The sequence below is a fragment of the Mycoplana sp. BE70 genome (assembly GCF_031455855.1).
Taxonomy (GTDB): Bacteria; Pseudomonadota; Alphaproteobacteria; order Rhizobiales; family Rhizobiaceae; genus Mycoplana.
This window is the reverse complement of record NZ_JAVDTM010000001.1, coordinates 621,066-715,776: the sequence shown is the minus strand read 5'-3', so window position 1 is coordinate 715,776 and position 94,711 is coordinate 621,066. Positions and strand designations below refer to the sequence as shown.

Annotated in this window: 92 protein-coding genes and 1 pseudogene (1 of these 93 running past the window's edge); 41 read left to right on the top strand and 52 right to left on the bottom strand. The window is 63.7% G+C overall.

The features are described from left to right. Window positions 1-223: pseudogene (locus tag J2Y48_RS03365) on the bottom strand (hypothetical protein); the annotation flags it as partial. A 297-nt stretch (window positions 224-520) separates the two neighbouring features. Between J2Y48_RS03365 and J2Y48_RS03360 the strand changes: the two are divergent. The 11 genes from J2Y48_RS03360 (at window position 521) to J2Y48_RS03310 (ending at window position 12,383) form a co-directional block, all read left to right on the top strand. Next, a complete protein-coding gene (locus J2Y48_RS03360) occupies window positions 521-1,873 on the top strand; it encodes a nucleotide sugar dehydrogenase (RefSeq protein WP_310412654.1) in 1,353 nt (450 codons plus the stop codon). Window positions 1,874-1,878: 5 nt separating this feature from the next. Then, window positions 1,879-2,850 (top strand): GDP-mannose 4,6-dehydratase, encoded by a 972-nt coding sequence (locus tag J2Y48_RS03355; protein ID WP_310412728.1) that lies wholly within the window; start codon window positions 1,879-1,881, stop codon window positions 2,848-2,850. A gap of 226 nt (window positions 2,851-3,076) precedes the next feature. Further along, on the top strand, window positions 3,077-3,694 hold the full coding sequence (locus J2Y48_RS03350; protein ID WP_310412651.1) for an XRE family transcriptional regulator: 618 nt from the start codon (window positions 3,077-3,079) through the stop codon (window positions 3,692-3,694). A gap of 47 nt (window positions 3,695-3,741) precedes the next feature. Further along, a complete protein-coding gene (locus tag J2Y48_RS03345) occupies window positions 3,742-4,812 on the top strand; it encodes an extracellular solute-binding protein (RefSeq protein ID WP_310412648.1) in 1,071 nt (356 codons plus the stop codon). 112 nt (window positions 4,813-4,924) lie between these two features. Beyond that, window positions 4,925-5,857, top strand: coding sequence for an ABC transporter permease (locus J2Y48_RS03340; protein WP_310412645.1), 933 nt, complete (start codon window positions 4,925-4,927; stop codon window positions 5,855-5,857). A 4-nt stretch (window positions 5,858-5,861) separates the two neighbouring features. Then, the gene (locus J2Y48_RS03335) at window positions 5,862-6,647 is read left to right on the top strand and encodes an ABC transporter permease (RefSeq protein WP_310412642.1); all 786 of its coding nucleotides are present in this window, start codon (window positions 5,862-5,864) and stop codon (window positions 6,645-6,647) included. Window positions 6,648-6,649: 2 nt separating this feature from the next. Beyond that, window positions 6,650-7,765 (top strand): ABC transporter ATP-binding protein, encoded by a 1,116-nt coding sequence (locus J2Y48_RS03330; RefSeq protein WP_310412640.1) that lies wholly within the window; start codon window positions 6,650-6,652, stop codon window positions 7,763-7,765. Window positions 7,766-7,780: 15 nt separating this feature from the next. After that, window positions 7,781-9,166, top strand: a complete 1,386-nt coding sequence (locus J2Y48_RS03325) for an FAD-binding oxidoreductase (protein ID WP_310412637.1) — start codon at window positions 7,781-7,783, stop codon at window positions 9,164-9,166. 28 nt (window positions 9,167-9,194) lie between these two features. After that, window positions 9,195-9,551, top strand: coding sequence for a cupin domain-containing protein (locus J2Y48_RS03320; RefSeq protein ID WP_310412634.1), 357 nt, complete (start codon window positions 9,195-9,197; stop codon window positions 9,549-9,551). Between the two features lie 40 nt (window positions 9,552-9,591). Continuing rightward, complete coding sequence (locus tag J2Y48_RS03315; protein ID WP_310412631.1) at window positions 9,592-11,586, top strand: FAD-dependent oxidoreductase; 1,995 nt, start codon at window positions 9,592-9,594, stop codon at window positions 11,584-11,586. Window positions 11,587-11,936: 350 nt separating this feature from the next. Further along, complete coding sequence (locus tag J2Y48_RS03310) at window positions 11,937-12,383, top strand: universal stress protein (protein ID WP_310412628.1); 447 nt, start codon at window positions 11,937-11,939, stop codon at window positions 12,381-12,383. Window positions 12,384-12,513: 130 nt separating this feature from the next. On the opposite strand, the gene J2Y48_RS03305 is transcribed toward J2Y48_RS03310, so the two are convergent. The 6 genes from J2Y48_RS03305 to J2Y48_RS03280 all read right to left on the bottom strand — a co-directional run bounded on the left by J2Y48_RS03305 (window position 12,514) and on the right by J2Y48_RS03280 (window position 17,891). Beyond that, on the bottom strand, window positions 12,514-12,837 hold the full coding sequence (locus J2Y48_RS03305; protein WP_310412625.1) for a c-type cytochrome: 324 nt from the start codon (window positions 12,835-12,837) through the stop codon (window positions 12,514-12,516). A 271-nt stretch (window positions 12,838-13,108) separates the two neighbouring features. Continuing rightward, window positions 13,109-13,867 carry an SDR family oxidoreductase gene (locus J2Y48_RS03300; RefSeq protein WP_310412622.1) on the bottom strand — a complete coding sequence of 253 codons (759 nt, stop codon included), beginning with the start codon at window positions 13,865-13,867 and terminating at the stop codon, window positions 13,109-13,111. Between the two features lie 19 nt (window positions 13,868-13,886). Beyond that, entirely contained in the window at window positions 13,887-14,693 is an 807-nt protein-coding gene (locus J2Y48_RS03295; RefSeq protein ID WP_310412620.1) for an ABC transporter permease, read from the bottom strand. 9 nt (window positions 14,694-14,702) lie between these two features. Beyond that, entirely contained in the window at window positions 14,703-15,554 is an 852-nt protein-coding gene (locus J2Y48_RS03290; RefSeq protein WP_405030145.1) for an ABC transporter permease, read from the bottom strand. A 9-nt stretch (window positions 15,555-15,563) separates the two neighbouring features. After that, window positions 15,564-16,721: a spermidine/putrescine ABC transporter substrate-binding protein gene (locus J2Y48_RS03285; protein ID WP_310412617.1), complete on the bottom strand. Its 1,158-nt coding sequence runs from the start codon at window positions 16,719-16,721 to the stop codon at window positions 15,564-15,566. Window positions 16,722-16,790: 69 nt separating this feature from the next. After that, the gene (locus J2Y48_RS03280) at window positions 16,791-17,891 is read right to left on the bottom strand and encodes an ABC transporter ATP-binding protein (RefSeq protein WP_310412614.1); all 1,101 of its coding nucleotides are present in this window, start codon (window positions 17,889-17,891) and stop codon (window positions 16,791-16,793) included. Window positions 17,892-17,981: 90 nt separating this feature from the next. Between J2Y48_RS03280 and J2Y48_RS03275 the strand changes: the two genes are divergently transcribed. Next, window positions 17,982-18,755, top strand: coding sequence for a LuxR C-terminal-related transcriptional regulator (locus tag J2Y48_RS03275; protein ID WP_310412611.1), 774 nt, complete (start codon window positions 17,982-17,984; stop codon window positions 18,753-18,755). A 135-nt stretch (window positions 18,756-18,890) separates the two neighbouring features. Here the strand turns inward: J2Y48_RS03275 and J2Y48_RS03270 are convergent, their stop codons facing one another. Next, window positions 18,891-19,106, bottom strand: coding sequence for a hypothetical protein (locus J2Y48_RS03270; protein WP_310412607.1), 216 nt, complete (start codon window positions 19,104-19,106; stop codon window positions 18,891-18,893). A gap of 217 nt (window positions 19,107-19,323) precedes the next feature. On the opposite strand from J2Y48_RS03270, the gene J2Y48_RS03265 reads away from it, so the two are divergent. The 3 genes from J2Y48_RS03265 (at window position 19,324) to dnaJ (ending at window position 25,126) form a co-directional block, all read left to right on the top strand. Beyond that, complete coding sequence (locus J2Y48_RS03265) at window positions 19,324-21,543, top strand: transglycosylase domain-containing protein (RefSeq protein WP_310412604.1); 2,220 nt, start codon at window positions 19,324-19,326, stop codon at window positions 21,541-21,543. A gap of 283 nt (window positions 21,544-21,826) precedes the next feature. After that, a complete protein-coding gene (gene dnaK / locus J2Y48_RS03260) occupies window positions 21,827-23,740 on the top strand; it encodes a molecular chaperone DnaK (protein WP_310412601.1) in 1,914 nt (637 codons plus the stop codon). A 243-nt stretch (window positions 23,741-23,983) separates the two neighbouring features. Beyond that, window positions 23,984-25,126 carry a molecular chaperone DnaJ gene (gene dnaJ, locus J2Y48_RS03255; RefSeq protein WP_310412599.1) on the top strand — a complete coding sequence of 381 codons (1,143 nt, stop codon included), beginning with the start codon at window positions 23,984-23,986 and terminating at the stop codon, window positions 25,124-25,126. A gap of 74 nt (window positions 25,127-25,200) precedes the next feature. Here dnaJ and J2Y48_RS03250 read toward each other — a convergent pair whose 3' ends face one another. The 3 genes from J2Y48_RS03250 to J2Y48_RS03240 all read right to left on the bottom strand — a co-directional run bounded on the left by J2Y48_RS03250 (window position 25,201) and on the right by J2Y48_RS03240 (window position 27,349). Next, a complete protein-coding gene (locus J2Y48_RS03250) occupies window positions 25,201-25,761 on the bottom strand; it encodes an AAA family ATPase (RefSeq protein WP_310412596.1) in 561 nt (186 codons plus the stop codon). A gap of 132 nt (window positions 25,762-25,893) precedes the next feature. Continuing rightward, entirely contained in the window at window positions 25,894-26,703 is an 810-nt protein-coding gene (locus J2Y48_RS03245) for an aminoglycoside phosphotransferase family protein (protein ID WP_310412722.1), read from the bottom strand. Window positions 26,704-26,725: 22 nt separating this feature from the next. Then, a complete protein-coding gene (locus tag J2Y48_RS03240) occupies window positions 26,726-27,349 on the bottom strand; it encodes an HAD-IA family hydrolase (protein WP_405030150.1) in 624 nt (207 codons plus the stop codon). A gap of 263 nt (window positions 27,350-27,612) precedes the next feature. On the opposite strand from J2Y48_RS03240, the gene J2Y48_RS03235 reads away from it, so the two are divergent. Continuing rightward, window positions 27,613-27,855, top strand: a complete 243-nt coding sequence (locus J2Y48_RS03235) for a hypothetical protein (RefSeq protein WP_310412590.1) — start codon at window positions 27,613-27,615, stop codon at window positions 27,853-27,855. Window positions 27,856-27,921: 66 nt separating this feature from the next. On the opposite strand, the gene J2Y48_RS03230 is transcribed toward J2Y48_RS03235, so the two are convergent. Genes J2Y48_RS03230 through J2Y48_RS03215 form a run of 4 tightly spaced genes read right to left on the bottom strand, consistent with a single transcriptional unit; the run spans window position 27,922 to window position 33,230 of the window. Continuing rightward, complete coding sequence (locus tag J2Y48_RS03230; protein WP_310412587.1) at window positions 27,922-29,523, bottom strand: ABC transporter ATP-binding protein; 1,602 nt, start codon at window positions 29,521-29,523, stop codon at window positions 27,922-27,924. 1 nt (window position 29,524) lies between these two features. Then, window positions 29,525-30,658, bottom strand: coding sequence for an ABC transporter permease subunit (locus J2Y48_RS03225; RefSeq protein ID WP_310412585.1), 1,134 nt, complete (start codon window positions 30,656-30,658; stop codon window positions 29,525-29,527). Continuing rightward, window positions 30,651-31,574 carry an oligopeptide ABC transporter permease OppB gene (oppB, locus tag J2Y48_RS03220; RefSeq protein ID WP_310412583.1) on the bottom strand — a complete coding sequence of 308 codons (924 nt, stop codon included), beginning with the start codon at window positions 31,572-31,574 and terminating at the stop codon, window positions 30,651-30,653. Before oppB ends, J2Y48_RS03225 begins: the two co-directional genes overlap by 8 nt. Window positions 31,575-31,631: 57 nt before the next feature. Beyond that, the gene (locus J2Y48_RS03215) at window positions 31,632-33,230 is read right to left on the bottom strand and encodes a peptide ABC transporter substrate-binding protein (protein WP_310412580.1); all 1,599 of its coding nucleotides are present in this window, start codon (window positions 33,228-33,230) and stop codon (window positions 31,632-31,634) included. A 549-nt stretch (window positions 33,231-33,779) separates the two neighbouring features. On the opposite strand from J2Y48_RS03215, the gene J2Y48_RS03210 reads away from it, so the two are divergent. The 3 genes from J2Y48_RS03210 to J2Y48_RS03200 all read left to right on the top strand — a co-directional run bounded on the left by J2Y48_RS03210 (window position 33,780) and on the right by J2Y48_RS03200 (window position 36,737). Beyond that, window positions 33,780-34,805: a histone deacetylase family protein gene (locus J2Y48_RS03210; RefSeq protein WP_310412577.1), complete on the top strand. Its 1,026-nt coding sequence runs from the start codon at window positions 33,780-33,782 to the stop codon at window positions 34,803-34,805. Window positions 34,806-34,941: 136 nt separating this feature from the next. After that, complete coding sequence (locus J2Y48_RS03205) at window positions 34,942-35,607, top strand: OmpA family protein (RefSeq protein ID WP_310412574.1); 666 nt, start codon at window positions 34,942-34,944, stop codon at window positions 35,605-35,607. A gap of 218 nt (window positions 35,608-35,825) precedes the next feature. Next, window positions 35,826-36,737, top strand: a complete 912-nt coding sequence (locus J2Y48_RS03200) for an EamA family transporter (protein WP_310412571.1) — start codon at window positions 35,826-35,828, stop codon at window positions 36,735-36,737. Between the two features lie 7 nt (window positions 36,738-36,744). Here J2Y48_RS03200 and J2Y48_RS03195 read toward each other — a convergent pair whose 3' ends face one another. Both J2Y48_RS03195 and J2Y48_RS03190 read right to left on the bottom strand, forming a co-directional pair. Beyond that, on the bottom strand, window positions 36,745-37,212 hold the full coding sequence (locus J2Y48_RS03195) for a truncated hemoglobin (protein ID WP_310412567.1): 468 nt from the start codon (window positions 37,210-37,212) through the stop codon (window positions 36,745-36,747). Then, entirely contained in the window at window positions 37,143-38,108 is a 966-nt protein-coding gene (locus tag J2Y48_RS03190) for an EamA family transporter (RefSeq protein ID WP_310412564.1), read from the bottom strand. The genes J2Y48_RS03195 and J2Y48_RS03190 overlap by 70 nt, the downstream gene beginning before the upstream one ends. A gap of 79 nt (window positions 38,109-38,187) precedes the next feature. On the opposite strand from J2Y48_RS03190, the gene J2Y48_RS03185 reads away from it, so the two are divergent. Continuing rightward, window positions 38,188-38,670 carry a MarR family transcriptional regulator gene (locus J2Y48_RS03185; RefSeq protein ID WP_310412561.1) on the top strand — a complete coding sequence of 161 codons (483 nt, stop codon included), beginning with the start codon at window positions 38,188-38,190 and terminating at the stop codon, window positions 38,668-38,670. Window positions 38,671-38,681: 11 nt separating this feature from the next. Here the strand turns inward: J2Y48_RS03185 and J2Y48_RS03180 are convergent, their stop codons facing one another. From J2Y48_RS03180 to J2Y48_RS03170, 3 genes are all read right to left on the bottom strand, one after another. Next, window positions 38,682-39,281, bottom strand: a complete 600-nt coding sequence (locus J2Y48_RS03180) for an NAD(P)H-dependent oxidoreductase (protein ID WP_310412558.1) — start codon at window positions 39,279-39,281, stop codon at window positions 38,682-38,684. After that, window positions 39,278-40,888: an exodeoxyribonuclease VII large subunit gene (xseA, locus tag J2Y48_RS03175; RefSeq protein WP_310412555.1), complete on the bottom strand. Its 1,611-nt coding sequence runs from the start codon at window positions 40,886-40,888 to the stop codon at window positions 39,278-39,280. The genes J2Y48_RS03180 and xseA overlap by 4 nt, the downstream gene beginning before the upstream one ends. A gap of 69 nt (window positions 40,889-40,957) precedes the next feature. Beyond that, on the bottom strand, window positions 40,958-42,799 hold the full coding sequence (locus J2Y48_RS03170; protein WP_310412550.1) for a hypothetical protein: 1,842 nt from the start codon (window positions 42,797-42,799) through the stop codon (window positions 40,958-40,960). Between the two features lie 136 nt (window positions 42,800-42,935). Here J2Y48_RS03170 and J2Y48_RS03165 point away from each other — a divergent pair, with 136 nt between their 5' ends. The 3 genes from J2Y48_RS03165 to J2Y48_RS03155 are packed head-to-tail and all read left to right on the top strand — an operon-like array spanning window position 42,936 to window position 45,044. Further along, window positions 42,936-43,946 (top strand): glycosyltransferase, encoded by a 1,011-nt coding sequence (locus tag J2Y48_RS03165; RefSeq protein ID WP_310412547.1) that lies wholly within the window; start codon window positions 42,936-42,938, stop codon window positions 43,944-43,946. A 16-nt stretch (window positions 43,947-43,962) separates the two neighbouring features. Beyond that, window positions 43,963-44,682, top strand: coding sequence for a class I SAM-dependent methyltransferase (locus tag J2Y48_RS03160; RefSeq protein WP_310412544.1), 720 nt, complete (start codon window positions 43,963-43,965; stop codon window positions 44,680-44,682). Further along, on the top strand, window positions 44,682-45,044 hold the full coding sequence (locus J2Y48_RS03155) for a transporter (protein ID WP_310412541.1): 363 nt from the start codon (window positions 44,682-44,684) through the stop codon (window positions 45,042-45,044). Before J2Y48_RS03160 ends, J2Y48_RS03155 begins: the two co-directional genes overlap by 1 nt. A gap of 24 nt (window positions 45,045-45,068) precedes the next feature. On the opposite strand, the gene J2Y48_RS03150 is transcribed toward J2Y48_RS03155, so the two are convergent. Continuing rightward, window positions 45,069-46,055 carry a Gfo/Idh/MocA family oxidoreductase gene (locus J2Y48_RS03150; RefSeq protein WP_310412538.1) on the bottom strand — a complete coding sequence of 329 codons (987 nt, stop codon included), beginning with the start codon at window positions 46,053-46,055 and terminating at the stop codon, window positions 45,069-45,071. Between the two features lie 158 nt (window positions 46,056-46,213). On the opposite strand from J2Y48_RS03150, the gene J2Y48_RS03145 reads away from it, so the two are divergent. Then, entirely contained in the window at window positions 46,214-47,164 is a 951-nt protein-coding gene (locus J2Y48_RS03145; protein ID WP_310412535.1) for an aldo/keto reductase, read from the top strand. 166 nt (window positions 47,165-47,330) lie between these two features. Here J2Y48_RS03145 and pheT read toward each other — a convergent pair whose 3' ends face one another. The 7 genes from pheT to J2Y48_RS03110 form a co-directional block, all read right to left on the bottom strand. After that, complete coding sequence (gene pheT / locus J2Y48_RS03140) at window positions 47,331-49,757, bottom strand: phenylalanine--tRNA ligase subunit beta (protein ID WP_310412532.1); 2,427 nt, start codon at window positions 49,755-49,757, stop codon at window positions 47,331-47,333. A gap of 25 nt (window positions 49,758-49,782) precedes the next feature. Further along, complete coding sequence (gene pheS, locus J2Y48_RS03135; RefSeq protein ID WP_310412529.1) at window positions 49,783-50,868, bottom strand: phenylalanine--tRNA ligase subunit alpha; 1,086 nt, start codon at window positions 50,866-50,868, stop codon at window positions 49,783-49,785. A 95-nt stretch (window positions 50,869-50,963) separates the two neighbouring features. After that, window positions 50,964-51,365, bottom strand: a complete 402-nt coding sequence (rplT, locus tag J2Y48_RS03130; RefSeq protein ID WP_310412525.1) for a 50S ribosomal protein L20 — start codon at window positions 51,363-51,365, stop codon at window positions 50,964-50,966. A 39-nt stretch (window positions 51,366-51,404) separates the two neighbouring features. Further along, on the bottom strand, window positions 51,405-51,608 hold the full coding sequence (gene rpmI, locus J2Y48_RS03125; RefSeq protein ID WP_108001508.1) for a 50S ribosomal protein L35: 204 nt from the start codon (window positions 51,606-51,608) through the stop codon (window positions 51,405-51,407). Window positions 51,609-51,773: 165 nt separating this feature from the next. Then, entirely contained in the window at window positions 51,774-53,138 is a 1,365-nt protein-coding gene (locus J2Y48_RS03120) for a HAMP domain-containing sensor histidine kinase (protein ID WP_310412521.1), read from the bottom strand. Beyond that, entirely contained in the window at window positions 53,135-53,800 is a 666-nt protein-coding gene (locus J2Y48_RS03115) for a response regulator transcription factor (RefSeq protein WP_310412518.1), read from the bottom strand. The genes J2Y48_RS03120 and J2Y48_RS03115 overlap by 4 nt, the downstream gene beginning before the upstream one ends. A gap of 8 nt (window positions 53,801-53,808) precedes the next feature. Further along, entirely contained in the window at window positions 53,809-54,345 is a 537-nt protein-coding gene (locus J2Y48_RS03110) for a hypothetical protein (protein WP_310412515.1), read from the bottom strand. A 532-nt stretch (window positions 54,346-54,877) separates the two neighbouring features. Here J2Y48_RS03110 and J2Y48_RS03105 point away from each other — a divergent pair. Beyond that, on the top strand, window positions 54,878-55,270 hold the full coding sequence (locus tag J2Y48_RS03105; protein WP_310412512.1) for a hypothetical protein: 393 nt from the start codon (window positions 54,878-54,880) through the stop codon (window positions 55,268-55,270). A gap of 242 nt (window positions 55,271-55,512) precedes the next feature. On the opposite strand, the gene infC is transcribed toward J2Y48_RS03105, so the two are convergent. Further along, entirely contained in the window at window positions 55,513-56,049 is a 537-nt protein-coding gene (gene infC, locus J2Y48_RS03100) for a translation initiation factor IF-3 (protein ID WP_310412719.1), read from the bottom strand. 236 nt (window positions 56,050-56,285) lie between these two features. Here infC and J2Y48_RS03095 point away from each other — a divergent pair, with 236 nt between their 5' ends. Then, window positions 56,286-57,113, top strand: a complete 828-nt coding sequence (locus J2Y48_RS03095) for an alpha/beta fold hydrolase (protein WP_310412509.1) — start codon at window positions 56,286-56,288, stop codon at window positions 57,111-57,113. 108 nt (window positions 57,114-57,221) lie between these two features. Further along, on the top strand, window positions 57,222-57,851 hold the full coding sequence (locus tag J2Y48_RS03090) for a transglutaminase-like cysteine peptidase (RefSeq protein WP_310412506.1): 630 nt from the start codon (window positions 57,222-57,224) through the stop codon (window positions 57,849-57,851). Between the two features lie 54 nt (window positions 57,852-57,905). Here the strand turns inward: J2Y48_RS03090 and mbfA are convergent, their stop codons facing one another. The 5 genes from mbfA to J2Y48_RS03065 form a co-directional block, all read right to left on the bottom strand. Further along, on the bottom strand, window positions 57,906-58,889 hold the full coding sequence (gene mbfA / locus J2Y48_RS03085; RefSeq protein ID WP_310412503.1) for an iron exporter MbfA: 984 nt from the start codon (window positions 58,887-58,889) through the stop codon (window positions 57,906-57,908). 87 nt (window positions 58,890-58,976) lie between these two features. Further along, on the bottom strand, window positions 58,977-59,771 hold the full coding sequence (locus J2Y48_RS03080) for a pyrroline-5-carboxylate reductase dimerization domain-containing protein (RefSeq protein WP_310412500.1): 795 nt from the start codon (window positions 59,769-59,771) through the stop codon (window positions 58,977-58,979). Window positions 59,772-59,778: 7 nt separating this feature from the next. Beyond that, a complete protein-coding gene (locus tag J2Y48_RS03075; RefSeq protein WP_310412498.1) occupies window positions 59,779-61,035 on the bottom strand; it encodes an aminopeptidase in 1,257 nt (418 codons plus the stop codon). A gap of 136 nt (window positions 61,036-61,171) precedes the next feature. Next, window positions 61,172-61,879: a glutathione S-transferase family protein gene (locus J2Y48_RS03070; RefSeq protein WP_310412495.1), complete on the bottom strand. Its 708-nt coding sequence runs from the start codon at window positions 61,877-61,879 to the stop codon at window positions 61,172-61,174. After that, on the bottom strand, window positions 61,879-62,316 hold the full coding sequence (locus J2Y48_RS03065) for a DoxX family protein (RefSeq protein WP_310412492.1): 438 nt from the start codon (window positions 62,314-62,316) through the stop codon (window positions 61,879-61,881). The genes J2Y48_RS03070 and J2Y48_RS03065 overlap by 1 nt, the downstream gene beginning before the upstream one ends. A gap of 77 nt (window positions 62,317-62,393) precedes the next feature. On the opposite strand from J2Y48_RS03065, the gene J2Y48_RS03060 reads away from it, so the two are divergent. Beyond that, the gene (locus tag J2Y48_RS03060) at window positions 62,394-62,846 is read left to right on the top strand and encodes a MarR family transcriptional regulator (protein ID WP_310412490.1); all 453 of its coding nucleotides are present in this window, start codon (window positions 62,394-62,396) and stop codon (window positions 62,844-62,846) included. Between the two features lie 123 nt (window positions 62,847-62,969). On the opposite strand, the gene ybaK is transcribed toward J2Y48_RS03060, so the two are convergent. Next, window positions 62,970-63,443: a Cys-tRNA(Pro) deacylase gene (gene ybaK, locus J2Y48_RS03055; RefSeq protein ID WP_310412487.1), complete on the bottom strand. Its 474-nt coding sequence runs from the start codon at window positions 63,441-63,443 to the stop codon at window positions 62,970-62,972. Between the two features lie 176 nt (window positions 63,444-63,619). Next, window positions 63,620-64,369: a LuxR C-terminal-related transcriptional regulator gene (locus J2Y48_RS03050; RefSeq protein ID WP_405030149.1), complete on the bottom strand. Its 750-nt coding sequence runs from the start codon at window positions 64,367-64,369 to the stop codon at window positions 63,620-63,622. 475 nt (window positions 64,370-64,844) lie between these two features. Between J2Y48_RS03050 and J2Y48_RS03045 the strand changes: the two genes are divergently transcribed. The 6 genes from J2Y48_RS03045 to J2Y48_RS03020 all read left to right on the top strand — a co-directional run bounded on the left by J2Y48_RS03045 (window position 64,845) and on the right by J2Y48_RS03020 (window position 70,243). After that, window positions 64,845-66,140: a polysaccharide biosynthesis/export family protein gene (locus J2Y48_RS03045; RefSeq protein ID WP_310412484.1), complete on the top strand. Its 1,296-nt coding sequence runs from the start codon at window positions 64,845-64,847 to the stop codon at window positions 66,138-66,140. 64 nt (window positions 66,141-66,204) lie between these two features. Continuing rightward, window positions 66,205-67,083, top strand: a complete 879-nt coding sequence (gene rfbA / locus J2Y48_RS03040; protein ID WP_310412483.1) for a glucose-1-phosphate thymidylyltransferase RfbA — start codon at window positions 66,205-66,207, stop codon at window positions 67,081-67,083. After that, window positions 67,080-67,658, top strand: a complete 579-nt coding sequence (gene rfbC, locus J2Y48_RS03035; protein WP_310412479.1) for a dTDP-4-dehydrorhamnose 3,5-epimerase — start codon at window positions 67,080-67,082, stop codon at window positions 67,656-67,658. The genes rfbA and rfbC overlap by 4 nt, the downstream gene beginning before the upstream one ends. Further along, window positions 67,655-67,816 (top strand): hypothetical protein, encoded by a 162-nt coding sequence (locus tag J2Y48_RS03030; RefSeq protein ID WP_310412476.1) that lies wholly within the window; start codon window positions 67,655-67,657, stop codon window positions 67,814-67,816. Before rfbC ends, J2Y48_RS03030 begins: the two co-directional genes overlap by 4 nt. Beyond that, a complete protein-coding gene (rfbD, locus tag J2Y48_RS03025) occupies window positions 67,813-68,718 on the top strand; it encodes a dTDP-4-dehydrorhamnose reductase (RefSeq protein ID WP_310412473.1) in 906 nt (301 codons plus the stop codon). The genes J2Y48_RS03030 and rfbD overlap by 4 nt, the downstream gene beginning before the upstream one ends. Before the next feature lie 19 nt (window positions 68,719-68,737). Continuing rightward, entirely contained in the window at window positions 68,738-70,243 is a 1,506-nt protein-coding gene (locus J2Y48_RS03020) for an O-antigen translocase (RefSeq protein WP_310412470.1), read from the top strand. 115 nt (window positions 70,244-70,358) lie between these two features. On the opposite strand, the gene J2Y48_RS03015 is transcribed toward J2Y48_RS03020, so the two are convergent. The 6 genes from J2Y48_RS03015 to J2Y48_RS02990 are packed head-to-tail and all read right to left on the bottom strand — an operon-like array spanning window position 70,359 to window position 75,880. Further along, a complete protein-coding gene (locus J2Y48_RS03015) occupies window positions 70,359-71,561 on the bottom strand; it encodes a DegT/DnrJ/EryC1/StrS family aminotransferase (RefSeq protein WP_310412466.1) in 1,203 nt (400 codons plus the stop codon). Continuing rightward, window positions 71,558-72,535 carry an NAD-dependent epimerase/dehydratase family protein gene (locus J2Y48_RS03010; protein WP_310412464.1) on the bottom strand — a complete coding sequence of 326 codons (978 nt, stop codon included), beginning with the start codon at window positions 72,533-72,535 and terminating at the stop codon, window positions 71,558-71,560. Before J2Y48_RS03010 ends, J2Y48_RS03015 begins: the two co-directional genes overlap by 4 nt. 16 nt (window positions 72,536-72,551) lie before the next feature. Beyond that, entirely contained in the window at window positions 72,552-73,256 is a 705-nt protein-coding gene (locus tag J2Y48_RS03005) for an acyltransferase (RefSeq protein ID WP_310412462.1), read from the bottom strand. Further along, window positions 73,246-74,352 (bottom strand): DegT/DnrJ/EryC1/StrS family aminotransferase, encoded by a 1,107-nt coding sequence (locus tag J2Y48_RS03000; RefSeq protein WP_310412459.1) that lies wholly within the window; start codon window positions 74,350-74,352, stop codon window positions 73,246-73,248. The genes J2Y48_RS03005 and J2Y48_RS03000 overlap by 11 nt, the downstream gene beginning before the upstream one ends. After that, window positions 74,349-75,377, bottom strand: coding sequence for a Gfo/Idh/MocA family oxidoreductase (locus J2Y48_RS02995; protein WP_310412456.1), 1,029 nt, complete (start codon window positions 75,375-75,377; stop codon window positions 74,349-74,351). The genes J2Y48_RS03000 and J2Y48_RS02995 overlap by 4 nt, the downstream gene beginning before the upstream one ends. Then, complete coding sequence (locus J2Y48_RS02990) at window positions 75,374-75,880, bottom strand: acyltransferase (RefSeq protein ID WP_310412453.1); 507 nt, start codon at window positions 75,878-75,880, stop codon at window positions 75,374-75,376. The genes J2Y48_RS02995 and J2Y48_RS02990 overlap by 4 nt, the downstream gene beginning before the upstream one ends. Window positions 75,881-76,208: 328 nt before the next feature. On the opposite strand from J2Y48_RS02990, the gene J2Y48_RS02985 reads away from it, so the two are divergent. Continuing rightward, on the top strand, window positions 76,209-77,396 hold the full coding sequence (locus tag J2Y48_RS02985; protein ID WP_310412450.1) for a glycosyltransferase family 4 protein: 1,188 nt from the start codon (window positions 76,209-76,211) through the stop codon (window positions 77,394-77,396). Window positions 77,397-77,560: 164 nt separating this feature from the next. Here J2Y48_RS02985 and J2Y48_RS02980 read toward each other — a convergent pair whose 3' ends face one another. The 6 genes from J2Y48_RS02980 to mepA form a co-directional block, all read right to left on the bottom strand. Beyond that, complete coding sequence (locus J2Y48_RS02980; protein WP_310412447.1) at window positions 77,561-78,196, bottom strand: 2,3-bisphosphoglycerate-dependent phosphoglycerate mutase; 636 nt, start codon at window positions 78,194-78,196, stop codon at window positions 77,561-77,563. Between the two features lie 30 nt (window positions 78,197-78,226). Continuing rightward, on the bottom strand, window positions 78,227-79,045 hold the full coding sequence (dapB, locus tag J2Y48_RS02975) for a 4-hydroxy-tetrahydrodipicolinate reductase (RefSeq protein WP_310412444.1): 819 nt from the start codon (window positions 79,043-79,045) through the stop codon (window positions 78,227-78,229). After that, entirely contained in the window at window positions 79,042-80,853 is a 1,812-nt protein-coding gene (locus J2Y48_RS02970; protein WP_310412441.1) for an ABC transporter ATP-binding protein, read from the bottom strand. Before J2Y48_RS02970 ends, dapB begins: the two co-directional genes overlap by 4 nt. A 114-nt stretch (window positions 80,854-80,967) precedes the next feature. Further along, the gene (locus tag J2Y48_RS02965) at window positions 80,968-81,993 is read right to left on the bottom strand and encodes a glucokinase (RefSeq protein WP_310412439.1); all 1,026 of its coding nucleotides are present in this window, start codon (window positions 81,991-81,993) and stop codon (window positions 80,968-80,970) included. 69 nt (window positions 81,994-82,062) lie between these two features. Beyond that, complete coding sequence (locus J2Y48_RS02960) at window positions 82,063-82,440, bottom strand: methylglyoxal synthase (protein WP_310412436.1); 378 nt, start codon at window positions 82,438-82,440, stop codon at window positions 82,063-82,065. Window positions 82,441-82,547: 107 nt separating this feature from the next. Next, entirely contained in the window at window positions 82,548-83,603 is a 1,056-nt protein-coding gene (gene mepA, locus J2Y48_RS02955; RefSeq protein WP_310412433.1) for a penicillin-insensitive murein endopeptidase, read from the bottom strand. 183 nt (window positions 83,604-83,786) lie between these two features. Between mepA and J2Y48_RS02950 the strand changes: the two genes are divergently transcribed. The 5 genes from J2Y48_RS02950 to J2Y48_RS02930 all read left to right on the top strand — a co-directional run bounded on the left by J2Y48_RS02950 (window position 83,787) and on the right by J2Y48_RS02930 (window position 90,653). Beyond that, window positions 83,787-85,637, top strand: coding sequence for an extracellular solute-binding protein (locus tag J2Y48_RS02950; protein WP_310412430.1), 1,851 nt, complete (start codon window positions 83,787-83,789; stop codon window positions 85,635-85,637). A 149-nt stretch (window positions 85,638-85,786) separates the two neighbouring features. After that, window positions 85,787-86,869 carry a microcin C ABC transporter permease YejB gene (locus J2Y48_RS02945; RefSeq protein ID WP_310412427.1) on the top strand — a complete coding sequence of 361 codons (1,083 nt, stop codon included), beginning with the start codon at window positions 85,787-85,789 and terminating at the stop codon, window positions 86,867-86,869. Next, window positions 86,869-88,014 (top strand): ABC transporter permease, encoded by a 1,146-nt coding sequence (locus tag J2Y48_RS02940; protein ID WP_310412425.1) that lies wholly within the window; start codon window positions 86,869-86,871, stop codon window positions 88,012-88,014. The genes J2Y48_RS02945 and J2Y48_RS02940 overlap by 1 nt, the downstream gene beginning before the upstream one ends. 8 nt (window positions 88,015-88,022) lie before the next feature. Beyond that, window positions 88,023-89,663: an ABC transporter ATP-binding protein gene (locus tag J2Y48_RS02935; protein WP_310412422.1), complete on the top strand. Its 1,641-nt coding sequence runs from the start codon at window positions 88,023-88,025 to the stop codon at window positions 89,661-89,663. A 30-nt stretch (window positions 89,664-89,693) separates the two neighbouring features. After that, window positions 89,694-90,653, top strand: a complete 960-nt coding sequence (locus J2Y48_RS02930) for a glyoxylate/hydroxypyruvate reductase A (protein ID WP_310412419.1) — start codon at window positions 89,694-89,696, stop codon at window positions 90,651-90,653. A 13-nt stretch (window positions 90,654-90,666) separates the two neighbouring features. Here J2Y48_RS02930 and J2Y48_RS02925 read toward each other — a convergent pair whose 3' ends face one another. The 3 genes from J2Y48_RS02925 to J2Y48_RS02915 form a co-directional block, all read right to left on the bottom strand. Further along, a complete protein-coding gene (locus tag J2Y48_RS02925) occupies window positions 90,667-91,521 on the bottom strand; it encodes an NlpC/P60 family protein (RefSeq protein ID WP_310412416.1) in 855 nt (284 codons plus the stop codon). Between the two features lie 7 nt (window positions 91,522-91,528). Then, window positions 91,529-91,876 carry a MarR family transcriptional regulator gene (locus J2Y48_RS02920; RefSeq protein WP_405030144.1) on the bottom strand — a complete coding sequence of 116 codons (348 nt, stop codon included), beginning with the start codon at window positions 91,874-91,876 and terminating at the stop codon, window positions 91,529-91,531. Between the two features lie 135 nt (window positions 91,877-92,011). Further along, a complete protein-coding gene (locus J2Y48_RS02915) occupies window positions 92,012-93,403 on the bottom strand; it encodes a M17 family metallopeptidase (RefSeq protein WP_310412413.1) in 1,392 nt (463 codons plus the stop codon). Between the two features lie 130 nt (window positions 93,404-93,533). Here J2Y48_RS02915 and J2Y48_RS02910 point away from each other — a divergent pair, with 130 nt between their 5' ends. Beyond that, window positions 93,534-94,355: a tetratricopeptide repeat protein gene (locus J2Y48_RS02910; protein ID WP_310412410.1), complete on the top strand. Its 822-nt coding sequence runs from the start codon at window positions 93,534-93,536 to the stop codon at window positions 94,353-94,355. Between the two features lie 132 nt (window positions 94,356-94,487). On the opposite strand, the gene J2Y48_RS02905 is transcribed toward J2Y48_RS02910, so the two are convergent. After that, a protein-coding gene (locus tag J2Y48_RS02905; RefSeq protein ID WP_310412407.1) for a type II secretion system F family protein crosses the window boundary here: on the bottom strand, window positions 94,488-94,711 show its 3' portion. Its footprint extends 757 nt past the window's final position; only the last 224 of its 981 coding nucleotides appear in the window; its start codon lies off the right edge, out of view; it ends in the stop codon at window positions 94,488-94,490.

Sequence of the window (94,711 nt, the reverse complement as noted above, 5' to 3'; positions counted from 1 at the left end):
TCTTGGCGTCGATGATGATGGCGCCGTAGACTTCCAGGTTGCTGATCACCGCGTTGTCCTGGGTGACCCGGTAGGTGCCGGTGAACTTGGTCATGTTCGAGCCGGCGGCAATACCGGTGTTCGAGGCATCCGGGAAGCCGGTGACCGTCGAGGCGGCAGCGGCGGCCGCGGCGGCTGACAGCCACACGATCGCAAACACACTCCGCAACAGATCGGCGCTCATCTTTTGCTCCATCGTGCAATAGCGCCTGCATTGGTGGTTGCGCGGTCTGATCCACGCACTTTGCCGCCTCGCCTGCAGCAGGCCGATCCTGAGAACGGCCCAGCCCTAGTTTAATGTCTTCGGGATCGGTCATCTTCCGCTTGGCGACCGCTTGGTGCCAGACTTTGGGAGGAAGGAACGCCGTCCGTATGTGGGCTTGGCGATGTCGCGCTGAATGCCATTGTGAGCGACTTACGCCAGATTGCCTACACTAACATCCGACATGCTGAATTATCGAGCGGTGAGGCGGATGCGAGGATGGGTGAGATTTCCGTGTCCTGCAGGGTTCTCATGTGGAAAGTAGCTGTCGTCGGAACTGGCTTCATCGGCTCGACCATCGCCTTCGTCCTCGCATCCAAAGGATGCCGCGTGGACGCCATCGACGTCAACGAACGGCTGATCGCAGCCTTCGAGCGCGGTGACTGTCCCATCAAGGAACCCGGCTTGGCCGACCTGCTGCGCGAACAGAAGGCGGCCGGGCGTTTGCGGTTCGGCAGCGATTTTTCACGGGTCGCCGACGCCGACGTCATCCTGGTCACTGTCGGAACCCCGCTGACTGAAGACTTCTCCCCCGACATCAGCCACATCCGTTCGGCTACCGATGCAATTGCTCCATATGTGCACGACGGGCAACTGGTGATGGTCAAGAGCACCGTCCCACCGGGAATAACCCGGACGGTCGTGGCCGAACGCCTGAAACGGTTTGCCGACGTTCACGTCGCTTTCAGTCCGGAACGGCTCGCCGAGGGCTCGGCAATACGGGAACTGAAAAGCCTTCCCATCGTCGTCGGTGGTCTCGACCCGCAAAGCAGCGCCGTGGCCGAGGCTTTCTGGCAGCAAACGCTTGGCGTCGACGTCATCGTCGTCAGTTCGCCAGAAGCCGCCGAGATGGTCAAATTGGCCGACAACCTCTGGATCGACCTCAACATCGCGCTCGCGCACGACCTTGCCAAGCTGTGCGACGCGCTGCCCTATGATCTGGACGTGCTCGAAGTGATTTCCGGCGCCAACAGCCTGAAAAAGGGCCAGCACTACGTCAACATCCTGACGCCATCGAACGGCGTCGGCGGCTACTGCCTGACCAAGGATCCATGGTTCGTGCACAGCCTTGGCGCGCGCCATGGCGCCGACCTGCTGACGCCGAAGACCTCGCGCACGATCAATGCGGGCATGCCGGCCTATTGTGCCTTGCAGATTGCGCAATGGGCGCGCCGCCACGACCGCGTGCTGTCCAATCTGCAACTGGCCGTCCTCGGCCTCGCGTTCAAGACCAACTCGGGCGATGTTCGCCTGACGCCGGTGAAGCCACTGCTGGATGCCTTGCGCTCCGAGGGATTCGGGACCGTCCGGGTCCACGATCCGATGGTTCTCAAGGAGGACGCCGATGGCTGGGGCGTGGAGCTCAATCCTTCCATCGACGACACGCTGCGCAACGCCGACGGCGTTATCTTCCTGGTCGCGCATGACGAGTTCAGGTCCCTGTCGCCTGCGCACATTGCGAAGCTCGCCGCCCCGGGCGCACTCGTCTTCGATGGCCGCAGGTACTTCGATCGGTCGGAAATCGCCGAGCTTCAGAACCTTGGCCTTGCCTACAAGGGAGTTGGACGTTGAACAGCGTGATGGTAACCGGCGCTGCCGGCATGATTGGCAGCCACCTGATTGACCGCCTGCTGCGGGACGGCCACATCGTCCACGGCCTCGACATCGTCCCGTTGGAGCGGGCGAACAATCTTCGCGAGGCGCGCGGCAACCCGAATTTTCACTACACGCACGGCGATATTCGCGACAAAGCGACGATCGAGCGCTATTTCCGCCCCGAAGCGAGCACCCTCTACCATCTCGCCTCCGTGGTCGGCGTACGGCACTATATGGAGGATCCGCTCAGCCTCATCGATATCGCCATCATCGGCACCCGGAACTTCATCGGCCTGTGTGAAAAACACAACGTCCGGATTCTCTTTACGAGCACCAGCGAAGTCTATGGCCGCAATCCCGCCGTTCCATGGAAGGAATCCGACGATCGTGTGCTGGGGGCGACCAGCGTCGACCGCTGGAGTTATTCGACGAGCAAGGCGCTGATCGAGCACATGCTGTTCGGCGTCTACCGCAAGAGCGGCATGCCGATGTCGATCGTCCGCTTCTTCAACGTCTACGGCCCGCGGCAAAATCCGATCTATGTGGTGTCCCAATCCATCTATCGGGCGCTGCGGAATGAGGCGCCGGAACTCTACGACGGCGGCCAGCAGACGCGTTGCTTCACCTATGTCGGCGACGTGATCGACGGTGTCGTGCGCGCCGCCACGAATCCCCGCGCGGTCGGCGAAATCTTCAACCTGGGCAATCCCACGGAAGTGGCAATCGGCGACGTCGTCAAGCTATGCGTCGAGCACAGCGCCACGGGGGTGACGCCCATCGCCGTCCGGAGCGAGCAGAAATACGGTGCCGTCTACGAGGACATCGAGCGCCGCGTCCCGGACGTGAGCAAGGCGCACGATCGCCTCGGTTGGCGAGCAACGACGAACGTCAGCGACGGCATTGCCCTGACAGTCAAATGGGCGCGGGAAAACCCCTGGTACCTGTCGCGATAGCAGCAAAGCCGGCGCCTGCGCACTCGGTACCGCCTGCTGGCGACCAACGGCAGGTGACCGCAGGCGCTCGGCCGGATCGTCCTTGAACCCGTCCGGCTCACGCGCGGCTTCCATGCTCCGGACGGCGGTCATTTTTCAGCCCAAGAACAAAAAATACGGAATCCGTGAATCTGCCGTTGCTAATCTATGCTCCACTTAATATGGTGTTAAGTGGGAGTGAGCGAGCATGAACGACATTGTAGCTGCAACGGCGAAGCAGGGTGCAATCGGCGAGAAAGTCAAGGCTTTCCGCACGGCCCGCCGCATGTCGCTGCGCACGCTGGGCGAGGTGACGGGGACGACCGCGAGCTTTCTCAGCCAGCTCGAACGCGGCCTGAGCGGCGTCAACATCAGCACGCTGATGCGGATCGCCGGCTCGCTCGGCATAAGTCTCACCGACCTTTTCGACGACGCGGCCCCGCCCGTCGGCCGTGTTCTGCGCAAGAACGAGCGTCCGGAGCTGCCGCCGGCCGAGGGCTATCGCAAGATGATGCTGACGCGGCGCCCGATCCGCGACCTCGAAGTCTATATCGGCGAGTTCGATCCCGGCGGCTCGACGGGCGAGAAGCCTTACAGCCATGGGGATTCGCATGAGCTGTTCTTGGTGATCCGGGGCGAGATCGAACTGACCCTCGGCGACGAACGCCACCTGCTGTCGGCGGGCGACAGCATCGAATATCCGAGCTCGGTTCCGCACAAGACCGTGAATATCGGCACGGAACCGGCCGAAGTCCTGTGGATGATCGCGCCGCCCACCAGCGTCGCGGACGACCTCGACCAATACCTGCCACGGCCCGGCTCGTAGCCGCAGCAGGAACAACGCAAGCGAGCGCTACTGGGAGTATCAAACAGATGAGAACATTTGCGAGGGCTTTGGCCCTGACGATGACGTGCGCCCTGGCGTTGCCGGCGTTCGCACAGGGCAAGCCGGTCGCCGGCGAGGTGAAGGAAGGCTCGCTCACGGGCAAGACGCTGACCCTCGTCTCCTATGGCGGCATCTATCAGGACGGCCAGGCGGCCGCGCTGCAGGAGTTCGTCGAGAAGTCCGGCGTGACGCTGCTCAATGACGGCCCGACGGAAATCGCCAAGCTGAAGGCGCAGGTCGATGCCGGCAACGTCACCTGGGACGTTGTCGATACCGCCGACCTGCCACCCTACGTCCATTGCGGCACGCTGTTCCAGAAGCTCGACTTCTCCAAGCTCGATGTCTCGAAGATCCCGCCCGGCCAGGTCGGCGAATGCTCCGTTCCTGCGATGAACTACGGCGTTGTTCTGATGTACAAGAACGAGACCTACAAGGACAATCCGCCGAAGAGCTGGCAGGACTTCTTCGACACTGAAAAGTTTCCGGGCATCCGCGCCATCGATGGCAGCGGCGATCCGACCGGCGGCCTGATCGAGCAGGCCTTCAAGGCAGCCGGCGGCGACCCGAAGGCGATGACCGCGGACGACATTGACAAGGGTATCCAGAAGCTTCGCGATCTCGGTCCCGACACGATCTACTGGAAGACCGGCGCGGAATCCCAGCAGCTCGCCGAGTCCGGTGAAGCCGACATGGTGATGATGTGGACCGGCCGCGCCATGACCGCCGTGAAGAACGGCGCCGACTATACCCCGGTCTGGCAGGACTGGCTGGTCGTCATGGATCAGATGACCATTCCGGTCGGCGTCAAGGACACGGATGCCGCCTATGCGCTGCTCAACGCCTATCTCGGCGCCCGCTCGCAGGAAATCCTGACCGAGAAGACCTCCTATACGCCGATCAACATGGACGCCAAGCCGAAGGTTGACGAGGTCACCACGGCGTTCCTCACCAGCACGCCCGAGCGCATCGCCCAGGGTTATCAGCAGAACATTCCGTTCTGGGTGAAGAACTTCGACCTCGCCGCCGAGAAGTGGTCCGCCCTTCTCTCCGGCAACTGAGCCTGTACCATCAGGACAGCCGCATCCGGCACTCCCTCCACCCGCCGGCATCAGGGCGGGTGACACGCTCCCTACCCCTCCCTTGCGGAGGGGTAGGGAGCGGGAAAACCGGATGCGACCGCCCGAAACACCGGAGACGACCTTGACCGCCACGTCCGACCAGGCCTTGCCGAACGGCCCTGCCGCCGGTTCCGATCGGCCCGACTTCCTTTCGCGATTTTGCCCCCGCGGCGCAGTGTGGCTTGCGGTACCGGCAGTGCTGGTGCTCCTCGCCGCCCTCGCCTACCCGCTGGCGATCGTCGTGTTCCGCAGCTTCACCGACCCGGCGCCCGGCATCGACAACTATGTCTGGTTCTTCCAGTCGGCCGTGAACCGGACCGTGCTGCAGCGGACCTTCGTGGTTGCCGCATGGGTGACACTCGTTTCCCTCATCTGCGCCTATCCTTATGCCTATGCCATGACCATCGTCGGCAAGAACATGCGGCTGGCGCTCATTCTCTGCGTGCTCGTGCCCTTCTGGCTGAGCGGCGTCGTGCGCACGCTCGCCTGGGTCATCCTCCTGCAGGATTCCGGCGTCATCAACTCGTTCCTGCGCGGCATCGGTCTCCCGCCGGTCAAGCTGATCCGGACGCTGCCCGGCGTCATCATCGGCATGACCCAGGTGCTGCTGCCGTTCATGATCCTGCCGATCTATTCGGTGATGAAGGGCATCGACACCCGCCTGTTGCAGGCCGCCCGCAGTCTTGGTGCAAAGCCGTGGCGCGCCTTCCTGCAGATCTACGTGCCGCTGTCGCTGCCCGGTGTCTATGCCGGTGCGATCATCGTCTTCATCCTGTCGCTCGGCTTCTACATCACCCCGGCCCTGCTCGGCGGCCCGCGCAGCACCATGCTGTCGACGCTGGTGCAGAACCAGGTCCTCAGCCTGCTCAACTGGGGACGCGGCGGCGCCATGGGCGTGGTGTTGCTGGTCGCGACCTTCGTGCTGCTGGCCATCGCCGCCCCGCTGATGCGCCAGAAGCACACCTCGACGCGCAGGGAGGCCTAACACGATGCCCTCCTTCCAACGCGTTCTCCTCGGCCTCTTCTGCCTGCTCGTCGCCGTGCTGTTGCTGGCGCCGACGCTGGTGGTGATCCCGATGTCGTTCAACGGCAACAAGTCGCTGGCCTTCCCGCCGGTCGGCTTCTCCTGGCAGTGGTACGACAACTTCTTCAACAATCCCGATTGGACGACGAGTTTCACCAACTCGCTGATGATCGCCCTCATCGTCGCGGTAGTGGCGACCGTAGTCGGCACGCTCGCCGCCTTCGGGGTCAGCCGGGCCGCTGCCCGCACCGGCGGCCTGCTCCGTGCCCTCTTGATCACGCCGATGGTCGTGCCGGGCGTGGTGCTGGCGATCGGCATCTATGCGGTCTATCTCGACACGCATCTGGTCGGCACGGTTACCGGCTTCGTGCTGGCGCATACGATGCTCGCGATCCCCTTCGTGCTGATCGCGGTGCAGGCGAGCCTCGAGGTCTTCGACCGCCGGCTGGAAACGGCCGCCGGTAGCCTCGGCGCCGGCCGGCTGACGGTGTTCCGCACCGTGACCCTGCCGCTGATCCTGCCGGGCGTCCTCTCCGGCGCGCTCTTCGCCTTCATCACCTCGTTCGACGAGATCATCGTCGCGCTGTTCATCACCAGCCCCTATCTGAAAACCCTGCCGGTGCAGATCTATTCGTCGATCACCCGCGACGCCGACCCGACGGTTGCCGCCGTCGGCACGCTGCTGTTTTTGGCGACGTCGCTCATCATCATTGCCGGCCTGCTCTTCGGCATGCGCCGCGGAAGGACATGACCATGAATGCACCTCACCGTTCCGCCGGTGCCGCGATCGAGATCCGCAAGGCCTCGAAGCGCTATGGCGCCTTCACTGCCCTCAAAGACATCGATCTGCACATCCGTCCCGGCGAATTCATGACGCTGCTCGGCCCCTCCGGCTCCGGCAAGACGACGACGCTGAACCTGATCGCCGGCTTCACCGACATCAGCTCCGGCGCGCTCGAGATCGGCGGCAAGAGCGTCACCGGCCTGCCCTCGCACAAGCGCAACATCGGCGTCGTCTTCCAGCACTACGCGCTGTTCCCGCACATGACGGTCGGCAAGAACGTCGCCTATCCGCTGACGCTGCGCGGCATCAGCGGCGAGGACCGTGAGAAAAGGGTCAAGCGGGCGCTGGACATGGTGAAGATGGCCGACTTCTCCCATCGCTACCCGAATGAGCTGTCGGGCGGCCAGCAGCAGCGTGTCGCACTCGCCCGCGCGCTCGTCTTCGATCCGCCGCTGCTGTTGATGGATGAGCCGCTCGGCGCCCTCGACAAGAAGCTCCGCGAATGGCTGCAGCTGGAAATCAAGCGCATCCACCGCGAACTTGGCACCACCTTCGTCTACGTGACCCATGACCAGGAAGAGGCGCTGGTACTGTCCGACCGGATCGCCGTCTTCAATGGCGGCCGCATCGAGCAGATCGGCACCGGCCGCGAACTCTACGACAATCCGGCGACGCTGTTCGTCGGCCGCTTCATCGGCGAGTCCACGGTGCTGCGCGGGGCGGCCGAGGTCTCCGGCAACGAGACGGTGATGACCATTGGCGACCAGAAGGTTATCGCCCATGGACGCCTTGCCGGCGATGCCCGGCCGGTCATTCTGCTGCGGCCGGAGCGCGTGGCGTTGAAGCGTCCCGGCACCGATGCCGTCACCGACGAAAACCGCCTTTCCGGTACAGTCACGGAGGCGATCTATCTCGGCTCCGGCTCGAAATACGAGGTGCGGCTGAAGGACGGCACGACCGCCGTCGTGCGCAGCCCCCTCGGTGCTGCCGATTTCGCCATCGGCGATGCCGTGGACGTCGCCTTTACCCCTGCCGATCTCATCCTCCTTCCCGACGACGCCAGCGCCGACGTGACGCTGACCTGAACCGAAAGCACTCCCATGGACGTCAAGACCAACGGCAATATTTCCTTCTGGTATGCCGATATCGGCGGCATTCCGCAAAAGCGCCCAGGCCTGCCCGGCGACCGCGACGCCGATGTCTGCATCATCGGCGCCGGCTACACCGGCCTGTGGACGGCCTACTACCTGAAAAAGGCCGATCCTTCCCTCAATATCGTCGTGGTTGAGCGCGAGTTTGCCGGCTTCGGGGCATCCGGTCGCAATGGCGGCTGGCTGTCCGGCGGCTTCGGCTGGTCGCGGGAAAAATACCTCAAGACCTCCAGCCGCGGCGCGGTCATCGACATGCAGCGCGCCATGGCCGGCACCGTGGACGAGGTGATCCGCGTCACCGAGGCCGAAGGCATCGATGCCGATGTCCTGCGTGCCGACAACATCACCGTTGCCACCAACGCGCCGCAGCTCGAACGCGCTCGCGCGGAATACAAGTTCTATCGCGAGTGGCAGATGCCGGATGAACGGATCGAGTTGCTCTCGGCCGAAGCGGCGGCAAAGCGCATCCGCATTGCCAACGTCCAGGGCGCCTTCGTGATCCGCGACATGGCGCGCGTGCAGCCGGCCAAGCTGGTGCGCGGCCTCGCCAAGGTGGTCGAGAGCCTCGGCGTCTCGATCTTCGAGGGCACATCGGTCACAAACTTCGAGAAGGGCCGCGTCGTCACCGATCGCGGCACGGTGCGCGCGCCTGTGATCATCCGCGCTACGGAAGGTTTTTCTGCCGGCCTGCCCGGCCATGAGCGGACATGGCTGCCGCTCAACAGCGCCCAGATCGTCACCGAGCCGGTGCCGGATTCCCTATGGAAGGAGATCGGCTGGGAAGGCCATGAATTGCTGGGCGATGCGGCGCACGCCTATTGCTACGCTCAGCGCACCCGCGAGGGCCGCATCACCATGGGCGGGCGCGGCGTGCCCTATCGCTTCGGCTCGAAGACCGACGTCAACGGCCAGACCCAGCAGGCGACCATCGACGCACTGCATGCCATCCTGACCCGTCTCCTGCCACAGACGAAGACGCTCAAGATCGATCACGCCTGGTGCGGCGTGCTCGGCGTGCCGCGCGACTGGTGCACGACCGCCGGCTTCGACCGCGCCACCGGCATCGGCTGGGCCGGCGGCTATGTCGGCCTCGGCGTCTCCAGCTCCAACCTGGCTGGCCGCACGCTCGCCGACCTCGTCCTCAACCGCAACACGGAGCTGGCCGGCCTGCCCTGGGTCAACCGCACGGTGCGCAAGTGGGAGCCGGAACCGTTCCGCTGGCTCGGCGTGCACTCCATGTACCAGCTCTATCGCATCGCCGACGAACGCGAGTTCGCCGGCCTGCCCCAGACCTCGAAGCTCGCGGCACTCGCCGACAGCATTACCGGCCACTGAGCCAAACCTTGAATGACAGGATATTCCAATGATCAGTTTTGAGAATTTCGGCGACCTCCTCGGCTTGAACCTCGGCGCCGCCGCGCCGAAGCCGACCGCGATTGCCGGCGATCCGCAGGAGGCAGCCGTCGCCTTGTGGACGAGCCCGGACGGTAAGATGGAAACCGGCGTCTGGGAATGCACGCCCGGGCGCTTCACGGCCGACCGCAGCCAGCAATCAGAGATCTGCCACATCCTCACCGGCCGGGTGACGCTGCACAATGGCGACGGCACCAGCCGCGACATCGGCGCCGGCGAAATGTTCGTCCTGCCGCTCGGCTGGCGTGGCGAATGGACGATCCACGAACAGACCCGCAAGATCTACACGATGATCGCTGGCGTCTGACGACGCCTGGCATCGAAGCACCATAACCGGAGGTCCACCAATGACAGACGACGTATCGTCCGGCAATGCGACGGCGCGTGCGTCGTCTGCCTTTCCGCACCTGTTCCAGCCCTTGAAAATCCGCGGGGTGGAACTGAAGAACCGGATCATGTCCACCGGCCACGATACGACGTTGCCGACCGATGGGCTCGTTAACGACGCGCTCCTTGCCTACCACGCCGCCCGTGCCAGGGGCGGCGTCGGGCTGATCGTCAGCCAGGTGGCGGGCGTGCACGAGACGGCGCGCTACACCTCCCACATGCTGATGGCGACCGACGACGACTGCATCGACGGATACCGCCGTCTTGCCGAAGTCTGTCACGCCGAGGGTTGTGTCCTGTTCTCGCAGCTCTTTCACCCCGGCCGCGAGATCATGGAGGGCGGCGACGGCCTGCTGACGGTCGCCTATGCCCCATCCGTGTCGCCGAACGAGCGCTTCCGCGTGATGCCGCGCCAGCTCGACAAGCCAATGATCGACGAGATTGTCGCCGGCTATGCTGCAGCAGCGCGGCGAATGCATGCCGCCGGTGTCGATGGCGTGGAGTTTGTGGCAAGCCACGGCTACCTGCCGGCGCAATTCTTCAATCCGCGCGTCAACCGCCGCACCGATGACTACGGCGGCTCGCTGGAAAACCGACTACGCTTCGCCAGGGAGGCACTGACGGCCATGCGCGCGGAGACCTCGGAGGATTTCGTCATCGGTATGCGCATCAGCAGCAGCGAGCGTGACGAGCAGGGGCTGGCCGATGACGAGGCGCAGGAAATCTGTCGCCGACTGGAGCCGTTGCTGGACTATGTGAACATCACCGCCGGCACTTCGGCCTCGCTCGGCGGCGCCGTTCATATCGTGCCGCCCATGGCCTACCGCGCGGCCTATCTTTCCGGCGATGCGGCGCGGTTTCGCCAGACGCTCGGCATCCCTGTCTTCGTGGCCGGACGCATCAACCAGCCGCAGGAGGCCGAAGCGGTGATCGCCAGCGGCGCCGCCGACGTCTGCGGCATGACGCGGGCGATGATCTGCGACCCGGACATGCCGGGCAAGGCGCTGGAAGGCCGGACGGACGACATCCGCGCTTGCATCGCTTGCAACCAGGCCTGCATCGGCCATTTCCATCGCGGCGTGCCGATCTCCTGCATCCAGCATCCGGAAACCGGCCGCGAACTGAAGTTCGGCACGATCACGCCGGCGGCCAGGCCGAAATCGGTCATGGTCGTCGGCGGCGGGCCGGCGGGCTTGAAGGCGGCGGCCATCGCCGCGGCGCGCGGCCACAAGGTGACGCTGTATGAGGCGGCCAACCAGCTCGGCGGGCAGGCGCTGCTCGCGCAGCAGCTTCCGCGGCGCGCCGAGTTCGGCGGTATCGTTACCAACCTCGCCCATGAGGTCGAGCTTGCCAATGTCCGCATACACCGGGGCATGCGCGTCGATCGGGCGCTGGTGGAGGCGGAACGGCCCGATGCGGTCATCATCGCCACCGGCGCGCGACCCTATCGTCCCGACCTTCCGCTCGACGACAGCATCCAGGTGGTCGATGCCTGGCAGGTGCTGCGCAAGGAGGTGAAGACCGGCGGCCGTGTCGTCGTCGTCGACTGGCGTTGCGACTGGATCGGCCCCGGCATCGCCGAGTCGCTGACCAATGAGGGTTGCAGCGTCGATCTCGCCGTCAACGGAACGCACGCCGCCGAACTCCTGCCGCTCTATGTTCGCGACAACATCGCCGCCGAACTCCATCGCATCGGTGTCCGCGTCACGCCCTATGCCCGCCTCTATGGCTGCGACGGTGGCACGGTCTATATGCAGCATACGGCGAGCGAGCAGCCGATCCTCTTCGAGGACGTGGAGACGCTGGTGCTCTGTCTCGGTCACGAACCGGTCGACGAACTGGGCGACATGCTCCGCGATCTGGTCGCGGAGGTGCATGTTATCGGCGATAGTCTGGCCCCCCGCACGGCAGAGGAGGCAGTTTACGAGGGCCTGAAGGTCGCCTCCCTTCTTTGATCGGCCGCGCACCGTAGCGCAAGGTCCGTCGACGGGGTGGGTCGGCGCTTGCCACCGATAACATCTCGCTCGACACGCTGGTGCTGGGCATCGTGGCGGTTCAAAACCTGGAGCAGTTGAGCCGCGACTGGCGGCTCGTGATCTGGCGAGCCGCAACATTTCCGGGCCGCACCGCATGGTCGATGACCTGCGGCGGATAGCGGTGGTTTTATAGCGAGCGGTGAGCGCTATATTGCGCTCCACTTATCTTCCAACCGTTAGGCCGTTGATACGCCGCAACGCCTTGAATGCGCTTGTTTTCGGATGAGTGTCGTGCAGAATGGCATACGAAATTCTGCCGGGGAGGGAAAATGTACAAACACATTCTGATCGCCACCGATGGCTCCGACCTTGCTCGCAAGGGCCTTGAACACGGTCTCTCGCTTGCCAAAGCGCTCAAGGCGAAGGTCACGGTTCTGACCGTATCCGAACCCCTGCGCCCGGAAATGGCAAGCGCAGCGCTTCTGGGCGGCATGGAAGATCCTGTCACCCGCTATGACCGCCAGATCGACGCAATAATGAAGGAGCGATTTGCCTTCATCGAGGGTCGCGCGTCCGAGCACGGCGTCACGGTAGAGCTGACGCATGAAATCGACACTTCTCCCGCCGAAGCCATTGTCAGGTTCGCCAAGCTCAAAGGTTGTGATCTCATAGTGATGTCCTCGCACGGCCGGCGCGGTGTGCAGAAGATCTTGCTTGGAAGTCAGACATCCGAAGTGCTGGTGGACACGACGATTCCCGTTCTGGTCATCCGGTAGGCGGTTTCCAGCATCAGCATGCCAAGCTCGCGCGATCGCTGGCGACTCCGATCGCCAGTTTATCGATTTAGGTGGCGATAGATCCGAAGGTCGAAACCCCGGCACCTGCGGGTCCAGTGCCCGCTCGTGGCTAGGGCTGTTTCGCCTTGATGTACGCAACGAGATCTTTGATCTCGGAACGTGTGAGCGACAAGTTGGGCATTCTGGAGTGAGGCGGTGCGGCCAGGAATGCGGCAAGGCTGGCCTCGTCAAACTTATCGGATTTGCCGATCTGAGCGAATGTCGGGACGGTATCGGAACCCTGAAGTTGCCCGGGTGCAGCGACATGACACCCGCTGCACCAGCGTTCGGCGATGCTGCGGCCACGGGCTTGATCGGCAGTGACGCCTTCGCCGGTCATCGTCAGGGCGAGGGTTGCGGCAGTGGCGATTTGCAGGCCCCGGATTCGGTACATTGACGACCCTCTCCAAACTTTCACCGCGGTCCCAACGGCTGACCATCGGTTACGCTATGGTTACAAAGCGTACGTTTCAAATCTTATCCGCATGTTGTGCTTAAGCAATAAATTCGGCGATGGATCCGCCAGCCATCTCGACGTCTCGATGCGACGTGATCAAGAGGCGCCAGTGCTTCGGGATCGGTTTCGACAGTCGCACATCATAAGCACCCGTCCGAAAGGGCAGGGGCGGAAACTCGAAAAGGGGTGAGTCCATCCTGGCCGGAGCCTAGAGGCTTTCCGCCCCGTCGATCACCAGCGCATGGCCGGTCATGAAGGCGGACTTGTCCGAGGCGAGGTAGAGGATCGCCTCGCCAATCTCCTCGGCGGAGCCGAAACGTCCCATCGGTATGGCATCGCGGACATAATCCTCGAGCGCGGCGCGCCCGCCCATCTGGACTTCGAAACCCGCATTGAACACTGTGTCGACGAAGCCCGGGCAGAGCGCATTGCAGCGCACATTATGACGGGCGTAGTCGGCCGCGATCTGGCGCACCATGGCGATGACCGCGTGCTTCGTCGTGCAATAGGCTATCATCTCGCGATCGTACTGCACGCCGGAATTCGACGAGGTGACGATGATCGAACCTTGCCGACGCGGTGCCATCACCTGCATTGCGGCCTTGGCGGCGACAAAATGCGCCCGGACGTTGAGCCGCCAAGAAAGGTCCATCTGGCCGGCATCGACCTGGTCCAGCCGGCCCGGCACCTGGACGCCGGCATGGGAATGGAGCACGTCGAGCCGGCCGTGCCGCTTGGCAGCGGCAAGGATCGCCCCTTCCAGCGCGGCATCGTCGAGAACGTCGAGGCCGAAGCCCTCGCCCTGGCCGCCGGCCGCGGAGATCTCGGCGGCCACCGCCGCCGCCCGATCGGCGGCGAGGTCGGTCACGATCACATGGGCGCCCTCGCGCGCCATCGCGAGCGCCCCCGCGCGGCCGATGCCCGAGCCTCCCGCCGTCACCAGCGCGACACGATCTTTCAATTCCATTCTTGAAAACTCCTGGGTCTCAGTGGCTGCGCCGACGCATGACCACCTGCGCGGTAATCAGGCTGAGCAACGAGGCGGCCAGAACGAGTGTGCCGATGACATTGATTTCCGGCGTCACGCCGCGCCGGATCGAGGAAAACACGTAGATCGGCAGGGTGGTTTCGGATCCGGCGACGAAGAAGGCGATGATGAAGTCATCGAAGCTGAAGGTGAAGGCGAGCAGGAAGCCGGCCAGTACCGCCGGAGCAATCTGCGGCAGGGTGATCTGAACGAAGCTGCGCATCGGCGGCGCGCCCAGATCGGCGGAGGCTTCCAACAGCGACCGGTCCATGCCCTGCAGCCGGGCGCGCACGATGATGATGACCAGCGCCATGGTAAAGAGGCCGTGCGCGGCGATCAGCGAGCCTTTGCCGAGACCGAGCTGTATTGGATTTTCCGGGCCGAACAGCGAGGCGAGTAGCGGATTGAGTGTGTCGAATACCGTCACCAGCGCGATCAGGGTGGCAATGCCGATGACGATCCCCGGCACCATCACCGCGACATAGACCAGCGCATCGTAGAGAAGGCGCAGCCGGCCGCGCACGCCCTGCAGGGCGACGGCGGCAAGCGTGCCGAACAGGGTGGCGAGCAGCGCCGAGGTGACGGCGACGGTGAAGCTGGTCTTGACGGCGTTGACGACGAAGGGATTGGCGAGCGTCTTGCCGTACCATTGCAGGGAGAAGCCGCTGAACTGCGCGGCATGCCGCCCCGCATTGAAGGAGAAGAGCGCGATCACCCCGATCGGAATGTAGAGGAACAGATAGACGGCGAGAGCATAGAGGCGCATCGGCGTTCCTTACATCAATGCCACGTCGTCGCGCCCGCCCGACAGCCGGCGCAGGCTGCGCAGATAAAGCGACACCGTGACGAGCATCACCAGCACCAGCGTCGCTGCCATCGCAGCCCCGAAGGGCCAGTTGCGCGACTGCAGGAACAGGTCGACCAGCGCATTGCCGACGAAGAAGACCTTGCCGCCGCCGAGAAGCTGCGGGATGAGAAATTCCCCCATCAACAGGATGAAGACCAGCATGGAGCCGGTCGCCACGCCGGCCAGCGACAGGGGCAGCGTGACCTGGAGAAAGGTGCGCCAGGGCGGGCTGCCGAGGTCGCTCGAGGCTTCCAGCAGGCGCCGATCGAGCTTTTCCAGCGCCACATAGATCGGAAACACCATCAGCGGCAGATAGCCGTAGACGATACCGACCATGACCGCGAAGGGCGTGTTGATGAAGCGGGGCCGGTCGAAGCCGAGCTCACCGATGAGCCGCGGCAGGCCGTTGCCGCCGAGGATCTGAATCCAAGCATAGGAGCGGATCAGGATCGAGGTCCAGAACGGCACGATCACCAGGATCAAGAGCGCGGTGCGCCAGCGCGGATGGGCCTTCTGCGCCAGGAAATAGGCGAGCGGATAGGCGATCAGCAGGCACAGAACCGTGCCAAGCGGGGCAAGCGTCAGGGTATTCCTGAACGCCGCCCAGCGGGCGCCGAGATTGGCGTAGTTGTCGAAGGTGAAGGCCGGGACGTAACCGCCCGCGGCCCCTCTTTCACCGAAGCTGAAGACGACGACCACCACAAGCGGCAGCACCAGCATGGCGAGGAGCCACGCTGTGGCCGGAGCCAAAAACAGGGTGGTGCGCAGGGATGGTCGCACGTCGCCTCCTTACGCCGACTTGAAGCGTGCGAGGATTTCGGCGCGCTGCGGGTTGGTCATGGTGACCGCCGCCCCGAATTCCAGCGCGTTGAGAAGCTCGGCCGCCGGATAGAGGATCTCGCTTTCCCGCATCTCGGCCGGCAGCAGCGCATCCACGCGGCTGTCGCCGGTGGCGTAGCCATGGAACTGGGCTTCCTTTGCCGCCATGTTCGGCTCGAGCAGGAAGTCGATCAGAGCATAGGCGGCATCCTTGTGCGGTGCCGAGGCGGGAATGGTGAAGAAGTCCGACCAGATCTCGCCGCCTTCCTTGCCGAGGATATAGACGATCTCGGGCATGTCGCGATGAAGCTGGGTCGCGTCACCCGTCCAGCACATCGACATCGTGGCGTCGCCCGAGCGCATCGGCGGCTGGTAGTCCGAGGTAATCGCGAAGAGATGCGGCTTGGCTTCGATCAGCAGCTTCTCGGCCTCCTCGAGCTCCTTCGGATCGACCGAGTTGAAGGAATAGCCGAAGTATTTCAGCGCATTGCCGATGGCAGTGAGCTGGTAGTCGTGCACGATGGAGCGGCCGGACAGCTCACCCTTCGTCAGATCCCAGAAGTCCTTCCAGCTCGTCGGCCGGGTTCCGTCGAAATCTGCGGTGTTGAGGCAGAAGCCGGTGGTGCCGACATTGCGCGGGATGGCGTAGGTCTTGCCGTCGATGATGCCCGGCCCGGCAAAGCGCGGATCGGTGGCCGTCTTGTCGTAGTTCGGCAGCCGCGACAGGTCGATTTCCTCGATGATCTTCTCGCCCACATAGGTGGAAATCGTGTAGTTGGTCGCCACCACAATGTCCCAGCCGGTGCCGCCCGCCTGGAGCTTGGCCAGCATTTCCTCGTTCGACCCGAAGACGTTCATGTCCACGGCGCAGCCGGTGGCAGCCTTGAAGGCCTCGAAATCGGCGGGGTCGTGATAGTTGGGCCAGGTGGCGATCACCACGCGGTCGCCGATATTGCCCTGCGCACGGGCGCGGGACGCAAGGCCGGGCATGGCGCCGGCCAGAACCGAAGTGGCAAGCCCGAGGCCGGTGACCCCGAGGAAATGGCGCCGCGAAATCGAACCCTTGCGGTAGCTTTCCAACCGCTCGAGGAATTCCTTTGCCGAGATATGCCCGCTATTGTCTGTCATCGATATCCTCCCAAGTGTCGACGTAGTCAAACGGGTGCCGGGCGCGGACACGCGCCCGATCGCACGAAATCAGTCTTCCGCCAGCGCGAGCGCGGCGCCGTCACGCCAGGACACGCGAACGGCCACACCGACGCCGGGGGTGCCCTCGGCGATGTCGGTCGAGCGCGGCACCACCGCGACCAGGTGATCGAGTGCGGCGGAACGCAAATGGTATTCGACGTGCTCGCCGAGGAAGATGCGGTGCATCACCCGCATCTCGTGCCCGTCGTCCGTCGCGCTATCCGGCGCGACGCGGATCTCCTCCGGGCGCAGCGACAGGGTCACCGCCCGCTCGCCGTTCCCCGCCGCCATTGCGCTGGTGCGGGCGACGAAGCGCAGGCCGCCCGGGCCCTCGGCAAGCAGCCGCTCGCCGTCACGGCCGACGGCATGCGCTGCAATGAAGTTCGACCGACCAATGAAATCGGCGACATAGCGGTTCTGCGGCTGGTCGTAGAGCTCTTCCGGCGTGCCGATCTGGGCGATCCGGCCCTGGTGCATGATGCAGACGCGATCCGACATCGACAGCGCCTCCTCCTGGTCGTGGGTGACGAGGACGAAGGTGATGCCCAGTTCGCGCTGCAGGGATTTTAGCTCGATCTGCATGTCGTGCCGCAGCTTCTTGTCGAGCGCCGCCATCGGCTCGTCGAGAAGCAGGATCTTCGGCTCGTTGACGATGGCCCGCGCCAGCGCCACGCGCTGCTGCTGGCCGCCCGACATTTCCCAGATGCGCCGGTCGGTGAAGCCAGTCAGGCGCACCATGTCCAGCGCCCGCGCCACCTTGGCGGCGACATCGGCCTTGGCAAGGCGCGGCCGGCGCTGGTTCAGCCCGTAGGCGACGTTGCGCGCCACGTCCATATGCGGGAACAGCGCATATTGCTGGAATACCATGTTGACCGGGCGCTGATAGGGCGGGACGCCGTTGACGACCTTGCCGTCGATCAGGACATCGCCCTCGCTCGCCTGCTCGAAGCCCGCGAGCATGCGCAACGCCGTGGTCTTTCCGCAGCCGGAAGGGCCGAGGAAGGAGAGGAACTCGCCCTGGAAGATCGCCAGGTTCAGGCCTTCCGCAGCGGTTACCGCGCCGAAACGCTTTGTCACGTTCCGGAGCTCGGCAATTGTCTGATTCACCATGCTCGACTTCGGTTGCTATTGCTTAAATTGCAGGAAAAGGTAGAAAACTCTTTCAACACTGTATATATCACAAAAGGCATAGACGGCGTCATGAGACCAGTTTCACGGCAGAGCCCGCTTCACGCTGCAGAATTGGGCGCCGTCATCGATCTGATCGGCCAGCCGGGCTTCTGCCCGGCGCTCACGGCCTGGCTACAGGCGGTCGTGCCGTTTTCCTTCACGGTGATCTTCGGCTATTCCGGCGAGAGCAAACCGATTGATATCTTTGATACTTTTCCGGAGCGTCGGCGCCGGGTGTTCGTCACCGACTATCAGGAGGGCCCCTATCTCCTCGATCCGTTCTGCCAGAGCGCGGTGCGCCCCGTTCCGCCCGGCCTCTACCGGCTGAAGACGCTGGCACCGGACCGCTTCTATCAGGGTGAGTATTTCCGCACCTACTACCAGCGCACCGAAATTGCCGAGGAGATCGGCTATTTCGCGGAAATGCCCGGCGAATGCCACGTCGTGCTGTCGCTGATGCGCCAGGAGAAGGTGTTCAGCCGCGCCGAATTCCAGCGCCTTGCTGCGGTCGCGCCGGTGGTCACGGCGCTGATGCGCCGGCAGTGGAGCGATCTTGCAAAGGAGTTTACGGCGCAGACGATCGGCCGCCCCGGACTCACCGGAGAGGGGCTCGACCGCCTGACCCCGCGCGAACGCGAAATCGTCGCCTTCATCCTCAAGGGGTATTCGGCCGAAGCGACGGGCCAGGCGCTGAAGGTGTCGACCGGGACCGTGCGCATCCACCGCCGCAACATCTACGCCAAGCTTGGCATTTCCTCGCAACGCGAGCTTTTCGCCCGCTTCATGGCCGGCGTAACGCACTGACGCCTGCAGCGTCAGCACTCCCTCGGTCGCCACCCCGGTTTTAACAAGTCCGGCGGCGCAGCCACAACAGCCCCGATGCCAGCCAAGCGCCCGCAAGCCGTCCGGATGACGTTTGCGGGCTTGCTTTCGTGATCGTCATTCAGCCGTACTGTTGTCTTTTTCAGTGGCTTGCTGTTGCTTCTTCAAGAGCACCAGCTTTTCAGACGATATCTGAGGGTCTTTCGACAGGCTCGCTGTCGTTGTTTGGTCAACGACTTCAGCCTTGGCGCTGGTCTGGTGATAGGCGCAGTCGGCCTGTGCCACCGGCGCTGACAAGCCAAGGGCGAATGCAAGTAGAAGGATGTGCTTCATAGCCGTCTCCCTGTTCGCTGCGTGGCCAGAATAACCATCGGCCTGTGAAAGTGGAAATCACGATTGCGCGCGCCAGGCCACATCTTGGTTGAGACGGTGCAATCAGAAGACTTGCAAGAAGCCTGCAACCTCCACGTTAAGTCGTCCTTAACCACCCCTTAAATCGCCGCAATTACAGTCCATCGGACCCAGATCACGAAAGGTGTCTTCTCCCGGCATGGCAGGCCAGCGCAAATCAAAAAGGATCGAGCCCTCCTTCGAGGACGAGGACGACTATGACGACGATGATTTGCGCATCGACGAGGACGATCGCGTGACGCGCGCCGCAAGACGTAGCGCGAAGCCGGCAAAGCGAAAATCCAAACCCGCTACCCGCAAGAAGCCGTCCTCCAGGCGCGCGCCGCGCGGCGGCGGACTCCTCGGGGCGGTCCGCTTTCTAACCTATTGGTGCATCGTTCTGGGCATCTGGGGCGGCATGGGTATCGGTGCCCTGGTCCTCTATTACGGCGCCCAGATGCCCAGCGCGAAGAGCTGGTCGATCCCGGTGCGCCCGCCCAACGTCAAAATCGTGGCGCGCGACGGCAGCCCGATCGCCAACCGCGGCACCACCGGCGGCGAGGCGCTGTCGCTCGAGCAGATGTCGCCCTACATCCCGCAGGCGGTGATCGCGATCGAAGACCGGCGGTTCTATTCTCACTTCGGCATCGACCCCCTCGGACTGGCCCGCGCGATGGTGACGAACGTCGTGAGCGGACGCATGGTGCAGGGCGGGTCGACGCTGACGCAACAGCTGGCGAAGAACCTGTTCCTTTCGCCCGAGCGCACGATGGAGCGCAAGGTGCAGGAAGTGCTGCTCGCCTTCTGGCTCGAGCACAAGTACTCGAAGGATGAGATACTCGCGATGTATCTCAATCGGGTCTTCTTCGGCTCCAATGCCTATGGCGTCGAGGCGGCCTCGCGGCGCTACTTCAACAAGTCCGCGCGCGACGTGAACCTCGGCGAGGCGGCCATGCTTGCCGGGCTCCTGAAGGCACCGTCGCGCCTTTCGCCGGCGCGCGATCCCGAAGCCGCCGAGGAGCGGGCCCAGGTCGTGCTCGGCGCGATGCGCGGGGCCGGCTTCGTCACCGACCGGGAAATCACCACCGCCATGTCGCAGACGCCGACGCGGGCGAAGAGCTACTGGTCGGGGGCCGAACATTATGCCGCCGACCTCGTCATGGATCAGGTGCCGAAACTGGTCGGCGACATCACGGAGGATCTCGTCGTCGACACGACGATCGATCTCGACCTCGAGAAGAAGGCGGACGAAGCGATCACGGCCCTCATCGAGACCGAGGGCGAAAAGCTCAATGCCTCGCAAGCGGCACTCGTCTCGATCGACGGCACCGGCGCAATCCGCGCGCTCGTCGGCGGGAGAGACTATGCCACCAGCCAGTTCGACCGCGCCTCCAAGGCGAAGCGCCAGCCGGGGTCGGCCTTCAAGCCATTCGTCTATGCGGCGGCGCTCGAAGCAGGCCGTTCACCGCTTTCGGTGCGCAACGACGCACCGGTCAAGATTGGCAAATGGACTCCGGAAAACTACGACCAGAAGTATCGTGGACAGGTTACCCTCAGCTCAGCACTAACCAATTCGCTGAACACGATTGCAGCGCAGCTTGTGATGGAGGTGGGGCCGGACCAGGTGGTCAAGCTGGCGCACCGGCTCGGCATCGAATCCGAAATGCAGGCGAATGCTTCGATCGCATTGGGCACCTCGGAAGTCTCGCTCGTCGAGCTCACGTCCGCCTATGCTCCCTTCATGAACGGCGGCTACAAGGCCACGCCGCACATCATCCGCCGCATCTCGACCGTGGATGGAAAGGTGCTCTACGAGAACACCTACGACAATCCACCGCGCGTCCTCGAGCCGGAGATCGTCGCCATGATGAACGGCATGATGATGCGGGTGATCACCGAAGGCACCGGCAAGAATGCGAAGCTGCCGGGTTGGCAGGCAGCCGGCAAATCTGGCACTACCCAATCCTTCCGCGACGCGCTTTTCGTCGGCTACACCAGCAATCTGACGACGGGCGTCTGGTTCGGCAACGACGACGGCAAGTCGATGAAGAAGGTCACGGGCGGCGGCCTGCCGGCCAAGGCCTGGAGCCGATTCATGACGGCGGCGCACGAGGGCCTGTCACCCTCGCCGCTGTTTGGCACCACAGGCGGCGATCTTCCGGTCGTACAGCCGGCGCCGACCGAGGACGAGCCGGACACGCTGGCGGAAATGGTGGCGCGTGCGCTGGGCACGAGTACGCGGGATGCCGGCATTGATAGCCCGGCTCCGACGCCGGACGTGATCGACAACAACGCCCTGCCGGTTCCGCCGGCCGAGGTCGGCCAGACACCACCGGTGAAGCGACGCTCTACGCTTCTCGATGTCCTGATCGGCGGCTGACGGTCCCGACCGCACGGTCAACTGGGTCAGTTGGAGCGGGCGGCCTTGACGGACGTGCGCCGCTCTCCCACATTCAGTCGATTGGCGGCAATTTGCGGACGCCTCAGCCTTCTGATTGCGGTCTTTTTCGGCATGATTGACGCCTTGCAGTCACCTAGGCTGATCCTTATATAGCCGGAAGACGCGCGGCCTTCGTCGCGAATTCCTGCAATACCATCCCACTAGGGACTGCCAAACGAATGCCTGATTGGGTTCCGGCGGTTCGCTTCAAGGAGAGAATGACATGGCTAAAGTAATCGGTATCGACCTCGGAACGACAAACTCCTGCGTCTCCGTCATGGACGGCAAGGACGCGAAAGTCATTGAAAACGCCGAAGGCGCGCGCACCACGCCCTCCATGGTCGCCTTTACGGAGGACGACGAACGCCTCGTCGGTCAGCCGGCCAAGCGCCAGGCCGTGACGAACCCGGAAAACACGCTCTTTGCGATCAAGCGCCTGATTGGCCGCACCTTCGACGATCCGACGACGCAGAAGGACAAGGGCATGGTGCCCTACAAGATCGTCAAGGCCTCCAACGGCGATGCCTGGGTCGAAGCGCACGGGACGGATTATTCCCCGTCGCAGATCTCCGCCATGATCCTGCAGAAGATGAAGGAAACGGCTGAGTCCTATCTCGGCGAAAAGGTCGAGAAGGCCGTCATCACCGTTCCCGCCTATTTCAACGACGCCCAGCGTCAGGCCACCAAGGACGCCGGCAAGATCGCCGGCCTTGAAGTGCTGCGTATCATCAACGAGCCCACCGCGGCCGCCCTTGCCTACGGTCTCGACAAGAAGGACGGCAAGACCATCGCCGTCTACGACCTTGGCGGCGGCACCTTCGATATCTCCGTTCTTGAAATCGGTGACGGCGTGTTCGAGGTGAAGTCCACCAACGGCGACACCTTCCTCGGCGGTGAAGACTTCGACATGCGTCTGGTCGAATACCTGGCCGGCGAGTTCAAGAAGGACCAGGGCATCGACCTGAAGAACGACAAGCTCGCCCTGCAGCGCCTCAAGGAAGCTGCGGAAAAGGCGAAGATCGAGCTCTCCTCGTCGCAGCAGACCGAGATCAACCTGCCGTTCATCACCGCCGACGCCTCCGGTCCGAAGCACCTGACGATGAAGCTGACCCGCGCCAAGTTCGAGGCACTGGTCGACGACCTGATCCAGCGCACGGTCGCGCCCTGCAAGGCGGCGCTGAAGGATGCCGGCGTTTCGGCGGCCGAGATCGACGAAGTCGTTCTCGTCGGCGGGATGAGCCGCATGCCGAAGGTGCAGGAGACCGTCAAGCAGCTGTTCGGCAAGGAGCCGCACAAGGGCGTCAACCCGGATGAAGTGGTCGCCATGGGTGCTGCCATCCAGGCCGGCGTCCTGCAGGGCGACGTCAAGGACGTGCTGCTTCTCGACGTGACCCCGCTGTCGCTCGGTATCGAGACCCTCGGTGGCGTCTTCACCCGTCTGATCGAGCGCAACACGACGATCCCGACGAAGAAGAGCCAGACCTTCTCGACCGCCGAAGACAACCAGTCGGCGGTGACGATCCGCGTCAGCCAGGGTGAACGCGAAATGGCTGCTGACAACAAGCTGCTCGGCCAGTTCGACCTCGTCGGCATTCCGCCGGCACCGCGCGGCATGCCGCAGATCGAAGTCACTTTCGACATCGACGCCAATGGCATCGTGCAGGTTTCGGCCAAGGACAAGGGCACGGGCAAGGAGCACCAGATCCGCATCCAGGCGTCCGGCGGTCTGTCCGATGCCGACATCGAGAAGATGGTCAAGGACGCAGAAGCCAACGCCGAGACGGACAAGAAGCGGCGCGAGACGGTCGAAGCCAGGAACCAGGCCGAAAGCCTCGTCCACTCCACCGAGAAGTCGGTCTCGGAGTATGGCGACAAGGTCTCTGCCGATGACCGCAAGGCGATCGAGGATGCAATCGCGGCGCTGAAGGCCGCCATCGAGGCTTCCGAGCCTGACGCCGAGGACATCAAGGCCAAGACCAACACGCTGATGGAAGTCTCCATGAAGCTCGGTCAGGCGATCTATGAGTCCCAGCAGGCGGAAGCCGGCGCGTCCTCGGGTGAGGCAGGCGACAACGTCGTCGATGCCGACTACGAGGAAGTCAAGGACGACGACGATCGCAAGCGGTCGGCCTCCTAACAGCACAAGCTTCCGGCCGCGCACTGCGCGGCCGGCCTTTCCGGTAGAACAGAGGCGGAAGACAGACGAAGGACAAGGCCATGGTGCTTCGCGTTCACTGCGGTGACGATATCATGGTGTCTTCTGCTTGCATTTCTTTCGCCGCCTTGCATTCGGACCATGATGCCGGATACATCAGGGCACGGCTGGCATTTCCCCTTTCAACGAACGAGACACCGTCCATGAGACGGGCGCGGCAGTGATATGGCTAAGATTGACTTCTACGAAACGCTGGGCGTGGCCAAGGGCGCCGACGAGAAGGAGCTGAAGAGCGCCTTCCGCAAGATGGCGATGAGATATCATCCCGACAAGAATCCCGGCGACGCCGCAGCCGAGGTGAAGTTCAAGGAAGTCAACGAAGCCTACGAGATCCTGAAGGACCCGCAGAAGCGGGCCGCTTACGACCGCTACGGCCACGCCGCCTTCGAGCACGGCGGCATGGGCGGCATGGGGGGCGGTGGCTTCGGTGCCGGTGGTTTTGGCGCAGGCGGGTTCTCCGATATCTTCGAGGACATCTTCGGCGAGATGATGGGCGGCGGCCGGCAGCGGCGTTCATCGGGCGGCCGCGAGCGCGGTGCCGACCTGCGCTACAACATGGAAATCTCGCTGGAAGAGGCATTTGCCGGCAAGACCGCGCAGATCCGCGTGCCGACGTCGATCAGTTGCGACGTCTGCTCCGGCTCCGGCGCCAAGCCGGGCTCGAAGCCGCAGACCTGCGGCACCTGCCAGGGTGCCGGTCGCGTGCGCGCGGCCCAGGGTTTCTTCTCGATCGAGCGGACCTGTCCGACCTGCCAGGGGCGCGGCACGATCATCCCCGATCCCTGCACGAAGTGTCATGGCCATGGTCGCGTGACCGAGGAGCGCTCGCTCTCCGTCAATATCCCGTCCGGCATCGAGGACGGTACGCGCATCCGCCTGGCGGGTGAAGGAGAGGCTGGCCTGCGCGGCGGGCCCGCCGGCGACCTCTACATATTCCTGTCGGTCAAGCCACACGAGATCTTCCAGCGCGACGGCGCCGACCTGCACTGTAGCGTGCCGATTTCGATGACGGCCGCGGCGCTTGGCGGAACCTTCGACGTTTCGACGCTCGACGGCACGAAGTCCCGCGTCAGTGTCCCCGAGGGAACGCAGAATGGCCGGCAGTTCCGCCTCAAGGGCAAGGGCATGCCGGTGCTGCGCTCGACCCAGGTCGGCGACCTCTATATCCAGATCCAGATCGAAACACCGCAGAAGCTGACGAAGCGGCAGCGCGAATTGCTCAAGGAATTCGAGGAGATCTCCTCGAAGGAGAACAATCCGGAATCGACCGGGTTCTTCGCCCGGATGAAGGAATTCTTCGAGGGCTGAAAACAGCGCATCAGACAGATCACCGATGCCCGGGTCCATCCGGGCATTTTAATGCCCAGCCAGATGCGCGGCGGCTATGCGAGCCGTGACAGAATGAACGAAACACGGCGTTCCACGTCCGCTTTTGGCAACTCGATCGTCGTGTATCCGAGCCTTGCGAAGGTCGAATGCGAAGCCTCGTATTGCAAGACAGCTTCCTCAAACGAGTGCTTGCGCTCTGAATCGCCCACGAAGATTTCCTGCCAGGGCGGCGTCAGGAAAACGGATGAGTGGTACCGGCAGTGCCAGGCCGCCCGTTCGATATGGGCTGGGACAGCCTGTCCCAGGTATTCGAAGAAGGCGACCGCATCGACGACGCCGCGATCGAAGAACACCGTACCTTCGCTGCAAGATGCCGCTCCGATCTGATGCATGGCGCGAGAGACGCAGAGTTCGGCAAAGAGCGAGGTATCACGCCATGGAAGTCCCGGGCCATCGATGCGGTGCTGTTCCCTGACGATCTGCCGCCCCGGCTCCTCGAAGACGGTAAAGCCGCGCCGTTTCAGGGCGCCGAGCAGCGTCGACTTCCCGGCGCCCGAGCATCCGGTTAGCAGTATGAGGCGCTCGGCGCCGGGACAACCGTTTTCTTCGTGCATGACCAATCCTGGTGATTACAGCGACCGACCGCGTCTGCGCCGCCGGCGAAATTGAATAGGGAGAATGACGGGAGCAGGCTCGACCGCTGTCCCGAACCCATCACAAGCGCTGACTGCCGTCAAGCGCAAACGTCAGCGATCGAGATGAGCGGCAGCGAGTTCAGCGATGCGAAGGTCGATATCGGCCGCCATAGCGTCATCCAGATACCAGACCGCCGAAAGACCGGACCAAGCGAGGATCCATTGCAGCAGCCGGCGTCGCTCGAGGCCCGCCTCAGCGCATACGATTTCGAGGCGACGTTCGAACCGCTCAGGACGAGTGGCCACAGCGATCGCGGGATCCGCAAGGTCCGGATTGCAGAAAATGTTGGCGTAGTCGAAAGAACGCTCGCCATTCAACCGCTTTGGATCGATTGCGAGCCAGCCCCGATCCCCGAAATCCAGGAAATTGTCATGATGGACATCCCCGTGCAGCACCACGACGTCGCGCTGGTCGCCAAGGAGTGTCCTGGCGACTTCGGCGGAGCGGTGCAGGATGCCGCCATATGCCGCCGCACCCGGCTCGAGTGCCTCGAACCAGCGCGACAATGGGATCAACTCCGGCAACGGCTTGTCGCGCGGTGCGTGCAGCTTGGCGACGGAAGAGCAGAGGATACGCGTTGCCTCGTCGTCGCGCCCGTTGCGGGCGTAGGCGGAAAGTGACCGCGTGCCTTCGGCGCGCTCCAACAGCAGGCCATCGCCATCATGTGCGTGGACCCGCGCAGCGCCTTCCCCATCCCACCAGACCATGAGCCGGCCGCCGTACCGCTCCTCTGTCTCTGTCGCCACCTTCAGCATCGCCGGATGCCCCCTCCATCGCACCGGCAGCAGATGACTGCTCGGCGTGACCAGCCGGTCACCGTCCGGCGTCAACGCCCAGCGTTCCACAAAGGGTTTGAGAATGGGGTCGATTGTCGGCAACTCCTTAGGCGGCAGCGATGTGCCGCAGCGACAGCATGCCATCAATATCCGAACTCACGCGAAGGTCGTCGTAGCTCTCGATCGAGACATGCTGCGTGGTCGGACCATGAGCGTGCGTTGCTCTCACGACCACCACACTTGCGCCGGCGCTCTCGCCGGCCCGAACGCCTGCCTCGACGTCCTCGAACACCAGACATTGGCCCGCTTCGACGCCTAGGCGGGCCGCAGCGAGCAGGTAGCCCTCCGGCGAAGGCTTGCCGTTCCTGACGTCGTCGGCCGTGACGATGACCTTGGGGATCGGGATGCCGGCGGCCGCAAGGCGGCGGTGCGCCAGGGCAATCGGAGCCGAGGTCACGATCGCCCATCGATCCGCGGGCAAAGTGGACAGGAACGCCACGGCGCCGGAAATGGCGACGACGCCGGCCACATCGGCAATCTCGCCCTTCTCGATCTCGAGCGCCTCGGCGATGGGATCAACGCCGGGCAGGTCCAGCGCGCGGATCGTATCGACACCGCGCTTGCCGTGCATCGTCGGCAGGAAGGCCTCGACATCCAGCCCATGGCGGCGGGCCCAATTGCCCCAAACGCGCTCCGTCGAAGCCGTCGAGTCGAGAAGGGTGCCATCCATGTCGAACAGGAAGGCGGAAAAGGTCTTGCCGAAGACTGGAGAAAAAAGCGTGTCCACGTTCTCGATCTCGAAATATGGCGCCGGCGGCGGCGCTCGCCTGCTTCGCTTAGCTGCCCATCGGGTCGCTGGCAACCATACCGACCTCCAAACGTGACATTGCAGCGAACGACAGTCCGTCAACGTGCGGGCTATGGCGCTGGTGAAGCTGGCACACTATCTTTGCTGATGAGGCGCGGCACTCTTCCGAACGGGCGGGGGATGACATGAAATACGCATTGGCGACCTTCATGCTGACAAGCCTTCTGATGGCAGGCGTCGCTCATGCCGATTCTGCCGACGACGACAAAGGCCAGACCTACGAGTTGCCGACGATCGTCCACGGCAAGACGAGCATGACCAAAGCAATGCAGTCGGGCTCCACTTTCAGCTTCAAGTTGTTCCAGGTCGACGAACCGGAAAAGCCGCAGCCGTATTCCTATCCCGAGCCTAGCCTCAATCATCGATAGCGATAAACGGGCTCAGATCGTAGCGACCGGCTGGGCGCTGCCCGTGCCGGTCGCTACGATCCGGTCTTAGATATTGAAGGCTGCCCCGATCAGCGCCTTGGTGTAGGCGTCGCGCGGCGCCTCGAAGATGGCGCCCGTATCGCCTTCCTCGACGATGCGGCCGTCCTTCATGACGATCACATAGTCCGACATCGCCTTCACCACCGAAAGATCGTGGCTGATGAAGATGTAGGAGAGTTTGTGGCTGTCCTGCAATGACCGCAGCAGGTCGATTACCTGGCCCTGGACCGAGCGATCGAGCGCGGAGGTGGGCTCGTCGAGGATGACGAGATGAGGCTTGAGGATCATCGCCCGGGCGATCGCGATGCGCTGGCGCTGGCCGCCGGAGAACTCGTGCGGATAGCGGTTTCGCGCATCGGGGTCCAAGCCGACCTCGGTGAGGGCTGCGACCGCCCGCCGGTCTCGCTCCGCCTTGTTGAGGCTTGGTTCATGGACGAACAGCCCTTCGGTGATGATCTCGCCCACCGTCTGGCGCGGGGAAAGGGAGCCGTAAGGGTCCTGGAAGACCAGCTGCATTTCCCGCCGCAACGGCCGCATTCGTGCGCGGTCGAAGCCGGAGATATCTGTCGAGCCGAAACGATAGTAACCTGCGCCCGGAATGAGCCGCAGCAGCGCACGCCCGAGCGTCGACTTGCCGGAACCGGATTCGCCGACGATGCCGATCGTCTGTCCTTCCCGCAGTCTCACCGTAACGCGATCAACGGCCCGGAACAGGGAGGAGCGGCTGGAAAAGAGGCCGCCGCCGATCTTGTAGTCCACGGTGACGTCGCGGCCTTCCAGGACAATTGGCGCCGTGTCCGCGGGCGGCGCCTTGCGGCCGTGTGGCTCGGCGGCCAGCAGCATCTTCGTGTAGTCGGACGTTGGCCGCTCGAAGATCGTCGCTGTCTCGCCCTGTTCCACGACCTCGCCGCGCCGCATCACCGCGACCCGCTCGGCGAAATGCCGGACGATGCCGAGGTCATGGGTGATCAGCACGATCGCCATGCCGAAGCGCTCCTGCAGCATGCGCAATAGAGAAAGGATCTGCGCCTGGATGGTGACGTCGAGCGCCGTCGTCGGCTCGTCGGCAATCAGGATGTCGGGTTCGTTCGCCAGTGCCATGGCGATCATGACGCGCTGGCGCTGGCCGCCGGAGAGTTCGTGCGGATAGCTGTTGATCCGCCGGCCCGCCTCGGGGATGCCGACCAGTTCGAGAAGCTCCAGCACCCGCTTGCGGGCATCCCTGTAGCTGACGCCGCGATGGTGGACCATGGGTTCGGCGATCTGACGCCCGATCGTGTAGAGCGGATCGAGCGACGTCATCGGCTCCTGGAAGATCATGGTGACCTTGGCGCCGCGGACCTTGTTCAGCTCCGCCGGCGGCAGGCTGATCAGTTCCCTGCCGCGATACTTGGCCGAGCCATCGACAGAGCCGTTGTTGGCGAGCAGGCCCATGATGCCCATCATGGTCTGGCTCTTGCCCGAACCGGATTCGCCGACGACGGCGAGCGTCTGGCCGGCGCGGACATCCAGGTCGATGCCCTTGACCGCGTTGACCGTGCCATCGGGCGTGGTGAAGTCGACCTTCAGGCCGCGGATCGCCAGGATCGTTTCGTTTGTGTCTGCCATCTCAGCGGTCCTTCGGGTCGAGCGCGTCGCGCAGGCCGTCACCGACGAAGTTCAGCGAGAACAGCGTCGCGACGAAGAAGATCGATGGGAAGATCAGCAGCCAGGGCGCCGACTGGATGTTGTTGGCGCCTTCCGAGATCAGGGCACCCCAGCTCGTCAGCGGCGCCTGGACGCCGAGGCCGAGGAAGGAGAGGAAGCTCTCCAGCAAGATCACCTTCGGCACCACCACGGTGACGAAGACGATCACCGGGCCGATCGTGTTCGGAATGATGTGGCGACGGATGATCTGCCAGTCGGTCAGGCCCAGCGCTTGCGCCGCGCCGACGAATTCCCGCCGCTTCAGCGCCAGCGTCTGGCCGCGCACGATGCGGGCCATGTCCAGCCACTCGACCGCGCCGATCACCAGGAAGATCAGGATGAAGCTGCGGCCGAAGAAGACCACCAGCACCACGACGAGGAAGACGAAGGGCAGCGAGTAGAGGATCTCGACGAGGCGCATCATGATGTTGTCGACGCGCCCGCCGATGTAGCCCGACGTGGCCCCGTAGGTCACGCCGATGCCGAGCGAAACGAGGCTCGCCAGCAGCCCGACGGCGATGGATATCTGGCCGCCGAGCATGACGCGGACGAGCTGGTCGCGACCATTCGGGTCGGTGCCGAACGGGAAATAGTCCCGGTTGACCTGCCCGGTCAGTTTCAGCGTGCGCCCTTCATTTTCCGTCGTCTCGACCTTCGTGTCGCGGAACTCGTTGGCCCGGTCGAAATAGCGGGTCGCACGGGGATCGATCGGGTCGTCGGCGCTGATGGTCGCCGTGAACGTCTGGCCCTCCACGGCGAAGCTGTCGAGCTTCACGCGGGCGCGTGAGGCGACGCCTTCGATCGCTTCCTGCAATGTCGAGGTGTCGGGGCGGGGCTGCAGGCTCGGGGGAACCGAGACATAGGAGGGGAACACCTGGTCGTAGGCATGGGGCACAAACAGCGGCCCCAGGAAGGAGAACAGGGCGATCAGCAGCAGCGTCACGCAGCCGGCCATTGCGGCCTTGTTGCGGCGGAAGCGGATGAGGGCGAGCTGGAACAGGCTCCGGCTGACTGTTTTCGACGTCGCGTGCGTCGGGCTTGCGGCAATGTCAGTCATGGCGAACCCTCGGATCGAGAAGGCCGTAGAGGATGTCGACCAGCAGGTTGAAGACGATGACGAAGATGGCGACGAGGATCACCGTGCCCATCACCAGCGTATAGTCGCGGTTGATCGCGCCGAGCACGAAGTAGCGGCCGACGCCGGGAATGGTGAAGATCGTCTCGACCACCGCCGAGCCGGTGAGCAGCGCTGCGGCACAGGGCGCAAGGTAGGACACGACCGGCAGCAGCGCGCCGCGCATGGCGTGTGTCACGACGACGACGCGCGATGGCAGGCCATAGGCCTTGGCCGTGCGGATGTGGTCTGCATGCAGCGCCTCGATCATCGAGCCGCGGGTCAGGCGCGCGAACACCGCAAGCTGCGGCAGCGCCAGCGCAATCATCGGCAGGACCAGGAAGCGCAGCGAGCCGTCTCCCCAGCCGCCGGCCGGAAGCCACGACAGCACGATCGCGAAAATCAGCGTCAGAACCGGACCGACGACGAAGTTCGGCACCGTCGTCCCAACCGTCGCCAGTGACATGATGGAGAAATCAAGCGCACTGTTTTGTCGCAATGCCGCGGCCGTGCCCATCAGAACGCCGCCGATCAGCGCAAGCAGCAGCGCATAGAAGCCGAGTTCCATCGAATAGGGCAGGCCCTTGCCGATGAGTTCGGCAACGGTGTTGTCCTTATAGACATAGCTGGGACCGAAATCGCCCTTGACCGCATTGCCGAGATAGGTGGCGTACTGGCGCCAGAGCGGCTGGTCGAGCTGATAGGTCCGCATCAGGTTCTCCATGGTCGTTGGAGGTAGCGGACGCTCGAGATTGAAGGGTCCGCCGGGGGCAAACCGCATCAGGAAGAAGGAAATGGTGACGACGATAAAGAGCGTCGGCACCGCGCTCGCCAGGCGGCGCAATACGAAGGACATCATGCCCGTGCTCCTGCGAGACGGCGCGCTGGGAGGGCTCCCGCGCGCCGTCTCTTCTCGTTATTCGGAAATGCTCAGGAACCGGCTCAGATGCTGGTTGGCGGCATTGTCGCTCCAGCCCTTGACACGGCCGGAGACCAGCCACAGGTCCGCCGACGTCATGAACGGGGCGACCGGCTGATCCTTCATCAGCATGGCCTCGGCTTCGTGCATGTCCTTGGAACGGGCAACCGGATCGCGCTCGTCATAGGACTTCTTCATCAGCGCGTCATATTCCGGGTTCTCGTAGTGACCGTAGTTGAAGGTCTTGTTGGCGCTCAGGTTGAGCGCCAGGAAGTTCTCGGCGTCGGCATAGTCGGCCGACCAGCCGGCACGCGCGACGTTGAACTTGCCGCCCTCCTGCAGGTAGGCGTAGTGCGAGGACACGTCGAGGTTCACCAGCGAGACGTCGGCCTTGAAGGTGTTCTTCCACATGTCGGCGACCGCGGTCGCCACGCGCTCGTGGTTCGGGTTGGTGTTGTAGCGGATCTCGATCTTCAGCGGCTTGCCGCCGTCGCCATATCCCGCTTCCTTCATCAGTTCGATCGCCTTGTCCTCGCGATCAAGCTGGGACATGTCGGCAAAGTCGGCCTTGGACGGATCGCCATAGGTGTCGATGCCCGGGGGAACCATCGAATAGGCCGGGATCTGGGCGCCCGAATAGATCTCCTTCGCCAGGAAATCACGGTCGACGGCCATGGACAGCGCGCGGCGGACACGCACGTCGCTGTAGGGCTCCTGGCGGGTGTCGAAGACGTAGTAGTAGGTCGCCAGTGCCGGGGCGACATGAACCTGGTCGCCATAGGCGCCGCGCAGGCGGTCGATCTGGTCGGCGGAAAAGTTGTAGACGAGGTCCATCTCCTTCGCCTCGAAGCGGCGAACCGATGCGGCCTGATCGTCGATCGGATAGAACACCACCTTGTCCAGCTTGACGTTGGCGGCATCCCAGTAGCTCGGGTTCTTCTCGACGACGAGATTGTCGTTCGGGACGTGGCTGACCAGCTTGAACGCGCCGTTCGACACCATCACGCCCGGCTTGACGAAGTCGGTGCCGTTCTTCTCGACGCTGGCCTTCGAGACCGGCAGCGCGGTCTGGTGTGCCAACAGTTCCAAGAAGAAGGGCGTCGGACGCTCGAGCGTGATCTCGACGGTCTTCTCGTCGACGGCCTTGATGCCGAGCTCTTCGGGCTTCATCTCGCCCTTGTTGACCTTTTCGGCGTTCTTGATCGGGTAGAGGATGTTGGCATAGCCGGCGGCCGTCTTCGGGTCTTCGACGCGCTGGTAGGAGAAGACAAAGTCTTCGGCGGTGACCGGCGAACCATCGGACCACTTGGCATCCGCCCGCAGCTTGAACGTGTAGGTCAGGCCGTCGTCGGACAGGTCCCAGGTCTCGGCCGCACCCGGGATGATCTTGCCGGCTGCATCATAGATCGTCAGACCCTCGTAGAGATCCTTCAGGATGAATTCCTCGATATTGATCGAGGTATGCGCCTGGTCGAGCGTCTGCGGCTCACCGGCGTTGCCGCGGTGCAGGACTGCCTCGGCGAGTGCCGGGCTGCTACCGAGCAGGACAGCACCAAGCACAAGTGCGGCGCGTAGGTTGAGGAGACGTGATCCCATGTTTTATTTCCTTCCCCATATGTTTTGCATCGATAAAGGCGAGTGAATTCCAGTTATTTGGGGAAAGCAAGGGAATTTGCGGCGTATTTCGCCGAATCTTTGCTTCGATCGACTCGGGTTGAACGTCCTGATTGCATCGCAAGCGCCATGCGGTTCAGGCCATCGCGAAGCGCTCGATTAATCTCCGACAAGACGCAGGGAGGGCCCTCGGCGCAAGATTCGGAACGATTTGTTGCCGCTTACGTAATATGTGAAATTCACGGTAGCGGTGATCGCGACATTTGCTGCGCGTCCTTTTTCGGCCGGCGTCTGCCGGCGTGAAACCAGTCGCGTCCCTCGTGCTACCTGTGGTGGATTTTTGCTCCATGGCTTTGGGGTGCCGAAAAGCGTGCGCAACCACACGATACGCGCAGTTCAACGGGGTGGGCGTCGAGGGCGTGTAGAGCTGGCCATCGTGTCGACCGTCCGCACAGGCGATTTGTCGCGCCTTGCCAGAAGCGCCGCTTCGAGGCTAACGTCCGCGCAACCAACGCAGGGGAGCATATTGGAATGCGCGTCATTTTTTCCGAGGATCACAAACTGAGGAACGCCAAGACGGAGCTCTACGGCGGCGAACTCGTGCCGCCGTTCGAGGCACCGTTCCGCGCGGAGTGGATCCTCGCAGCGGTGAAGGAGGCCGGGTTCAACGACGTCGTCGCTCCGGCACGGCATGGTCTGGAGACGGTGCTCAAGGTCCATGACGCTGGCTACCTGAAGTTCCTCGAAACCGCGTGGGATCGCTGGAAGGCGGCCGGCTACAAGGGCGAGGCGATCGCCACTTCCTTCCCGGTACGCCGCACCTCGCCGCGCATCCCCACCGACATCGAGGGCCAGATCGGCTACTACTGCAACGCAGCCGAAACGGCGATCTCGCCCGGCACCTGGGAAGCTGCACTCTCCTCGATGTCCTCGGCGATCGATGGCGCCGATCTCATCGCCGCCGGTCACAAGGCTGCGTTTTCGCTCTGCCGCCCGCCGGGACACCACGCCGGCATCGACATGTTCGGTGGCTACTGCTTCATCAACAACGCCGCCGTCGCCGCCCAGCGCCTCCTCGACAAGGGTGCGAAGAAAGTCGCGATCCTCGACGTCGATTTCCATCACGGCAATGGCACGCAGGACATCTTCTATGAGCGCGGCGACGTCTTCTTTGCTTCGCTGCATGGCGATCCGGCGGAAGCCTTCCCGCACTTTCTCGGCTATGCGGAGGAAACCGGCAAGGGCGACGGCGCTGGCACGACGCAGAACTATCCGATGGGCCGGGGCACCCCTTACAGCGTCTGGGGGGCGGCGCTCGAAGATTCGCTGAAGCGCATCGCCGCCTTCGGGGCGGAAGCCATCGTCGTCTCGCTCGGCGTCGATACGTTCGAGCAGGATCCCATCTCCTTCTTCAAGCTGACCTCGCCGGACTACATCACGATGGGCCGGTCGATCGCCGCAAGCGGCGTGCCGCTGCACGTGGTGATGGAAGGCGGCTATGGTGTTCCGGAGATCGGGCTCAACGTCGCAAACGTGCTGAAGGGTGTGGCGGGTTGACGCCTAACTTATCTTTTCGCCAGCCGCTCCCGGCCGGGAGCGGCGGAAGATGGGGATAGTCCGCGACCTTTCATGTTCCTGCCGCAATCGCAAGTTTGAAGCAGAATCAAGTCAAACGCTCGGGAATCAGGTTTTCATGTACAAGAAGATTGCAATCGTTTCACTCGCCGCCATCTATCTCTCCGCCTGCACCACGACCGATCCCTATACCGGGGAACAGAAGGTTTCCAACACCGCCGGTGGCGCCCTGATCGGCGCGGGCCTCGGTGCTGCGACCGGTCTTCTGGTCGGCAACAACCCGGTGCAGCGGCGCAATGCCGCCCTGATCGGGGCTGGCGTCGGCGCGCTGGCCGGCGGTGCGATTGGCAATTACATGGACAACCAGGAAGCCGAGCTTCGCGCGCAGTTGCAGGGCACCGGCGTGTCGGTCACCCGCGCCGGCGACCGCATCATCCTCAACATGCCGTCGAACATCACTTTTGCCACCGACCAGGACCAGATCGTGCCGGGCTTCTACCCGACGCTCGATTCGGTCGCGATCGTTCTGCGCAAGTTCGACAAGTCGCTGATCGACGTCGACGGGCACACCGATTCCACCGGTTCGGCCGGGTATAATCAGGGGCTCTCGGAGCGGCGCGCCTACTCCGTTGCAAACTATCTCGGCTCGCGCGGTGTCGACCAGCGCCGCATCTCTGCCATGGGCTATGGCAAGGAACGGCCGGTTGCCTCGAACGCGTCCGAATCCGGCCGCGCCCAGAACCGCCGCGTCGAAATCGCGATCTCGCCGCTGCGCCAGGGTTGATTACCCCAATCCTGAGGGGCGTATAGACACGTGCGCTCCTCGGGTGACTCAAGCCAATTGCGGAAACGCGCGCCTGCGCCTCTCCGATGCGTGCCTTTCCTTCACGCGTCGGTCGTAGGCGCGTTCGATCCATCAGTTTCATTGAGGATTGAGCTCACTACTATCAATTTGAAGAGCAGCGGCCCCTCCGGTAGATGTGCCGGCGCGGAGGAGCTGCGATGGATCAAAGGGTAGCGACGAACAGTCCGGGAGATATCGGCAATGCCGCGCACGGCTTGTCGTCAGATCGCGCCGCCTTGCCAAGTGGTGTTGTGTTCTGCCTGCTTTCGATGTCGAGCGTACAGATCGGCTCGGCGCTTTCGGCCGACATGATTGCCGCCTACGGCCCGTTCGCCACGAGCTTCCTGCGTCTTCTGTTCGCCGCGCTGATCCTGATGGCGGTGCTGCGCCCGCCGGTCCGTTCCTACAGTCGGGCGCAATGGAAAAGCGCGATCCTGCTCGGCATCACCATGGCGGCGATGACGGTCTGCTTCTACGCCGCAATCGCGCGCATTCCGCTTGGTCTCACGGTCGCAATCGAATTTCTCGGACCGCTGGCAGTTGCAAGCTTTGGGCTCATTGGCTGGCGGCTGGTCTTGCCGGTCGCAGCGCTCGTTGGCGTCGTGCTTCTCTGTCACAACGGCGAGAGCTGGACCATCGATACCACAGGGCTTTTGCTTGCCTCCGGCTCGGGTGTGGGCTGGGGCTGCTACATTGTCCTGATGAAGAAATCTGGGAGACTTTTCCCGGGGCTGGAGGGACTGGCGATATCGTTGCTCATCGCCGCCATCGCATGCGCTCCCGTCGGGATGCTGCAGGTGCCGAACATGATGTCGCCAACCGTGTTGTCGACGATGCTGGGCTTGGCGATCCTCGTGCCGCTGTTTCCCTACGCACTGGAAATGATCGCGCTCAGGCGCATGCCGACCGCCGCGTTCGGCATCCTCATGAGTCTGGAACCGGCATTCGGCGCACTTTCCGGCTTCCTGATCCTCGGCCAGCCGATGGCGCCGGTGCAAATGCTCGGGACCGCGCTTGTCGTGGCGGCAAGTGCCGCAGTCACGATCAGCGTGAAACCGGAGGAAGCCTAGAAAAGTCTCAGGCTTTCCCTAGAGCCGGATCGTCGTTCGCCGGATTGTAGAACAGGGACAGCACTAGGCTGCGTGCGATCCGCTCCGCCGTTGCCATGAACCAGGCCTTTGCTTCCTGCGATGGCGCGATGTCGTCCAGCGTTGCGGAAAAGAGGCCGAGCCAGACCTGAAACAGCGGCGGATTGATGTTGGCGACTCCCTGGTGCGCCATCACCGGCTTGCCGTCATAGCCGCCGTCCTTGAAGGCAACGGCCGACCAGAAGCGTTTCATCCGCTCCATGTGCTCCGGCCACCGGCCGGAAAGGCGGGCATCGAACACGGGCCCAAGTTCCGGATGGGCGCGCACGCGGCCATAGAAGGTATCGACGAGCACTGGGATGAACGCGGCGGTCACGCCGATCCGGTTCATCTCGTCCGCGGCGCGGATGCGGATCTTTTCGAAGTGGGAGCGGCGGTCGTTTTGGGCTTGGTCCATCGCGTAAGAATAGGCAGACGAGGCGGCGCCCGCAATGGCGCACTTCGCCGCGGCATCTGCGCCAGTTGGCTCAGCCAGACGCTTACCAGCACCACGACCATGCCGGTGACCTGCAGGGCGGTGAGGCTCTGGTCGAGAACGCTCCAGCCAAGGAATACCGCCATGAGCGGGCTGAGAAAGCCAAGCGGCGCAATGGCGGACGGTCCGAGCCGTGACAGGCCGCGGAACCAGAGGAGGTAGGTGAATGCCGCGCCGATGGCGCCGAGGTAGATGAAGCCAAGGAGGTTTTCGCTGGTCAGCGGCGGAAGCGGCGGCTCGAGCAAGAGCGCGACCGGGATCAGGAGGATGCCGCCGGCCGTCAGCTGCCATGCGGTGAAGGCAAGCGGGGAGACTGGCGGCTCCCAATGCCGCGACAACACCGTGCCGAACGCCATTGAAACGGCGCCGGCGAGTCCGGCAACGACCCCGATCGGGTCGAGGCTCGCGCTGGGGGTGAGGACGAGCAGGGCGACGCCGCAAATGCCGGCGATGCCGGCTGCGACCGAAAGGGCACGAATGGGCGTACCCATGACGAACCGCGACAGTCCGATGACGAGCAACGGCTGTATGGCGCCAACCGTGGCCGCGACCCCGCCCGGCAGGCGATAGGCGGAGACGAACAGCATGGCCCAGAAGAAGGAAAAATTGAGCGCACCCAGCAGGAACGTGCGCAGCCACCAGATACCCTGCGGCAACTGGCGGACAATGAGCAGGAGAAGCAGGCCTGCCGGCAGGGCGCGCAGCAGCGACACCGTCATCGGATAGCCGGCCGGAAGGAGCTCGGTCGTGACGATATAGGTGCTGCCCCAGATCGCCGGTGCCATCGCCGTCAGAATCACATCGCGAATGCGGGCCATCAAGTCACTCCTTTATCTTGACGTCAAGATAATGTGCTTTGTCTTGACGTCAAGATAATTTCCGCGATAGCTGGAAAGCATGGATCACGTTGACAGAATTCTCGCCCAATGGAACCGCGAACGGCCAGACCTCGACGTCGGCCCGATGGGGGTGCTTGGCCGCTTCGGTCGCGTTCGCGCGCACCTGTCGCGTGAAATCGAGCGTGTGCTTGCCGAGCATGGTCTTTCCGGTGCCAGTTTCGACGTTCTGGCGACGCTGAGACGTTCCGGCGCACCCTATCGGCTGTCACCCGGCGACCTCCTTGCAACGGCGATGGTGACCTCGGGCACGATGACAAACCGCATCGACCAGTTGGAGAAGGCCGGCCTGGTCGAGCGCGTGCAAAACCCGCAAGACGGCCGTAGCGTGCTGATCAGTCTGACATCAAGAGGATTGGCGCTGGTCGACGAGGCCGTGACGGCCCACGTTGAAAACCAGCACCGCCTTGCCGCGGCACTGAGCCCGGCAGAACAGCGCGAACTGGATGCTCTGCTTCGAAAGTTTCTCACCACATTCGAATAGAGGTGCGACGCCTACAGCCGGGTAACGAGCGCCTTCACCCGTTCGATGTGTGCATCCCTTCTGGCGGCGTCGGCGCGGTCCATGTCGTGCAGCGTGACCATGCGGAAATCGACCCCTTTCGCGCAGAAGGCGGCAATCCCTCTTTTCAGCAGGCGGCGGACTGGGTCACCCATGTAGAGGCGCGCGACCCACCACGGCGAGCCGGTGGTGGTAAAGGCCCAGAACAGCTTGATGTTGGCGAGGCGCGGAATGATGCGCCCGCCCTTCGGATCGTTGTCGAAGGCGACACCGGGGACGAACACGCGGTCGAAGAACCCCTTCAGGATCGCCGGGAAATTGAACCACCACTGCGGGAAGACCAGCACGAGACCGTCGGCAGCCATCAGCCGTTCGACGAAAGGGGCGGCGGAACCCGGATCGTAGCCCTCGGCGAAGTAGCCCGATCGCTCGCTGTCGCTCAGCCGCGGATCGAAGTCCTCGCGATAGAGATCCAGCAGGTCGACCTCATGCCCGAGGGTCTCGAGTGTCGTGCGAACCGCTGTTGCGACGCCGGTGGCATAGCTGTCCTCCAGGGGATGGGCAAGAACGAGGAGAAACCGCCTTCGGCTCAAAACAGCGACCCCTGCTTGGGTGCGGCGGGGTCGGCGGGCGGTTTTGCCGTCTTCCGCTTCGACGGGGCAGGCTCGACGGGCGGCAGGCCGCCAGCCGGCTCCTCCGCGCCGGCGACCGCATCCACCGTGCCGTCGGCGAAGGTGATGGTGATTGCCGCACCCGGGCCGAGTTCGGCTGCCTGCTTGACAGCATGCCCGGCCTCGTCGCGCACCAGCGCATAGCCGCGGCTGAGCACGTTCTTGTAGGACAGCGACTGCAGGACGCGATCCTGGGCCGAGACCAGGGCCTTGCGGCGCGCAATGTCGCCGGCCAGCGCCGCGTCTGCACGCAGCGCAAGGCCGCTCAGGCGATCGCGCGCGTGCGCGCTGCGCACCTGGATGCGGGCCGGTGTGGCCCGCAGTGCGGCGTCGAACGCGGCAAGCCGCGCTCGGCTTTGATCGATGCGGCGCTCGACCACCCGTTCGGCCCGCCGCAGCGCATCGGCCAGCCGCTGGCGGCGTTCACCGATGCGGCCGGAAAGCAATTCCGGTCGCAGATGAGCCGCCGCGCGCTCGAACACGCGGCGCTTGTTGACCGTGTTCATGTGCAGGCCCCGTCCGAGCCCCACTGCCGCCTCATCGAAACGGCGGCGCGGCAGCGCCAGCAACTGATCCAGCGACGGCAGCGCCCGCGCCAGAGCGCGCAGGCCTTGGCCCCGCGCGTCCATCTGGCGAGTGGCCGCTCCCTTCAAGCGCGCAGCCAGAGCGGCGACGGCGGCTTCGAGATCGGCTTTCACCGGCACGGCCATTTCGGCCGCACCCGTCGGGGTCGGCGCGCGCCGATCGGCGGCGTGGTCGATCAGCGTCCAGTCCGTTTCATGACCGACCGCCGAGATCAGCGGGATCCGCGAGGCTGCGGCCGCACGGACGACAGTCTCGTCATTGAAGCTCCAGAGGTCCTCCAGGCTTCCGCCGCCGCGTGCCACGATCAGCACGTCCGGGCGGGGGATCGCACCACCGGCCTCGAATGCATTGAACCCGCGGATCGCCGCAGCGACCTCCTCGCCCGAGCCGTCACCCTGCACCTTGACGGGCCAGACGAGCACGTGAACAGGAAAGCGGTCGGCGAGGCGATGAAGAATATCGCGGATGACGGCCCCTGTCGGCGAGGTGACCACGCCGATGACATGCGGCAGGAAAGGCAGGGGCCGCTTGCGCCCCACATCGAACAGGCCCTCCGCCGCAAGCTTGCGCCGGCGTTCCTCGAGCAGCGCCATGAGCGCGCCGGCACCGGCGGGCTCGAGCGTCTCGATGACGATCTGGTATTTCGACGAGCCCGGGAAGGTGGTGACCTTGCCGGTCGCGATCACCTCCATCCCCTCTTCGGGGCGAAACCGCAGCTTTGAAAAGCTGCCCTTCCAGATGACAGCGTCGATCCGCGCCCGATCGTCCTTCAGGGAGAAATAGGCATGCCCGGACGAGTGCGGACCGCGGTAGCCGGAGATCTCGCCGCGTACCCGCACCTGGTCGAAAGCCTGCTCGACCGTACGCTTGATCGAGCCGGAAAGCTCGGAAACCGAGTATTCGGCAAGATTGGTGGGCGAATCACGGTCCGGAAACATGCTCATGGCCCGATCTTACCGCCCCGGCGCCTCGTTGCCAGAGGAAAGACGCGGTTTCACCCGCCCCGTTTCCAGTCAGTTCGTATCGGCGGCCTCGGGTATGACGCGATAGATCTGCAACTGCGATTCGCCGTTTTGCACCTGCTGGAGATAGGGAGGAACATCGCCGGCGCTGAGGCGCGCATAGAGCCCCTCCGGCTCGGCCCGGGCAAGGCTGCGAACCTGTCCATTGGAAGGGCAGAAGGCCAGCAGTGTCACGCCCGCCCCGCGCAGAAAGGCTTCGGCCTGCTTGGGCGCGGACAGGCCGATGTGCAATTCGGTCAGCATACCACCCTGGTTGCGATGGTAGGGCGCCGAAAGAGCGCGATGCCGGGTGAAGCGGAGAATCTCGGCACCGAGATCGGACGCCGCCGCGACCACGCTGGTCGGCTCCGCGGCCAGCACGCGCATCGACGCGTGGCTTTCACAGGCGAGATCCGGTTGCGCAGACGCGGATGCCGTGGTTGCGGCGGCGCCTTGGCCTGTGGCCATCGTCAGCAAAAAGCCCGCGATCGCCCAAACCGATGACACCGAGGCCAGGGTGAGCGCCGCGAAGCCAAGTCCCAGCCGCAGGTTCTTCGTGTCGGCGTTCGCCCGGCGCCGCAGGTCGGCAATCGCCAGCGCGAGCGGTGGCATGGCGACAAGATTGGTGAAGACGTTGCCCCTGACCTGGACCAGCGAGATGGTAAAGGCCGCCACCAGCAGCGCCAGGAAACTCAGATGCGCCTCCACCCTGTCGCGCCGCAGGAGCCGACCCAGGCAAACGACAATGGCGATTAGCCCCGGCAGATAGAACGCAGCCAATGGCGCGGGATCGTATCGCCATTGGCCGAAAATAGATTGGGCCTCGGTCACCGACGAGAGCCAGAAGGTGACCAGCATCGGATCGAGGTCGGCGAGCGGACTGCGCAGGCAGTTTGGCGCGATCAAAACCGCTGCCCCGGCCAGTACGCTTCCTGCCGTCGCCAGGGCCGCCAGCCGCGCCCTGCCGTTCCATCCGCTCGCGGTCGAGGCAACCAGGAAGAGCGCGGCGCCCCCGTAGGTCGCCAGCGCGTAATAGCCGTAGGACAGGTTATCGCAAGTGACCTGCCGATAGAGCGCCGGCGGCACCGTGGCAAAGAAAGTGATGGTCGCCGTCGCCGCAAAGGACATGCCGAACGCGGCTGCGGCCCGACGATAGATTTCACCATGCCAGGCCCAGCGCAGGGCGACGATGAGGCAGACAACCGCGACCAACGGCGTTGTCTCGGCGCCAATGGCGATCGCCAGTGCGCAGAGAAGGCCGGCGATTGCATAGCTTCGTGCACTGTGCCGCGGGTCTACCAGCATCGCTGCTATCATTGCCAGCAGCGCAAGCTGGACATTGTGATGATCGATCGCACCGGGCTGGAAACGCCCGGCGGACAGGACAAACATCGACGCCAGAACGAGCGCGGCGTGCATGGTCTCCTGGCCGCCGAGGCGAAAACCCGCCAAGCCGATTCCGAACAGAACCGGTGCGATCATCAACAGCGGCCAAACCGTCAGCGCCGCGGCTTCGGCCCTTTCCGGCGACAGAAACAGGCCGAAGCCTTCGATCAGGTTGGCGATCGGCAAATCGATCAGACGCGACCAATGCATGAGCGTGCCGCCGGCGAGACCGAGGCGATACTGCGTCATGTCGAACCAGCCCTGGCCAGCAAGCAGGTCGCGCACCTGGACCAGCCGCATGGCGTCGTCATTGTCGGGCCCGACATAGTCGGTCGCAAAGGGCAGCGTTGTGGCCAATACAAGGATCATCGCCGCGAGCACGTAGAACGCCATCGCCCGAAGCGGCAACTTCGCGGTCTCTTCGGTGGCGGCAGCACCCTCGACTGTAGCTGCCTGCAAGTTCGTCATCGGGCATCCCACGTCGCTGACATTTTTCGTCCGCGAAACCTAGCCTTAACCTTCTCAAGAAATAGTAAAGCGCGCGGGGTCTGGCGCGCCTGCAGGCCGCCCGCATGGCTCATCTCGGGCGGGGCACGGTATCCACATGACGCAAGATACGCCAGCGGCGTTGGACGTGGCCGTCCTCCTGCCCTGCTACAACGAAGCGCAGACGATCGGTGCCGTCGTGACCGGGTTCAAGGCGTCGCTGCCCGGCGCGCGAATCTATGTCTACGACAACAATTCGACCGACGGCACCGCGTTGCGCGCCCTTCTTGCCGGCGCCACGGTCGTGCGCGAACGCCGCCAGGGCAAGGGCAACGTCGTGCGGCGGATGTTCTCGGATATCGACGCCGACATCTATGTCATGGCCGACGGCGACGGAACCTATGCGCCGCAGGACGCGCAGCAACTGATCGACACGCTGCTGTCGGAGCGCGCCGACATGGTGGTCGGCACGCGCCGCGGCGTGCATGCCGATGCCGGCCGGCAGGGGCATGCGTTCGGCAACCGAATTTTCAACATCCTCTATCGCAAGCTCTTCGGCACGGACTTCACCGATATCTTCTCCGGCTACCGCGTCTTCTCCCGCCGTTTCGCCAAGAGCTTCCCGGCGCTTTCCGGCGGCTTCGAAATCGAGACGGAGATGTCGGTGCACGTCTCGCGCCTGAAGCTGCCGGTCTGCGAGATCGAGCTTGATTACGGTCGCCGCCCCGAGGGGTCGCATTCCAAGCTCTCCACCTTTCGCGACGGAAGCAAGATCCTCTGGATGTTCGCCATGCTGATGAAGGAGACTAGGCCGTTCACCTTCTTCGGCGCCATCAGCGGCGCGATCATGCTGGCAAGTCTCTGCTTCATGACACCGGTCCTGACGGAATATTTCGAGACCGGTCTCGTCACGCGCCTGCCGACATGGGTCCTCTCCATGGCGCTGATGATGGTCTCGTTCCTGGTCTTTGCGGCCGGCTTGATCCTCGATTCGCTCGCGCGGGCGCGCAGCGAGCAGTTGCGCATGCACTACATGACGTTGCCGGCCAACGCATGGATGCTTGTCGAACACACTCACGGGCAACTGGTCAGCGGCGACAAGCCGGAACAGCCAGACGTCGCGGCCTGACCGCGAAAGGAGACGCATGAATAGGGAAACGACCAATCGGATTCGGTTCGTCATCGAAGACCTGCTGCCGCCGATCCTGCGCGATTCCGCCTTGTTTCGTACCGCTGCAAGGCTGGTCTGGGGCGAGCATATCGTAAAGCTTGCACGCTTTCGCGAGCGCGCGCCCTTCCTGACCGCCGGCGAATACGAGGATCTCTATCGGCATCATCCGCGCGTCCATGCCGGCACCGACAATTCCGCCGCTTGCATTGCGCGCATCGTCGCATCGATCGACGGAACGAGCGTCTGTGATGTCGGTTGCGGCACCGGCGCGCTTCTCAGCCACATTCGCGCTGCCAATCCCGGTCTCACGCGTCAGACAGGCGTCGACTTTGTCGTCGACGATGCCGCCAGGCTCGACGGCGTGGAATATGTCGCCGCCATGATCGAGGCGCTACCGTTTGCCGACGGCGAATTCGATACAGTCGTCTGCACCCACGTGATCGAGCACGTCCTCGATTATCGAAGGGCGATTGCCGAGCTGCGCCGCATCGCCCGCAGGCGCCTGATCATCGTCGTTCCCCGCGAACGCGAGTACCGATACAGCTTCAATCCACACTTCAACTTCTTTCCCTACACGCATTCCTTCCTGCGCGCCGTCCATCCGGTGCCGCAGAGCCACCTGTGCATCGACATCGGGCGTGACATTTTCTATTGCGAGGAACGGCTGCAGGGCGAGCTGGAGCAAGCGGCGTGATGCCGGAAAACTACAATTCCGCTCTTTGGATCGGCCTGCTCGGCACGCCCCTTCTGATCGCGACGGGCCAGGTTCTCTTCAAGCTGACCAGCGCAACCGCCGGGGAATTCGGTTTGCGCGGGCTTTTTCAGTTGCTGTTCAACCCGCTGATGATTACCGCGCTTGCCATCTACGGCATCGGCACCGTCATCTGGATTTTTGTCCTCAAGTCGGTGCCGTTGACGATCGGCTATTCCTTTATGGCGCTGACATTCTGCTTCGTCCCTCTTCTTGCCAGCATCTTCCTGGGCGAGGCACTGAGCCTTCGCTATTTTGTCGGCGCGCTCCTCATCATCGGCGGGATGATTGTCATCAACACCTAGGGCCAGGATCCGAGCTGAGCGGCTTCAGACGTCCTCCCAGCCGTTCTTCTCGCTGGCACGGTAGATCGCGTCGATGAACTTCTGGTTTGCCACCGAACTCTCGAGCGTCACCACTTCTTCCGCCTCGCCCATCGCCGCCCGTGAAAACGCCTCGACCTCGAGCCTGTACTGGCGGGCGTCCTGATAGCGGATCAATTGCGACTGCGAATGGTTCTGGTTGGTCAGTTCGACCTCTTCGGCGCCATAGCGATCGGCGTTGAACGGCGACTTGACCTCGATAAAGCCCTGGTCGCCGTGAAAGACCATCAGCTGGCGCGCGGCGAGCTGGGTGGAGACGTAGAAGCTCAGTTCGAAGGCGCCGAAATCGGCCCGCACGCTCGAGTAGATATCGGTGCCGAACTGGGGATCGAGCTCCGTCGTCGCCTGCACGCGCAGCGGTTCCTTGCCCGTGACAAAGCGGGTCGTGATCGTCGGATAGACGCCGATATCCGGCAGGCCGCCGCCGCCGAGTTCGGGAATGTTGCGCATGTTGGCGGGGTCGCGGTTGAAATAGGTGAACGCCCCTTGAACATGGCGCAGCCGGCCGATCGCGCCGTCCTTCAACAGCTCGCGCACCTTGCGCCAGACCGGGCTGTAGGTGACCATGTAGGCTTCAGACACCAGCACCTTGTTGCGATCGCGCGCGGCGATCAGCGCGTCGATCTCTGAGGCCTTCAACGCGATCGGTTTTTCGCAGAGGACGTGCTTGCCGGCGTCGGCCGCCTTGATCGTCCATTCGACATGCTGCGAGGTGGGAAGCGGGATGTAGACCGCATCGACCAGGTCGGAGGCGAGCATCTCCTCGTAGGAGCCGAAGGCGTGCGGCACCGAGAAGCGGTCCGCCATTGCGCGGGCCTTGGAAAGGTCGCGGCTGGCAATGGCAGTCACGACACAGTTCTCCGCGTCCTGGATCGCGGGCACGACGAGTTCGCGGCCGATCTTGGCCGTGGACAGGATACCGAAACGCAGCATGGCAGATCCTCCTCAAATCCGGGAGCAACCTAATCCCGAGGGCAGGTAGCGGGCAAGTGCGATCGCAGGCAACAATTCGCCAATCTGCGCGTGCAATCGAACCGGTGCCATCCTATGCTCGCTCCTCCATCCTACCCCACCGATTTCGGAGAATTCTCATGCAGAAACGTCCCCTTGGCCGCACCGGCCTCGACATCGCGCCGCTTGTCTTCGGCGGCAACGTCTTCGGGTGGACGGCGGACGAGAAGACGTCATTCTCATTGCTCGATGCCTTCACGGGTGCTGGCTTCGACGCCATCGACACCGCCGATGTCTATTCCGCCTGGGCACCCGGCAACAAGGGCGGCGAATCGGAGACCATCATCGGCAACTGGCTGAAACGGTCGGGGCGCGCCCGCGACAGCGTCGTGCTGATCACCAAGGTCGGTTCCGACATGGGGCAGGGGCATCGGGACCTGTCGAAAAAATGGATCCTGCAGGAGGTCGAGGCCTCGCTGAACCGGCTCCAGACCGACCACATCGATCTCTATCTCTCGCACTGGCCGGATGAGCGCACCCCGTACGAGGAGACGCTCGAGGCGCACGCCGCGCTCGTCAAGGCCGGCAAGGTGCGCGCCTTCGGCGCCTCCAACCTCGACGCCGGACAATTGCAGGCCTCCTTCGACGCCGCGGACAAGGCAGGCTTGCCGCGCTATGGGGCCTTGCAGCCGGAGTACAATCTGTATGACCGCGCAGGCTTCGAAGGGCCGCTGGCCGAGCTATGTCAGCGAGAGCATATCGGCGTGATTACCTATTATAGCCTCGCGAGTGGTTTCCTGAGCGGAAAGTACCGGTCGCTTGCCGACACGAAAGGCAAGGCACGCGGTGGAGGGGTTGTGGACTATCTGGACGACAAGGGCATGCGGATCCTCGCCGCACTCGACAGGGTCGGCGCCGACACGGGCGCCAAGCCCGCCGAGATTGCGCTGGCCTGGCTGATGGCCAAGCCTGCCGTAACCGCACCGATTGCAAGCGCGACAAGCCTTGACCAATTGGAGAGCCTGGTGAAATCGGCCAACCTTCGGCTCTCTGCCGACCATATCGCCGCGCTCGACGCCGCGGGCGCCTGATCGCGGTTGCTCCAGAGACCCACGCCGTCTGACGGGCAGGCCGAGGAGCGAGGCTGGTTAGCGCCTGAAGATTTCACCCAGGCGCCCGTCCGGCTGGTCTGCAAATGAAAACGGGGATTGGCAAACCAATCCCCGTTTCGTTGTCATCATGTGGCATTCGCGCCTTTCAGGCGCGCAACACGCCGCCGGTCGCCTTGGCGACATTCGCGACGATCTTGGCCGTCAGTGCCTCGAAATCCTCGTCGGTCAGGGTCTTGTCGGTCGGCTGGATGACGACCTCGATCGCGATCGACTTCTTGCCCTCGCCAAGCGAAGCACCCTCGAACACGTCGAAGACGTTGACGGCGGTCACCAGCTTGCGGTCGGCGCCGAGGGCCGCGCGCTGAACCGCGCCCGCCTCGATCGCCTTGTCGACCACGAAGGCGAAGTCGCGCTTGACCGCCTGGAAGGGCGACAGTTCGAGCGCCGCCTTGGTGCGGGTCGCCTTCTTCTTCGGCTCCGGCATTGCGTCGACGAAGATCTCGAAGCCGCAAAGCGCGCCGGAGACGTCGAGGGCTGCGAGCGTCTTCGGATGGAATTCGCCGAAATAGCCGAGCACGATCTTCGGGCCCATCTTGATGGTGCCGGAGCGGCCGGGGTGATACCAGGCGGGGCCGCCCGGCTCGATCTGGACATTGCCCATCGGCAGGCCGCAGGCCTCGATCACCGCCAGCGCATCGGCCTTGGCGTCGAAGACGTCGACGGGCTTGCCGCCGCCCTTTGCCGCGTTCGACCAAAGCCGGCCGGCACCGGCCAGCGAGGCCGTACCGCGGCGAACGCCGCCGGCAACTCGGCGCTGGCCTTCCGGCCGGTCGTTCTCATAGGTGCCGGAGACCTCGAAGATCGCCACGTCGCCATAGCCCTTGTCGGCATTGCGCCGCGCGGCCGTCAAGAGACCTGGCAGCAGCGACGGCCGCATGTCCGACATGTCGGAGGCGATCGGGTTCGACAGTGCCAGTTCCGGCGCGCCGCCGCCGAAGAGCTCGGCCTGCGCCTTGGGGATGAACGACCAGGTGACGGCCTCCATCATGCCGCGCGAGGCAAGCGCGCGCTTCGCCAGGCGCGAGCGGATCTGCAGCGTGGTGAGGATCTTGGCATTGACGCTGTTGTGGCTTTCAAGCGGCGCGGCATGGATGTTGTCGACGCCGTGGATGCGCATGACCTCCTCGACGAGGTCGGCCTTGCCGTCGACGTCGGGCCGCCAGGAGGGGACGGAGACCGACAGTCGCTCGCCGGAGCCGGACACGCCGAAGCCGAGCTTGCCCAGAATATCGCGGCTCTCCTCCGAAGAGATTTCCAGACCCGTCAGCCGCTTGACCTCGGAGACCGGGAAATCGACGACCTTCGGCGCGTACCCCTTGTAGCCGACCACGTCTGCCTTGGCCGCGATGCCGCCGCACAGCTCGATGACCAACTCGGTGGTGCGCTCCAGCCCAGGCACCATGTATTCCGGATCGACGCCGCGCTCGAAGCGGTAGCGCGCATCGGTGATGATGCCGAGCGTGCGGCCGGTCTTGGCGATGTTCATCGGATCCCACAGCGCCGATTCGATCAGCACGTCGGTGGTGTTCTCGTCGCAGCCCGAGTGCTCGCCGCCCATGACGCCGCCGATCGACTCGACGCCCTCGGCATCGGAAATCACGACGTTGGCGGGCGACAGCGTGTATTCGCGCTGGTCGAGCGCCAGCACCGTCTCGCCTTCCCTGGCGCGGCGGACCGTCAGGTTGCCCTTGACCTTGGCGGCGTCGAACACGTGCATCGGCCGGCCCTGGTCGAAGGTCATGTAGTTGGTGATGTCGACGAGCGCGTTGATCGGACGCAGGCCGATCGCCAGCAGCCGCTGCTGCATCCAGCGCGGGCTCGGGCCGTTCTTCACCCCGCGCACGAGGCGGAGCGCGAAGCCGGGGCAGAGATGCGTGTCCTCGCCAAGCTCGAGCGCCACCTTCACCGGCGTCTCGCCTTCCGTCCGGAAGGAGGGGGCGGCGCGTGTTTTCAGGGTGCCAAGGCCGGAAGCCGCCAGGTCGCGGGCGATGCCGAAGACGCTGGTGCAGTCCGGGCGGTTCGGCGTCAGATTGATCTCGATGACCGGATCGTCGAGGCCGGCGTAAGCTGCAAAGCTCGTGCCGATCGGTGCATCCGCGGGAAGATCGATGATGCCGTCGTGATTGTCCGACATCTCGAGCTCTTTTTCCGAGCACATCATGCCACGGCTCTCGACGCCACGGATGTTACCGACGGAAAGGGTGACGTCGATGCCGGGGACGTAGGTGCCGGGGGCGGCAAAGGCGCCGACGAGACCCTCGCGGGCGTTCGGTGCGCCGCAGACGACCTGCACGGGAGCGCCCGAGCCGGTATCGACCATTAGCACGCGCAGCTTGTCGGCGTTCGGGTGCTGCTCGGCGGAAACCACCTTGGCGATGACGAAGGGCTTGAAGGAAGCCTTGTCGTCAACCTCTTCGACTTCCAGCCCGATCGACGTCAGGCGTTCGCAGATCTGTTCGAGCGTGGCGTCCGTTTCCAGATGCTCTTTCAGCCAGGAGAGTGTGAATTTCATCGTTCTAGATCCTTACGCGCACCGCTTACGCACTCAAACCGCCGAACAGGGTCGGCATGTCGAGGGGGCGGAAGCCGTAGTGGTTCATCCAGCGGACATCGGCGTTGAAGAAGTCACGCAGGTCTGGCATGCCGTATTTCAGCATGGCGATGCGGTCGAGGCCCATGCCCCAGGCAAAGCCTTGATACTCGTCCGGGTCGAGGCCGCCGGCGCGCAATACGTTCGGATGCACCATGCCGCAGCCGAGGATTTCCATCCAGTCGGTGCCCTCGCCGAACTTGACGATCGGGCCGGAGGAACGGTCGCACTGGATGTCGACCTCGAAGGAGGGCTCGGTGAAGGGGAAAAAGGACGGGCGGAAGCGCATCGTCACGCCGTCGACCTCGAAGAAGGCCTTGCAGAATTCCTCGAGCACCCAGCGCATGTTGGCGACGTTCGCGGTCTTGTCGATGACGAGGCCCTCGACCTGGTGGAACATCGGCGAGTGCGTCGCGTCCGAATCCTGGCGGTAGGTCTTGCCGGGAATGATGATGCGGATCGGCGGGCTTTGCGCCTCCATCGTGCGGATCTGCACCGGCGAGGTGTGCGTGCGCAGCACCTTGCGCTCGCCGTTTTGATCCGGCGGGAAGAAGAAGGTGTCGTGCATCTCGCGCGCCGGGTGGCCCTCGGGGAAGTTCAGCGCGGTGAAGTTATAGTAGTCGGTCTCGATGTCCGGGCCCTCGGCGATGGAGAAGCCCATGTCGGCGAAGATCGCGGTAATCTCGTCGATGATCTGGCTGATCGGATGGATGCGGCCGCGCTCGGCCGGCGAGGAGCGGACCGGAAGGCTGACGTCGACGGTCTCGGCTGCGAGCCTTGCAGCGATCGCCGCGTCGCGCAGTTCGCTCTTGCGGACGACGATCGCGTCCGTCAACTCGTTCTTCAGCGCGTTGATCGCCGCACCCCGCGTCTGGCGCTCTTCCGGCGTCATCGTGCCGAGCGTCTTCAGGAGTTCGGAGACGGAGCCCTTCTTGCCGAGGGCCGCCACGCGCACGGCTTCGATGGCCGTTTCATCGCCGGCGGCCGCGACATCCGCCAACAGGGTGTGTTTCAGGGAATCGAGATCGGACATCGTTCAAATCCATTGGCTCAAAGAAAAACCCGCGCCAGCCCTGCCAGCGCGGGTTTCCCAACTTCTATGTACAAAAGGCTTGGGAAGCGCTGGTCTTAACGAACCGCGCTTTCAAACTCGTTCGCCGTGCCGGCGTCCTTGAGGTACTCAAGGGCCTTCTTCGAAGCTGCGACGAGGGCGCCGAAGGCTGCCGGCTCATGGATCGCCATGTCGGACAGCACCTTGCGGTCGACTTCGATGCCGGCCTTGTTCAGGCCGTCGATGAAGCGGCCGTAGGTCAGACCGAATTCGCGGACGGCAGCGTTGATGCGCTGGATCCAGAGAGCGCGGAAGTTGCGCTTGTTCACCTTGCGGTCGCGGTAAGCGTACTGCTTGGAGCGGTCAACCGCGGCCTTGGCGGCGCGGATGGTGTTCTTGCGGCGGCCGTAAAAGCCCTTGGCGGCCTTCAGGACCTTCTTGTGCTTGGCGTGGCCGACAGTGCCTCTTTTTACGCGCATGTCATGATCTCCTTAACGTATCCAATATGCCTAAAAGTCTCAGAGACCGTTCGGCAGGTAGTTCTTGATGACCTTCTTGCCATCGGCTTCGGCCAGCACCATCGTGCCGCGCGCGTCGCGAATGAACTTGTTGGTACGCTTGATCATGCCATGGCGCTTGCCGGCAGCAGCCGCTACGACCTTGCCCGTCGCGGTGATCTTGAACCGCTTCTTGGCAGACGATTTCGTCTTCATCTTGGGCATTTTGCTACTCCATTCTTCTTTGAATTCGAGACGGCTGACGAGGCGCATCTCCAGCGTAAAGAACGGCCACGGCATGCCCTGCCGGACCGTTCGGACGGGGGCTTGTAACCGAACTGCCCGAAAAGTGCAACCGGGGAATCGGGCGAGCGGCAGGAAGCGGCGGCTTCAGACCGGGATAGGGCTCGGCTTTGGCGTGCCGGCTGCAGGAAAGGCGATCGCCGCCCTCAGTCCCCCAAGCGGTGATCGATCCAGTCTCAGGTCGGCACCATAGGCCTTGGCAATGTCGGCGCTGATCGCCAGTCCGAGCCCGGTCCCGACAGCCGCTCCGTCGAGCTGCGGCAGGAACTGGGTGCCACGTCTCAGGAGCAGGGGACGGTCGCTGTCCGCAATGCCGGGGCCGTCATCCTCGATCGCCACCATGATGGTCCTGCCTTCCGCCTGCGCCGAGAGCCGAATGCGCGAGCGAGCCCATTTTGCAGCATTGTCGAGCAGGTTGCCGAGGCATTCGGCGAGATCCGCCGCATCGACGTCGATTGCCAGGTCCGGATCGATATCGACGTCCCAGGCAATGCCACGCTCGCCGGTCACCGGCCGCAACACGTTGACGAGCTTTCCTCCGAGGCTCATCACCGATGTGGTTGCCATCTGTTCGACGCCCATGCGGGCCGCCTGCAGCTGTCGGTCAGCCCGCTGCCTGATCAGTTCAACCTGTTGCAGGGCCAGCGCGCGATCCTCGCCGGGCAGATGTTCGGCGAGGCTTGAGAGCACCGTCAGCGGCGTCTTCAACCCGTGCGCAAGATCACTGGCACGGGCACGGGCGCGCTCGATGGCCGTTTCCCGCTCGGCCAGCAGCAAGTTGATTTCGCCGACGAGCGGCTGCACTTCGCTGGGGCCTTCCGTGCCGAAATTGCGCTCCCGGCCCGACCGCACCAGCGCAGCCCGCTCCCGCAGCCGCCTCAGCGGCATCAGGCCGATCGCGCCCTGCAACAGCGCGCCCGCGGCGAGCACGCTGGCGGTGGCCAGCAGCATTTGGCGCAGGCTCCCGTGAAAAGCGGTTACGGCGTCGTCCAGTTCCTTTCTCGGAAAGGCGGCCTGGGCCATGAACTGCACCGCGGAAGGCCCGTCGCCCAGGGTGAGGATCTGGCTATGCACCAGGATCGGCGCCCCGTCGGGTCCTTCGGCGATCTCGAAATTCGCGTAGCGATCGACTTGCGCCGCGTCAATCGGGATGATCGTGTCCCAGAGAGAGCGCGAGCGTATGGCATCGCCCGTGACGGGAGAGACCTGCCAGTAGCGCCCGCCCGCCGGCAGGGCAAAGCGCGGGTCGGGTGGCTCGCTTACGAGCGCGATCCTGCCGTCTTCCAGCGTAAGCTGTGCTGCGACCGTATCGACGATCGCCGTCATCTCGCTGCGGTAGCGCCCCACGACGTAGTCGGTGAACAACTGGCTGAGCAGCAGCCACAGCACCAGCAACACCAGGCCGATCGCGACGACCGCTCCCGTTGCCAGAGTCAGTCGCAGCGACCTCATCGATGGTCGTCCGGCAAACAATAGCCGAAGCCGCGCCGCGTCTCGATCGCGCCGCTCTCGGTTTTGCGCCGCAATCGCGCGATCATCGCCTCGACGGCATTCTTGGCCGAATCATCGTCACGTCCCTGGACGTGGCTCGCCAACTCGAACTGCGAGATCACCTGACCGCGGCGTTCGATCAGATAGGCAATCATGCGGTATTCCAGCGGGCTGAGGTCCAGCGGCAGGCCATCGAAACTGACACGCCGGCTCGCCTCGTCGAGAGTGAAGCGGCCGGCGGCCTTGACCGGGTGCAGGCTGGGTGCGGCACGGCGCAGAAGCGCCCTCAGCCGCGCGAGAAGTTCCTCGGTGCGGAACGGCTTCGGCAGGTAGTCGTCGGCGCCGGCGTCGAAGCCGTCGACGCGTTCCATCCACGAGCCGCGGGCGGTCAGCACCAGGACCGGTGTCGCGACACCCGCCTGGCGCCAGCGCTTCAAGATGGACAGGCCGTCCATGCCGGGCAAGCCGAGGTCGAGTATGATCGCCGAATACGCTCCGCTCTCTCCGCGTTCCCAGATCTCGGGGCCATGCGCAAGCGTGTCGACGCCGTATCCCTCCGCTTCGAGCTTCGCCGCGACGTGCACGGCGATGTTTCGGTCGTCCTCGGCTACCAGAATGCGCATGTCCGGCCTCAGAATCCGAAAAAGTTGATGAGCTTGCCAGTGCGGGCGTCGATCCGGTAGTTGCGGATTATTCCCGAGCCGTCCCGCGTTTTCAGGCGGTATACATCGCGCCCGCCATATTGTTTCAGATCAACGGCGATCACGGTGCCGTAACGCCTCTCGTCGACAAGCCGAAGGATATCTTTCAAGGGGAGCACACGCCCCTCCTGGACGGCGGCACGGGCACGCTCCTGATCGGTGCGCTTACCCGAGCCCTTGCGAGACGAATTGCCCCGCGATCCATCATCGTGCCCCTGCTTGTCGTTGTTGCGGTCGTCCTTTTTGCGATCATCCCGGTCATCGCCATCCCGGTCATCACCACCCCGGCCATGGCCACTATGGTCATCGCCGCCCTTGTCGTCGCCGCCCTTGTCGTCGCCGCCCTTGTCGTCGTCACCCTGATCGTCGCCGCCGTTGTCGTCACCGCCCTTGTCGTCGCCGTTGTCATTGTCATTGTCGCCGTGATCGCTGCCGCCACCCGATCGATCTCCGCCGTCGCGGGCCAACGCGCCGATATGGCCTCCCGGCGCAACCGACAGCGCCAGTGACCAGCATAATAGAGCTATGAGTTCGCGGCGCGTCGTAGACATAAATCACCCACTTGCCCGCCACATCCGCAGCGGCATGCCAGTACCCCGCAATTGTGGCGCCACGTCAAGGTCGCGCCCTTGCGAACGGTTCGTCAGGCAGTCTTTTTGACAGCGGATCGCCCCCTGCATCAACGGATGCAGGAGGCGAGTGCGAGGGGACATCCTTCTTGACCGTGAGACTGGCCTCCTCGCTGACCGGCGTGGAGCGGGGCGTTGTCCGCGCCGGTATCGGCGTCCATCAGTTCGCGGGGCGTATGGACACGCTTTCGATCGGTCCGGGTGTACGGCGAATGTCGGAACCATGCGGCTCGACCTTGATGATCCGCTTGCCGTGCTCGAACTCGACCTCCACCTCCAGGGTGCGGCCGAGATTGTCGACGGCGATTAGGGAGCCGTTGAGGAGACCCTTCAGGCTGTGGTTTGATACCTTGAGTTGGGTCTCATACCGGTGGCCATCGTCGTTGACATCGTCGTTGCCGTTGTGCTTGCCGCTGTTGCGGCCGTCTTCAGCGTGGTTGCGACCCCGACCATGATCATTGTCGACCTTGCCCGCGTTGTGGTCCTTGTTGTCATCGTCGTCGTCATCCTGCCGGTCGCCGCCGCGATCATCATTGTCATCGTTTCGGTCGTGCCCGCTGCGATCGTGCCCGCCGCGATGGTCGTCATCGCGGTCACCACCATCGCGGTCGCCATCGTCGCGGTCACCGCCATTGCGGTCACCATCATCGCGGTCGCCGTCATCGCGACCGCCGTGGTTGTCATCCCCTTGATCTCCGCCATCATCATCATCGGCGAGCGCGGCCGCAGAAAGCGGATGGTGCGGAGCGAGTGCGAAGATTGACGCGCCGACCGGCCCGCCGATGATGCCGCATGTCGCGACCGTGGATACCAACAAAGCCTTGCGAAGCGTCGAATGCATGAGCCCTCTCCATCACTGATTGATGACAGGAGCCTGTCACAAGCAAGCTGAGAGGCCGCTGAGAACGTCTGTCAGCATTCTGTCAGGATCGAAGGGAGATTTTGGCCGCAACGAAGAAAGCCGCCTTTTAGGCGGCTTCATCGCTGACATGCGGGAGGCAATGCTCACTTCGGAGCGAGCACCATCATCATCTGGCGGCCTTCCAGCTTGGGCTCGGCCTCGACCTTGGCAATGGCCAGGGTGTCTTCCTTGACCTGCTGCAGGAGCTTCATGCCGAGTTCCTGGTGCGCCATTTCACGGCCACGGAACTTCAGCGTCACCTTGACCTTGTCGCCTTCTTCGAAGAAGCGGTTCATCGCCTTCATCTTCACGTCATAGTCATGCGTGTCGATGTTCGGGCGCATCTTGATTTCCTTGACCTCGACGACCTTCTGCTTCTTGCGCGCTTCCGCCGCCTTCTTCTGGTTGGCGTACTTCAGCCTGCCGAGATCAAGGATCTTGCACACCGGCGGGTCGTTGTTGGGGGAAATCTCCACGAGATCGAGGCCGGCGTCTTCCGCCATGCGAAGGGCCTGATCGGTGGGAACGATGCCGTGGTTCGTGCCTTCGGCATCAATGAGCTGAACCCGGGGGATCCGGATTTCTCGGTTGGAACGCGGGCCGTCCTTGACCGGTGCGTCCGTTTTGAAGGGTCTGCGAATGGTCGTATTCTCCTCGAATAGTTTCGGATAGAGATTGCATTTTCCGGAAGGCGATCTTCACCGACGCGTCGCGCACCAGCGATCGCGGCAATGTGTAGATCACCGAGGCGATGTCAATAGCACGCCGTGCGGAAAAAATCACCCCTGTCCAGCTTTAGGCGAAATCGTGTAGATCGGGCCGTTCAGAGTGTCGAGGCGGCCGCCGGTGCGCCGGCCGCGCAAGTCGGGAGCATCGCATGCAACAGAATGAGAGCAACGGGGCGATTGGGGCGATTGAAAGGCTGACGGTCGGCGACGGCACGGAAAGTCGTGACATCGCCATGGTCCTTTTGCCGCAAAGAGACGGGAACACGTTGCCCCATCTTCTCTGGCTCGGCGGGTATCGCTCGGACATGACCGGCACCAAGGCCGTGGAACTGGCGCGCTTCGCCGAGGAACGCGGCACGGCCTGCATCCGCCTCGACTATTCCGGCCACGGCGCGTCCGGCGGCGCATTCGTGGACGGCACGATATCGCGCTGGCTGGAGGAGGCGCTCGCCGTTGTCGATCACGCGCGCGCCAGGCTTGGTAGCCAGCGCCTTGTCATTGTCGGCTCGTCGATGGGGGGATGGCTGGCGCTTCGCGTGGCGCAGGAGTTGCGGCAGCGCGGTCGGGGAGACGACGTCGCCGGCATGGTCCTGGTCGCCCCCGCGCCGGATTTCACCTCCGAACTGATCGAGCCGAACCTGACGGAAGCCGAACGCGCGTCATTGGCGGAGCGCGGCTTCTTCGAGGAGCCGACGCCCTATGGGCCGGATCCGAATATCTACACCCTCAAGCTGATCGAGGACGGCCGCCGCAACAGGGTGCTCGACGGCGTCATCGATGCGGGATGTCCGATCCACGTGCTGCAGGGCATGGAGGATCCCGACGTTCCCTACACGCATGCGGTCCGGTTGATGGAGCACCTTTCCTGCGATGACGCCGTGTTGACCCTGATCCGCGACGGCGATCATCGATTGTCGCGCCCCGAGGACATCGAAAAGCTGCGGGAGGCGGTATCCCATATCCTGGAGCCGTCATAACCGGCGCCGGTGCGCGCATTTTAACCATGTTGTCGCATTGCCAATTATCGTGATTGACTTCCCTCCCCTCGAAAATTTAACGTTTCGTTAACTATCGAGGGGACACCCATGGCGCGAATGATTGGTGCTAAGGCAATTTTTGTGGCGTTTACGGCCCTATTCGTATCGTCTTCTGCCGCTCTGACTGCCCCCGCCGCCACCGCGAATTCCGCCCTGTCGATGCGCACCGGCGCCGTCACCTCCCAGCCGATCGGCCATTACGAGTTCTGCCAGTCGAACCGTTCGGAGTGTGCCGCGGGCCAACGTGATCCGGGTGCGGCGAAAGTAACTGCCTTCGGCTGGACAATTGTTCGAGAGATCAACGCAGCGGTCAACCGTGACATTACGCCGATGACCGACAAGGAGCTGTTCGGCACCGACGAGCACTGGGCCTACCCCGACGTGGCAGGCGACTGCGAGGATTTCGTGCTGCTGAAACGCCGCAAGCTGATCGAGAAGGGCTTCGCTCCCGCCGACCTCCTCATCACCGTTGTTCGCAAGCCGGACGGCGAAGGACACGCGGTCTTGACCGTGCGCACGACGGAGGGTGATTTCATCCTCGACAATCTTGAGAATGACGTCAGGCACTGGACCGAGACGCCCTACCGCTATCTGAAGCGTCAGGCCTCGTTCCATCCGGGCCGCTGGGTCTCGATCGAGAACGGCGACGCGGTCATGGTGTCGTCGGTCGGCAAGTAAGCCGCGCCTGCTGCCAGTCCGCGGGGTGGACCGGCTTTCACCCCGCTCCAATCCTTACGCATTGCCAATCAGAACGCCGCAGGCAAAGACAAGGCTGCCGCCGAGGACAACCTGGGTTGCAGCCCGCCAGAAGGGCGTGTCCATATAGCGGTTTTGAATGAAGGCGATCGTCCAGAGTTCAACGAAAACGATCGCAACGGCGATGCCCGTCGCCAGGCCAAAATGCGGAATCAGGTAGGGCAATGCGTGGCCGAGGCCGCCGATCGCCGTCATGATGCCGGAGGCGAACCCGCGCTTGACCGGTGAACCACGCCCCGAAATCTTGCCGTCGTCGTGGGCCGCCTCGGTGAACCCCATCGAGATGCCGGCGCCCACGGAGGCCGAGAGCCCCACCAGAAAGGTCTGCCAGGTGTCCTGCGTGGCGAAGGCGGCCGCGAAGATCGGCGCGAGTGTTGAGACCGAACCATCCATCAGACCGGCCAGGCCCGGCTGCACGTACGTCAGGATGAACTGGCGGCGCTCGGCATGCGCCTCCTCTGAAAATGCGGCCTTGCCTTCCTCGCTTTCCTCAAAAAGGCGCGCCTTGTTTTCGTGACCCTTCTCCGCCAGCGCGAGATCCCCCAGCAGCTTGCGGGTCGAGGCATCCGTCGCCCGCGCCGCCGCTTCGAGGTAGAAGCGGTGCGCCGCCTCCTCCATCGCCTTGACGTTGGCGCGGACCGTCTCGATCGGCATGCGCGCAACCAGCCAGTCGGGTTTGCGCTTCGGGAAGTCCCTGATGTACTCGCGCCGGACCAGGGGGATATTGTCGCCGAAACGCTTCACGTGCATGTCGATCAGCCGGCGCCGGTGCTCGTTCTCCTCCTTGGCCATGGCGTCCAGCATGCTGGCAGTGTGCGGAAAGGTGTCCCGCACCCCATTCGCATAGGCAAGGTAGATGCGACCGTCATCTTCCTCCGCCGATATGGCCAGAGCCAGGATTTCCTGTTCGCTGAGGGATTCGAGGGTCCGTTTGGTCGGGCCGAAAAGACGGGTGATCATTGCGAAGCCTGTTCTTTAGAATAATTCTAAACCTAGGACTCGCAGTCGGAGCGGTCAACCCGGCGTTGTCGCTTTTTTTGAACTACATCACAGCGCCGCCATACCCTTCGCCGCGCGCCGCCGCGCCGCGGAAAGCCCCTTGAAGATCGCCGAGTTCACATCGGCCTCGATCATCGCGGCAAGGCCGGCGGCCGTCGTTCCCTGGTACTCCAGGAACATGTCCACAAGCTCGGCGGGCGTTGTCTCAGATTGGGCCATCAGGACGCCGGCGCCCATGAAGAGCTGGCGAACGGCTGCCACTGCCGTGTCCGGGTCGATGCCGGCGCCGATCGCATGGCGTATCATCGCATCGGCAAAAAGCGCCGGGAAGGCGGGGCCCGAACCGGTCAACGCGGTGAAATAATCGAGTTGCGCCTCCTCGCTGATCCCCTGCGCCCGTCCGGAAGCAGAAAAGAAACGGAACACGAAATACGCTTCGTCGTCCGACACGCTGTCGGTGGCAAACCAGGGGGTGAAGGAAAGCCGCTGCTCGGCGCAGGCATTCGGCATCGCACGTACGATCCGCCTGGCACCGAAGCTGCGCGCCAGCGCCTCAGCGGTGACGCCGGCGACGACGGAAATGACGAGCTTGCCGGAAAGGTCGAGCGAAAGCTCGGCAAGATCGTTCGGCCGAACGCAAAGCATGACGACGTCGGAGGCCGCCACAAGCTCGGCGTTATCGGTCGTCATGCGAACGCGCGGCCAGGCGTCGAAGCCGAACATGTCACCCGAGCGGGAGGAGAGGATCAGGCGCTCCGGACGGATGATGCCGTCGGCAAGCGCGGGCCGCAGCAGCGCCCCCGCCAGCCAGCCTCCGCCGCCAATGACGCCGATCGTCTCCATGGGCGGCTCAGGCCCATTCGCCGGCGCGCATCACCGGCGTGCGGCCGCCGTCGGCCCTGATGCCGTCGATGTCGATCTGTCCCGAGCCGATCATCCAGTCGATGTGGATCAGGCTCGAGTTGCCGCCCTGTGCCTGGATCTGTTGCTGGGACAGGTCCGCCCCGCCGACGAAGCACTTGGAATAGCATTGCCCCAGCGCGATGTGGCAGGCGGCGTTTTCATCGAAAAGCGTGTTGTAGAACAGAAGCCCACTCGCCGAGATCGGTGAGGAATGGGGTACCAGCGCCACTTCGCCGAGGCGGCGCGCCCCTTCGTCGGTGTCGAGCACCTTGGTGAGGACCGCCTCGCCCTTCGAGGCGTGTGCCTCGACGATGCGGCCCCCCTCGAAGCGGACGCGGATGTCATCGATCAGCGTGCCCTGGTGCGAAAGCGGCTTGGTGCTGGAGACATGGCCCTCGACCCGCAGCGCGTGCGGCGTCGTGAACACCTCCTCGGTGGGAATGTTGGGGTTGCAGGTGATGCCGTTCTTGGCGACCGATGCACCGCCGTGCCACTCGTGACCGTCTGCAAGGCCCACTGTCAGGTCGGTGCCAGGCCCCCGGAAGTGAAGGGCTGCGAAGCGTTCGCCGTTCAGCCATGCCGAGCGGCTGTGCAGGTTCGCGTTGTGCGCCTCCCAGGCGCTGATGGGGTCTTCGACATCGACCCGTGACGCGGCGAAAATCGCATTGGCGAGCCTTTCGACCGCCATCTCCTCCGGAACGCCCGGAAACACCTGCATCGCCCAGGACGGGCTCGGATAGGAAACAATGTTCCAGTTGATGTCGAAATTGGCGATCTTCTCGAGCGCGGGCTTGTAGGCGAGCGAGTTGGCCTTGTTGGCGCGCGCCACCCTGGCCGGGTCCTCCGACGACAACAGCATCGGATTGTCGCCGGTGATCGCAAGGCGAGCGGCGCCATTGGAGTAGGCCTTCGCCATGCCCTCGTAAAGCCAGCCCGTCGCCCGGTCGAAGCTTTCATCCGGCGCGTGGCGATAGCGTGCGAGCGTCGCTTCCTCGTCGGCGTAGAAGGTGCTGACGAGGCCGGCGCCCGACATGTAGGCATGCTTGGTGATGAGGCGTACGAGCGGCAGGGCGGCGATCGGCGCGGTGATCACCAGATCCTGGCCCTTCTGCAATTGAAGGCCGACCTTGACAGCCACTTCGGCGAGCTTTTCCAGCTTGGCGGGGTCGACCGGGGTGATTGCATTGCGAAGCGGTGCGTTCATCGGTTTCCTGCTGTTTTCTGTTTCGCTGCCTCTTCTTAGGACGGAATTGTGCAAAACAGAAGGTCGGCGATGAAGATCCTCCTCGCACCGTTTACAGACCGGCGGGTCGTTTGAAGACGACGCGACGGGCGGGTTGTCACCGCACCGGTTGCGCCATCGGCCGGTTGCCGGGCGCGGCAAGCAGGATCGCGTCGTGCTTGTGCAAGAACGCCATGAGCCTTTCCGGGTAGTCGGCGGCGACCGCAGCCTTGACGCTTGCACGCGCAGCGAGGCCGCCCCGCCACGCAACGACGCGCGCCAGCCCTTCGAAAATGCCATGGTCGATGATTGCATCGAAGACATCGAAGTACCGAAAGATCGGCGCGAAGACGGCGTCGACGATGCTGAAATGCTGCCCGGCGAAAAAGGGGCCGTCCTGCAGTTCCGCTTCGATCTGGGCAAATTTCGTGGCGAGGGATTGCCGCTTCGTCGCAAAGGCCTGTGCGTCCGTGGTGGTCTCCAGCACCCAGATATCAGCAAGAATGGACGAGCCGAATTCCATCCAACCGCGGTGGCGCGCCCGAACGAAGGGATCGGCTGGATGCAGCCGCGGCCCTGGCAACGCCTCATCGATGAATTCGCAGATCGCCGCGCTTTCGAAGAGCACCCGGCTCCCGCTGGCGCCGTCGATCCGCAAGAGCGGAACCTTGCCGAGTGGGGACAGGTCGAGAAACCAGTCGGGCTTGGCCGACAGATCGATACTGACACGCTCGAACTTGGCGCCCTTTTCCATCAACGCAATCGCGGCGCGCTGAACATACGGGCACAAATGATGGCTGATGAGGGTGAATGTGCTTTCGATCATCATATGCTCCCTTGAAGCCGGTCAGTGTGCAGGGGTGCGGGCGAGGGCCGCAGCGCGAAGGCGCCGTCGCCGAGCAGGGCTTGGGCGATCGACGTAGCGATCAGGAAGAGCGGATACTCCCAACCGCCGCCCGGCGCGGTGAAAACCCAGCCGTTGGCGCCATGGGCCCAGATGATCGCCCCGGCCAGCGCCGGCACCAGCGAGAGCGCTACCGCTCGCGTGTGGATGCCGAGCACCAGCATGACGCCTCCGGCAGCTTCCGCCGCGAACGTGAGATAGGCCAGCCACGCCGGCAGGCCGATCGAGGAGAAATAGCCCGCCGTGCCATCGAGACCGTAGGTGAGCAGTTTCAGCAAGATGCTGTGGGCCAGGTACATGGCGCCGAGGCTCATGCGCAGCAGCGCCGTGCCGTAGCCCGTCAGTATGTGCTGTTGCATATCGTATCTCCGCATTATAGATGCAAATGCATATAACTGCGCTTGCGCATGGCGTCAAGATAGATGTAATTGCATTTATGTCCAAGAGAGCAAGCCTGCCCCCCACACCCTCCGCCGAAATCACTCGTGCCTGGACCGAACTGATGCGCGCGCAGCGAAGCCTAGTCGCGGCCATGGAGAGCGACCTGCGCATCGCAGGCCAGCCGCCGCTGGGGTGGTACGACGTTCTCTGGGAGCTGGATCGAGCTACTGACGGACGGTTGCGCCCCTACGAGATCGAGGAACGCACACTGCTTGCGCAGTACAATCTCTCCCGCCTGATTGATCGACTTGAAAAGGAGGGGTTGGTCAGGCGGGAGACCTTCGATCAGGATGGCCGTGGCCGCTGGGTGGTGATCACCGAAAAAGGCCGCGCTGTCCGCGCCGACATGTGGAGCGTCTACGGCCGTTCCATACAGGCGCACATCGGTGAAAAGCTTGACAAGGCTGAGGCGGCCACACTGGCAGCGCTCCTTTTTCGGCTGCTGTAAAAACCGAACTTCGGCGTCCGCCTAGAGCCTGTGCCGGAAGGCGGAGTCGGTTTCGAAACAAAGACATGCAAAAGAACAAGGACCTGAAGCGTTGCAAGCGGATCTGGAAGATCGCGACGCGCTTTAGACCACCACTTCCGCTGCGATCGCCTTCAGCGCATCGCGCGCGTCCATAGGGGAAAGCCGCACCTGCAGGCCACGCTGGCCGCCGTTGATGTAGACGCTCGCATGCGCCAATGCCTGCGTCTCGATCGCGGTCGGGACGGTTTTGCGCTGCCCGAAGGGACTGATCCCGCCGACGTGATAGCCGGTCAGCCGTTCCGCGTCGGCCGGCTTCATCATGCTTGCCGACTTGCCGCCGAAGGCCGCGGCCAGCTTCTTCATGCTGACCTCACAGTTGGAGGGTACGATCACGCAGACAGCTCTGCCGTCGACTTCCGCCATCAGGGTCTTGAGCACCCGGTCCGGCGTCTCCCCAAGGGCCGCTGCAGCCTGCAGACCCACCTTCTCGGCCAATGGATCGTAATCATAGGCGTGGACGGTGAACGGTACACCGGCCTTGGCCAGTGCCTGGGTCGCGCGCGTTGTCTTGGACATCTTCGGGCCGTCGGGCTGATTGCTGAACGGGTCCATCGGTCGCATGAGCGTCCCGGGACTGTCAATTGCCACACGCAACCGATCAGCCGGCATCACGCGGCAAAGATGGCGCCAGGGTTCAGGCCCGATGGAAAGAGGGCGCAGTCGTTGCGATCTGGAACGGCTGGGGACCTAAGTCACAACGTGCCGCCATGCTGCGTGCTGCGGTATCGAGCGGCCGCCTCCGTCCTGTTGTGGACGCCCAGCTTGCGAATGATGTTGTGCAGATGAATTTTGACCGTGTGCTCGGAGAGGCCGAATTCTGCGGCAATCAGCTTGTTTTGCAGTCCGCGCGAGACCATTTCCAGGATCTGCAATTCCCGGGCGGTCAGTTCTGCCCTGTCGGTCCGCCGTTGCGCCAGCTGCGAACCGTCGTGGGCGAGGGGAGGCAAGCTGGTGTCGCCAGCGCGCGTCTGAAAGATCGACTCCGGCGGCAGGTATTCGCCGCCATACAACATCAGCCGTATGATCGACAGCCAGACATCGAGCCGCAGGTCCATCGGCAAGACACTGCGGATGAGCGGTGAGTCGACCACAGCGGCAAGCGAGGTTGCCGGGGGCCTGTCATAGGGCTCGATGACCGCGGTGAGCGCGTGTGGGTGGACCCGCATCAGTATCGCCGATGCCGCTTCGGCCTCCCGCATCATCGCGGCGTCGACTAGGATCAGGGCAACGGGGTGGGGGAAAGCCCGGCACGCGGCGCCGACATGCTCCAGCTGCTCGACGACCACCCACGGAAATTCCCGTTCGACGGCATCGATGAGACGCTTCGACACACTTCCCGTGTTTGTCAGGATCAGCATGACCCGCCGGGGCTCAGGCCCGCCCCTAACGCCAGCCGCGCCAACCCCTGCCTCGGCGTAATCGTTTCCGTCCAAAAGCACCATATCCTTCACCCGCGCGACTGGATCGGCCGGCAATTGTCGTTGCCGGCGGAGCGTGCGCACTCATGCACCACCCCGCGAAAACCTTACCGCACGTCGGAAATGACCGCGACGGCACCAAAGGGGGAGTCTTGGGTCGAAGGGCAATATCTATGGAAAGGGCGTGTCAAGTGCGCTCATCCAAACGAACTAGGCTCGGGCCGCATCTACCCCCCAACTAGGGAGCCAAAGCGGATTTTGCGTCCGCTCCAGCTACACCGGCACCGACCATCGGTCCGACAGGAACCGTCGGAAGCGCCGGAATGCCGATCCGGTTAGGTCTGCCATACCACCTTCACCAAAATTGATGAAGCGATAGCGGGATCCTTCCCCTTCTCAATATTTCAATAATTTGCACACTGAACCTTGCAGGCTTGCGGCACGGCGAGCGGTGTCGCCGCTGTCATGCCTTCCCGACTTTACAGGTTGGAGAGATTACATGCTCGCCACGTTCTGGCATTGCTGTAAACCGCTGCGGGCGGGGCTCGTGGTTCTGACGGCCCTTGCCATGGCCGGCATCGGCGCGCCACCTGCAGCCCTCGCAGCCAAGATTGTCCCGCAGACGAAAATCAAGCTGAGCATCGTTCAGTGGATGCCGACCAAAGGTGTCTACGAGAGCTGGGATGCCCTCGGCGGCGAGTTTCAGGTGTCCGGGGAGGGCACGATATCATTGCCCGTCCTTGGCGTCGTGCAGATTGGCGACTTCGATGAAGCCGGGCTCGCAGCCGAAATCGCCACCAAGCTTCAGGCCAAAATCGGCTTGGTCGAGAGGCCGGAAGCGTCGGTGACGATCGTCGAATATCCTCCCATCTATGTGGTGGGCAATGCGGCGGCACCTGGGGAGTACAAGTTTCGTCCGGGGTTGTCCGTTCTCCAGGCGCTGGCAATGGCCGGCGGCGAGTACCGGCCGACGGACGGGCTGATCGGCTCCCGCGGCAAGGCTGAGCTTGGCGGTGAGTTGCGGGAGCTCGACGATTCGATCCTGCGCAGCACGATCAAGCTGGCGCGGCTCGAGGCCGAGATGGCCAACGCGAAGGACTTTCATTTCGACCTGCCGCCGGACAACAACACCGCATTGGTCGCCGCCACCCTCAATCAGGAGAAGCAGATCTTTGCGACGCGTGCTGCCGTTGTCGAACGCCAGTCCCGTTCTTACTCGGAATTGCGCGAACTAATGGCCCAAGAGATCGATACGCTGGAAAAGAAGATCACCGGCAATGACGAGGACATCGATTCCGTCCGGAAGGAACTCACGACGATAAAGCCCATGGTCGAAAAAGGCGTGCTCCTGCCGTCACGGCAGACAGATCTCGAGCGGACGCTGCGAAGCTATCAGGGATCGAGGCTCGACATGGTCACCGCCATCATGAGGGCGCGCCAGAGCATTGCCGAGGCGACGCGCAATCTTGAAGGTCTCGCCGATAACCGCAACGCCGATGTCGCCGCCCAGCTGCAGACGGAAAAGGGGATCCTGAAACAATTGCAGCTGCGGCGTGACACCAGGCAGAAGCTGCTGCTTGGCACCGACCCGCCCGACCTTGCCTCCACTGCCGCCGCGGCACCCACCTACACGGTCTCCCGGCGTGTCGACGGCAAAATCGATGAATTTACTGCGTCCGAGACGACCGAACTGCAGCCGGGTGACGTCGTTCGCGTGTTCCGCCCGGTCGCGAAAGCCGCCGAAGAGACCAGTTCGACGGCGGACGGAACGCACGACGAGCAGGCCAGCCAATGACACGGCCGAAGTCGGATCGAGCTTGGATACCCGCCGGACGAAACCCACGAGAGGGATGGCAGCGATGAAGGGAATCATACTGGCGGGGGGGAGCGGCACGCGCCTCTATCCTCTTACCATCGCGGTGTCGAAGCAGATCCTGCCCATCTACGACAAGCCGATGATCTACTACCCGCTGAGCGTCCTGATGCTCACCGGCATTCGCGACATTCTGATCATCTCGACCCCGCGCGACCTTCCCTGCTTCCAGGCGCTGCTCGGCGACGGCTCCGATTTCGGGCTGAACGTGTCCTATGCCAAGCAACCGCACCCGAATGGGCTGGCCGAGGCCTTCATCATCGGTCGTCAGTTCATCGGGCGGGACAACGTCGCGATGATCCTCGGCGACAACATCTTTTTTGGCCATGGCTTGCCGGACATTTGCCGGCAGGCGGCGGGACGCAATAGCGGCGCCTCGGTCTTCGCCTATCACGTCGACGATCCGGAGCGCTATGGCGTCGTCAGCTTCGACAAGGCGACCGGCAGAGCGATCGCCATCGAGGAGAAGCCAGCGGTTCCGAAGTCGAACTGGGCGGTGACGGGGCTGTATTTCTACGACAACGATGTCGTCGACATCGCCCGCTCGGTCGAGCCGTCCTCACGCGGCGAACTGGAGATCACCACGGTCAACAACATCTATCTTGCCCGCGGCGACTTGAATGTGTGCATGCTCGGGCGCGGCTATGCCTGGCTGGACACGGGCACCTACGACAGCCTGCAGGACGCGTCGTCCTTCGTGCGCACCGTCGAACGGCGTCAGGGCGTCCAGATCGCCTGCCCGGAGGAAATCGCACTCGATAATGGCTGGCTCGGGCCGGAGGAAGTTCGACAGCGCGCCGGGCTGCTGGGCAAGACCGCCTATGCCAACTACCTGCTTCGCCTGGTTGAGGAGCGCGTCGGATGAGCCTCGAAGTCAGGCCGCTGGCACTGGATGGTCTGCTGGAAATCCGGCCGCGAAAATTCGGTGACGACCGCGGCTTCTTTTCCGAAACCTGGAATGCGCGGGAATTCTCAGAGAAGGGCATCGGCCTGCGGTTCATCCAGGACAATCATTCCTATTCCCTCGCGCGCGGCATCTTGCGTGGTCTGCACTATCAGTTGGCGCCCTATGCCCAGGACAAGCTGATCCGGGTGGTTCGCGGCGCAATCTTCGACGTCGCCGTCGATGTCCGCAAGGGCTCTGCGACCTTCGGCAAGTGGTGCGGCATCCGTATCTCTGCGGCCGACTGGAACCAGCTTCTCATGCCGAAGGGCTTCGCGCACGGCTACCTCACCCTCGAGCCGGAAACCGAGGTGATCTACAAGGTCACGAACCCGTATTCGCCGTCCCACGAGCAGACGATCCGCTTCGACGATGAGGATATCGGCATCGAGTGGCCGCTTCCCGCCTCGCAGGTTCAGCTTTCCGAAAAGGACCGCAGCGCCCCGCCGCTGGCGCGGGCGGAACCTTTCGACGAATCGCAGGAGCCGGAGGCATGAGCTTTCCACCCGCCACAGACTTCATCGAGCACGAGTCGGCCACGAAGGCGCCGATTGGAAGCCGGACGATGAACTTCGCGCGCATCGATGCCCGCTGCAGCCTGTCGAACGGGCGAATCCGCGAGAACGCCTGGGGCAGACTGGCTGTCGGTCAATGAAGATCCTTGTGACGGGTACGCACGGTCAATTGGCGACGAGCCTGGTCGAGGTCGCCGCCGGCATGCCCGACATCACCCTAGTCCGCGTCGGACGTCCCGGCTTCGATCTGTCGGATCCCTCGTCGATCCGCCGTGCCATCATCGCCGAGAAGCCCGACATCGTTGTCTCGGCAGCCGCGTACACGGCGGTCGATCGGGCCGAGGACGAACGGGATCAGGCCTATCAGGTCAACGTCGTCGGGGCGGCTTGCGTCGCCGAGGCCGCAGCGACGTTGCGGGTGCCCGTCATCCATGTCTCCACCGATTACGTCTTTTCCGGGGAAGCTTCCCACGCCTACCTGGAGGGCGACGAAGCCGAACCAAAGACGGTCTACGGCTATACCAAGCTCAGGGGCGAGCATGCGGTGGCAAGTGCCAACCCTCGGCACCTCATCCTGCGGACCAGCTGGGTCTACAGTCCCTTTGGCAGCAACTTCGTCAGGACGATGCTGAGACTTGCCGCCGAGCGTCGCGCGATCGCGGTCGTTGCCGACCAGTGGGGCAATCCGACGAGCGCGCTCGACCTCGCAGCCGCCATCCTGCTGGTCGCCACCCATCGCGCCCGAGACCGCTACGGCATCTATCATGTGACCGGGGAGGGTGAGACAAATTGGGCCGGTTTTGCCCGCCATGTTTTTCGCGCCAGTGCCGCTCACGGCGGCCCCAGCGCCGAAGTCAAGGACATTGCGACGGCCGAGTACCGAACCAAAGCCCGACGGCCACTGAATTCGCGCCTCTGCTGCGACAAGTTCGAGCGGACATTTGGCTGGCGCGCACCGCCCTGGCAGGTGAGCACCGAAGAAGTGGTGCGGCGCCTTCTGGAGGTCGATTACCGCAACCAGTCTCAAGGGACGGGCGTCTGATCGAGACGCCCGAGCGACCATGGCATCACAGGAAACCCCGGCGGAAGGGCAGTCCTACTTCCAGATCCTCCGATCGATGGCGATGATCGGCGGCTCATCGGCGGTCAATGTCGGCTTTTCCGTCGTCCGCAACAAGGCAATGGCTGTCCTGCTCGGACCGGCGGGCGTCGGACAGATGGGGCTCTACACGTCGATCGTCGACCTGACCCAGGCGCTTGCCGGGGTCGGGGTTCAGGCCAGCGGCGTTCGCCAGATCGCCGAAGCGGCCGGCACCGGCGACTCCGGCCGGATCGCCCGCACCGCCACCGCCCTTCGTCGAACGTCGATCGCACTCGGGGTGATCGGCGCCCTGCTGCTTGCCGCTTTCGCACGCCCGGTCGCCCACCTGACATTCGGCGACGCCCAGCATACGGTCGGGGTGACGTTGCTCTCGCTCGCCATCTTTTTCCAGCTGATCGCCGGCGGACAGCTCGCGCTGGTGCAGGGAATGCGGGACATTGCCAACCTCGCGTGGATCAACGTGCTGTCGGGATTTTGCGCCACGGTCACCACGATAGCACTTGTGTATTTGTTCGGGTCCGACGGCATCGCGCCCTCGATCGTCGTCTCGGCCTTCGCGATGCTTTTCATCTCGTGGTGGTTCAGCAGACGCCTGCAGGCCGGCCGGCCGGCCATGTCGACACGCAGTCTTGGCGAGGAAATTGCCTCGCTCATGAAACTCGGCTTCGTCTTCATGACGAGCAGTCTGTTGATGTTTGGCGCCTCTTACACCATTCGCCTGATCGTGCTGCACAACGACGGCGTTGCTGCCGCGGGCCTCTATCAGGCGGCCTGGGCATTGGGCGGGCTCTATGCAGGCTTCATCCTGCAGGCGATGGGCGCGGACTTCTATCCGCGCCTGACAGCGATCGCTTCCGACCACGTCGCTTGCAACCGCCTGGTCAACGAACAGACACAGATCAGCCTTCTGCTGGCCGGCCCCGGCGTCATCGCCACGTTGACGCTCGCGCCGCTGGCCATGTGGCTGTTCTATTCCCCCGAGTTCCATCCCGCCGCCGCGATCCTGCGGTGGATCTGCCTCGGCATGATGCTGCGGATCGTTTCGTGGCCCATGGGGTTCATCATGCTGGCAAAGGGCACGCGCGCCATCTTTTTCTGGGCCGAGATTGCCGCAACGGTGGTTCACGTCGGGCTGGCCTGGCTGCTGGTTGCGCATGTCGGGCCGATAGGCGCCGGGATGGCATTCCTCGGCCTGTATGTCTGGCACACCGGCCTCGTCTATGTCGTCGCCCGGTGGCTGACGGATTTTCGCTGGTCCTCCGCCAACTTCAGGCTTGGCGTCATCTTCCTCGCCTCGGCAGGATTCGTGTTTCTGGCGACGCAGATCCTGCCCTCGTGGCAGGCGATGACGCTCGGCGCCCTGGCAACCCTCTTGAGCGGCTGCTACTCGCTGAGGTGCCTGTTCAGTCTGCTGCCGGCAAGCGCTCTGCCGTTGCCGCTCCGCGCCTTCTCACGATCGCCGTGATCAGGTCCGCGGAACCGCTTCAATAGGGAGGTGCGTCAAGGGCCGACAGGGATGGGCTCTGTCCGCCCAGTCTGGGGCGCTGCGATAGCTGCCGGCAATAAGCGGGATTGTGCCTCTAACGCGACTGGCTGGCCTGCAGCGACCGTAGGCCAAGGGTATCGGCCACGTCCTGCAGCGCATCAAGAACCATGAGCACGTCGGCGTCCGTCATCTGCGCGTACAGCGGCAGGATGATCGAGTTCTCCTGCGCCGCCACGCTGCGCGCCAGGGATCCCGCGACGCGATGGGTATGATCGCCCGCGTAGGCGCCCTCGCGGTGAATGGTCATCACGCCGCGCCGGGTGGAGATGCCGCGGTCGAGGAGAAACTGCATCGCATCCCGTTGGTCGAGCCATTGCGGCAAGCGCACACAATAGCTCTGCCAGTTGGTTCGCGCCCACGATGGCTCCACGGGTGCTTCCAAGCCCGCAATCTGGCCGATTCCTTGCTGGTACAGGTCGGCCAGCCGCCGTCGTTCCGAAATGAAGCCCGGCAGACGGCGCAGCTGTATGCGACCGATCGCGGCCTGAAGGTCCGTCATGCGATAATTGTAGCCGAGCTCGGGATAGCTCTCGAAGATCACTTGTTTCGAGCCGTGCCGGACGGTGTCGGGAACGCTCATTCCATGCTGCCGCCAGAGGCGAAACTTTGCGTCAAGTTCCGCGTGGCAGGTGGTCAGCATGCCGCCATCGCCGGTGGTGAGAAGCTTGCGCGGATGGAACGAGAAGCAGGCGATATCGGCGCGTGGCTTGCCGATCCTCTCCCATTGGCCGTCCCACAGGATTTCGCTGCCCGAGGCACAGGCTGCATCCTCCACGACCGGGATCGAGAACCGCTTGCCGATGGCAACGATGTTGGCGAGGTCGCAGGGCATACCCATTTGGTGCACGCATAGGATCGCTTTGGTGCGGGGCGTGATGGCGTCCTCGATCAGGGTCGGGTCGATATTGAAGCCGCCCGCTTCGATGTCGACGAAGACCGGCAGCGCGTCGCAGTAGCGGATGGCGTTGGCCGTGGCGATGAAGGAGTGGCTGACGGTGATGACCTCGTCGCCCGCACCGACGCCAACGGCCCGCAACGCCAGATGAAGCGCCGTCGTGCAATTGGATACGGCACAGGCATGCTGGGCGCCAACGAACGCGGCGAACTCTGATTCGAACGCCTCGACCTCCGGCCCTTGTGTCAGCCATCCAGACAGCACGACCCGTCGGACCGCCTCCGTCTCCTGCTCATCGAGAAGCGGTCTGGCGACCGGAATCTGCACGCCTGTCGGGATCATGCCGCTTCCCCTCCGTCCGCCAGTGCCTTTTCCTGCCGCCACCATGCGACCAGCTCGCGCAAACCGTCTTCCAGCGGCACCTGCGTCCTGAAGCCTAGGCGACGTTCCGCCGTGCTCGTGTCGGCGAGCCTTCGCGTCACCGCGTTGACCTTTCGCGCCGGCTGGAATTGCGGCTCGCAAGTTCCCCCCATGACACGGGACAGCATCCGCGCCAGGTCGCGCAGGCTGGTCTCGCTGCCGCTGGCCACGTTGAAGACCTCGTCCGTCACATCGGACTTTGCCGCCAGGACGTTGGCGCGGGCGATGTCACGGACATGCACGAAATCCATCGTCTGCAGCCCATCGCCGTGGATGACCGGCGGCAGACCGGCCGCGATCCTTTCCATCCAGCGAATCATCACCTCCGTATAGACGCCATAAGCATCCATTCGCGGGCCGTAGACATTGAAGTAGCGCAATGCGACGTAGCGCAAGCCGTACATCTCGGCGAAACTGCGCAGCAGCCCCTCGTTGAAGGTTTTGGCCGCCCCGTAGATGGTGCGGTTGTTGTAGGGGTGGTGGGCTTCCGTCGTCGGAAAGCTCTCGGCAAGGCCGAGCACCGACGCTGACGAGGCCGCGACCACCTTCGACACGCCCGCCTTGACCGCTGCCTCGAGCACGTCGAAGGTGCCGGCCGCCAGCACGTCGAAGGCGAGCCTGGGATCTTCCGCACATTGGGTAATGCGGATGGCGGCCTGATGAAAGACGACATCGACGCCTGCGAACAGTTCCGCCAGCAGCGCTCGGTCGCGAATGTCGCCGTCGACGATCGTCAGCGGGAGCATCGATGCCGCCTGCGCCAGGTTTTCACGGCGGCCGCGAACAAAATTGTCGAGGATCAGGATTTCCCGCGGCCGCTCCATGGCGACGAGATCGGCGATGTGAGAGCCGATCAGACCGGCGCCGCCGGTGATCAGAATCCTTTGGTCTTTCATGGCCTGCTCCCAAAATTCACGGTGTTGCTGCCGTCGAGTCCGAATCCTTCCTCCAGCGCAGGAACCTCGCCGGCACGCCCGCCACGACCGAGAAGGGCTCGACGTCGGTCACGACCACCGCTCCGGCCCCGACGATCGCGCCCTTGCCGATCCGCACACCCGGAAGAATTGTTGCATTCGCCCCGATATCCGCCCATTCGCAGACGCGCACCGGCCGGATTTCCAGATCGGTCGCAATAATGGGCAGGTCGTGCGGAATGCCGGTGTGGGTGGAACCCACAACCTTGGCGCCCGGGCCCCATCCGACATAATCCTCGAGAATGAGATCCCTGGCATCGAGATAGGCCTGCGGGCCAATCCAGACCTTGTTGCCGATGATGCAGGTTCCATCATGGCGCCCCTGAAGATAGGTCTGGGTGTCGATATGGACGCCGTGACCGATCTCAAAGGTCTCGGGGTGTTTGAAAACGGCGCCGCTGCCGACGCGCAGATCGGTGCCGCATCGGCGGGCGAGCGCCCGCCAGATCACCTTGCGCATCAGGCTGTCGACGAAGCCCGTTCCTGCCGAAAATCGCCCGTAGAGTTCTATCAGGCCGGCCGGTCCGTAAATCCCCTTCAACTCTTCGGCCAGTTGATGTTCGTAGGGCGGATCGTTGATCCAGTCGCGCTTGCCGTGCATTGCCTGTACGAGCCTCGGGAGGGATTTGAGATCAACCGACATAGGCATCCTGCCCCACTGCGGAGACGACGCGCGCAATCTCCTTCGCCGACATTTCGGGAAACATGGGAAGTGACAGCATCTCGTGCGCCGCCGCCTCGGATACCGGGAAATCGCCGACCCGATGACCAAGGTCCGCATGCGCCTTCTGCAGATGTGCCGGTATCGGATAGTGCAGGCCGAACTGGATGCCATCGGCCTGAAGTGAACGCTGCACGGTCGCGCGATCCCGGCACCTAACGGCGTAGACGTGATAGACATGACGCCGGTCGGCCCGCTCGACTTGCGGGCGGACGGTGGTCGAGCCGGCGAGCATCGACGAATAGCGAGCGGCATGGTCCCGGCGCGCCTTTGTCCAGGCCTCCAGATGCCTCAACTTGACGCGCAGGATGGCGCCCTGGATGCCATCCATGCGGTAGTTGAACCCCTTCAGCACGTGATGATAGCGTTGCTCCTGGCCCCAGTCGCGGAGCATGCGCATGGTTTTGGCATGTTCGTCGTTGCTGGTGACCACCATGCCGCCCTCGCCACACGCACCGAGGTTCTTGCCCGGATAGAAGCTGAAGCAACCCGATACGCCGAGACTGCCCGCACGGCGCCCCTTGTACTCGGCTCCATGCGCCTGGCACGCGTCCTCGATCACCGCCAAGCCGTGGCGCTCGGCAATGGCATTGATCGGATCCATCTCGGCCATCTGGCCATAGAGATGAACTGGTATGATGGCCTTGGTTTGCGGCGTGATCGCGGCCTCGACCCTGGACGGATCCATCGTCAAAGTGACAGGTTCGACGTCCACGAACACCGGCTTTGCGCCGGTGTAACAGATCGCCGACACGGTCGCGACGAACGTGAGGGGCACGGTTATGACCTCGTCGCCGGGTCCGATGCCGGCGGCAAGCAGCGCCAGGTGCAGGGCACTCGTTCCGGTGTTCACCGCGATCGCGTGCCGTGTCTCGCAATAGTCGGCGAATTCGCGTTCAAAGCGCGCTACCTCGTCGCCCAGCACGTATTGTCCCGAGGCGAGTACATCAAGGACCGCACGGTCGATTTCCTGCTTGATCGAGGCATATTGCGCTTTCAGGTCCAGGAAAGGGATCATGCGATCATCCTTGCCGGCTCGAGTTCCACGACGCGCCCGCGTTGCGCGAGGGATTGGGTCGCGGCTTCCAGGATGCGAACGACGCGCAAGCCCGCAAGCCCGTCCGTGGTAGGCTGGGCATCGCCGTCGATGCACGAAACGAACTGGCGCAGTTCGCGACCGAGCGCTTCGGTCATGTCCAGTTGGGGCGCATACATATCACCGGTGCGATAGCCGACCAGCATCTGGTAGACATCGCCATTGCCGGTCCCGTTCAGCGTGATGCCCTTGTCGTAGACCTTGATCTTTTCGCTCGGCTCCAGGTCGTCATAGACGATCATCTTGCTGCTGCCGCCGATCAGCGTCCGGCGCACCTTGACCGGTGCGAGCCAATTGACGTGGACATGCGCGATCAGCTTGCTTTCAAAAAACAGGTTGAGATAGGCGATGTTTTCCGGCTCGCCGATGACATGGCTCATGCCGGTCGCCGAAACGGCGATCGGCTTTTCCCGCAGCACATAGTCCATGATGGACAGATCGTGCACCGCCAGGTCCCAGACCACGCTGACGTCGTGCTGGAACAGACCGAGGTTCACCCGGACGGAATCGTAGTAATACATGTCGCCGAGACCGTCCTCGACGATCTCACGCATCTTGCGGACCGCACCGGTGTGCACAAAGGTGTGGTCGACGGCAAGCTTGAGGCCGCGGCGGTGGGCCTCGTCGACGAGGCGACGCGCCTCCTCGGACGTCGCGGCCATTGGCTTTTCGACAAAGACGTGCCGGCCGGCCATCAGCGCCTTCATGGCAAGCTTGAAGTGGCTCGAAACCGGCGTGGCGATCGCGACCGCGTCCACGCGGGGGTCGCGCAGAACCTCGTCGATATTGTCGGTGACCGCCACGGTCGGATAGCGAGCCTGCACGGGGGCAAGCCGGTCCTTTTGCAGGTCGCACACATAGACGAGGCGAGCATCGGGGATATCCGCAATGTTGCGAACCAGATTCGGCCCCCAGTACCCATAGCCGATCACAGCAATTCCGATCATACCGTTCTCCTGGAGGAAGGGAGCTCGAGCGGTGCGTCCTTGGCGCGGCCGATCTCCCTCGCCGGGACGCCCGCAACAATCGCATAGTCGGGCACATCCTTGGTCACGACGGCGCCGGCGCCGACTTGCGCCCCCGCGCCGATCGTTACCCCCGCCCGGATCGTGGCGTTGCTGCCGATCGAGGCGCCGCATCTGATGAGTGTCGGGATCACCTGCCAGTCTTGCTCGGACTGCAGGCTTCCATCGGGGTTGACCGCCCGCGGATAGAGGTCGTTGGTAAACATGACGCCGTGGCCGATGAAGACCCCGTCCTCAAGCGTCACCCCCTCGCAAATAAAGGAATGGCTGGAGATCTTGCAGTTTCGGCCGACCACGACATTCTTCTGGATTTCCACGAATGTCCCGACGCGCGAACCGGCGCCGATCGTGCAGCCATAGAGGTTCACCAACTCAGGGTGATGTATGACGACGCCCTCTCCCAGCGTAACGCTAGTTGCAATCATGTCGCGCAGGACCCCACTATCCCAATTGCCCCAGATCTCGAAAGAAATTTCGCGGTATTGATCGTGTCCGAACTGTCTTGTTTGCCGGTTCCGCACCCGATCTCTTTACGATTCAGGAGAGTTCTTTTCGCCAAATCCGTAAAGAAAAAAAACGACGTACGGCCGTGTCCGAAAGGGGTATCGCCGAAATAGCCACGTGCCATCGGCCTGATTTGTCTAACCACTTTGTCCTAGTGGACGCGCGGGAGCCGCTCGGTCAGCCTATGCGGTCTCAACGCGGCCGGCATTTCGCCAGCGCCCCCGACCAGCTCCAACAGGAACGAACGGCATGAAGGTTCTGATTTTCGGACATCGTCTCGAGGTCGGCGGCACCCAGGTCAATGCGATCGAGCTCAGTGCATATCTGCGCGACGCCTGCGGCCATCAGGTCACTTATTTCGCGAGCGCCGGCCCAATGCAGGATCTGCTCGACAATGCCGGCATAACCTTCCGCCCCATACCCGATACGAGGTCGCATCCGTCGGTGGCGCGCATGCGGGTCATCGACGAGATCATACGCTTGGAGCGACCCGACGTCGTCCATGTCTGGGACTGGCCGCAATGGCTGGACGCCTTCCTTGGGATACAGCTGTACCGCAAGGTCCCCGTCGTGGTGACTTGCATGTCGATGGTGGTGCCAAGCCTGTTGCCGAAGAGGGCGCTAACCACCTTCGGAACCCCCGATCTCGTCAGTCAGGCGCGCGCTGCGGGCTTTCGACGCGCGGAATTGATCGTTCCGCCGGTCGATGTGAAATTCAACGCGCCCGACGTGATCGATCCGACCGCGTTCCGCAAGCAATTCGGCATCGCCGAGCAGGATGTGCTGGTGGTCACGGTCAGCCGGCTGACGGACTGGATGAAGTCGGAAAGCATCCGAAGAACGATGGACGCAGTGCGCGCGCTCGGATCGGACACGCGCCTGCGATTTGCGATCGTCGGTGACGGCACCGCCAGGAACGATCTGGAAGAGTACGCCAGGGGGGTGAACGCAGAGCTTGGACGCGATGCCATTCTCTTCTCGGGGGCCTTGCTGGATCCTCGCCCCGGCTATGCCGCCGCGGACATTGTCGTGGGGATGGGCGGATCGGCGATGCGCGGCATGGCCTTCTCCAAGCCGGTGATCGTGGTCGGCGAACATGGCTTTTCAGATCTTTTCGCGCCGGAAACGGAAGAATTCTTCACCTTCAACGGCATGTACGGCCTTGGCGACGGAAATCCCAGCAACGATCATCTCATCGCCGCGTTGAAGCGTCTGCTGGACTCATCGCAGGACAGGCGGTCGCTTGGCGATTTTGCCCGCCAATATGTCGAACGGCACTACTCCATCGACACGATCGGGCAAAGGTTGAACGAGCTCCTGGAGACGGCGGCAACGTCTCCGGTACGCTTTCGTCATGCCGTTCACGACGCCGTCCGAACAGCCTCGCTTGCGGTCGCGGGGCGGCTGACGCGAAGGCATCGATCACAACAGCACTGACCCGTGGCTCGGCAGGCGCTGCAAGGCGAAAGTGAAGTACCCCACAAGACAATCCCGGCGCCGTCCGGCCCGCCCCACAAACCAAAACCCGCCGAAAAAATCGACGGGTTTCTCAGCGGTGCAAGTGGCGCAACGCGGCCCGCTTCAGGTAGGATTGGGGGCGCTCAATGCGCGCCGGACATGTCGCCCAGCACTTCCTTGGAGGCGACGGTGGAGTCCGCATTCAGCTTGTAAACCATCGGAACGCCGGTCGCGAGGTTGAGGTTCAGCACCTGCTCCTTGGTCAGCCGGTCGAGAACCATGACGAGGGCGCGTAGCGAGTTGCCGTGGGCCGCGACAAGCACTTTCTCGCCCCGCAGCACCCGCGGCAGGATATCCGTCAGGTAATAGGGCCAGACACGCGCGCCGGTGTCGCGCAGGCTTTCGCCGCCCGGGGGCGGAACGTCGTAGGAGCGGCGCCAGACATGCACCTGTTCTTCGCCCCACTTGGCGCGCGCATCGTCCTTGTTCAGGCCGGAAAGATCGCCGTAGTCGCGCTCGTTCAGGGCCTGGTCGCGGATCGTCTCAAGATCCGGCTGGCCGACATTGTCGAGAACCATCTGGCAGGTCCGCTGCGCCCGGATGAGGTCGGAGGTGAAGGCGATGTCGAACTTGATGCCGTAGTCGGCGAGCGCCTTGCCACCGGCATTGGCCTCCTCGACGCCTAGCGGGGTCAGGTCCGGATCGCGCCAGCCGGTGAAGAGGTTTTTCAGGTTCCATTCGCTCTGGCCGTGACGAACAAGGACAAGGGTTCCGCTCATAAGGTCTTCGCTCCTCGAGGAAGTTGGATGTCAGTTGAGCCCGAGCACGTCGAGCATGGAATAAAGGCCGGGTTTCTTGTCGCGCGCCCAGAGTGCGGCCTTCACCGCACCGCGAGCAAAGATGGACCGATCGGCGGCGCTGTGCGACAGCGTCACCAGTTCACCCTCGCCGGCCAGCATCACCGAATGATCGCCGACGACCGAACCGCCGCGCAGGGTGGCAAAGCCGATCGTTCCGGCGACGCGTGGGCCGGTATGCCCGTCCCGAACGCGCACCGCATTCTCGGCCAGCGCGATCCCGCGTCCGCGGGCGGCGCCTTCGCCAAGCAGAAGCGCGGTCCCGGAAGGGGCATCGACCTTGTGGCGGTGGTGCATCTCGACGATCTCGATGTCCCAATCGGCAGCGTCCAGGGCGCGTGCAGCCTGTTCAGTAAGAACGCCGAGCAGATTGACGCCGAGGCTCATGTTGCCGGACTTGACGATGCGGGCGTGGCGCGCCGCAGCGGCGATCTTCACGTCGTCCTCCATCGAGCACCCCGTGGTGCCGATCACGTGGACGATCCGGGCCTGCGCCGCAAGGCCGGCAAACTCGATGGTCGCGGCGGGCGCGGTGAAGTCGAGCACGCCCTCCGCCTCCACGAAGGCCTCAAGCGGCTTGTCCGTCACGGTGACGCCTATCGGGCCAAGGCCGGCCAGTTCACCCGCATCCTTGCCGACGAAGGGTGAGCCGGGCCGCTCGACCGCTGCGAAAAGCGTCGCTCCGCCCATCGCGTGGATGGTCCGGATGAGCGTCTGGCCCATGCGGCCGCCAGCCCCGACCACCACCAGCTTCATGTCCCTTGCCGTCATTCGCCCGCTTTCCTTTCGGCTTCCTGGAGAGAGGCGCCCGGTGCCTGCAGGTTGTGGAGCCGAGCGTAGAGACCGTCGGTACGGGCGGCAAGCACGTCATGCGAGCCTTCCTCGACGACCCTCCCGTCCGACATGACGACGATCTTGTCAGCGTTGACGATCGTCGACAGGCGATGGGCGATGACGACGACGGTGCGCCCGCTCATGGCATGCTCGAGCGCCTTCTGCACGGCCTTTTCCGACTCCGTGTCGAGTGCCGAGGTCGCCTCGTCCAGAAGCAGGATCGGCGCGTTGCGCACCAGTGCACGGGCGATCGAAAGCCGTTGACGCTGCCCCCCCGAGAGGGTGGCGCCATTTTCACCCACGGGGGTCTCGTAGCCTTGCGGCTGCTCGAGGATGAAATCGTGGGCATAGGCGAGCCGCGCCGCCTCCTCGATTTCGGCATCGGTTGCGTCTGCGCGGCCGTAGCGGATGTTGTCCCTTATCGTGCCTTCAAAAAGGTACGGCTGCTGCGAGACATAGGCGACGTTGTTTCGCAGCGATTGTTTCTCGATGTGGGCAATATCCTGCCCGTCGATCAGAACCTGTCCTTGCGCCGGATCCCAGAAGCGCGGAATGAGGTTGATCACTGTCGACTTTCCGGCGCCGGAAGGGCCGACGAGGGCGGTGGTCTTGCCGCCTTCCGCAACAAAGCTGACTTCCTTTAGGATCGGCTTGCTGTTGGCATAGGAGAACGACACCCCCCTGAACTCGATCTGCGCCTTGCCCACTTGTAGCGGTTCGGCACCCGGGCGGTCGCGCTGGTGTGGCTCGATATCAAGGATTTCGTAGATCATCCGCGCATTGACGACGGCACGCTCCAGCGAAATCTGCAGGCGGGCAAGGCGGCGCGCGGGGTCGTAGGCCATCAGAAGCGCGGCGATGAAGGCGAAAAGGGCCCCTGGCAGGACGCCGCCGTAGATGGCCTGATAGGCGGAGTAGCCGAGGACGCTGGCAATGGCGACGCCGGCAAAGGTTTCCGTCATCGGAGCCGTGCGCTCGGAAAGTCTGGCAATCCGGTTGGACCGCTTTTCCGCCTGGTCGATGATCTTCTCGACCTTTGCCCGCAGCTGCTCCTCCATCGTGAAGGCCTTGACGATGGTGATGCCCTGGATCGTTTCCTGTATGGCGCCGAGGACGTGACTGTTGATCAGGACCGATTCGCGCGTCGCGAACTTCAACCGCTTGGAAATGTAGCGCAGGCCCAACAGAAGCGGCGGCGCGACAAGGAAGACGATCCCCGTCAGAAGCGCGTCCTTCGAAATCATCACCCCGATCAGCGCGATGAGGGTCAGGAAGTCGCGGGCGATCGACGTCACGGTCATGTTCAGAACGTCGCGAATGCCGTTGATGTTCTGGTTGATCTGCGCGGCAAGGCGCGCGGAGCGGGCTTCGCTGAAGAAGTCGACGCTCAACGTCATCAGGTGCGAATAGAGCCTGCGCTGGTAGCGCGCGACGATGCTGTTGCCGATCTTGGAAAGCGCCACGGCCTGCCCGTAGGTGGCGAAGCCACGCAGGATGAAGGCAAGCAGGATGGCGCCGCAAATCCAGGCGACGAGATCCGCGCGCCGGTTGGCGAACGCCTCGTTGACGACCGCCTCCATGATCCAGGCCGTGAATGCGGTCGATCCGGCGACGACGGCGAGACAAAAGATCGCGAGCAGATAGCCGCGAATATGGTCTCGCCCGTTTTCGGCGATGACGCGCTTGAGGACGCTCGTGATCGTTTCGGCACTGAGGTGACGATCGGTGCGGCTCTTGTCGCTCAATAAACCAACTTTCCTGCAGCTCTACCCGGTGCCTGCCGACACAAGGGCCTTGGCGCGCTCTATAGTGTGTCCCGGCCCGTTTGGCGAGTCTGCTCTGTGTTGAAAGCGGCCGGCCTATTTTTGCCAGCGCCGCCCTTCGGTGGCGACGCCGAAGCGATCGGGCATGCGGGCGAATGCCGCAAGGCCGGCAAGCGCAGCCATCGGGTGCGTGACGACATAGGTCGGAATCGAGCGGAGCAATTCGTTGTGGGGGGCCTTGTCCTCGAAGGCGGTGCGGAATTCCGGCCGGTGCAGCGCCGGCAGGATTTTTTGCGAGATGCCGCCGGCGAGATAGACGCCGCCCTTGGCCATGAAGATCATCGCCATGTCTCCAGCGACACGTCCGAGATAGGTGGAAAAGAGCGAAACGGTCTCGACCGCTGCGTCGTCGCTTCCGGCAAGGGCCGCCGAGGTGACAGCTGCTGGCGTTTCGAGCGGCGCTTCCCGCCCATCGGCTGCGTTGATCGCGTGGTAGATGTTCATAATGCCGCGACCGCAGAGCACCTGCTCGGCGGACATGCGCCCTTCGATCGGCTCAAGGAAGGGCCAGATCTGGTAATCACGCTCCGTGCGCGGCCCAATGTCGACATGCCCGCCTTCGCCCGGAACAGGAATCCATGTGCGCTGGGCGTGGATGAGACCGGCAACGCCAAGGCCCGTCCCGGGTCCGAGGACGGCGCGGGAGGCGGAATAGTATTCCTTTCCACCGCCGATCTGTTCCCGATCGCTGTCCGAAAGCGAGGCGACCGCCAGGGCCTGCGCCTCGAAATCGTTGACAAGCAGCACATCTTCGAAGCCCAGATTGGCGATCATGTCGCGCGGGCGGACGACCCAGTCACAATTGGTCAGCGGCACCTCGTCGCCCTGGATCGGCCCGGCAAGCGCAAGGATCGCCGAGCGCGGCTGGATCGAGGTCGTATCGAGGATGCAGCGCTGCAAAGCGTCATCGATGGTGTCGAACTGCGCGGTCTGGATGACCGGGAACTCCCGCGGCGCGGCAAAGGCGTCGATCAGCAGCGCGAAGCGCGCATTGGTGCCGCCGATGTCGCCGATCAGGATCGGAAAGGGGAGGGCGATCTCGCCGTCGTTCGCCTTTGCCATTGGGTCTTGCGCCTCTCGTTCAGTTTCGTCTCGAAGATCTTTTCGGCCCGCAAGCTTGCGCCGCCATTGTCAGATGCCGGTTGAAACCAGCATCTCGGCAGTAGCATGGTTCAATGCCATTGGTATGTCATAGACGATTGCAAGCCGCATCAGGGCTTTCACGTCGACATCGTGCGGCATCGCCGTCAGCGGATCGACGAAGAAGATCAGCATGTCCACCTCGCCCGTGGCGATCAGCGCGCCGATCTGCTGGTCGCCACCGAGCGGACCGCTTTTCAATCGGTTGACATCGAGGTCAGGGCAGGCGTCGAGCACCCGGCCGCCGGTCGTGCCGGTGGCGAAGATCCGGCACTGGCGTAGTGCCGCTTCGTTGCGGCGGACAAACTCCGCCATGGCGTCCTTCTTCTCGTCATGCGCGATCAGGGCGATGGTTTTCGGAAGAGACATGGACGGCCTCGCTCAGGGCGGTATCGGCAAATCTAAATCGATTTGACGACTTTATACCGGACCGCTTGGCCCCTGAGAAGTCCGGCGCTGAGGGTGTCGCATGGCCTCTATTGCAGCGATGGCCGCGGCAGGGGCACGGGGATGAGACCGGCCGGCTCGGCCGCCGCGTCGGCGGCGATCACGGCGGCAATGCTGTTGTCGGGCGCTTCTTGTCCGCTGAAGGCCAGTGCAGATCCGCCGCCATAGGTAACCTCCTGCTCCGACGCAGGCGCCGCCCCGGCAAGAACGACGGCACACGCCTTCGGAAGGTCGGACAATGTCGTGACGCGCGGCTTGACCGGCTTCTCGTCCTTTTTCGGTTTCGGCTTGGCCCAGGGTTCGTCGGTGAACCACCAGGCGAGCGACTTGTCACAGCCGTCGCCGGTCGGCACCGCTGCCTGTGGCTTGCAGCCGGCAGCACCTGCAGGGCACTTGATGCGAATGTGGAAGTGCTCGTCATGGCCGTAGACCGGTCGCACCTTGCCGAGCAGCGAGCGGTCTCCCTGCCAGGTATCGCAGAGCTTCTTCTTGATCGCCGGATTGACGAAGACGCGCTCGACTTGCGGATAGCTCGCCGCCTTCATGACGAGCCGGGCGTGCGTGGAGGTCCAGCGGCGCGAATCGACCGTCAGGAACTTGCTCTTGTCGAGCATGGAGGTGAAGGGCAGTTCGTCGCGCTCCTGCGCCGAAAGCCGCCGATCGGGCATTGGCGTGAACCAGATATCGGCATCGAGACCGATCTGATGCGAGGCATGGCCCGACAGCATCGGCCCGCCGCGCGGCTGCGAGATATCGCCCAGCAGCAGCCCCGGCCAGCCGAGCTTCTGCGCGTCCTGCGAGAACCGTTCAAGAAGCGCGATCATCTGGGGATGGCCCCAACGCCGGTTGCGCGACAGCCGCATCGCCTGCCAGCCCGGTCCGTCCGCCGGGATCGCCACGGCGCCGGCAATGCAGCCCTTGGCGTAGGAGCCGTAGGACGCGGTTTCCATTTGGGCCGGCAGACGCTTGGCCCCGAACAGTTCCTTGGCCGGGCGGTCTTCGGCATGGAGCGGCGCGGCAATCGCCGAAAGCAGGGCTACGGCGAGACCGGCACGGAAAAGGAGCGGCTTGAACATGGAAGACATTTGATGGCCCAGAATCGGTCGTGACTATAGTTCTTTGCGAAGTAGCACAGCGCGCTTTCGCGTGAATGGATTTTTGACTGTGGCAGGGGGCCGCAAAAAATTGCCGCTTTGATGGCGGCGTGCCCGGAATTTGACTAATCTTTCCGGCAAGGGGCATAGGCAACAGACAAGAAGGGGCTTGGCATGCAGTTCGGACCACGCTGGTTTTACTCAGGCTTGATCGTTGCGGCAGCGGCCGCCTCCCTGCTTGCCCCTGCACGGGCCGAGGATGCCGTCCCGCAATGGCGCCATGGGATTTCGACCGTCGGCGAGCTGAAATACCAGCCCGGCTTTGCCCATTTCGACTACATCAACCCGAAGGCGCTGAAGGGCGGGACCCTCAAGCTCTCGAACGACGGCACCTTCGACACGTTCAATCCGCTGCTCGCCAAGGGTGAGACCGCTGTCGGCATCGGCCTCGTCTTCGACACGCTGATGAAGTCCTCCGAAGACGAGGTAACCACCTCCTACGGCCTGCTTGCCGAAGGCGTATCCTACCCGGACGACATTTCGTCTGCGACCTTCCGCCTGCGTCCCGAGGCGAAATGGGCCGATGGCCAGCCGGTGACCCCCGAGGACGTGATCTTCTCCTTCGAGAAGGTCATCGAGCACAGTCCGCTCTTCACCAACTACTACAAGCACGTCACGTCGGCCGAAAAGACGGGCGAGCGCGACGTCACCTTCCACTTCGACGAAACGAACAACAGCGAGCTGCCGCAGATCCTCGGCCAGTTTCAGGTCGTTCCCAAGCACTGGTGGGAGGGCAAGGACGCCTCCGGCAAGCAGCGTGATATCTCCAAGACGACGCTCGAACCGGTGATGGGTTCCGGTCCCTACAAGATCGCCTCCTTTTCGCCGGGATCGGCGATCCGCTACGAATTGCGCGACGACTATTGGGCCAAGGACCTGAACGTCAATGTCGGCCAGAACAATTTCGGCCGGATCGAATATTCCTTCTTCGGCGACCGCAACGTCGAGTTCGAAGCCTTCCGCGCCGGCAATGTCGATTACTGGTTCGAGAACCAGGCGAGCCGCTGGGCGACCGGCTATGATTTTCCCGCCGTTAAGGACGGCCGGGTGAAGCGCGAGGAGATACCCAATCCCTACCGCGCCACGGGCATCATGCAGGCCATGGTGCCGAACATGCGCAAGGAGATGTTTCAGGACGAACGCGTTCGCGAGGCGCTGAACTATGCATTCGATTTCGAGGAACTGAACAAGACGGTCTTTTATGGCCAGTACAAGCGGGTCAACAGTTATTTCTTCGGAACCGAGCTTGCCTCCTCGGGCCTGCCGGAAGGCAAGGAACTGGGGATCCTCAACGAATTGAAGGACAAGGTGCCGCCGAGTGTCTTCACCGAGCCCTATGAAAATCCGGTCGGCGGCGACCCCGGCAAGGCGCGCGAGAACCTGCGCAAGGCGGTCGCGCTGATGAAGGATGCGGGCTACGTGCTGAAGGGCAACCGGATGGTCAAGGCGGATACGGGAGAGCCGCTTTCCTTCGAGATCCTGCTGTCGAGCCCGACGCTGGAACGCGTGGCCGTCCCCTATACGAACAATCTCAAGCGGATCGGCATCGATGCGCGCGTGCGCACCGTCGATCCCGCGCAGTACACGAACCGCCTGCGCTCCTTCGACTACGACATGACCTGGTACGTCTGGGGGCAGACGCTGCATCCGGGCAACGAACAGGGCGATTACTGGGGCTCCTCTTCGGTTTCACGGGAGGGGTCGCGCAACTATGCGGGTATCGGCGATCCGGCGATCGACGCGCTGATCGACCGCGTCATCTTCGCCAAGGATCGCGAAGAACTCGTGGCGGCGACGCGGGCGATGGACCGGGTGCTGCTCGCCCATCACTATGTGGTGCCGATGTACTACCGCATGGCGGCGCCGATCGCCTATTGGGACCGGATCACCCACCCCGCCGAACTGCCGACCTATGGCCTCGGTTTTCCCGACGTCTGGTGGTCGACCGAGGTGAAGGCGGAATGAGAGCTTGCTTTGGAACGGAGCCGCAATCCAAATTGCGGGAAACACGAATCACCGCCACGGCGGTACAACGCATCGGGAACCGGCGGATTGAAAGCTGACAGGGCGACAGACGGCGGCATGGCGCCCGCGTTAAAGCGGAGGCCCGGCTGATGGGTGCCTATATCCTTCGCCGGCTGCTTTTGATGATCCCGACGATCGTCGGCATCATGGCAATCTCCTTCATCGTCGTGCAGTTCGCGCCCGGCGGACCGGTCGAGCAGGTGATCTCCGATCTCACCAGCCAGAGCGGCGGCGATCGGCTGTCCGGTTCCGGTGATATGCTGCAGGATTTTTCGCAGGACGCGTCTTCCGGCTACCGCGGTGCGCGCGGCCTCGATCCCGAATTCATCGCCAAGCTGGAAAAGCAGTTCGGCTTCGACAAGCCGCCGCTCGAGCGTTTCCTGACGATGATGGGCAACTACCTGCGCTTTGACTTCGGCGAGAGCTTCTTCCGCAACACCTCCGTCGTCGACCTGATCAAGGAGAAGATGCCCGTCTCGATCTCGCTCGGCATCTGGATCCTGATCCTCTCCTACGCGATCTCGATCCCGCTCGGCATCAGGAAGGCGGTTTCCGACGGCTCGACGTTCGACGTCTGGACCTCGGGCGTCATCGTCGTCGGCTATGCGGTGCCGAGCTTCCTGTTCGGCATTCTCCTGATCGTCGTCTTCGCCGGCGGCTCGTTCTTCGACTGGTTCCCCTTGCGCGGCATCGTCTCGGACGATTTCTGGCAGTTGCCGTGGTGGCAGAAGCCGCTCGACTATCTGTGGCACATGACGCTGCCGATCATCACGCTGCTGCTTTCGGCCTTCGCCACGACGACGCTTTTGACGAAGAACTCCTTCATCGACGAGATCAAGAAGCAGTACGTCGTCACCGCCCGCGCGAAAGGGCTGACGGAGCGCCAGGTGCTCTACGGCCATGTCTTCCGCAACGCGATGCTGATCATCATCGCCGGCTTTCCCGGCGCCTTCATCTCGGCCTTTTTCACCGGATCGCTGCTGATCGAGTACATCTTCTCGCTCGATGGCCTTGGCCGTCTCGGCTACGACGCGGTCGTCCGCCGAGATTACCCGATCGTCTTTGCGACGCTCTACATCTTTTCGCTGATGGGCCTGTTCGTCAGCTTGCTGTCCGACCTGATCTATACCTGGGTCGATCCGCGCATCGACTTCGAGCGGAGGGACGTCTGATGGCCGTCCTGCCCGATGCCCGCTCGATGCCCACCAGTGCGCCGCCGAAAGGGTTGCTGTCTCCGACCAACCGCCGGCGCTGGGAGAACTTCAAGGCCAACCGGCGCGGCTACTGGTCGCTCTGGATCTTTCTCGTCCTGTTCGGCCTCAGTCTCTCCGCCGAGTTCATCGCCAACGACCGGCCGGTCGTCGCCTCCTACAAGGGCGAAATCCTCTTTCCCGTTCTGGTGAACTATCCGGAGGAAAAGTTCGGCGGGTTCCTGGCCGAGACGGACTACAAGTCGGACTTCATCCGCGACGAGATCGAGGCGAACGGCTGGATGATCTGGCCGCCGATCCGCTATTCCTATCGCAGCACCAACTCCAACATCCCCCATTCGGCCCCGACGAAACCGTTCTGGCTGATGAGCAAGGAGGAGCGCTGCTCCGGCTACCCGATGGGGCAGGACGATCCCGGCTGCATCGTCGGCAACCTGAACTGGCTCGGCACCGACGACCAGGCGCGCGACGTGCTGGCGCGCACGATCTACGGCTTCCGCATCTCCGTCCTGTTCGGGCTGGCGCTGACGATCGCATCGGCGATCGTCGGTGTCTCGGCCGGTGCGGTGCAGGGCTATTTCGGCGGCTGGACCGATCTTCTGATGCAGCGCTTCATCGAGATCTGGTCGTCGATGCCGGTGCTCTACATTCTTTTGATCATCTCGGCGATCCTGCCGCCCGGCTTCTGGATCCTGCTGTCGATCATGCTGCTGTTCTCCTGGGTCGGCTTCGTCGGCGTCGTGCGTGCGGAGTTCCTCCGGGCGCGCAACTTCGAATACGTCAACGCCGCCCGCGCGCTCGGCGTCGGCAACGGCACGATCATGGTGCGCCACCTGCTGCCGAACGCTATGGTGGCCACGCTGACCTTCCTGCCCTTCATCCTGTCGGGATCGATCACCACCCTGACCTCGCTTGATTTCCTCGGCTTCGGCATGCCGCCCGGCTCGCCATCGCTTGGCGAACTGATCGCGCAGGGCAAGCAGAACCTGCAGGCGCCCTGGCTGGGGCTGACCGCCTTCGCCGTCATGTCGCTAATGCTGTCGCTCCTGATCTTTGTCGGTGAAGCGACACGCGACGCCTTCGACCCGAGGAAGACCTTCCGTTGAGCGCCGCCATGACCGAAGAGAACCACGATCCGATCCTCAGCGTGAAGGACCTGTCAGTCGCCTTCCACCAGGGCGGCAAGACGTCGGTTGCCGTCGATCGCGTCTCCTTCGAGATCGGGCGCGGCGAGGTGGTCGCGCTCGTCGGCGAATCCGGCTCGGGAAAGTCGGTGACGGCGAACTCGATCCTGAAACTCCTGCCCTATCCGGCGGCGAGCCACCCGTCCGGGACGGTGATCTTCAAGGGGCGCGATCTGATGAACGCGCCGGATCCCGTGCTGCGCGAGGTTCGCGGCAACGACATCACGATGATCTTCCAGGAGCCGATGACGTCGCTCAATCCGCTCCATTCGATCGAGCGGCAGATCGGGGAAATTCTCGAGCTGCACCAGGACATGAAGGGAGCGCAGGCGCGGACCCGAACGCTCGAACTCCTGAACCAGGTCGGCATCCGCGAGCCTGAAAAGCGGCTGTCTGCCTATCCGCACGAGCTTTCCGGCGGTCAGCGCCAGCGCGTCATGATCGCCATGGCGCTCGCGAACCGGCCGGAGCTTCTAATTGCGGACGAGCCGACGACGGCGCTGGACGTCACCGTTCAGGCGCAGATCCTCGAGCTCCTGAAGAAGCTCAAGGACGAGCACGGCATGTCGATGCTGTTCATCACCCACGACCTCGGCATCGTGCGCAAGTTCGCCGACCGCGTCTGCGTGATGACGGGCGGAAAGATCGTCGAGGCCGGGCCGGTCGAGGCGATCTTCACCAATCCGCAGCACGACTACACCCGCCACCTGCTGGCCTCCGAGCCGCGGGGCGCGCCGCTGCCGCCGGACGAGACCAAGCCGGTCATCATGGCGGCGGACGACATCAAGGTCTGGTTTCCGATCAAGGCCGGCTTCATGCGCAAGGTCGTGGACCATGTGAAGGCGGTCGACGGCATCGACCTGACGCTGAAGGCCGGCCACACGCTCGGCGTCGTCGGTGAATCGGGCTCCGGCAAGACGACGCTGGGGCTGGCGCTGACGCGGATGATCGCGTCGAAGGGCAGGATCGCCTTCGTCGGCAAGGACATCGCCAACTACTCGTTCAAAGAGATGCGGCCGCTCAGGAACCGCATGCAGATCGTCTTCCAGGACCCCTACGGCTCGCTGTCGCCGCGCATGTCGGTGGCCGATATCGTGGCCGAGGGGCTGGAGATCCACGAGCCGAAACTGTCGGCCGACGAGCGCGACCGCCGGGTTGCGTCGGCGCTGGAGGAAACGGGGCTCGATCCCGCCACCCGCTGGCGCTATCCGCACGAATTTTCCGGCGGCCAGCGCCAGCGCATCGCCATTGCCCGCGCCATGGTGCTGAAGCCGCAGTTCGTCATGCTGGACGAGCCGACCTCGGCGCTCGACATGAGCGTCCAGGCGCAGGTCGTCGATCTCCTGCGAGACCTGCAGGCCAAGCACAACCTCGCCTATCTTTTCATCAGCCACGACCTGAAGGTCGTGCGCGCGCTTGCCAACGACATCATCGTCATGCGGGCAGGTAAGGTGGTCGAGAAGGGGCCGGCGGCACGGATCATCGCAGCACCGGAGATGCCCTATACCAAAGCCCTGATGGCCGCCGCCTTTGACCTGGCGGCGGTAAAATCAGATGTTATCCGCCAATAGCCGATTCCCCGATATACAGCAGGTTTGAACGTGCAGAAGAACAGCCCCGTCATCATCGATTTGAAGTTCGATCGCCAAGAGGTTGCCACCGCGTTGAAAGGAGCCTTCGCCGACCGGGATGTGATCGATCTCGCCCATCCGGCGAACAAGGCCCGCGACCTGTCGGGTATCGATTATGCGGTGGTCTGGAAGCCTGGCGCCGACCTGTTTTCACGGGCAAACGATCTCAAGGCGGTCTTCTCGGGCGGAGCCGGGGTGGACCATGTCATGACGTTGCCGGGCCTGCCGGAGGTGCCTGTCGTGCGCTTCGTCGACCCGACGCTGACGACGCGCATGAGCGAGTGGGTCGTGCTGCAGTGCCTGCTGCATCTGCGCCAGTTCAAGGCCTACGAGGCGCTGAACGCCAAGCGCATCTGGCGCGAGCTCGCCCAGCCCGAGGCGAAAGAGGTCACGGTCGGGATCATGGGGCTCGGCGTACTCGGATCCGATGCCGCGGCGAAGCTGCGCACCATGGGTTTCGACGTCATCGGCTGGTCGCGCCGCAAGAAGGAGATCGAGGGCATCGAAACCTTCGATGCCGCCGGGCTGGACGCCTTCCTTGCACGGACGGATATCCTTGTTGGTCTTCTGCCATTGACGGCGGACACGCGCGGCTTCTTCGACGCCGGCCTCTTCGCCAAGCTGCGCCGCGAGGGGGCCCTCGGCGGGCCGATCTTTGTCAATGCCGGTCGCGGCGGCAGCCAGGTCGAGGCAGACATTCTGTCAGCGCTCGACAATGGCACACTCGCGGGCGCTTCGCTCGACGTCTTCGAGCAGGAGCCGCTGCCGCTCGAAAGCCGGCTTTGGACGCACGAAAAGGTATTCGTCACCCCGCACGCCGCCGCGGCCTCTGACGTCAAGGCGCTGTTTGCCCATGTCGAGCAGCAGATATCGCGTCTGGAAAGCGGCAAGCCGCTGCAGCATGTCGTCGATCGCTCCGCCGGCTACTGATCCGGCAATGGCCTCAGGGCCGGCGATAACCGGTCGGCTGCTCATAGAGCCAGCCGATCCGCTCGATCGCGGCCTCAAGGCCCTCCCGGGCGACGCTCATCGTGTGGCCGTTGGCATGGACGATCGTTTCCGGATCTTCCATGATCGCAACGTGGCCCTTCCAGAACACGAGATCGCCACGCCGCAGTGCGCTGCGGTCGATGGCGGTGCCGAGGCCGTTCGCCTGCATGTCCGAATCGCGGGGGGCCTTTTGGCCGGTCATCATCATGGCGAGCTGGACGAGACCGGAACAGTCGATGCCGAAACCGCTGCGGCCGCCCCAGAGATAGGGCGTTTCCAGGAATCGCAGGGCGACGGACACGTAGTCATCCGCAATCGGTTGGCCGGTTGGGGCGCAATGGTTCGCCACGACCGACTGGCCGCCCTCCAGCGTGAAATAGCGCGTGCCCCGGGTTTCGCTTTCCCCGACGACCGATATCCGGCTGCCGAGCGACAGGGGAAAGGCCGGCGGCGTCCGCAGATCCGCGCCGGTATAGGCAAAGGTGCGCGGAACGGCGACGACGTGGGTTGCAGCCTTGCCGTTCTCGGTAAGAGCCGCTTCCGGCAGGTAGCCGACATAGCCGTCGAAGTCTGCTTTGATCCAGGCCCAGCCCTCAGCGCGATCCAGGACGTTCACGGTTTCTCCAAACAAGAGCTCCGTATCGATGCCGGCCGTCAGGTCCGGCCGCGGACGAAGGCCGATAACGGAAGCGGAGACCCGTGCCGGCGTGCCGGCGGTATAGCGAGGGGCGTCGACGGTTTCGCGCAGCGCATCCTCGGCAAGATCGGGGCGATAGGCGTTCAGGCGGCGGTCGGGCAAAGCATTCATGGCGGTCTCACGGTGTCAGCGCCCGACCCTGACCGATGATCAGGTCGCCGAGCTTTTCCAGATAGAGCGCGCCATTGATGGTGCGCTTGATGACAACATTACGGCGGTCGCGCTCGTCGCGCTCCCTGGTCACCAGCCCGAGGTCGCCCATCGTGTCGAGCGCCCGCGTGATCACCGGTTTCGTCACGCCGAGCCTGGCGGCAAGTCCGCGCACCGTGTGGGGCGGCGGCACGAGGTAGATCTCGAGCAGGATCGCAAGCTGGCGCAGGCTCAGGTCCCTTCCGTCAAGCCGTACCTGCTGCAGCGACACGGTGTGCCAGAGGCCGAGCGCCTGCGAGGCCGTCAGATCCAGCACGACAATCTCCGACAAGATCAAGATAGGGCAGTTTCGTTACGCTATCGTATCGATGCGGAGATGGAAAGTATGTCACGACACGGTATCGGCCGCGTGGCCAGACACCGGTTTTCCGCGCGACCTTGGGCCCATTGATTAGCTGGCTACCGACTTCATGTGCTGGTAGAGCGCCCGTATCCCTTGCGCTTCGCCGCCGACCGGCGAATGCGGCCGTTCGGCCGGCGCCCAGCCATAAATGTCGAAATGCGCCCAGCCCTTCGTCCGCGTGACGAAGCGCTTCAGGAACAGGGCGGCCGTGATCGACCCGGCCATGCCGCCTGCCGGCGCGTTGGTCAGGTCGGCGATGCGGGCCGAGATGTCCTTGTCGTAGCCCATGTAGAGCGGCATGCGCCATAGCGGGTCGTCGACGGACAGGCTCGCCTCGCGCAGGTCGTCTGCCAGATCCTCGTCGTCGGTGAAGAACGGCGGAAGATCGGGGCCGAGCGCGACGCGTGCGGCACCGGTCAGCGTCGCCATGTCGATCAGAAGGTCGGGCTCGTCCTCATCGGCAAGGGCCAGCGCATCGGCGAGGATCAGCCGGCCCTCGGCATCGGTGTTGTCGATCTGCACCGTCAGGCCCTTGCGGCTGCGGTAGATATCGCCCGGCCGGAACGCGTTGGAGGAAATCGAATTCTCCACGACCGGCACCAGGACACGAAGGTCGATCTTGAGTTTGGCGTCCATGATCATCAGCGCCAGCCCCATGACGTTGGCCGCCCCGCCCATGTCCTTCTTCATCAGCAGCATCGAGGCGGACGGCTTGATGTCGAGCCCGCCGGTGTCGAAGCACACGCCCTTGCCGACCAGCGTCACCTTGCGATGGCCCTTCTTGCCCCAGCGCATTTCCAGCAGGCGAGGTGCCTCGGCGGCAGCGCGGCCGACCGTGTGGATCAGGGGAAAATTTTCTTTCAAGAGGTCGTCGCCACGGATCACCGAGACCTTCGCCTTGTAGTGCGCGCCGAGCGCCCGGAAAGCGTCTTCCAGCGCGTCCGGCCCCATGTCGTTGGTCGGCATGTTGATCAGGTCGCGAGCGAGGAAGACGCCGGCGAGCTGGCGCTTGATGTCAGCGGCATCCGCGTCTGCCGGAATGAGAAGCGTGGGCGCGTCATTCGTCGCCGTCCGGTAGCGTTCGAAGCGGTAGCTGCCGAGCCCGTAGCCGAGCGAGAGGCGGTTTGCCGTCAGCGGCGCGGTTTCGATATGCCAGTCGCCGGCCGGGAGCGTACGCGCAAGCTTGCCGGTGAGGAATGGTGCGTCTGACGGTGATTTGCCGAGGCCGAACAGGGCGCCACCGAGGTGACCGTCATCCGTCGGGATCAGCAGCAGCGACCCAGGTTCCGCCTTGAAACCCGCTTTCTTGGCCCAGTCCAGCGCGATCGGTTCGATCGTGCCCGTTTCGATATGGGCAGGGGTGATCGCGAAGATCGGAAGCGTCTTGCCGCCACGCGTGTTGAACGGGGAGGGGCGATCGATGAACTGGTAGGGGGCCATTGCAGAGCCTTTGCGGTGCTGTCCGGGAATCAGCGAATTAACGGTCTGTTAGGGTTAACAGATTATTGCTGGCGTGAGGATTGCGGCGTGAGTCCCTCATTCGTCGCAAGTGATGCACTGGGGAAAATTCATGCTCTGCTCCGCGCACGCAAATTCGTCTTGCCGAAAATTGCTTCTGCTGGCCGCGACTGCACTTCTGACGGCGACGCTTGCAGGCTGCGCCGGCGGCGGGCGTGATGACCTGAAGACGGGATCCATTCCCAAGCTATCGAAACCCGTCACCGATATGAACGCGACCGAGCTCAGCCGCGCAGCGGAAAGCGTCGGAAAGGCCTACGAGAAAAACCCGAAGGATCGGCAGGCGGGTCTGAATTACGCAAACCTGCTTCGCATGACCGGCCGCAACGATCAGGCGCTTGCCGTGATGCAGCAGGTGGCGATCTTCCATCCGACCGATCGCGAAGTCCTTGCCGCCTACGGGAAGTCGCAAGCTGCGGCGGGCCGGCTCGAGCAAGCACTGGGCACCATTCAGCGGGCGCAGACCCCCGACCGTCCGGACTGGCGGCTGAAATCGGCGGAAGGCGCGATCCTCGATCAGCTGGGTCGCCCGTCCGACGCCCGTACCCGCTACCGCGAGGCACTTGACCTGCAGCCGAACGAGCCGTCCGTCCTCTCCAATCTCGGCATGTCCTACGTACTCGCGCGCGATCTGCGCACCGCCGAGACCTATCTGCGCTCGGCCGCGCAGCAGCCGGGCGCCGAATCCAGCGTCCGACAAAACCTTGCCCTCACCATCGGCCTGCAGGGCCGCTTTGCCGAGGCGGAGCAGATCGCCCGGCAGGAGCTCAGCGCCGAGCAGGCTGAAGCGAACGTCGCCTATCTGCGGGGCATGCTCTCGCAGCAGAACGCCTGGAAACAGCTCTCGAAGGACGAGCAGGGCAACACGAACTGACGTCTGCTCTGTGAGCGAACATCCGTGCGAATGCCGACGCTTGTCAGGGCGGAGGATGCTTTGCGCGAGTTCGCCGCCGCCCCACCGCTCTCCCAATGAACCGAAAAATGTCGGCCGAAGACCGCGGCGAGATCAGAACGAGTCCGCTACCTGGATGCCGGCGGGGCCGAGGATCACGGCGATCAGCACCGGCAGGAAAAAGAGAATCATCGGCACCGTCAGCTTGGGCGGCAGGGCGGCGGCCTTCTTCTCGGCCTCGTTCATGCGCGTATCCCGGCTTTCCTGCGCCAGCACGCGCAGCGCCTGGGCGATCGGCGTGCCGTAGCGCTCGGCCTGGATCAGCGCCTGCATGACCG

Excerpts from the sequence above, each read along its gene's own strand:
- J2Y48_RS03360 (WP_310412654.1), top strand. The coding sequence starts at position 521 with ATGGGTGAGATTTCCGTGTCCTGCAGGGTTCTCATGTGGAAAGTAGCT.
- J2Y48_RS03350 (WP_310412651.1), top strand. The coding sequence starts at position 3,077 with ATGAACGACATTGTAGCTGCAACGGCGAAGCAGGGTGCAATCGGCGAG.
- J2Y48_RS03345 (WP_310412648.1), top strand. The coding sequence starts at position 3,742 with ATGAGAACATTTGCGAGGGCTTTGGCCCTGACGATGACGTGCGCCCTG.
- J2Y48_RS03340 (WP_310412645.1), top strand. The coding sequence starts at position 4,925 with ATGCGACCGCCCGAAACACCGGAGACGACCTTGACCGCCACGTCCGAC.
- J2Y48_RS03335 (WP_310412642.1), top strand. The coding sequence starts at position 5,862 with ATGCCCTCCTTCCAACGCGTTCTCCTCGGCCTCTTCTGCCTGCTCGTC.
- J2Y48_RS03330 (WP_310412640.1), top strand. The coding sequence starts at position 6,650 with ATGAATGCACCTCACCGTTCCGCCGGTGCCGCGATCGAGATCCGCAAG.
- J2Y48_RS03325 (WP_310412637.1), top strand. The coding sequence starts at position 7,781 with ATGGACGTCAAGACCAACGGCAATATTTCCTTCTGGTATGCCGATATC.
- J2Y48_RS03320 (WP_310412634.1), top strand. The coding sequence starts at position 9,195 with ATGATCAGTTTTGAGAATTTCGGCGACCTCCTCGGCTTGAACCTCGGC.
- J2Y48_RS03315 (WP_310412631.1), top strand. The coding sequence starts at position 9,592 with ATGACAGACGACGTATCGTCCGGCAATGCGACGGCGCGTGCGTCGTCT.
- J2Y48_RS03310 (WP_310412628.1), top strand. The coding sequence starts at position 11,937 with ATGTACAAACACATTCTGATCGCCACCGATGGCTCCGACCTTGCTCGC.
- J2Y48_RS03305 (WP_310412625.1), bottom strand. The coding sequence starts at position 12,837 with ATGTACCGAATCCGGGGCCTGCAAATCGCCACTGCCGCAACCCTCGCC.
- J2Y48_RS03300 (WP_310412622.1), bottom strand. The coding sequence starts at position 13,867 with ATGGAATTGAAAGATCGTGTCGCGCTGGTGACGGCGGGAGGCTCGGGC.
- J2Y48_RS03295 (WP_310412620.1), bottom strand. The coding sequence starts at position 14,693 with ATGCGCCTCTATGCTCTCGCCGTCTATCTGTTCCTCTACATTCCGATC.
- J2Y48_RS03285 (WP_310412617.1), bottom strand. The coding sequence starts at position 16,721 with ATGACAGACAATAGCGGGCATATCTCGGCAAAGGAATTCCTCGAGCGG.
- J2Y48_RS03280 (WP_310412614.1), bottom strand. The coding sequence starts at position 17,891 with ATGGTGAATCAGACAATTGCCGAGCTCCGGAACGTGACAAAGCGTTTC.
- J2Y48_RS03275 (WP_310412611.1), top strand. The coding sequence starts at position 17,982 with ATGAGACCAGTTTCACGGCAGAGCCCGCTTCACGCTGCAGAATTGGGC.
- J2Y48_RS03270 (WP_310412607.1), bottom strand. The coding sequence starts at position 19,106 with ATGAAGCACATCCTTCTACTTGCATTCGCCCTTGGCTTGTCAGCGCCG.
- J2Y48_RS03265 (WP_310412604.1), top strand. The coding sequence starts at position 19,324 with ATGGCAGGCCAGCGCAAATCAAAAAGGATCGAGCCCTCCTTCGAGGAC.
- dnaK (WP_310412601.1), top strand. The coding sequence starts at position 21,827 with ATGGCTAAAGTAATCGGTATCGACCTCGGAACGACAAACTCCTGCGTC.
- dnaJ (WP_310412599.1), top strand. The coding sequence starts at position 23,984 with ATGGCTAAGATTGACTTCTACGAAACGCTGGGCGTGGCCAAGGGCGCC.
- J2Y48_RS03250 (WP_310412596.1), bottom strand. The coding sequence starts at position 25,761 with ATGCACGAAGAAAACGGTTGTCCCGGCGCCGAGCGCCTCATACTGCTA.
- J2Y48_RS03240 (WP_405030150.1), bottom strand. The coding sequence starts at position 27,349 with ATGGATGGCACCCTTCTCGACTCGACGGCTTCGACGGAGCGCGTTTGG.
- J2Y48_RS03235 (WP_310412590.1), top strand. The coding sequence starts at position 27,613 with ATGAAATACGCATTGGCGACCTTCATGCTGACAAGCCTTCTGATGGCA.
- J2Y48_RS03230 (WP_310412587.1), bottom strand. The coding sequence starts at position 29,523 with ATGGCAGACACAAACGAAACGATCCTGGCGATCCGCGGCCTGAAGGTC.
- J2Y48_RS03225 (WP_310412585.1), bottom strand. The coding sequence starts at position 30,658 with ATGACTGACATTGCCGCAAGCCCGACGCACGCGACGTCGAAAACAGTC.
- oppB (WP_310412583.1), bottom strand. The coding sequence starts at position 31,574 with ATGATGTCCTTCGTATTGCGCCGCCTGGCGAGCGCGGTGCCGACGCTC.
- J2Y48_RS03215 (WP_310412580.1), bottom strand. The coding sequence starts at position 33,230 with ATGGGATCACGTCTCCTCAACCTACGCGCCGCACTTGTGCTTGGTGCT.
- J2Y48_RS03210 (WP_310412577.1), top strand. The coding sequence starts at position 33,780 with ATGCGCGTCATTTTTTCCGAGGATCACAAACTGAGGAACGCCAAGACG.
- J2Y48_RS03205 (WP_310412574.1), top strand. The coding sequence starts at position 34,942 with ATGTACAAGAAGATTGCAATCGTTTCACTCGCCGCCATCTATCTCTCC.
- J2Y48_RS03200 (WP_310412571.1), top strand. The coding sequence starts at position 35,826 with ATGGATCAAAGGGTAGCGACGAACAGTCCGGGAGATATCGGCAATGCC.
- J2Y48_RS03195 (WP_310412567.1), bottom strand. The coding sequence starts at position 37,212 with ATGGACCAAGCCCAAAACGACCGCCGCTCCCACTTCGAAAAGATCCGC.
- J2Y48_RS03190 (WP_310412564.1), bottom strand. The coding sequence starts at position 38,108 with ATGGCCCGCATTCGCGATGTGATTCTGACGGCGATGGCACCGGCGATC.
- J2Y48_RS03185 (WP_310412561.1), top strand. The coding sequence starts at position 38,188 with ATGGATCACGTTGACAGAATTCTCGCCCAATGGAACCGCGAACGGCCA.
- xseA (WP_310412555.1), bottom strand. The coding sequence starts at position 40,888 with ATGAGCATGTTTCCGGACCGTGATTCGCCCACCAATCTTGCCGAATAC.
- J2Y48_RS03170 (WP_310412550.1), bottom strand. The coding sequence starts at position 42,799 with ATGACGAACTTGCAGGCAGCTACAGTCGAGGGTGCTGCCGCCACCGAA.
- J2Y48_RS03165 (WP_310412547.1), top strand. The coding sequence starts at position 42,936 with ATGACGCAAGATACGCCAGCGGCGTTGGACGTGGCCGTCCTCCTGCCC.
- J2Y48_RS03160 (WP_310412544.1), top strand. The coding sequence starts at position 43,963 with ATGAATAGGGAAACGACCAATCGGATTCGGTTCGTCATCGAAGACCTG.
- J2Y48_RS03155 (WP_310412541.1), top strand. The coding sequence starts at position 44,682 with ATGCCGGAAAACTACAATTCCGCTCTTTGGATCGGCCTGCTCGGCACG.
- J2Y48_RS03150 (WP_310412538.1), bottom strand. The coding sequence starts at position 46,055 with ATGCTGCGTTTCGGTATCCTGTCCACGGCCAAGATCGGCCGCGAACTC.
- J2Y48_RS03145 (WP_310412535.1), top strand. The coding sequence starts at position 46,214 with ATGCAGAAACGTCCCCTTGGCCGCACCGGCCTCGACATCGCGCCGCTT.
- pheT (WP_310412532.1), bottom strand. The coding sequence starts at position 49,757 with ATGAAATTCACACTCTCCTGGCTGAAAGAGCATCTGGAAACGGACGCC.
- pheS (WP_310412529.1), bottom strand. The coding sequence starts at position 50,868 with ATGTCCGATCTCGATTCCCTGAAACACACCCTGTTGGCGGATGTCGCG.
- rplT (WP_310412525.1), bottom strand. The coding sequence starts at position 51,365 with ATGCGCGTAAAAAGAGGCACTGTCGGCCACGCCAAGCACAAGAAGGTC.
- rpmI (WP_108001508.1), bottom strand. The coding sequence starts at position 51,608 with ATGCCCAAGATGAAGACGAAATCGTCTGCCAAGAAGCGGTTCAAGATC.
- J2Y48_RS03120 (WP_310412521.1), bottom strand. The coding sequence starts at position 53,138 with ATGAGGTCGCTGCGACTGACTCTGGCAACGGGAGCGGTCGTCGCGATC.
- J2Y48_RS03115 (WP_310412518.1), bottom strand. The coding sequence starts at position 53,800 with ATGCGCATTCTGGTAGCCGAGGACGACCGAAACATCGCCGTGCACGTC.
- J2Y48_RS03095 (WP_310412509.1), top strand. The coding sequence starts at position 56,286 with ATGCAACAGAATGAGAGCAACGGGGCGATTGGGGCGATTGAAAGGCTG.
- J2Y48_RS03090 (WP_310412506.1), top strand. The coding sequence starts at position 57,222 with ATGGCGCGAATGATTGGTGCTAAGGCAATTTTTGTGGCGTTTACGGCC.
- mbfA (WP_310412503.1), bottom strand. The coding sequence starts at position 58,889 with ATGATCACCCGTCTTTTCGGCCCGACCAAACGGACCCTCGAATCCCTC.
- J2Y48_RS03080 (WP_310412500.1), bottom strand. The coding sequence starts at position 59,771 with ATGGAGACGATCGGCGTCATTGGCGGCGGAGGCTGGCTGGCGGGGGCG.
- J2Y48_RS03075 (WP_310412498.1), bottom strand. The coding sequence starts at position 61,035 with ATGAACGCACCGCTTCGCAATGCAATCACCCCGGTCGACCCCGCCAAG.
- J2Y48_RS03070 (WP_310412495.1), bottom strand. The coding sequence starts at position 61,879 with ATGATCGAAAGCACATTCACCCTCATCAGCCATCATTTGTGCCCGTAT.
- J2Y48_RS03065 (WP_310412492.1), bottom strand. The coding sequence starts at position 62,316 with ATGCAACAGCACATACTGACGGGCTACGGCACGGCGCTGCTGCGCATG.
- J2Y48_RS03060 (WP_310412490.1), top strand. The coding sequence starts at position 62,394 with ATGTCCAAGAGAGCAAGCCTGCCCCCCACACCCTCCGCCGAAATCACT.
- ybaK (WP_310412487.1), bottom strand. The coding sequence starts at position 63,443 with ATGTCCAAGACAACGCGCGCGACCCAGGCACTGGCCAAGGCCGGTGTA.
- J2Y48_RS03050 (WP_405030149.1), bottom strand. The coding sequence starts at position 64,369 with ATGGTGCTTTTGGACGGAAACGATTACGCCGAGGCAGGGGTTGGCGCG.
- J2Y48_RS03045 (WP_310412484.1), top strand. The coding sequence starts at position 64,845 with ATGCTCGCCACGTTCTGGCATTGCTGTAAACCGCTGCGGGCGGGGCTC.
- rfbA (WP_310412483.1), top strand. The coding sequence starts at position 66,205 with ATGAAGGGAATCATACTGGCGGGGGGGAGCGGCACGCGCCTCTATCCT.
- rfbC (WP_310412479.1), top strand. The coding sequence starts at position 67,080 with ATGAGCCTCGAAGTCAGGCCGCTGGCACTGGATGGTCTGCTGGAAATC.
- J2Y48_RS03030 (WP_310412476.1), top strand. The coding sequence starts at position 67,655 with ATGAGCTTTCCACCCGCCACAGACTTCATCGAGCACGAGTCGGCCACG.
- rfbD (WP_310412473.1), top strand. The coding sequence starts at position 67,813 with ATGAAGATCCTTGTGACGGGTACGCACGGTCAATTGGCGACGAGCCTG.
- J2Y48_RS03020 (WP_310412470.1), top strand. The coding sequence starts at position 68,738 with ATGGCATCACAGGAAACCCCGGCGGAAGGGCAGTCCTACTTCCAGATC.
- J2Y48_RS03015 (WP_310412466.1), bottom strand. The coding sequence starts at position 71,561 with ATGATCCCGACAGGCGTGCAGATTCCGGTCGCCAGACCGCTTCTCGAT.
- J2Y48_RS03010 (WP_310412464.1), bottom strand. The coding sequence starts at position 72,535 with ATGAAAGACCAAAGGATTCTGATCACCGGCGGCGCCGGTCTGATCGGC.
- J2Y48_RS03005 (WP_310412462.1), bottom strand. The coding sequence starts at position 73,256 with ATGTCGGTTGATCTCAAATCCCTCCCGAGGCTCGTACAGGCAATGCAC.
- J2Y48_RS03000 (WP_310412459.1), bottom strand. The coding sequence starts at position 74,352 with ATGATCCCTTTCCTGGACCTGAAAGCGCAATATGCCTCGATCAAGCAG.
- J2Y48_RS02995 (WP_310412456.1), bottom strand. The coding sequence starts at position 75,377 with ATGATCGGAATTGCTGTGATCGGCTATGGGTACTGGGGGCCGAATCTG.
- J2Y48_RS02990 (WP_310412453.1), bottom strand. The coding sequence starts at position 75,880 with ATGATTGCAACTAGCGTTACGCTGGGAGAGGGCGTCGTCATACATCAC.
- J2Y48_RS02985 (WP_310412450.1), top strand. The coding sequence starts at position 76,209 with ATGAAGGTTCTGATTTTCGGACATCGTCTCGAGGTCGGCGGCACCCAG.
- J2Y48_RS02980 (WP_310412447.1), bottom strand. The coding sequence starts at position 78,196 with ATGAGCGGAACCCTTGTCCTTGTTCGTCACGGCCAGAGCGAATGGAAC.
- dapB (WP_310412444.1), bottom strand. The coding sequence starts at position 79,045 with ATGACGGCAAGGGACATGAAGCTGGTGGTGGTCGGGGCTGGCGGCCGC.
- J2Y48_RS02965 (WP_310412439.1), bottom strand. The coding sequence starts at position 81,993 with ATGGCAAAGGCGAACGACGGCGAGATCGCCCTCCCCTTTCCGATCCTG.
- J2Y48_RS02960 (WP_310412436.1), bottom strand. The coding sequence starts at position 82,440 with ATGTCTCTTCCGAAAACCATCGCCCTGATCGCGCATGACGAGAAGAAG.
- mepA (WP_310412433.1), bottom strand. The coding sequence starts at position 83,603 with ATGTCTTCCATGTTCAAGCCGCTCCTTTTCCGTGCCGGTCTCGCCGTA.
- J2Y48_RS02950 (WP_310412430.1), top strand. The coding sequence starts at position 83,787 with ATGCAGTTCGGACCACGCTGGTTTTACTCAGGCTTGATCGTTGCGGCA.
- J2Y48_RS02945 (WP_310412427.1), top strand. The coding sequence starts at position 85,787 with ATGGGTGCCTATATCCTTCGCCGGCTGCTTTTGATGATCCCGACGATC.
- J2Y48_RS02940 (WP_310412425.1), top strand. The coding sequence starts at position 86,869 with ATGGCCGTCCTGCCCGATGCCCGCTCGATGCCCACCAGTGCGCCGCCG.
- J2Y48_RS02935 (WP_310412422.1), top strand. The coding sequence starts at position 88,023 with ATGACCGAAGAGAACCACGATCCGATCCTCAGCGTGAAGGACCTGTCA.
- J2Y48_RS02925 (WP_310412416.1), bottom strand. The coding sequence starts at position 91,521 with ATGAATGCTTTGCCCGACCGCCGCCTGAACGCCTATCGCCCCGATCTT.
- J2Y48_RS02915 (WP_310412413.1), bottom strand. The coding sequence starts at position 93,403 with ATGGCCCCCTACCAGTTCATCGATCGCCCCTCCCCGTTCAACACGCGT.
- J2Y48_RS02910 (WP_310412410.1), top strand. The coding sequence starts at position 93,534 with ATGCTCTGCTCCGCGCACGCAAATTCGTCTTGCCGAAAATTGCTTCTG.